The organism is Anabaena sp. CCY 9613 (assembly GCF_963920895.1).
In the GTDB taxonomy this organism is placed as follows: domain Bacteria; phylum Cyanobacteriota; class Cyanobacteriia; order Cyanobacteriales; family Nostocaceae; genus Cyanocohniella.
The window spans coordinates 1-83,228 of record NZ_CAWUDE010000021.1 but is presented as its reverse complement, the minus strand read 5'-3'; the positions used below and the strand labels follow the sequence as shown (position 1 = coordinate 83,228).

The 83,228-nt window shown below is 40.2% G+C and carries 67 protein-coding genes; 38 read left to right on the top strand and 29 right to left on the bottom strand.

Going from position 1 to position 83,228, the window contains the following annotated elements; genetic code table 11:
- The first annotated feature begins 126 nt into the window (after positions 1-126).
- A complete protein-coding gene (gene nadC / locus ACM0OT_RS20755; protein WP_414566292.1) occupies positions 127-990 on the top strand; it encodes a carboxylating nicotinate-nucleotide diphosphorylase in 864 nt (287 codons plus the stop codon).
- A gap of 64 nt (positions 991-1,054) precedes the next feature.
- Here the strand turns inward: nadC and ACM0OT_RS20750 are convergent, their stop codons facing one another.
- Both ACM0OT_RS20750 and ACM0OT_RS20745 read right to left on the bottom strand, forming a co-directional pair.
- Positions 1,055-1,894 (bottom strand): alpha/beta fold hydrolase, encoded by an 840-nt coding sequence (locus tag ACM0OT_RS20750; RefSeq protein ID WP_414566291.1) that lies wholly within the window; start codon positions 1,892-1,894, stop codon positions 1,055-1,057.
- 27 nt (positions 1,895-1,921) lie between these two features.
- A complete protein-coding gene (locus ACM0OT_RS20745; RefSeq protein ID WP_414566290.1) occupies positions 1,922-2,554 on the bottom strand; it encodes a CAP domain-containing protein in 633 nt (210 codons plus the stop codon).
- A 308-nt stretch (positions 2,555-2,862) separates the two neighbouring features.
- On the opposite strand from ACM0OT_RS20745, the gene ACM0OT_RS20740 reads away from it, so the two are divergent.
- A complete protein-coding gene (locus ACM0OT_RS20740; RefSeq protein WP_414566289.1) occupies positions 2,863-3,393 on the top strand; it encodes a DUF192 domain-containing protein in 531 nt (176 codons plus the stop codon).
- A gap of 518 nt (positions 3,394-3,911) precedes the next feature.
- On the top strand, positions 3,912-4,103 hold the full coding sequence (locus ACM0OT_RS20735; RefSeq protein WP_414544760.1) for a DUF2949 domain-containing protein: 192 nt from the start codon (positions 3,912-3,914) through the stop codon (positions 4,101-4,103).
- A gap of 336 nt (positions 4,104-4,439) precedes the next feature.
- On the opposite strand, the gene ACM0OT_RS20730 is transcribed toward ACM0OT_RS20735, so the two are convergent.
- From ACM0OT_RS20730 to ACM0OT_RS20695, 8 genes are all read right to left on the bottom strand, one after another.
- Positions 4,440-5,594, bottom strand: coding sequence for a pyridoxal-phosphate-dependent aminotransferase family protein (locus ACM0OT_RS20730; protein WP_414566288.1), 1,155 nt, complete (start codon positions 5,592-5,594; stop codon positions 4,440-4,442).
- 473 nt (positions 5,595-6,067) lie between these two features.
- Positions 6,068-6,316 carry a DUF5340 domain-containing protein gene (locus ACM0OT_RS20725; protein ID WP_414566287.1) on the bottom strand — a complete coding sequence of 83 codons (249 nt, stop codon included), beginning with the start codon at positions 6,314-6,316 and terminating at the stop codon, positions 6,068-6,070.
- Positions 6,317-6,405: 89 nt separating this feature from the next.
- A complete protein-coding gene (trpC, locus tag ACM0OT_RS20720; RefSeq protein WP_414566286.1) occupies positions 6,406-7,317 on the bottom strand; it encodes an indole-3-glycerol phosphate synthase TrpC in 912 nt (303 codons plus the stop codon).
- Between the two features lie 83 nt (positions 7,318-7,400).
- On the bottom strand, positions 7,401-8,828 hold the full coding sequence (lpdA, locus tag ACM0OT_RS20715; protein ID WP_414566285.1) for a dihydrolipoyl dehydrogenase: 1,428 nt from the start codon (positions 8,826-8,828) through the stop codon (positions 7,401-7,403).
- A 267-nt stretch (positions 8,829-9,095) separates the two neighbouring features.
- Positions 9,096-10,010, bottom strand: coding sequence for a DUF1338 domain-containing protein (locus ACM0OT_RS20710; protein ID WP_414566284.1), 915 nt, complete (start codon positions 10,008-10,010; stop codon positions 9,096-9,098).
- A 166-nt stretch (positions 10,011-10,176) separates the two neighbouring features.
- The gene (gene hemH / locus ACM0OT_RS20705; RefSeq protein ID WP_414566283.1) at positions 10,177-11,343 is read right to left on the bottom strand and encodes a ferrochelatase; all 1,167 of its coding nucleotides are present in this window, start codon (positions 11,341-11,343) and stop codon (positions 10,177-10,179) included.
- 599 nt (positions 11,344-11,942) lie between these two features.
- Positions 11,943-13,277, bottom strand: a complete 1,335-nt coding sequence (argJ, locus tag ACM0OT_RS20700; RefSeq protein WP_414566282.1) for a bifunctional ornithine acetyltransferase/N-acetylglutamate synthase — start codon at positions 13,275-13,277, stop codon at positions 11,943-11,945.
- A gap of 512 nt (positions 13,278-13,789) precedes the next feature.
- A complete protein-coding gene (locus tag ACM0OT_RS20695) occupies positions 13,790-14,029 on the bottom strand; it encodes a response regulator (RefSeq protein ID WP_414566281.1) in 240 nt (79 codons plus the stop codon).
- Positions 14,030-14,306: 277 nt separating this feature from the next.
- Between ACM0OT_RS20695 and ACM0OT_RS20690 the strand changes: the two genes are divergently transcribed.
- Complete coding sequence (locus ACM0OT_RS20690) at positions 14,307-15,323, top strand: CHAD domain-containing protein (RefSeq protein ID WP_414566280.1); 1,017 nt, start codon at positions 14,307-14,309, stop codon at positions 15,321-15,323.
- A 175-nt stretch (positions 15,324-15,498) separates the two neighbouring features.
- Here ACM0OT_RS20690 and ACM0OT_RS20685 read toward each other — a convergent pair whose 3' ends face one another.
- A complete protein-coding gene (locus ACM0OT_RS20685; protein ID WP_414566279.1) occupies positions 15,499-16,440 on the bottom strand; it encodes an N-acetylmuramoyl-L-alanine amidase in 942 nt (313 codons plus the stop codon).
- Between the two features lie 923 nt (positions 16,441-17,363).
- Between ACM0OT_RS20685 and ACM0OT_RS20680 the strand changes: the two genes are divergently transcribed.
- Positions 17,364-17,657, top strand: a complete 294-nt coding sequence (locus ACM0OT_RS20680; protein WP_414566278.1) for a hypothetical protein — start codon at positions 17,364-17,366, stop codon at positions 17,655-17,657.
- Between the two features lies 1 nt (position 17,658).
- Here the strand turns inward: ACM0OT_RS20680 and ACM0OT_RS20675 are convergent, their stop codons facing one another.
- Positions 17,659-17,850 carry a hypothetical protein gene (locus ACM0OT_RS20675; protein WP_414566277.1) on the bottom strand — a complete coding sequence of 64 codons (192 nt, stop codon included), beginning with the start codon at positions 17,848-17,850 and terminating at the stop codon, positions 17,659-17,661.
- 312 nt (positions 17,851-18,162) lie between these two features.
- Between ACM0OT_RS20675 and ACM0OT_RS20670 the strand changes: the two genes are divergently transcribed.
- Positions 18,163-18,984: an SDR family oxidoreductase gene (locus ACM0OT_RS20670; protein ID WP_414566276.1), complete on the top strand. Its 822-nt coding sequence runs from the start codon at positions 18,163-18,165 to the stop codon at positions 18,982-18,984.
- Between the two features lie 213 nt (positions 18,985-19,197).
- Entirely contained in the window at positions 19,198-19,953 is a 756-nt protein-coding gene (psb32, locus tag ACM0OT_RS20665; RefSeq protein WP_414566275.1) for a photosystem II repair protein Psb32, read from the top strand.
- A gap of 2 nt (positions 19,954-19,955) precedes the next feature.
- Here psb32 and ACM0OT_RS20660 read toward each other — a convergent pair whose 3' ends face one another.
- The 3 genes from ACM0OT_RS20660 to ACM0OT_RS20650 form a co-directional block, all read right to left on the bottom strand.
- Positions 19,956-20,339 carry a DUF4346 domain-containing protein gene (locus ACM0OT_RS20660; RefSeq protein WP_414566274.1) on the bottom strand — a complete coding sequence of 128 codons (384 nt, stop codon included), beginning with the start codon at positions 20,337-20,339 and terminating at the stop codon, positions 19,956-19,958.
- Positions 20,340-20,420: 81 nt separating this feature from the next.
- The gene (locus ACM0OT_RS20655) at positions 20,421-21,116 is read right to left on the bottom strand and encodes a potassium channel family protein (protein WP_414566273.1); all 696 of its coding nucleotides are present in this window, start codon (positions 21,114-21,116) and stop codon (positions 20,421-20,423) included.
- A 144-nt stretch (positions 21,117-21,260) separates the two neighbouring features.
- Positions 21,261-22,595 (bottom strand): TrkH family potassium uptake protein, encoded by a 1,335-nt coding sequence (locus tag ACM0OT_RS20650; RefSeq protein ID WP_414566272.1) that lies wholly within the window; start codon positions 22,593-22,595, stop codon positions 21,261-21,263.
- 148 nt (positions 22,596-22,743) lie between these two features.
- Between ACM0OT_RS20650 and ACM0OT_RS20645 the strand changes: the two genes are divergently transcribed.
- The 7 genes from ACM0OT_RS20645 to ACM0OT_RS20615 all read left to right on the top strand — a co-directional run bounded on the left by ACM0OT_RS20645 (position 22,744) and on the right by ACM0OT_RS20615 (position 29,489).
- Positions 22,744-23,586 carry a methyltransferase domain-containing protein gene (locus ACM0OT_RS20645; RefSeq protein WP_414566271.1) on the top strand — a complete coding sequence of 281 codons (843 nt, stop codon included), beginning with the start codon at positions 22,744-22,746 and terminating at the stop codon, positions 23,584-23,586.
- Between the two features lie 83 nt (positions 23,587-23,669).
- Entirely contained in the window at positions 23,670-24,611 is a 942-nt protein-coding gene (locus tag ACM0OT_RS20640; protein WP_414566270.1) for a homogentisate phytyltransferase, read from the top strand.
- A gap of 4 nt (positions 24,612-24,615) precedes the next feature.
- A complete protein-coding gene (locus tag ACM0OT_RS20635) occupies positions 24,616-25,083 on the top strand; it encodes a tetratricopeptide repeat protein (RefSeq protein ID WP_414566269.1) in 468 nt (155 codons plus the stop codon).
- A 36-nt stretch (positions 25,084-25,119) separates the two neighbouring features.
- A complete protein-coding gene (gene cobA / locus ACM0OT_RS20630) occupies positions 25,120-26,670 on the top strand; it encodes a uroporphyrinogen-III C-methyltransferase (protein WP_414566268.1) in 1,551 nt (516 codons plus the stop codon).
- Positions 26,671-26,731: 61 nt separating this feature from the next.
- A complete protein-coding gene (gene coaE, locus ACM0OT_RS20625) occupies positions 26,732-27,328 on the top strand; it encodes a dephospho-CoA kinase (RefSeq protein ID WP_414566267.1) in 597 nt (198 codons plus the stop codon).
- 648 nt (positions 27,329-27,976) lie between these two features.
- Positions 27,977-28,309, top strand: coding sequence for a hypothetical protein (locus ACM0OT_RS20620; protein ID WP_414566266.1), 333 nt, complete (start codon positions 27,977-27,979; stop codon positions 28,307-28,309).
- Positions 28,310-28,586: 277 nt separating this feature from the next.
- On the top strand, positions 28,587-29,489 hold the full coding sequence (locus ACM0OT_RS20615) for a c-type heme family protein (RefSeq protein WP_414566265.1): 903 nt from the start codon (positions 28,587-28,589) through the stop codon (positions 29,487-29,489).
- Positions 29,490-29,497: 8 nt separating this feature from the next.
- Here ACM0OT_RS20615 and ACM0OT_RS20610 read toward each other — a convergent pair whose 3' ends face one another.
- On the bottom strand, positions 29,498-30,862 hold the full coding sequence (locus ACM0OT_RS20610) for a protein kinase domain-containing protein (RefSeq protein WP_414566264.1): 1,365 nt from the start codon (positions 30,860-30,862) through the stop codon (positions 29,498-29,500).
- A gap of 304 nt (positions 30,863-31,166) precedes the next feature.
- On the opposite strand from ACM0OT_RS20610, the gene ACM0OT_RS20605 reads away from it, so the two are divergent.
- Entirely contained in the window at positions 31,167-31,421 is a 255-nt protein-coding gene (locus tag ACM0OT_RS20605; RefSeq protein WP_414566263.1) for a hypothetical protein, read from the top strand.
- A 3-nt stretch (positions 31,422-31,424) separates the two neighbouring features.
- Positions 31,425-32,684 carry a murein transglycosylase A gene (locus ACM0OT_RS20600; protein WP_414566295.1) on the top strand — a complete coding sequence of 420 codons (1,260 nt, stop codon included), beginning with the start codon at positions 31,425-31,427 and terminating at the stop codon, positions 32,682-32,684.
- Between the two features lie 71 nt (positions 32,685-32,755).
- On the opposite strand, the gene ACM0OT_RS20595 is transcribed toward ACM0OT_RS20600, so the two are convergent.
- On the bottom strand, positions 32,756-33,619 hold the full coding sequence (locus ACM0OT_RS20595; RefSeq protein WP_414566262.1) for a DUF5895 domain-containing protein: 864 nt from the start codon (positions 33,617-33,619) through the stop codon (positions 32,756-32,758).
- A gap of 395 nt (positions 33,620-34,014) precedes the next feature.
- Positions 34,015-34,701, bottom strand: coding sequence for a PHP domain-containing protein (locus ACM0OT_RS20590; protein WP_414566261.1), 687 nt, complete (start codon positions 34,699-34,701; stop codon positions 34,015-34,017).
- Positions 34,702-35,646: 945 nt separating this feature from the next.
- On the opposite strand from ACM0OT_RS20590, the gene ACM0OT_RS20585 reads away from it, so the two are divergent.
- The 5 genes from ACM0OT_RS20585 to ACM0OT_RS20565 all read left to right on the top strand — a co-directional run bounded on the left by ACM0OT_RS20585 (position 35,647) and on the right by ACM0OT_RS20565 (position 45,563).
- Entirely contained in the window at positions 35,647-37,278 is a 1,632-nt protein-coding gene (locus tag ACM0OT_RS20585; protein ID WP_414566294.1) for a DUF1565 domain-containing protein, read from the top strand.
- Between the two features lie 699 nt (positions 37,279-37,977).
- The gene (locus tag ACM0OT_RS20580) at positions 37,978-39,351 is read left to right on the top strand and encodes an AAA-like domain-containing protein (protein WP_414566260.1); all 1,374 of its coding nucleotides are present in this window, start codon (positions 37,978-37,980) and stop codon (positions 39,349-39,351) included.
- Positions 39,352-39,906: 555 nt separating this feature from the next.
- Positions 39,907-43,458 carry an AAA-like domain-containing protein gene (locus tag ACM0OT_RS20575; protein ID WP_414566259.1) on the top strand — a complete coding sequence of 1,184 codons (3,552 nt, stop codon included), beginning with the start codon at positions 39,907-39,909 and terminating at the stop codon, positions 43,456-43,458.
- Positions 43,459-43,507: 49 nt separating this feature from the next.
- The gene (locus tag ACM0OT_RS20570) at positions 43,508-44,155 is read left to right on the top strand and encodes an acetoacetate decarboxylase family protein (RefSeq protein WP_414566258.1); all 648 of its coding nucleotides are present in this window, start codon (positions 43,508-43,510) and stop codon (positions 44,153-44,155) included.
- A 493-nt stretch (positions 44,156-44,648) separates the two neighbouring features.
- Positions 44,649-45,563, top strand: a complete 915-nt coding sequence (locus tag ACM0OT_RS20565) for a hypothetical protein (protein WP_414566257.1) — start codon at positions 44,649-44,651, stop codon at positions 45,561-45,563.
- Between the two features lie 41 nt (positions 45,564-45,604).
- Here ACM0OT_RS20565 and ACM0OT_RS20560 read toward each other — a convergent pair whose 3' ends face one another.
- Positions 45,605-47,215 (bottom strand): helix-turn-helix domain-containing protein, encoded by a 1,611-nt coding sequence (locus tag ACM0OT_RS20560; RefSeq protein WP_414566256.1) that lies wholly within the window; start codon positions 47,213-47,215, stop codon positions 45,605-45,607.
- A gap of 956 nt (positions 47,216-48,171) precedes the next feature.
- On the opposite strand from ACM0OT_RS20560, the gene fdxB reads away from it, so the two are divergent.
- The 8 genes from fdxB (at position 48,172) to ACM0OT_RS20520 (ending at position 54,483) form a co-directional block, all read left to right on the top strand.
- The gene (gene fdxB, locus ACM0OT_RS20555; protein WP_414566255.1) at positions 48,172-48,465 is read left to right on the top strand and encodes a ferredoxin III, nif-specific; all 294 of its coding nucleotides are present in this window, start codon (positions 48,172-48,174) and stop codon (positions 48,463-48,465) included.
- 534 nt (positions 48,466-48,999) lie between these two features.
- Positions 49,000-49,962: a cytochrome c oxidase subunit II gene (locus tag ACM0OT_RS20550; RefSeq protein WP_414543721.1), complete on the top strand. Its 963-nt coding sequence runs from the start codon at positions 49,000-49,002 to the stop codon at positions 49,960-49,962.
- A gap of 131 nt (positions 49,963-50,093) precedes the next feature.
- On the top strand, positions 50,094-51,764 hold the full coding sequence (ctaD, locus tag ACM0OT_RS20545) for a cytochrome c oxidase subunit I (RefSeq protein ID WP_414566254.1): 1,671 nt from the start codon (positions 50,094-50,096) through the stop codon (positions 51,762-51,764).
- A 223-nt stretch (positions 51,765-51,987) separates the two neighbouring features.
- The gene (locus tag ACM0OT_RS20540; RefSeq protein ID WP_414566253.1) at positions 51,988-52,575 is read left to right on the top strand and encodes a cytochrome c oxidase subunit 3; all 588 of its coding nucleotides are present in this window, start codon (positions 51,988-51,990) and stop codon (positions 52,573-52,575) included.
- 90 nt (positions 52,576-52,665) lie between these two features.
- On the top strand, positions 52,666-53,151 hold the full coding sequence (locus tag ACM0OT_RS20535; RefSeq protein WP_414566252.1) for a hypothetical protein: 486 nt from the start codon (positions 52,666-52,668) through the stop codon (positions 53,149-53,151).
- Between the two features lie 27 nt (positions 53,152-53,178).
- Positions 53,179-53,346 carry a hypothetical protein gene (locus ACM0OT_RS20530; RefSeq protein WP_414566251.1) on the top strand — a complete coding sequence of 56 codons (168 nt, stop codon included), beginning with the start codon at positions 53,179-53,181 and terminating at the stop codon, positions 53,344-53,346.
- Positions 53,347-53,348: 2 nt separating this feature from the next.
- Positions 53,349-53,963 (top strand): cupin, encoded by a 615-nt coding sequence (locus ACM0OT_RS20525; RefSeq protein ID WP_414566250.1) that lies wholly within the window; start codon positions 53,349-53,351, stop codon positions 53,961-53,963.
- A 67-nt stretch (positions 53,964-54,030) separates the two neighbouring features.
- The gene (locus ACM0OT_RS20520) at positions 54,031-54,483 is read left to right on the top strand and encodes an ArsC/Spx/MgsR family protein (RefSeq protein ID WP_414566249.1); all 453 of its coding nucleotides are present in this window, start codon (positions 54,031-54,033) and stop codon (positions 54,481-54,483) included.
- Between the two features lie 328 nt (positions 54,484-54,811).
- Here the strand turns inward: ACM0OT_RS20520 and ACM0OT_RS20515 are convergent, their stop codons facing one another.
- The 5 genes from ACM0OT_RS20515 to ACM0OT_RS20495 all read right to left on the bottom strand — a co-directional run bounded on the left by ACM0OT_RS20515 (position 54,812) and on the right by ACM0OT_RS20495 (position 64,043).
- Positions 54,812-57,253 carry an SUMF1/EgtB/PvdO family nonheme iron enzyme gene (locus tag ACM0OT_RS20515; protein ID WP_414566248.1) on the bottom strand — a complete coding sequence of 814 codons (2,442 nt, stop codon included), beginning with the start codon at positions 57,251-57,253 and terminating at the stop codon, positions 54,812-54,814.
- Positions 57,254-57,266: 13 nt separating this feature from the next.
- A complete protein-coding gene (locus ACM0OT_RS20510) occupies positions 57,267-57,698 on the bottom strand; it encodes a hypothetical protein (RefSeq protein ID WP_414543712.1) in 432 nt (143 codons plus the stop codon).
- A gap of 723 nt (positions 57,699-58,421) precedes the next feature.
- A complete protein-coding gene (locus ACM0OT_RS20505; RefSeq protein ID WP_414566247.1) occupies positions 58,422-61,175 on the bottom strand; it encodes a DUF3131 domain-containing protein in 2,754 nt (917 codons plus the stop codon).
- Between the two features lie 121 nt (positions 61,176-61,296).
- Complete coding sequence (locus ACM0OT_RS20500) at positions 61,297-62,751, bottom strand: DUF3131 domain-containing protein (RefSeq protein WP_414566246.1); 1,455 nt, start codon at positions 62,749-62,751, stop codon at positions 61,297-61,299.
- 137 nt (positions 62,752-62,888) lie between these two features.
- Positions 62,889-64,043: a hypothetical protein gene (locus ACM0OT_RS20495; protein ID WP_414566245.1), complete on the bottom strand. Its 1,155-nt coding sequence runs from the start codon at positions 64,041-64,043 to the stop codon at positions 62,889-62,891.
- Between the two features lie 506 nt (positions 64,044-64,549).
- On the opposite strand from ACM0OT_RS20495, the gene ACM0OT_RS20490 reads away from it, so the two are divergent.
- Together ACM0OT_RS20490 and ACM0OT_RS20485 are read left to right on the top strand one after the other, a co-directional pair.
- Entirely contained in the window at positions 64,550-66,532 is a 1,983-nt protein-coding gene (locus ACM0OT_RS20490; protein ID WP_414566244.1) for a glycosyltransferase, read from the top strand.
- A gap of 112 nt (positions 66,533-66,644) precedes the next feature.
- On the top strand, positions 66,645-66,971 hold the full coding sequence (locus ACM0OT_RS20485) for an STAS domain-containing protein (protein ID WP_414566243.1): 327 nt from the start codon (positions 66,645-66,647) through the stop codon (positions 66,969-66,971).
- A gap of 110 nt (positions 66,972-67,081) precedes the next feature.
- On the opposite strand, the gene ACM0OT_RS20480 is transcribed toward ACM0OT_RS20485, so the two are convergent.
- Positions 67,082-68,242, bottom strand: coding sequence for a PP2C family protein-serine/threonine phosphatase (locus tag ACM0OT_RS20480; protein WP_414566242.1), 1,161 nt, complete (start codon positions 68,240-68,242; stop codon positions 67,082-67,084).
- 105 nt (positions 68,243-68,347) lie between these two features.
- Here ACM0OT_RS20480 and ACM0OT_RS20475 point away from each other — a divergent pair, with 105 nt between their 5' ends.
- A complete protein-coding gene (locus ACM0OT_RS20475; protein WP_414566241.1) occupies positions 68,348-68,764 on the top strand; it encodes an ATP-binding protein in 417 nt (138 codons plus the stop codon).
- Here the strand turns inward: ACM0OT_RS20475 and ACM0OT_RS20470 are convergent.
- Positions 68,761-72,771, bottom strand: coding sequence for a response regulator (locus tag ACM0OT_RS20470; RefSeq protein ID WP_414566240.1), 4,011 nt, complete (start codon positions 72,769-72,771; stop codon positions 68,761-68,763). The two genes, ACM0OT_RS20475 and ACM0OT_RS20470, sit on opposite strands and share 4 nt — an antisense overlap.
- A 777-nt stretch (positions 72,772-73,548) precedes the next feature.
- Here ACM0OT_RS20470 and ACM0OT_RS20465 point away from each other — a divergent pair.
- A complete protein-coding gene (locus ACM0OT_RS20465; protein ID WP_414566239.1) occupies positions 73,549-74,124 on the top strand; it encodes a DUF3611 family protein in 576 nt (191 codons plus the stop codon).
- Between the two features lie 43 nt (positions 74,125-74,167).
- On the opposite strand, the gene ACM0OT_RS20460 is transcribed toward ACM0OT_RS20465, so the two are convergent.
- The gene (locus tag ACM0OT_RS20460) at positions 74,168-74,446 is read right to left on the bottom strand and encodes a LapA family protein (RefSeq protein WP_414566238.1); all 279 of its coding nucleotides are present in this window, start codon (positions 74,444-74,446) and stop codon (positions 74,168-74,170) included.
- 56 nt (positions 74,447-74,502) lie between these two features.
- A complete protein-coding gene (locus tag ACM0OT_RS20455) occupies positions 74,503-75,942 on the bottom strand; it encodes a phosphoglucomutase/phosphomannomutase family protein (RefSeq protein ID WP_414566293.1) in 1,440 nt (479 codons plus the stop codon).
- 106 nt (positions 75,943-76,048) lie between these two features.
- On the opposite strand from ACM0OT_RS20455, the gene ACM0OT_RS20450 reads away from it, so the two are divergent.
- A complete protein-coding gene (locus tag ACM0OT_RS20450; RefSeq protein WP_414566237.1) occupies positions 76,049-76,930 on the top strand; it encodes a PD-(D/E)XK nuclease family protein in 882 nt (293 codons plus the stop codon).
- A gap of 28 nt (positions 76,931-76,958) precedes the next feature.
- Here ACM0OT_RS20450 and ACM0OT_RS20445 read toward each other — a convergent pair whose 3' ends face one another.
- A complete protein-coding gene (locus ACM0OT_RS20445) occupies positions 76,959-80,525 on the bottom strand; it encodes an eIF2A-related protein (protein WP_414566236.1) in 3,567 nt (1,188 codons plus the stop codon).
- 161 nt (positions 80,526-80,686) lie between these two features.
- Between ACM0OT_RS20445 and psbA the strand changes: the two genes are divergently transcribed.
- The 4 genes from psbA (at position 80,687) to ACM0OT_RS20425 (ending at position 83,168) form a co-directional block, all read left to right on the top strand.
- The gene (gene psbA, locus ACM0OT_RS20440) at positions 80,687-81,784 is read left to right on the top strand and encodes a photosystem II q(b) protein (RefSeq protein ID WP_414566235.1); all 1,098 of its coding nucleotides are present in this window, start codon (positions 80,687-80,689) and stop codon (positions 81,782-81,784) included.
- 141 nt (positions 81,785-81,925) lie between these two features.
- Positions 81,926-82,204, top strand: coding sequence for a ribbon-helix-helix domain-containing protein (locus tag ACM0OT_RS20435; protein ID WP_414566234.1), 279 nt, complete (start codon positions 81,926-81,928; stop codon positions 82,202-82,204).
- Positions 82,201-82,545 (top strand): type II toxin-antitoxin system PemK/MazF family toxin, encoded by a 345-nt coding sequence (locus tag ACM0OT_RS20430; protein WP_414566233.1) that lies wholly within the window; start codon positions 82,201-82,203, stop codon positions 82,543-82,545. Before ACM0OT_RS20435 ends, ACM0OT_RS20430 begins: the two co-directional genes overlap by 4 nt.
- Before the next feature lie 68 nt (positions 82,546-82,613).
- Positions 82,614-83,168, top strand: coding sequence for a Uma2 family endonuclease (locus tag ACM0OT_RS20425; protein WP_414566232.1), 555 nt, complete (start codon positions 82,614-82,616; stop codon positions 83,166-83,168).
- Positions 83,169-83,228: the final 60 nt, after the last annotated feature.

The following is an 83,228-nucleotide window of genomic DNA, read 5'->3' as shown; positions in this document are numbered from 1 at the left end:
CACTTCTTTGTCAACTACTTTTTTCTCAATTTGCCATTTCTTTTTTAAAAGTCCTTGTAAAATCCTTATGGAGTAAGGGTTTTAGGATATAGTATTCTTGTAAATAAACAAGAGACTAATTAAGTTGTGAGCAAGTTTGGTGTTTTGCCACCTTGGCTGGTGCTAGATCCGTTGCTACGGGGCTGGTTATTGGAGGATATTGGTCGTGGCGATCGCACTACAAATAGCCTTTTAATAGAAGATGCAACACCTGGAACAGCTAAATGGGTAGCCAAAGCTAGTGGGGTAGTTGCTGGGATACCAGTCGCAGCTAGGGTATTTCAGCTTTTAAATGAAAAAGTTAGCTTTGTGGCTGTTGCGCCTGAAGGTAGCAAATGTCAGCCAGGACAACTATTAGCGGAAATTCATGGTTCTCTAGATGCGCTGCTCATGGGAGAACGGGTAGCACTTAACTTGGTGATGCGTTTGAGTGGGATTGCTACGCTCACTAATATATATGTAGAGCAAATTGCTGATTTACCTGCTCAGTTGGTTGATACGCGCAAAACTACACCAGGGCTGAGGTTGTTAGAAAAATATGCCACTGCGGTGGGTGGGGCAATTAATCACCGCATGGGATTAGATGATGCAGTAATGATTAAGGATAATCACATTGCCGCGGCTGGGGGTATTGGAGCAGCTATTACCTGTATTCGTGAGCAGATTCCTTATCCCTTGACAATAGAGGTAGAAACGGAAACTTTAAAACAAGTGGAGGAGGCTTTACAGCACAAGGCTGACATTATTATGTTGGATAATATGCCCAGGGAAATGATGCAGGAGGCAGTACTGTTGATTCGCGAGCAGGACAGTGGCATCAAAATTGAGGCTTCAGGAAATGTAACCTTAGAGACTATTCGTGCTGTAGCGGAGACTGGTGTTGACTATATATCTAGTAGTGCGCCGATTACTCAGTCAAAATGGTTAGATGTGAGTATGAAAATTGGTTAATTTTGGATACTTTACCAGCTTTTTTAGGCAGCGATCGCCTAGTTTGATCTTCGTAGATTTAGCATCATCCTATTGCTTGTGGATGCTCATCTAACCAACTATCAATATCGCTCAGTACTTGTTGGGGAATTTCCCACGGAAACAAATGGGCAGTATTGGGGTAACAATGCCACTGGGTATTTTTGAGATGACGTGCCGTTTCTAAACTCGATTCAGCTGTAATGTGACGGTCTTGTTCTCCAGCAAGCACCAAACTAGGGCAGTTAATTTGCGGTAAATCGGCCAGTCGATTGTAACCCGCCCTGAGGGCAGTATCAAGAGCGCGAGTTGCCGCAGGCGAGGTTTGTAAATAAGCCTGTGCTGCTTCTTGAGCTATATAGTTATATGCAGTGGGCGTATGTTGTTGGATCAGATAACGAAAGAGCGATCGCTTGCCAAAAGTATCTATATTCCACTGCCAACTTGGTTGGATATAATTTAAAATTCCGGCAACGCCAGTATAAAGATTATCTTGCCAAGTAACGGCAGGATGATTTCCCCTAGGTCTGGCTGCTGTGGCCACCAAAATCAAACCAGTGACTCGCTGTGGTAGTCGCAATGCCATTTCCATTGCCAAAATACCACCCAGTGACCATCCTAATATGAGACATTTTTCAATTTTAAAGCGGTCTAGTAGTGTTTCTAAATCACTCAAATGGTCAGACATGGCAAAATTGCCATTAAAACGGCTTTTGCCATACCCACGCAAATCAGGAGCAAAAGTTTGGTAGCGTTTTGATAAGTGGTTAGTAAATACTGAAAGATTACGTCCAGAACCAGGATGACCGTGTAAACCCAAAATGGGAAATCCTTGACCTTGAATGTAAACGTTGAGGTTTGCAGGTTTCGTAGAACTCTCAGACATATTTGTGGAGGGAGGGAATAAAAACTGCTAAGTCAATCGACCTTCTATATATTCGCCAGCGTAGGTAATCACGCACATCTGCCTGTACGTTGCATGAATCCCAAAAGCAACACCAGTGACTTTAAAAGCAGAGTTAAATATATTGTGACGATGACCGCGTGATGGTACTCCGTCATCAATAATTAACTGCATAATAATATCTTGGGCTGTGCTAGAACCATAGCTAATGTTCTCGCCTGCGGTAATTTGCCATTTCCCGTAACGATTGAGGCGAGTGAAGGGATCACTGCCATCGCTACCATTATGACCTGTAATGCCCTTTGCACCTTGGTCTTTGACGTGATCTCTAGCACCTAAAGACATACCATGAGATACATTTAATGCTCCCACGTGAGGGACTGACTTGAGAAAGGCGATCGCCTCATCAACTGCTGTCACGCCTTCTTGTGTTTGCAAATAAACATAATCGGATATTCTGACTTGTTGGCCTTGGAATTGCTGTTTCCAATGTTCCAGGATTGGTAGGTATGCCACAGGACTCATTCGTACTATGTTCATTTCCAATATCACTTGTTTTTCCAACGGCGAGAGGATATTCATCTGTGGTAAATTTTCAGTACCCGTTTGAGAAAACGTTGGTAATAATTTCCCAAAATTCATCGATAACCTCACAAGTTGGTAGCAAACAGCCAATATATATAGACTCCACAGGAGGGATAACAGTTTTCAGAAGTATGGTGACTGATGATTGTGTTCTCAAGGTAATCATGGACAATTCAGTGCGATCACTATGAAGTGCGATCGCAATCAGCTACAAACTAAAAAAAATAAAAATATCATATTTGATCCATAACAGTAAAATTACCAACTTTAAATCATTCTCGTGCGAGAAAAAATAAATATCCGTCGTGGGCTTTTTAACTTAAATTCTGTAAAATCGAAGTCTAAATTACAAAATCCAAAATTGTGTGATGCATTGGCTCAAATTACTCCCGATATTGCTAAGTTTTGCCCTCATCAGCTGCTCTATGCAGACAACAGCTAAATCTCTCACCAACAATCCCAACTCCCAAGCTCAAACGCCAGCAAATGCTGGTCAAATATTACCTATTTCTGCGGTAGCAACTGTGACTAATGGGACAAAAATTCAACTAGAAGTGGCACGTACACCAGAAGAGCAGGCAAAAGGCTTGATGTATCGACCAGCGTTACCTGATAATCGCGGGATGCTATTTAAGTTTCCGACTGCACAACCAGTGAGCTTTTGGATGAAAAATGTCCCGGTGTCTTTGGATATGGTTTTTTTGCAAAACGGGGTTGTCAAGTACATTCAGGCTGTTGCGCCTCCTTGTAAAAGTGAACCTTGCCCCACTTATGGGCCGAATGTACCCATTGACATGGTGATGGAATTGCGTTCTGGACGAGCTGCCGAATTAAATTTACAAGATGGGGATCGTGTCAAAATTGAATTTTTAAACGCGGGAAATATACGTAAATAAATAAGCGTTACCTTTTTTTTGTGAGCTTCGGCAAATCCTGAATTAATGAGGTTTTTGTAAAAAAACTATCAAGTATGTATAAAAAAGGAAATTGTGCAGCTACTATTTATGATGATGCCAAGCATAGTAAAATCTGCTGTTTCAAGGTACAATCACATCTCGGCACATTAGTTCTCAAAAATATTCCTTTTGGCGTAAGTGTAAACGGACGCTCATAGGGGACTATTAGCTATGGCATCTTTGTTACCAAATGTGTAATTAAATAAAAACCATAGTCAAGAACATGAAACAAATTTGCCCTGAGTAGTTTGTATCTGAAGATGGGAGCAAACCTGGAGTGTTTCCAAGTTAAAATTTCTCAGCTTTATCGATGAAAACGGTCTGTTTGAGAAATTTTCGCCAAATTTGTGAGCGTGTTTATCCGGTAATTACCAGTTACCCATGAAATATTAGCTGCGGACTACTGAAAAATGCTAAACCATACGACAATACATTTATTGCCAGGAGGTGAGTTACAAATGTCACCAACAACTTATTCTCGATTGATTCATTTTTTACAGGAAGATTTGTCAATTTCTTCGGCTTCACTTGCTGTGGCCCTACGGCATCGAGAGCAAGATCCAGGGCCATTACCAATGATTCTTTGGCAATATGGCTTAATTACTTTAGAACAATTGGAAAAAATTTATGATTGGCTGGAAACGGCATAAATATTTTTGGACATACAGCCTTTAGTACGCTATGGCTAAAGACAAATACTTTGATTACAGGACACAAGAAAAAGTTACTAGATCAGCTTTTGAACAGTCCAGTTGTGATAGTTGTTCCCATTTGTAGAAGTAATAAGTACTCGTGCAGGAGACTTGAGATATGTCACGTCCACTCTGCCTTGCATTAAGGCTGGTAAATCAGAGAATTGACTGTTCTGTTTCTACTCATTTAAAGACAAATCAAGAGAGCGAGTTAATTATGTAACTCGCTCTTTTAATTTAGATAGCCATTGCTTGGCAGATTCGGTTAGCTGAACTAATCCTTTTTATAAGTACTCATGACTGATTAAAAACTTTAGCTGCTGCTGCTACACCAGCACCTGGAGCAAAGTTGTCATGACCAAGTTCGCCCAGAATAACTTCTAAGGATGCTATACAGCTTAGAATATCGCGATCGCTCACAAAGCCCAAGTGACCAATGCGGAAAATTTTGTTTTTCAAATGGTCTTGTCCACCTGCTAAGGCAATATCAAAACGCTTGTTCATCAACGAGCGAATTTTATCGGCTTCAATACCTTGGGGAGCTACAGCCGTAATTGCTGGACTGGCATAATCATCTGAGCCAAATAGTGGTAAATTCAAACCTTTAATAGCGGCGCGGGTAGCATTTTTGTGTCGTTGGTGTCTGGAAAATATCGACTCTAAGCCTTCATTTTTCATCATCCGGAGTGTGGTGTGTAAAGACACAATCAAGTTCACGGGTGGAGTAAACGGAGTAGTGTTTTTGGCTGTAGATTTGCGATATTTACCTAAATCTAGATAATATTTGGGTAATTTAGCAGTTTTGTAAGCTTCCCAAGCTTTGGGGCTGACACAGACAAATCCTAGTCCGGGGGGAATCATGTAGCCTTTTTGGGAACCAGAGGCGACTACATCTAAACCCCAATCATCTATGGGCAAATTAAATGCACCCAAACTCGTCACTGCATCCACAATAATCAACGCTTGGCCATGTTCTTTCACAAGGCGGTTGATGGTTTCTAGATCGTTTAACACCCCAGTTGATGTTTCGCTATGGGTAATGATGACGGCTTTGATTTGCTTTTGGGTATCCGCTTGCAGTTTTTCGGCAAATAGTGCTGTATCTAAAGGTTTACCCCATTCAGCAGTAATGGTTTCGACACTCAAACCGTATGCTTGACCAATTTCTACCCAGCGTTCACCGAACTTACCATTAGAACCAACTAAAATGCGATCGCCTGGAGACAGAAAATTAATCATGCCGGCTTCTACTGCACCTGTACCGCTGACATTGAGCATCAGTACATCATTTTGAGTTTGATGCAACCATTTGAGGTTTTCTGTCACCTCCGCCATGATGTTGCTAAACTCACTGGTGCGGTGTCCAATGGGGTGCTTGGCTAATGCCAGTAAAGCGGCTTCTGGCACTGGTGTAGGGCCAGGAATCATGAGCATCAGCTTATCGTCCATGTGTGTGTCCTAAAATTCAATAAAAGTTAAAAGTTCTAGGGGATAGTTAAATTCTGATGGCAAATTTTAGATATTTACCTGCATATACATCCAAGGTAGTGGCGTATTCTCCAAATTCTTAGTAGAAGTACCATTAAAATGCTGGTCAGCTTGACCTTTACAACTTGTAGATACTGCGACTAATCTGAAACTTTGGTTTTAGCAGACGCTTGACACCTAAAGGATGTCTGATTGTAGAGTAGCGACTTTTGTAAGCTAATGGGAACGGGACATTAAGTTTTTCACCCAGTTTGTCTAAGTTCTTTAGTGGAGCTTATTTAGAATCTCACAAATTGGGGTACAGGTACAATGAGTTATAAAATTTTCTCCCGTCCAAGTTATCAGGACGGGGATAGGGGCGAGTTGGGTATAGAGAAATAGGACACCCTGTAATGCTAATAGATGAAGCTGATAGGATTGTTTAGCTGTCTGTGTCAATCGGAGGCACCGACTTGACCTACATGATGATTAATCGACCAACGGTGATCTATTCCTACAGAAGAACACTGGCAATTCTCTTCTAGTTGTTTTTGTTGGACTGCTGCTTTACGTAGAGTAATAATTAGCTGATTTACCTGATGCCGCAAATCAGGATTTTGACTGACGGCTGACATAGTTTGTCTTTCTAAGAGTTGAAGTAAAAGTTCGTAATGGATCGGCGAAGGTAAAGGAATTTGCTCCATGTAGTTAATACAAGATTTCAAATTGGGATGTTGTACGAATCAGAATTTAGTCTCTTGCCAAAATTGTTACACAATAAGTCAGTGTTTGGTTAGAGCTTTGGTGTACCGGGAGATGAAGATTCAGAGAAGAGATTAGCGATCGCCTGTTGGGGATCTGGTTGTTTCACTAAAGATTCTCCGATCAGTACAGCACTGACTCCTGCTTGTTTTACTAAGTGCAAATCATCTGGAGTATGTAATCCTGATTCACTCACCACTAAAATATTGCGTTCCTGTAATTGACTACCTCGCGCTGCTAGTAAATCACAGGTGGTTTGGAGATCAACCGAGAAGTCTTCTAAATTACGATTATTTATTCCTACCAAAAATTCACCCTCTAAAGTTAGTACACGGTCAAGTTCTGCCAAACTATGGACTTCAATTAAAGCTGTCATTTTCAGGGCATTCACAATTTTGAGGAAATATTGTAAATCTTGATTACTCAGAATTGCTGCAATTAACAAAATGGCATCTGCACCCTGAATCCGAGCTAAGTACATTTGGTAAGGGTAGATAATAAAATCCTTACACAGTAAAGGTAAATTTACGGCAGTACGAACCTTAGCTAAGTTATCAAAACCACCTTGAAAAAACTTGACATCTGTCAAAACAGAAAGGCAACTAGCACCACCTTGTTGATAAGATAAAGCGATCGCTACTGGGTCAAAATCTTCTCGTAACACTCCCTTACTAGGGGAAGCTTTTTTGACTTCAGCAATCAATGCTGGATTAGTCTTACCTTGCCTTAAGGCTGCAATAAAATCACGAGTAGGCGGTGCTGTCATTGCCTGTTTTTGCAATTCCCTCAAAGGCCGCCTTTCCCGCATTTGCTCAACTTCTATTTCCTTATGCCAAACGATTTCTTCCAAGATGTTATTGGGTTCTGAATCTGGCAAAGCAGATTGGTAGCGTAAGAAGGAGACATTAATAGTTGTGGTTGTGGAACGGCGGCGGATTTGCATGGTGGAGGCTAAAGGTTAGAGGCTAGGGGTTAGGGGCTAGAGGCTAAGAAGTTTTTCACCCTTGCACCTCTACTCCCTACGCTTTAAACAACAGCTCGTTTATAAGCTTCATCCAGCACTTCGGAAAGTGTCGGATGGGCGTGTACTAAATGAGCGAGGTTTTGTACAGTTTGACGGTTGGCGATGGCAGCTGATGCTTCATGAATTAAGTCTGCGGCGTGCATTCCGAAGATATGGACACCCAAGACTTCACCAGTATCTTGGCGATAAATTACTTTTGCTATGCCGTCGGCTTCGTTTTCCGCTAGGGCTTTGGAATTACCTTTGAAGTAACTGCGGCTGGTGGCTATTGCAAATCCTTCTGTTTGTCCCAATTCTTTGGCAGCTGTTTCTGTTAAACCTACATAGCTGACTTCTGGGTGGGTAAATGCGGCTGCGGGGATACTGCGATAGTCAACAACGCGCGTTCGCCCGACGATATTTTCTACGGCGATAATACCTTGAGCAGAAGCGGCGTGTGCCAGCATCATTTTGCCGTTGGCATCACCAATTGCCCACACATGAGGTACTGGTTCTCCGGCTGAAAGTACTGCCATGCCATCGTCCACTGGAATAAAGTTCCGTCGGTCTAGTTCTACACCTATAGATTCTAAACCTAGGTTTTTTGTGGCTGGGATGCGTCCTGTGGCAACTAAACAAGCATCCACTTCAATGACATCTAGATCTTCTTTGGTTTTGAAATCTGCTAATTCAATTACCACTGGTGAACCAGGAATAACTTTTTTAGCGTATATGCCTACTTTAGTTTCGATGTCGCGGGGTGTAATTAGTACTCTTTCTGCTAATTTAGCGATATCGCGGTCAAATCCTGGCATTAATTGGTCTAGGGCTTCAATCATAGTGATTTCACAGCCCAAAGCCGAGTAAACATCGGAAAATTCTAAGCCGATGTAACCACTGCCAATAATTGCTACCCATTCTGGCAGAGATTCTAATTTCACTCCTTGGTCGCTGGTAAAGACGGTTTTGCCGTCTACTTCAATGCCTGGAGGGATAAAGGGTACTGAACCTGGGGAAAGGATAATGTCTTTGGCTGTGATGGTTTTTTCACCGCCATCACCTGTGACAGTAATTTTCTGCGTTCCTGCAATTTTGCCCCAACCCCTGATAATATCGACTCCCAAACGTTTGAGGCTATTGGTTAAGTCGCCTTGAATTTTCGAGACTAGATTACCGGCGTGATCGGCGATCGCTTGCCGATCAAACTCCACATTACCGACTTGAATTCCCAAGGACTTGAGGTGGTGGGCATTACGTAACTCCCGCACACGTCCTGATGCTGCTAGCAGCGCTTTAGATGGAATGCAGCCCCGATTAACACAGGTTCCCCCCATATCGGCTGCTTCGATAATCGCTGTTTTTAGACCGCAGCTGACGGCGTGTAGGGCTGCTCCATGTCCGCCTACTCCCGCGCCTATAATGACTAAATCGTAATCAAATCCATGACTCACGTTAGTTTCCCCGTGTGCTTCGCCTATTTATTCTCAACTTGACAGACAATCTAGGCAACCCCTTGATAGTGCGGGTATTGCTAGACCAAAATTAAATATTATGCTTTACGCTCGCAGGCGAAGTTGTTTATTTTTTACTATTCTAATAAAAAATATGTACCAAATTTTATCTTATACCTAAATTTTGTCAATTACTCTTGAATGCATCAAGGGTATTTTCATAACAATTTGTCAATGGTTATATTCTTAATGTGGAATGTAAAGTTTTCACCTTGATCGTCGAGTCATTTCAAATAATTGTTGAGCATTTTGACCTAAAAAAGCATCAAAAAGTGCTGGTTTTCCTAGTTCAGTTTCTACTATATAGCGCTGGGCAATTTCATAATAGGCATAAGTCCAAGGAATTTGGATTTCTTTACCATTGCTATCATCGAGGACAGTTACCATTTCTGTGACTGCTTGAGTAGCTGTTTGACGCAATCCACAGGTAATATCTCCTTCTATTTCTGCTTTCATGGGTACGCCCAAATTAGCTAAACCACGGGCAGTAGTATCTATATCTGGGTATGTTGGTGTGTTTTGACGATTCACATAGCCTGTAAAGTGGTTAACAGCATAACCATGTAACAGCACCCAAGCACCATACTGACTCACCTGATTCACCGCTTCCACAACTAAACGTCGGGGAGGTTGCCAAGGGCGGGTAAAGATTTGTTCGAGTTGTGGAGCCAGACTTGGATCGTTTTTTTCACATTGTTTAATTAGTGTGAGGGGAGAAGTGAGTTCATGGGGAATAGAAGTAACTGTTTGATAAATTAGTTGGGCAATATTACCAGGCAACTCATCTACAATTAATTCACTAATAAAAAGTTTAGGCAAGTCCAATTCTGCTTGCTGATGTCGATAATAACGCGCATAAAGATGAGTAGCCGCGAAAGTATATTCTCCAGCTACCACGTAACCCAATGCTTCAGCTATTTGTCCTAAGTATTCAATACCTAAATTAATGTGTCCCTGTGGACTATCGACTAATAAACGCAAAGAGCGAAAGGCAATATGGTCGTTAGCGACAGTTCCCCCCGCATTCGTAATCATTTGTTCATAGGTGCGAGCATAGTTGACTCTGGCACTGTATTCTTGCCAAAGTAATGAGTAGAGATGAATAGCAATTTCGGTATTCATAATGAGTAGGGATTAATATAGTTTCAAATATTAAGTTTTTGTTTTCCCTATTTTGATAACATTTTCAAAAAGCTATTGCAAATAATACTTTGCCCTACATCTCTACTAGCAAAAGATAGGGTTTAAGTTTTTTTTACTTAGATCAACCAAAGATTAAAGGCAGGATTTAATGTAATAACCCAATCATGTGCAGCAACCCTTGACCGGTAACTAATTCGATGATTAAAGCAATAAAGCCTAACATAGCAATCCGACCGTTCCAAACTTCAGCACTAGTCGTCATACCCCATTCCCAGTTTTCTTGGGGGTACATCTTGACCATTTTTTTGATTTGGGCAGCTTGGGAAAGCTGGAAATTGGGTTTTTTCAGCGCATCCAGCACCAAATTTGCTAATGCTTGAATAAATATCGGATGGGTGTTGGGAGCAGATGCGCGACGAAAGTTATGAATTCCGGATTCTTCTGCTATTTCCCGATATTCTATATCGATTTCTTGTAGTGTCTCAATATGTTCTGAAACAAAACTGATAGGTACAACTACTAAATCTTTTACACCTTTTGCACCTAGTTCTTTGAGTGCATCTTCAGTGTACGGTTGGAGCCATTCTACAGGGCCCACACGACTTTGGTAAGCCAAAGTATGCTCATTGGGTCGATTGAGGGTCTGCATAATTAAAGCAGTACATTCTTCAATTTCCTGCTGATAAGGGTCGCCTGCTTCTTCGACATAGCTTTTGGGAACACCATGAGCGCTGAAGAAAATGTGCGCCTCATTGGGATTGGGACATTGATCGAGTTCTTGAGCGATTAGTTCTGCCATTGCCTGGAGATAACCTGGTTCTTTGTACCAAGATGGAATGACAGTATAATCAATGGGCTGAAGTTCAGGATTTTCTTGCCAAAGTTTTTCTAACAGTCGAAAGCTAGAACCACTAGTACTAATGGAAAATTGGGGGTACAGTGGCAGAATTACTAGGTGTTCGATATTATCTTGAGTAATTTGAGCGATCGCTTCTTCTGTATAGGGATGCCAATAACGCATTCCCACATAGATATTAGCTTCTTGTCCTAAATTACTTAATTGTTCTTTGAGGGCTTCTCCTTGAGCTTCTGTGATTCGCCGTAGTGGCGAACCGCCACCGATTTGCTTATAGTTTTTTTGAGAGGTTTTAACTCTCCGTGAGGCAATAAACCAGGCTAAGGGTTTTTGCAACCAGCGAAATGGTAGGCGAATAATTTCCGGATCGGAAAATAGGTTATACAAAAACGGCCCGACATCGTCTAGCTTATCGGGTCCACCGAGATTGAGTAATAAGACGCCTACACGACTCATAGCAGTTACTTTCCCCCAATCTTTTCAGGTTTTTTACTAATGTTAACAATATATCTTTATTAAATATAAAGCTTATATAGTCAGGAAAGATGAAATGGCAACAATTTTCAGGACTTAAAGTTACCGATATCAGTCCCTGGATCATGCGATCGCGCAATTAACAGCCTTAACTGTAAATTGTGAAGTCCATTTACGACCTCTAACTTTACAAAACTTAATCATTAATTCTCAGGATCAGGTCTAAGACTTATTTTGGATGCCAAATCGATCACCATTTTTGTGCAGATGCAGGCGATCTTAAATGCACAATTTCTATATTAGGTATATTTAGTTTCTGAAAATAACAAAGGATAAATAGCGAGACATTGATAAATTTGCCTCGCCAACGTTGTTTTACTAGCACCACTTGCTCCTACTACACATATTCGCCGCATTGATTTCCTCTCTGCACTCTCCGTATTTCTGTGGTATGCGGATATCCTGAGGGGCTTCTAACTAAAAAAATATCCCATAGGTGGGGTAGGCAGGGGATCAAGGAGCAGGGGGAAGACAACAAATATTATTTGCGTAACGCCTATAATCTATTCTTTGGAAGTCCCTCAAGTAGTGTATTCGGCGTTAATCTTCACATAGTCATAACTCAAGTCACAACCCCAGGCTTTACCAAAACCATGACCATTGCCAACATTAACGGCAATAATCACTGGATTATCAATTCGTTGAGCCTGAATAATACTTCTATCAACAGACAAATCATTACTATGATTAGTGGCCACAAAATCTTGAGGTAAAGAAGATTCAGCCGCAATTTTTTTCAAATATGCACTCGCCGCTGCCCGATCAAAGGGTAAAGGTTGACCATTCTCTAACAGTAAAAAATCTCCTAACTTAATTTGCAGGTTATCTTGCTCAAAAAGTACACCTGCGCGTCCAGCAGCTGCCGCAATTCTTCCCCAGTTAGGGTCACGTCCAAAAATTGCAGACTTCACTAAAGATGAACCTGCAATGGTTTTAGCGATTTGACGAGCGGAAACTTCATCCTGAGTTCCAGTTACTTGCACTTCAATTAAGCAGGTTGCACCTTCGCCATCACGAGCGATCGCCTTGGCTAAATGCTGACACACTGCTGTTAACATGGCTTCTAATTTCTCGGCTTCTGCCCCCATTTCCGTAATTGCCGGGGTGCGAGATTGACCATTAGCCAGGGCGATTAAACTATCATTGGTGCTGGTATCACCATCAACGGTAATGGAATTGAAACTTTTATCAGCGGCTCTACTTAACATCTGTTGCCACAGGTGAGATGAAACTGCGGCATCACAAGTCACAAATGCCAGCATAGTCGCCATGTTGGGATGAATCATCCCTGAACCTTTGGCAATACCACCAATGCGGACTGGGCGTTGGCGCAGCCCGCCGGAGGCATCGCCTATGGTTGTCTCTAAAGCAATAGATTTTGTCACCAAGTCTGTGGTGATAATTGCCCCAGCCGCCGCATCTGAACCTGTTTCCGAAAGGGCTGCTACTAGTTTGGGAATGCCACTACGTAAAGCATCCATTTTGATCCGTTGACCAATCACGCCCGTAGACGCTAACAAAATAGATTCAGGGGAAATACTCAACTCCTGCGCTAATAATTCGGCACTTTCTTGAGCATCACGAACACCTTGAATACCTGTGGAGGCGTTGGCTTGTCCGGCATTACAGAGAATCGCACGAGCGCTATGTTTAGCTTGCAAGCGTTGACGACAATAATCTACACAGGCGGCTTTAACTTGGCTAGTGGTAAATACACCAGCTGCGATGGCCTCTGCTTCTGACCAAATTAATGCTAAATCGGGTAATCCTGAAGGTTTGAGTCCTGCTGTAATTCCCGCTGCCCGATATCCTCTAGGAGCTGTCACTCCACCTGTGATTTCTTGCCAGTCTGCCATTTTTATTTTCCCCACAACTTTGAGCTGCTTGACTGGCGATTATACCAAGTCTTTACTCATTAATTAGTGGTTAGTTTTTAGTTATTCATAACTACTGACTGGACAGTAAAAATACTGTGCATGAAATAAGGAGAGCCACATGGGCAGCTCTCCAGATCATCAGGGTGCATCTACTTAGCACAGTATAGCATTTTTGCCATGAGGAGTAATACCCATTATTTATTTTTTTGTATAAATATTGTTAAGAAATTTCCCGGTCATTACTTAAGTGAAAATTCTTAGATGCGGCTTGGTAGAAAGATTGTATGGTTAGCCCATGACTGGGATACTCAACCACAGCTAACTTACATCCTACCCAGAAGCGATCGCCATCGGGAGTGGTGAAGATTTGCTGACGGAGGGTAGTTAAAATATTACTCAGGCGATTGATCGTTCACTTCCACTTTTGTCAACCCAGATATACCCACTACAAATTCCCCACGACCCCAGGCTCTGAGCATCTTTCGCTGTCATCAGTAACATAGGAGTGGTACAGCCGCTAGAACGCAATCGCTCACAAAAGGTAAAAGGTAATCCCATCTATGTTTTGGCAGTCCCACATCTGTGATCATCAAGCCGTATTCTGTAGCTTGAGTATACTCCCAACCCATTTGTCCATCTTGAACCATATCAACAACATAATGTTGCTTGGTAAGAGACTTTAACAATACACTCGCTAAAACTTCTTCATCCTCAACTAGCAAAATTTTCATTCGACCTATCCAACTACAAACTGCAATATAAAATCCGACTAAATTTTTGCAGTAAATCTTTACTATTCACAAAACATCTGCTGAAATAAATTTCACACTACACCATATCAATTGTTCACACATTCTTTAACAAGTCCTACAAGTAAGATTCATTTGTATTCATAAAAGATTATATTAAAACCCAAGTTTACAGTAAAAATAAGTACATAGAGATATAGATAGCATTTTAACTAATGCTATCATAATAGTCTATCAATTAAGTACTGGATTTTTAAGTATGACTTTAGTTATAGAATCTACTCTAAAACCCTTAAAAGACTACGCTTATGAGGGGATTGAAAAACATCTACATAAAACTTTAAAATGGGAGAAACCAGTCAAGAAAGATGAAGATACGGAAGCGTTACACCAAATGCGAGTCGGGATGCGACGCTTACGTACAGCAATTAGCAGGTTCGATATTGCACTAAATTTGCCGAAGCCAGCTAGCGATCAAAAAATTGGTAAAATTGCTCGTTGTCTTGGTAAACTAAGAGACTTAGATGTCCTAAAAGAAACGCTAGAAACTAATTATCAGCCACATTTACCGCCCAAAGAACAGGAAGCCTTAAAAACAGCTTTCGATGCTTTAGCGAAACAGCGAAAAGTTGCCTTTTCTAAAGTGCAGACAGTATTAAAAGATGAAGATTATAAATCTCTTAAAGATGCGTTGTCAGCATGGCTAGAAGAACCTAATTACCGACCATTAGCATCTCTACCTATTCAACAAGTTCTCCCAGATTTACTATTACCTGAAGTGAGTAAATTTTTACTCCATCCAGGCTGGTTAGTGGGAACAAAAGTAGGAGATGCAGAAGTAAAAATTTGTACAACTTGGCAAAAAAAACGCATAGAAAAAGAGTTGATCAATAAAGGCGAAAGTCTGCATGATTTGCGTAAACAAGCCAAACGTGTACGCTACCAAATGGAGTTATTTACTGAATTATATGGCGAATCTTATAAAGCCTATATTGAAGAGGTAAAAAGTATCCAAGAAATATTGGGAAATATGCAAGATAGTGTGGTTATGGATGAGTGGCTGATGGATGTATTTAAGTCAGATTTCCACACAGATTTGCCGACCTTAACTAATTTGTTAAAAGAAAATCGTTACGAATATTGGAAGCAGTGGCAACCTTTGCAAGAGCGATATTTAAAATCGGAAAACAGGCATAATTTTCATTTAACAATACTGCATCCTATGCAAGAAAGCTCTTTATCAAGCGATGAGCCTAACGATGAACAGAAAAACTAAAAGACCCTTCAAGCACGAGGCATGAGGGGACTGGGTTCTAGTCTGTATCTATCTGTCTAGAAAAGTTTCTATGGCGGAAAACCCGCCTACAGAAATTTTCGCTGCCAGTGCAGTCTTGAAATTTTACTCAATGAGCAACTGGCGTGCAATTTTTAAATAAAGTTGACTAGTAAAACTAGCCAATTAATCTTTGCCAACTCGCTGGGCCGACAATTCCATCAGCAAGTAAACCATTTTGCCTTTGATATGCTCTAATAGCTGCTTCTGTCATAGGCCCGTATACACCATCAACAGTAGCACCTACACGGTATTGTATGTATCTCACAACTGGGCCTCCAGCATGGTTGGGTCTAACTATGCGTTTAGCTAAAATTAGATTAATGGCATTCCATGTGTTTGTATCTGCAACCCCAGTGGGTGAAATCCCGGCAATATTTTGAAAATTGACAATTGCAGAGTTAGTTGCTGGCCCCATAATGTTATCTGCGACTAAAGCCCTACCATTTCTATCAGTTATTTTTAATTGGGTTAAGACTTTTTGTAGTCTGAGGACTGAGGTGTCTGTATTCATCTCTTCATCAGGCACTGCATTCACAGGAGTGCTAGGCACTTGACCCGTTAAACCCCTGACAATGGCATTAGCGGTTGCCTCTGGTTCAAAAATATTCATATCTCTTGGTGAATCGAGGAAGCAGCATTCCACAAGAATTGCAGGCATATTAGTATTTCTGAGGACGTATAAGTGGGAACCACTCTTAACCCCACGATTAAAAAATCCCAATCTGACAATTTCATTTAAAACGGGTTGAGCAATTCTTCTGCCATTATCACTAGCGGAAAATACTTCCGTACCATTAGCTTGTCCATTAAAAGCATTAAAGTGTATTGAAACAAAAACCTCTACTCTGTTGGTGTTTGCCGTATTCACTCTTTGCAACAGTGAATTTGTTACAGAAGTAGATCTTGCGGGTTGGCAAGGGATGACTTCATGTCCTAAAGCTCTGAGCTTAGAGATAACCCTATTGCCGACGTCTAAAGTTAAACGATCTTCAATTTTTATCCCTACAGCGCCAGTGTCTGGGGGAGAATTATGTCCAATATCAATTCCATATTTCATCTGCTGATCCTCTACTTATTTTTTTCCAACCCTTTACTGTTATTCAGGTTATATATAGTAAATTTAGTTTCTTACTGTTAACGCAACCTGATAAACATATTGTCTGTGATAAAATATAATCTATAGAATTGATTTTGTACCAAAAAACTTAATTTACATATATTTTTTAATATTACTATAGCACTTTCAAAAAGCTCTATTTTAGAGATATATCACCTCTAATCCTTTAGGATAACTGATATTTGTCTAAAGTAAATAGATATTCCATATTTTCTGAATATCGGGAAAAGAGTTTTTCTAACATCATTTAAATAATAACGCCTCATGAAAGCAGATAACAATAATAAATTTACCTAATTCTAGACCCATAATAAATTTGCATGACCCAGAAGTATTCAATAATTGCCAATCGAAAATCCCAAATGGTATGACTTTGTACCTTTAAAAGAATAAACTTAAAACCTAAATTTGAGGATTAAGACGTCATATATATAGTAGTCAGCTTTGATTTTTGATAGCTTGCTTGGGGTAAGCAGGCCATAAGCAAGGCTATTGGAGTTGTACTGAGTTTGTAAGCACATGGCGCAGGCTATGCCAACAACAATCAAATGGGATTCTTATATGTGCATTACATCTTAACTGTTGGGATAGTCCAATCCATGCTTTGTTTCCCTATCCAAAGCATCAAGCATTCTCTCTCGCCAACAATTGGGGCTAAAGCGCCACTTTTGCTCATATCCCACTAAATTGTACAGTCTCATTTGTGTCACTTTCATGACTGATTTCCTTTTGAGGTCAACATTGAAGGTTTCAGCTACCGCAGCTGATGCGAAACAACTGCGGAATACGACGTTATCTATGTTAATCGATTACATAATGTATACTGGTTGCCATCAAGCATTGATGTTTGAAATCTCACTCAAATGAAATATATAGCTTTGGCATTGCTCTGGATGCTCTCTAACGCAGTAGCACTACCAGCAACTGCATCTGTGTGCCGTAATTATCATGGTCAACAGATTTGTATTCTCAGTATCAATCGCAGTGCTAAAAATTATTGGGAATACAAGGCAGTGGTCAGTGTAAATAAAGTAAAAATACCGATGGCAGTTTACAACTGTCGTGAGCAGGTGAGGATTCAACAAGACGGCAATATTGTAGAATTTGCCCAAAATGGCCCTGGGAAGCTGATATGCAGTTTTTTCCAGAAGTTGTAAGTTAATCTAGAGCATCAAGAATTTTATTGAAACTATAAACAGAATTGTCTGGAACTGATGGAAATAGTTGTGGCATCGGTTCTAGACAGGCACTAATGTTCTGCTTAATTTCCCACTCATTGGCGGTTATGTGTAAGTCAAAATCCAGCCGCTGTAATGCTTGTGATTGCGCCTCAAAACTACTGTTTGCCATTGACGTGCCCTTGCCAATAGTGTTTCATGAATTATTGTCTCCTCTAAATCCCCGGCCGACTGGGAAAAGATAACTAGCTTGAAAAATTTTTTCTAGTTTTCCGGAATGGACTTAACTCAGGTGGTATTACTTAACAGTACAGCGCTTTATACAGAACTTCTATAACTACACTTTCGGGGAATATATCCCCACTGCATTTATCAAAAGCCCGGCCATAACGGTCGGGCTTTTGACTGCCATAGCTTTCTTTGGGGGGAAACACTATACCCCTAGTTTTCAGTAAATTAGCAATAAACTATCTAAGAGGCAGTTATGACTTCTGTGAGACCGTCAGTTGAAGATTTAGTGCTAGTTACTGGTGCTACTGGTGGCGTGGGACAACTTGTGGTGGGAAAGTTACTGGAAAAAAACTTGCCCGTTCGGGTGCTGACACGCAATGCGGTAAAAGCGCAAAAGATGTTTAATCACAAAGTGGAAATTGCTGTTGGTGATATCCGCGATGCCAATACACTGTCCGCAGCTATGCAAGATATTACGTACATCATTTGTTGTACTGGAACTACTGCCTTTCCTTCTGCGAGATGGGAGTTTGACCCAGAACCTAACTTGATGGAATGGGGAAAAATTTTTTTAGACTCTGAGTATAGAAATGCCAAAGCCAAGAATAGCCCAGCAAAAGTAGATGCTGAAGGTGTCAGTAACTTAGTAGCCGCGGCACCTCCCCATGTGAAGCGGTTTGTTTTTGTGTCTTCCTGTGGAGTTCTCCGCAAAAATCAGCTGCCTTTTAGTGTTCTTAATGGTTTCGGTGTGCTTGATGCCAAACAGAAGGGAGAGGAAACCATCATTGATGCGGGATTGCCCTATACAATTATTCGTCCGGGACGTTTAATTGATGGCCCCTATACTTCTTACGATCTCAATACCTTACTACAGGCAACCAGCAGAGGTAAGCAGGGTGTAGTCGTGGGTACAGGTGACACGCTATTTAGTGACGCCAGCCGAATTGATGTGGCGGCGGCTTGTGTGGAATCTCTTTTCTACCCATCGACGGTAGGGCAAACTTTTGAGTTGGTCAACAAAGGAGTCAGACCACCTGTGATTGACTGGGAGAAACTTTTCTCTCAACTTGATTAAGCAAGCGATCGCTATTTTAAAAATGCATAATTTAATTTTTATGCTACAATCCTCGGATGGTTTGCAAAGTCCGCCCCAAGTTTTTGGGTTTATTCCCAAATGGGGCGGTGTTTCTTGTTTTCAGCAAATTAGATATTGAAATCCGTAAATAAGGTGATTTTGTTATTGGTTGTATAGTATTTTTGGTGCAAGTTCGTCTAAAAATATCAACCAATGAAACAGATCTTCAATCAAATATTTAGTATAAAGAAATACCTGATTAGCCTAGCTTTACCATTGCTGATGGTAATTCTGGGTTTTTGTGTATTGTCTGCACCTGCGTTAGCTACGGGTGTGTATCAAATACCAGATTTGACAACAAAAGACCCCCAATGGGTTATCGACCAAGGTGAAGTTATCAGCCGCATCAATGAAGGTAAAATTGGTAGCACCTTTGAGGATTTGGCCAAGCAAACAGGTAACGAAGTAAGATTTGTAACTATTCGCCGTCTGGACTATGGAGAAACACCAGAAAGTTTTTCACAAGCACTATTTGAAAAGTGGTTTGCTACATCAGAAGCTCAGTCTCATCAGACTTTGTTAGTACTGGATACAGTGACCAATGGTATTGCTATTGTCGCTGGGGATGAGTCCAAGTCTTTGCTGACTGACTCAATTGCCCAAAGCGTGGCTGATGAAACTATCGGTGTGCCGTTACGGGATGGTAATAAATATAATCAGGCATTTTTAGACGCAAGCGATCGCCTAGCCGCAGTTCTAGCTGGCGAAGCAGATCCAGGCCCACCGGAAGTGGTGGAAACTGTCCAGGTAGAAGGCACATTTACCAAAGCAGAAGAAACTGACCAAGGTAATGCTACTGCTTGGGTGGTAGGACTGTTAATTGCCGCCACCGTTATCCCGATGGCGACCTACTATATTTACCAGATAAATCAACCATCACCTGATGAGCAACAGGAAAAGTCTTCCTGAGGTTAATCTTGGACATACTCAAGCCCTGTTACCAAAGCCACCTCAGCACGCACAAATTCTCGGCCTAAATAGGACGCATGGTCTAACTGGGTGACTGGACAGGGCTGAGTTTCTTCAAAAATCTTGACGCACAGTTCCTTCGCCGTCCTACCGCTAAACACTATTGTGTGAGTGCGTTCAACTTTCCCCTTGGCTGGAATTACTTTCCCGGTTTCCGGATCGACGGCTAAACCTTGATCATCAATGACATTGGTGAAATGCTTGGCATAAATTAAACTAGCACCTCGATCCAAATAGATAATGAAATATCCACCGGGGTCAAGGTCAATATGACGCTGAGAAAGTTTATTATCAATTGCTGCCAAATCTTCAAGTATTAAATCCATAAACCTGTTAAAAATCAAAATTCTCTCTCCAGGGTTTTTACACCCATATCAAGTGTAATTCCTATCTTCCATTTATCGGATTTAAATTGGCAAGCGATTAATATCTTTGTTGCGACCAATAACAACCATTGCCGAACCACGTTCTAGACGCTTGGTAGGGTCAGGATTAATTTGGAATTTACCATCTTGACTGACAGCTAGTAAATTCAAGCCAAAGCGGTTACGAAGTTGCAGTTCCGAGACAGTTCTGCCATGAAATTCATCAGGTACAATCATCTCGACAATACTATTTTCTGGATCGAGGTCAAAACGATCTAAGATAGATGGCTTAGTGAGTGAACGCGCTAAAGCACAGCCCGCTTCATATTCAGGAAAAACAACATGATCTGCCCCTACTCGTTTCAATAGCTTTCTGTGAACTTCACTAGAAGCTTTAGCCACTACATGGGGGACACCGCCTTCTTTGACATTCAAAGTAGTAATGATACTTTCTTGAATGTAGTTACCAATTCCTATAATTACTGTATCAAATTCAAACATTCCCGCTTCTTTAAGAGCCGCTGGTTCAGTTGAATCTAGTTGTAAAGCGTGACCAACTATCTCATCATGTAGTGCTTCTGATACTCGCTTTTCGTCAACATCTGTTGCCAAGACCTGGTAACCTAATTGATGTAGTGTTGAACAAACAGATCTACCAAAGCGACCCAAGCCAATCACCGCAAATTGGTGGTTATCTCTACGCAAACTGCGAAAAAAGCCTATTGATGACAGATTCACATTTGTATTCCTTATTTTGACTCCCTGTATCTAGGGCAAAAAAACGGTAAAACCGAAATTATTAAAGATTTTATTTTTGCCTTCTCATTGATATTTTATCAGTTAGTCATGAGTCGTTAGTTATTAATTTTTCATCCCTTTGATCTATCCCACAAGTAAATTTTCTTCAGGATAATGAACTCTAGTCGGGCGTGGGTCTCCTAGTACAGCAGCCATCAGCAACAAAACACCTACACGTCCTACATACATTGTGACAATTAAGACTAACTTTGCTGGGATGGAAACACTGCTAGTAATACCTGTAGAAAGACCTACAGTAGCAAAGGCTGATACAACTTCAAACAAAATTTGAATAAAATCCAATGCTGGTTCTGTAAGTGCAATTAAAATTGTAGAAAAAAGCACCATAGCTACGGAGCCTACTAGAACACCTACAGCTTTTAAAATTAACGAAATTGCTACTTTGCGCTCGTATAATAAAACTTCTTCTTTTCCTTGAAGTATTGATTTGGTACAACTGGTTAGAACTCTGAGTGTTGTAGTTTTTATACCACCTCCTGTTCCTCCGGGACTGGCACCAATAAACATAAATGCAATTGTAATAAATAAACCAGCTGTAGTCATTTGTCCAATATCAATGGTATTAAAGCCAGCAGTTCTGGTGGTAACTGATTGAAACCAAGCTGCCAGAAATTGGTGATAAAAATTCTGTGTTCCTAAAGTATCAAAATTTTTTGTCTCAATAGCAAAAAAAGCAATTGTGCCCAGAAAAAGAAGTATTAAGGTCGTACTAGATGCTACCTTAAAATCTAAAGAGAACACTAGATTTGTGGTTTTTTGCAGCAGGCGATCGCGCACCCAAAGATAAGTCTCTAAAATTACCTGATAACCAATGCCACCAAAGATTATCAACATGCTAATAGTGAATACAACTAGTAACGATGACTGATATCCAATTAAGCTATCGGGAAACAAACCAAAACCTGCATTATTCCAAGCAGAAATACTATGAAAAATAGCTAACCAAAGACCTCGACTCCATCCATAATCAGGCACAAATACAGGCAAAAGCAAGAAAATACCTGTAATTTCAAAAATCATAGTTGTGGCAATAATTGAACGAATTACTTGAGTACTGCCTTGCATACCAGGTCTGTCTAAAGTTTGTTGAATCGCTACTTTTTGCCGTAGATTAAACTTACGCCCGACTAAGGTAATCAGAAAAGTGGTGGTTGTCATGTAGCCCAAGCCGCCAATTTGGAACAACATGAGAATAAATAATTGACCCCAAAAAGAAAAATCCGTACCAGTATCAACTACAGCTAACCCAGTCACGCAAACTGCGGAGGTAGCCGTGAACAGCGCCACAATCGGATCATTCCAAGTACCGCTACTAGTCGAGAAAGGCATCATCAGTAGGATAGTTCCTACGGTGATGACAGTTAAAAATCCTAAGCAAACTGTGCGAGAAACAGTCATATCAAGTTAAAACGCATATATTCTGCCAGAGATGATCAATGAGTTGACCCACCTGAAACTCAAAACACTCTTATTCAATTAAAAACACACATGGTAGCCTACCAGTAGGTTTATTTAAATTCGGCGTTGTTTTAACACTGCTTTCTTCATGAGTGCAACACTTTACCAGCAAATACAGCAATTTTACGATGCTTCCTCCGGGCTGTGGGAACAAATTTGGGGAGAACACATGCACCACGGTTACTACGGTGCAGATGGTAGCCAAAAAAAAGACCGCCGACAGGCTCAAATTGACTTAATCGAAGAACTGCTCAAATGGGCAGATGTACAAACAGCAGCAAATATACTCGATGTAGGTTGTGGCATTGGTGGTAGTTCTCTTTACTTAGCCAATAAGTTTAATGCTAAAGCAACGGGTATCACTTTGAGTCCAGTACAAGCCACTAGAGCCAAAGAACGCGCCCGGGACATTGGTTTAAGTGGTAGAAGTGATTTTCAAGTAGCAGACGCCCAAGCAATGCCCTTTGCTGACGATTCCTTTGACTTGGTGTGGTCGTTAGAAAGTGGTGAACACATGCCAGACAAAACTAAGTTTCTCCAAGAGTGCTACCGAGTATTGAAACCAGGCGGCACATTAATTATGGTTACTTGGTGTCATCGCCCGACAAATAACGCACCTTTGACAGCAGATGAACAAAAACACTTAGAAGATATTTACCGAGTGTATTGTTTACCATACGTGATTTCGTTACCAGAATATGAAGCGATCGCCCGTCAACTTTCATTAAACAATCTCCGCACAGCCGATTGGTCAACAGCCGTCGCCCCATTTTGGAATATAGTCATTGATTCAGCATTCACCCCCCAAGCCATCTTCGGGTTACTCACCTCCGGTTGGCAAACCATCCAAGGCGCTTTATCTCTCGGATTAATGAGTCGAGGTTACGAGCGGGGGTTAATTCGCTTTGGCTTATTGCGCGGTACTAAATAAAAGAGGTGGGGAGATGGGGGAAATATTTTTGTTCTTGTCCCCTTGTCCCCTTCCTTGTCCTCAATCCCTCATCAAAAATCACTATGAGTCAAATTTCTGAACAAAAATCTCCTAAATTACAGGGCAATTGGCTTTATGCATTTTGGAAGTTTTCCCGCCCTCACACAATTATTGGCACCAGTTTGAGTGTACTGGGTTTGTATTTGATTGCCCTTGCTATTAGTTCCACTAGTTTTGCTATTGAGCAATTACTTTCCGTCTTCGGTGCGTGGATTGCTTGTTTATGTGGCAATGTTTATATTGTGGGGTTAAATCAACTAGAAGACGTTGAAATTGACAAAATTAATAAGCCTCACCTACCTCTAGCATCTGGTGAATTTACCAGGGCTGAAGGGCAATTAATTGTCATGTTTACTGGCATTTCGGCGCTGGTTATAGCGTGGTTCACAGGGCCTTTTATATTGGGAATGGTGGCTTTGAGTTTAGCCATTGGTACAGCTTATTCTTTACCGCCAATTCGCTTAAAACAATTTCCCTTTTGGGCAGCATTATGTATATTTTCAGTGCGGGGAACAATTGTCAACTTAGGGCTATTTTTGCACTTTAATTGGGCATTAGAACAAACCCCATCAATTCCGCCTGCGGTGTGGGTGCTGACAGTATTTATTTTGGTATTTACCTTTGCCATCGCCATCTTTAAAGACATCCCCGATATGGAAGGCGATCGCCTCTACAATATCAGTACTTTCACCATCAAACTCGGCCCGCAAGCTGTATTCAATTTAGCACTTTGGGTATTAACTGTTTGCTACTTAGGAATGGCCATAGTTGGTACACTACGTTTTGCAGAGGTTAACTCAGTATTTTTGGTCATTGCTCATCTAGTAGTGCTGGCTGGGATGTGGATGCGGAGTTTATCAGTAGACTTGCAAGATAAAAGTGCGATCGCTCAGTTTTACCAATTCATTTGGAAACTGTTTTATCTCGAATACATCATGTTCCCCATTGCCTGTTTGTTAGCTTAAAATTATGTTAGAAAATTTGCAAATAGCTGATATTTTTGCCATTGTCGCTGTTATTTTCAGCATCGCCATACTCGGTTATTTTGGTGTAAAAACCTTAATTACATCTAACCGATTTCAAAAAGGGGTAAATCTTTATCAACAAAAAGATTATCAAGGTGCAGAAGCAGCTTTTCGTCAGGTAATTAATATCAATTCAACTAATGATGTAGTGCGCTTATTGCTAGGAGATGTTTTAAAAGAACAAGGCAAAGTAGAAGCAGCCACAGCATTGTTTCAAGAAGTAATTCAACGCAGCCCCAAAAATCCTGATGCTTATTTGCGTTTAGCCAATATTCTCATGCAACAAAATCAGCCAGAAGAGGCAAAAGCCAATTTACAACAAGCCAAAAACTTATTACAAAAACAGCGCCAACCAGAAAGAGCCGCAAAAATCACTCAACTCTTAGAAAAAATCAGCGCTAAATCCAGTTAATATTCGCGCCTTTGCGCCTTTGCGCGAAATAAAAAAATGACCAAACAACAAAGCAAAGTCTACCTAGTAGGCGCTGGGCCTGGAGATGTCACCTACCTCACAATAAAAGCCTACAACCTCCTAGCACAAGCTCAGGTATTAATTTACGATGCTTTAGTAGACGACCAATTATTAAAATGCGTACCACCTAATTGCTTAAAGCTAGATGTCGGTAAACGCGGTGGTAAACCCAGTACACCCCAAACTGAAATTAACAAATTACTAGTAAAGCACAGCCAACAAGGAAAACAAGTCATCCGACTCAAATCAGGCGATCCCTTTATTTTTGGGCGTTGTACTGCCGAAATTGAAGCGTTAAAAGCCGCTAATTGTGAATTTGAAGTAATACCAGGAATTTCCTCAGCCTTGGCTGCACCATTACTAGCAGGAATCCCCCTCACAGATACAGTACTGAGTCGATGTTTCGCAGTGTTAACAGCCCATGAACCAGAGGTGTTAGACTGGGAAGCATTAGCGCGATTAGAGACATTAGTCGTATTGATGGGTGGCAAAAACCTAGCGGAAATTGTACACCAACTACTACGACACGGGCGATCGCGTCTCACACCCATTGCTATTATCCGTTGGGCAGGTACACCACAGCAAGAAATTTGGACAGCCCAACTAGAAAATATTCTCCAACACACAGCTGACTTATCTCTTTCGCCAGCAGTCATCGTCATTGGCGAAGTTGTGGGGCTACGTCATTACTTACAAGCTGAGAAAATATCTTCAGAGGACAAAAATTTTAAACCCCAACTCATGTCTACTAATCACCTTCCCCTCACAGGTAAAACCATTCTCGTCACCCGTGCATCTGGACAATCGAGTGAATTTAGCGATCGCCTCACCGCCTCAGGTGCTACTGTAATTGAAATGCCAACGTTAGAAATTGCCCCGCCTTCCAGTTGGGAAGCATTAGATCAAGCGATCGCCAATCTAGCAGATTTTCACTGGTTAATTCTCACTTCTACTAATGGTGTAGAGTACTTTTTTGAGAGATTAATCACTCAAGGTAAAGATATTCGGGCCTTAGCTCAGGTCAAAATTGCCGTTGTTGGTGAAAAAACAGCCCAAAGTCTGCAAAAACACGCCCTTAAACCTGATTTTATTCCCCCCAACTTTGTTGCTGACTCTTTAGTTACCAACTTCCCCGAATCACTCCAGGGTAAAAAAGTTTTATTTCCCAGAGTAGAAACTGGTGGACGAGAAATTTTAGTCAAAGAATTAACCGCCCAGGGTGCAAATATCATCGAAGTGGCCGCATATCAATCTTGCTGTCCTAGTAGTATTCCAGAGTCAGCAAAACTAGCTCTCCAAAATCGCACTATAGATATCATTACCTTTGCCAGTTCTAAAACCGTACAATTTTTCTCACAACTCACAACAGACATATTTACCAACCCTTCCCAAGTGTGTATTGCGTCTATCGGCCCGCAAACCTCAAAAACCTGCCAAACCGTCTTCGGACGTGTAGACGTAGAAGCCGAAGAATACACTTTAGATGGCTTAACCCAAGCCCTGATAAAATGGGCAAAAAATTCTTAACTCACTTTGTACCTTTGCGCCTTTGCGTCTTTGCGTGAGAAAAAAATCTCCTTCTTAATTCATGACTAAACGCATCATCGGCTTAACCGGAGGTATTGCTACAGGTAAAACCACCGTCGCCAATTACATAGCCAGCACTTACAACATCCCAATTTTAGATGCAGACATTTATGCTAGAGATGCCGTAGCTGTAGGTTCTCCCATTTTAAGTGCGATCGCCCAACGTTATGGTCAAAAAATTTTATCACCAGATGGCAGCCTCAACCGTCAACAACTGGGTGAAATTATCTTTGACAATCAACATGAACGCAGTTGGCTAGAGAATTTAATTCATCCTTACGTAAGCGATCGCTTGATCAACGCAATTGCTGAATCACCCTCTCCCATACTAGTGTTAGTTATCCCTCTACTATTTGAAGCTCAGATGACTCATCTAGTAACAGAAATCTGGGTTGTATATTGTTCTGATTCACAACAACTGCAAAGATTGATACAACGAAATCATCTAAGTGAAAAACAAGCTCAAACTCGCATCAATAGCCAATTATCTCTTGCAGAGAAGGTAGCTAAGGCTGATGTCGTTTTAGATAACTCCTCCACCCCAGAAGCACTACTACAGCAGGTAGATCTAGCCTTCACAAGCAAAATTAGTAGTTAGGATGGGATTTGTCTGGCAAGATAGACAATTGTGATATATTAGACACATAATTTATTTAGAACTTAATTAATATTCCCAAGGGTTATTTCATCCAACTTTTACCCGCAAAGCCTAATAAAGTTCGCTACTTCTCAAAATAGCAATACCTTGAAATATCAGTAACATCATATCTGCTGTATCTAAATCAGACTTTTAGTAATTACACTGTGGGCTTGGCGTTTAATACTACTGTAGATTGTCTGATTAGTCTTCATGAATTTAGTACAACATCTTTGTCTAAATGCAGAATGTCGCATGACCGGAGGTAGTTAATCAGAATATCAAGACCTAACAAGGATCAGGCAAGGTTAGTATCATCGGTAACACAGACCAAATCTGGTAATTCATAAAATCAAAGATTCTGAGTAAAATCTTCAAGAAAATTCATCACGAATTTTGAATTTGCTTTTAAAATTACTGTTAAGTATGTTGAAACATACATTTTAAACATTTATATATTCCCACTTTGATAGTTACAGGGGTATCTAGTATTTCAGACAACTTAGAGAAAGATAAATATACTCAAAACTTTGGAAATTTGTTATTGCCCAAAATCATAATTTACTGAGAAAGTATTATTTTTGTAGACATAAGATGGAAAAATAACCTATGTTTTTTGCCAAAAGAAATTTTAAATTGAATTTTCTTTCTTTGAGTGGGCTATCTTTAGCTAATTTTACGGGATATCTATCTCAAAAGCAGCAAATAACGCACGATTACAGTCAATTAGTTCCAGGAAGAGACTATGTATTTGAATTAATCAATGAAGGAACTGAAGGACAAATGACCGGGGTAGGTAAAGGAATTAAACCCTTGGATTATATTATTTTGCAACACGGATCTGAATCTTACCGATATCAAGTTGAAGCAATTGATTACTACTTAGATCCGCCAGATATGTGGATGGCTTTACTAAAACCCTTACTAAGTAAATCAATTTAATTAAATATATAGTATTGGAGGATGCCACTAAATTTTTGGCTTAAAAATTTACTCACTCTTGAGCTTTTGTAGGTATTGAGAGTTATCAAAATAGCGCTTTCTAAACTAGAGTGCAATACGCTACCAACGTTTACTACGTAGTACATTAGAGACAGCTTCCCTTGGGTATCCCTAATGTGCAGAAAAAAGTAATATTTATTTAATATTAGATAGTTATTAATTCAATACAGATAGTATAAGATACTAAACTAATTTGTCAGCTATTTTACCAATAATTATGTTAAAAAACTTAAAAATAGGGGCTAAATTTAACTTACTTTTGCTATTGGTTTTCATTGTCAGTGTTTTAGTTAGTGGTGCTGCTCTCTCAAATGTACTTCAGCAAAAGGCACAAAATGAAGTAACTTCTCAAGGTTTCATTTTAATGCAAACCATGAATGCAGTCAGAAGTTATACACAAAAACAGGTAAATCCCCTCTTAGCAGCTAGGTTAGAAACTGAAACAACATTTATCTCAGAAACAGTACCAGCTTACTCTGCTTCACAAGTATTTACTAATTTCCGGGCAAACCCAGAGTATCAAAATTTTCTTTACAAAGAAGCAACTCTTAATCCTACTAATCTCCGGGATAAAGCAGATATTTTTGAAACTCAACTTGTAGAGCAATTTCGTAAAGATTCTAACAAAAAACAACTTGTAGGATTTCGCACATTACCTGAAGGACAAGTATTTTACGTTGCCCGTCCACTAAAAGTTCAAGAACAAAGTTGTTTGCGATGCCATTCTACACCAGAACAGGCTCCGAAAAGTCAGTTGATAACTTATGGTTCAACAAATGGTTTTGGTTGGCAACTCAATGAAATTGTGGCTGCACAAATTATTTCTGTTCCTTCTACAGAAATATTTAATAATGCTCACCGGAGTTGGTTGCTAATTATGGGGATTTTAGTTACCATCTTTGCTATCTTAGGTCTATTAATTAATTTTTTAATTAAGAAAACTGTAATTCAACGGATTAAAAGAATAGAAAAAACAGCTCAAAAAGTTAGCACTGGTGATATGAGTGTTGATTTTACTGAAACATCTTCTGATGAAATTGGTGGATTAGCAGCAGCTTTTAATCGGATGAAATTTAGTTTGAAAATAGCTATGGATATGATTAATGAACAAGGAGAATAGTATTTAATTTAAGTCAAACGCTGCTGAAACTGTGATGCTTCTTGAGGGTCACTAATGTGCCTTGCTAACTTTTCTACAAGTTCAGATCGAGATATCTGTGGTGAAGACTTTACAGCTTTTTGCACTAGGACAATAGCTATAGGGCCAATTAAATTAGTCAGTTCTTGTTCGCATTGATGTAAAAAACTATCATTGATGGTTTGCTGGGGAGTGCTTGATACAGAATTTAATGTTAGTTTTTGAGTGCCCGTAGTTTCATTAAGTAATAGTAAGGTTTTTTGCTGAAATTCACTTTGTTGATCTACTGGTACATGACTTTGCAAACTATCTATTAATTCTTCGTAACTAGAAGCTGATGCTGTAGCTTTTCGTAATAAAGTTGTTGCTACTGGCCCAACCAATTTTAACAAGAGGCTTTCTAGGCGGTTATATTGTTCGGTAGTAATCAGAGAGCCGGCTTGATGTTCAATAGCCTGCTGGGGTAATTGTGCAACTTGAGGTAATGGTGGTGTAAAAGTTGATGATATTTGAGTTGACTGATATTGAACCCCTCCCAGTAATTCCTGAAGTGCCTGCATAACATCCGTTGCCGTTTGGTAACGTTCTCTTAAATGGTGCTGTACCATCTTAGATACAATGGATGCGAGTTGATGATTCACATTAGCTTGATGCTGCCAAACAATTTCTCCTGTATGAGGATCTTCTTCTAGTTCTCTAGGAGACAACCCCGTCAGGGCTTGGATACAAATAATACCCAAAGAATAAATATCGCTACAGGGACGGGGTTTACCTCGCCCTTGTTCTATAGACATATATCCTGGTGTACCAATAGCAACAGTATTCTCTGGGTAACCTAAAGTTGTTAGCAGTTGAGTTTGGAATTGCTTGACTGCACCAAAATCAATCAGTACTACTTTGCCATCTTCTTGACGTCTAATAATATTTTCTGGTTTGATATCTCGATGGATAACTTGATAACTGTGAATAAATGCCAGGATACTCAAAACCTGCTGCATCAGTGAAATTACTTGCTCTTCAGTCCAGCGTTGACCAGATAAAAGTTCTGCTTTGAGAGAATGCCCTTGAATCAACTCTTGTACTAAAAAGAACTCTTCATTGTCTTCAAAGTAAGCTAAAAGTCGAGGAATCTGGTCATGGTGTCCCAGTTGTTCTAGGATGGTGGCTTCATTAGCGAATAGCCGTCTGGCAGTTTCGAGAAATTCAGGGTTATGGGTGCCAGTTTTAAGATGTTTGACAACACACTTAGGGCAACCAGGTCGGTGGGTATCATTGGCGATGTAAGTTTGACCAAATCCTCCTCCACCTAAAACCTGAAGGACTTGATAACGCCCATCTAATAATTTTCCTAACATTGTGTATTTTGTTTCCGTCCTTACATTCATCTTGGCACAAGCAGCAGTGTTATTGGCAAAACCAAAATGAGACAGAAAATCGGCTTTTCATAAATTATAGTTGCTCAATATTGCTGGGAACTGGTGAAAACATTGGCCGTCTAGAGTCAAAGTAAAACTCAAGAGTTAGGAGCGATAAATTATGAGTTCTTAATTCAAAATTCTATCAATAATCTGATCTTGCTCCCGTATGCTTACCCTTTTCATTCTGGGGTTACGTGGTTAACAATGGGTTGGATGTGTTGCAAATGATTCATTCAATTTTATGCCTAGAACTCCAAATGAATACGCTGTATACCTTTTACTGGAAAGCGGTCACCGTGAAGAAATACGTTTTCCGACAATTCAAGAATTTCAAAAATGGTATAGTGGCGAACTTGTACCCAAGTCTGCTTCTCATGACTTTATTAGCGTACCGATCAAGAATATTCAAGGGGAGTATATGGTTGTACGCCCCTCTCGGATTGTGGCAATTCGAGTAGAACCACTCTTTAGCTCTAGTGTTGAAAGATTCAACTAAATGATGAGAAAAACCTTTGCTTTGGTTTCCCTGAGTTTGGGAATTGGACTTGTAAACACAATTTGGACGGCTGTGGCTCAGGTTCCTGTACCGTTACCAGTACCGACCAATCCTCAACCCCAGCAGCCAGTCAAACCAAGCACTCCTCCCATACAAGCGTCACCCCCACTCAAACTTTTCCCTCTAGGCACGAATTGTACTCCTGTACACGGTTGCTTGGGTTGGGATGAGCAACTGTGGGGTCGATTAGGTCAACCTGGCGATCGCCAGGCTTTGTTGGCAGCAATTGACAATAGTTTAAGTTACCTGCAAAGAAATAGTGCGATCGCTGCTTATCAAAACTACCCAGTTCCAGGAATTACCCACGATCGCGTGCGGCGGAGTTTAATCCGTTTCCGTCAATTAGTGGTCAACTCTAAATCTCCCGCAGAATTACAATCTGCTGTGCGTCGAGAGTTTGATTTCTATCGGTCTGTTGGTAACGATGGCAAGGGTACTGTTAAGTTTACTGCCTATTACGAACCTATATATAATGCTAGTCGGGTCAGGACTTCTGAATATCGGTATCCTCTTTATCGACTACCAACAGATTTCGATCAATGGGCACAACCCCACCCCAAACGGGTTGATTTGGAAGGGGAAGATGGTTTACTTGGAGATAGAAGCCAGTTGCGCGGTTTAGAGATGCTATGGTTCCGCGATCGCTTCGATGCATATATGGTACATATCCAAGGTTCTGCCCAAATTCAGCTAACAAATGGCACTAGAACCTCTATTGGTTTTGCCGGTGGTACAAATTATCCCTGGACTAGTATTGGGGGACAACTATCCAAAGATGGTAAGTTAGCTGCAAATCAATTAAATATGCCGGGTATAATTAACTTTTTCCAGCGTTACCCACAGGAAATGAGTAATTATCTACCTCGCTGGGAAAGATTTGTCTTCTTCCAAGAAACCGCCGGTAGACCAGCTACTGGGAGTATTAATGTCCCAGTCACCGCAGAACGTTCCATTGCTACAGATAAATCTCTCATGCCGCCTGGCGCACTCGCACTGGTGCATACGTCCTTTCCTTATGCCACCAGCAATGGACAGATGCAGTCTCGTACCGTGAGCCGCTTTGTACTCGATCAGGATACAGGTAGCGCCATCAAAGGCCCAGGAAGAGTTGATTACTTCATGGGATCTGGAAAAGTCGCAGGCGATCGCGCTGGCGTCACAGGTGGTAACGGATCACTATATTATTTACTGCTTAAAAAATAGAGGCTAGGGGAAAGAGGCAGGGTGCAGGGGGGAAATTTCTTCGTTACTCCCCACTCCCTACTCCCTACTCCCTAATAAGGCGGATAATCATCTTCATCAGCATAGATATAAGAACTAGAAACGCCAGCCATTGCTATTTTAGGTGTTTCTACTTTGATAGCTTCTTTGCCAAATTCTTTGTGTTCTTCAAAAGTCTTACAGATCATTGCAGATTCCACAGAATCAGAGGCAATCAGGTACTGTGTTAAAGTCCCCACAGTAGGCTGTTGGTAGTCCACCGTTGAAGCTACCATTACCGTATTAGGTTCAATACCTCGTTCTTCACACTCAATTATGGGGCAGAAAATTCCGTGAGCATGGAATAATGGGCCTTTTGGTGTCACAGGTTGCTTGCGATAGACGGCATAAGCTCTTTCTAATTCCGCCACAAACCCGCTGACAACTCTTCCTTGTTGAAAGTCACAGTAAGTTTTACTAAAACTTGCTCCGGCTGCACCGTTAAGAGTTAATTGTAATGGTGTTTCATGTAAAAACTTTTTATTTTCTCCTACTAAATAAATTAGATAGCGAGTAAAGGTTTTAAATTTAAGTTTGTCTGCTAAAAAAGCATCATAATTTTCTTTAAGAGTACCCAGTTTATTCCCAGTTTCCCGGTCTTTGACAGACAAAGGCCCACGGCGGACTATAACTAACTTGGGAGTATTGGTAATAAAAACGGTTTCCACTCCAGAGCTAAATTCATGCTCTACCTGCTGCCAATTTTCATCCGGCTGAAAACCCACAGCATTAGCATTATCCAGCTTAATCGCCAAACCGTGGGGCTGGATGCCATCTGTACCATACCGGGGATTAATCATCTGACACCAGGGGATGACTTGAGAAGGGGGGGCATTAAATTTCTCGTCCTCAAAGTCGAAATTAGCAGATGCTTTCATCTTTTTAGGCTATCAAAAGTATTTTGCTAAATAAGTTTATCAGGATGGGGAATGAGTAGGTGTTGCTGTTGGAGAGTGATTTTTTAGACTAGATATTATTTTAATCCCTCGTAGCTATTTAAACCAATACTCCATTTTCACAGTCAGTTAACCATAATTAATTTTTTGCAGAGATGCCAACGCTCTTTAGAGATAATACTCTTGTATCATTTAACGGAGTAATGTCAGAGTAATAGCCAGCAAATAGCTGCTTAATTAATATTTATACTTTTTGATATGAATTTAGTCGTTTGTATAACCAAACTAAGCTGAGTACAACCCTAAAAAAATAAAGTCCACAATGATAATAAACCCCCTGGCCGCTGAAACCAGGAGTATTATTAAGAGACTCATTTTTACAAACGTTGGAGCAGGCTTAACCCATGAGTATCAGTACCACATGTATTAAAAAGATTATGTTCACTAGCTAATTGTTGTACTTGTTCTGACTCCAAAGAACTTGGTCTCCAGGGTTTAGGATTGTTGTAAGCATAGAAAGCTTCAACACCATCGATCCCCCGTTCCGCGGCTGCGGGAATTAAGTCGAAATGCGATCGCTTGTAACGCACTGGATGAGCCAAAACAGCTAATCCTCCGGCGTCATGAATAGCAGAAATCACGTTTTTTGCTTGATATGCTGTGCCTATAGTGGCTTTTCTTTGCAAATAAGGTTTGATAATAGAACTTTCTGGCTCAAAAGCATAAGCCAAAATGTGAACTTCTACATCTAATAAGTTGGCATTAATTTCTACACCACTCCACAAGTGAGGAGTATTTTCACCAGGATTTTGCCACTGCCAGTCTTCTAACCAAGTTTGTGCTGCTTCATACCCACCAATATTATGATGGTCTGTAATAGCCAATCCTTGTAACCCGATGGCGATCGCCTGCTCCATTAATGCACTTGGTTGCAACTTTCCATCGGAATGGACTGTATGCATATGAAAATTGAATAACTTAGGACAGCTTTGGGCATCAACCTTGTGGAATATTTGCCTTAAAAGTTCTGCGGAAGTAGAAGTCCGAGAAAAATTTACAACCATAGCCCCCTCTGAACGAAAATATGTGATTCCCCATACACACCAACACGCAACACTTAATATGTGAGAAGATGCCAGTACTTAGAAAGTATTTGTAGCTATTTTCTCAATTTTAATTAGCCAAATTTTTCAATATGTTAAGACTACCTTAGCAAATCTCAATGCTTGTGGCGATCAGTATTTTTGATTGCTGACATAAAGTTTAGTGAAAATTTGTCCTAAGGAATGTGGATTTAATAAAATACAGAACCTCACCCCCAACCCCCTTGGTAAGGAGAGGAGAGACTTTGACGTAAGTCAAAGGCGGGGTGAGGTGAAAAAATAGACTTGCATGTTATTTAATTCATATTCCTAATTAATCAATGCATCTGGAATTGGGGACTTCCGACTAAAAAAATAATCACTCGCTGTGTTAGGTAGGGGAGCAGGGGGAAAAGAAAAATATCATCTGAATAAATTGGGGAATTTATTCTCTGGAAGTCCCTTATTACAGCAAGGAGAACGCTTTTATGCACTCAAGTCTGAACAATGGGGCGAGTGAAGATGATTGCGGCGTTATATATAGAACTTACGCCTAACTTTGCCACATGACGTGAAAAGTCAGGAACTTACGCAATCAAAATTTGTCATTGCAACCGTAGGAAAGCAACCCCAGTGTTTTAGCTGATTACGTCGCTATCGCAGGTAATGACACAATTACGTAAATTTTAAGTAAGTCCTAATATCTCACCAGTTTATGGTTCTGTTCACGGTTGAAGAGTCATGCAAGCTAAAATTTCCCTAAGTTACTTTATAGGTAACCGACTAAATCCATCAATATGCGGATAAGATTATCGACATACTCTGGTCTTAGAGTATAAAACTTTATTGTTACTTCTCAGGAGTGGTGTAAAGTTGAGTTCCCCTATTTTGTCTACCAAATATCTTCAAGCAGATATCCTGCAATCAATGCTAACTAACCAGGTTAACAAATCAAACCCCGCCCTGGAATTGGCAAGACCTGCTATTTCAAGAATATTATCTTTCACACTTGGTATAGGAATAGCAAGCACAGCGTTACTCAGTATAAACCTCAGTAGTGCCGTTGCTCAGTTGCCATCTCTACCACAACAAATACTGCTGAGTGAAACAACGTCTCAGGTTAACATGTTGTTTGTGAACCCAGATATGGGTGACGATGCTGTAAATAATGGTAGTGAAAGCGCTCCCGTCAAGACGATTACCCAAGCATTGAAACTAGCTACTGCCAATACAGTAATTGTACTGTCCCCAGGCACTTACAGCGCTGATACTGGAGAGTCTTTTCCTCTGCTGCTCAAAACGGGTGTTTCCATTCAAGGCGATGCTGGTACCAAAGGACAGGGCATAACCATTCAAGGCGGAGGTGGATTTCTCAGCCGCAGCTTTGGCGGTCAAAATGTTACCCTGATTGGGGCTAACCAAGCGAAGTTAACTGGAGTAACAGTCACAAACCCAAATCCCCGTGGTTATGGTTTATGGATTGAATCGAGCAATCCGCTAATCACGGACAATACATTTACTGGCAATACCCAGGATGGGATTTCTATTACTGGCAACAGTACCCCAACTATTAACAAGAATTACTTTCATCGCAATGGTGCCAATGGCATCACAATTGGTGGTAGTTCTCAGCCCCAAGTGCGGGAAAATCTCTTTGAACAAACGGGTTTTGGGATTAATATTACCCAAAATGCTGCACCTATGGTAGTCAGTAATCAAATTCAAAATAATCGCTCTGGAATTATAGTACAAGCTAATGCTCGTCCAATTTTACGCAATAATTTAATTCAAGGTAGTCAAGAAGATGGTTTAGTAGCGATCGCTCAAGCAATCCCAAATTTGGGTACTGTTGCTGAACCAGGTGGTAATGAATTTCGTAATAATACTCGCCATGATATTAATGCTAGTGCCGCGAAAGAAGTGATTCCTGCTGCTGGCAATACGCTGGCTCAAAATCGCGTTGCTGGTCAGGTAGATTTCAACGCACAAATAGCACCCATCGCGGAAAATTCTCCCCCCGCTACTGTCGCCAATCGTATTATAAAAGACATCCCAGCCAATGGAGAAATTACTTTTGCTGCTCCTAGTCAGCCCATTCAGCCTGTGCAACCACAGATGAATTACGTCAAGATTGATCCCAATACGGTTGAATTTACTGCTCCTGTATCACCGCGTGTAAACATCAGTCCTATCCAACCATTGCCTACATCAGGGGAACCTCCCTTTGGTGAATCAGTTCTCCAAGCAAACCCCAATGGTAATCTTCCCATTGGCGCTTCTGGGAATCTGCAACCGACACCAGCAACCCCAACTCGTACAACTGCCTTGCCTCCTGCTAACGTTGAACAGAGGGGTGTCCGTTACCGCGTAGTAGTCAATGTTACCACCGACCGAGAAAGAGACATGGTGCGAAATTTGGCACCTGGCGCATTTCCTACTATTCGTCAGGGTCGTAGAGTCATGCAAGCGGGAGTTTTTAGTAATCGTCAGAATGCTGATGAAATAGTAAGCATACTGAATAGTAATGGTTTAAAAACTATTATTGAGCCGTTGAATTAATACAGACAAGTTTGGCTTATCTTTGGAAAATACTTACGGAGATAAGCCGATTTTTTATACTTAATTATTAAGTGAATATTGCTACATTTTTGCTTAAATTTGGGAATTATTCGACCGAACTTACTGATATTGAGTTATTTTTATGACAATTTTTACAAGTATACTCGACAAAATTTTTGGCGTATTTAAGGTAAATTAGAACACTAAATGCACCTTAATCAGTTTACTATGATGTTAATATACTGTAAGTTCTTCATAGAGGAACTCTATAGGTCGCATAAATTAAGTTCATGAAAAATTTAAAATCTTACTTAAAGAACTGAAGTAAATTAAAATAGCAGTAAATCAATGTAAAACCACGAATTTGTGGCTTAATGAAGCCTAAAGAGTCTCAAATATCAGTAATTGCTAGATTTTAGTCATTTATGGCATTAAATTAGCTGCATCTGTATTTAGGCTCTTTAGCTTGTTTTGCAACAAATTCCATTTATAACTCTAAGTGGCTTGAGTAAAATCTAGTCGATTTTAGTGCAGCATTTTTGTTGCTGATTTTGGCTGCTTTTTAAATGAGAAATTTTAAATTTTCGACGCTAACCATCGAATTGAAAACACTGTGTTGTTTAAATTCTCTTAGCAATTGGATCATCAGACTCCAGCAAGTAGATTTTGTGTCCGCAAAAAATAGTTGGTACACAGTTTATGGAACTTAAACAAACTAAGATAAAGAGAAGACGAGGAGTTGTTTTAACTTCTCAGGGACTACAGCGGTTACAAGAAGCGATTTTATCTTGGGAAATAGCAGAAAACAAAGGCGATCGCTTAAGTTTAGATGACCTGAGTAATCTAGCTAATGTTTCTACTAAAACTCTGAGTCGATTGTGGTCTTTGAGTCAAGGTGTAGATCAAAAAACTCTCCAATTGTGCTTTAGTGCCTTTAATCTAAAATTAGATCGAGAAGATTACAAAGTGCTGAGTGAAGATCACGAAACCGAAATATCCAGTTTTTCTTCAGAAAATCAGTCTCAACTCTCTAGTGATCAATTAAAAAGTTGTTTCTCATATCCATATGGGCCAGTAGCGTTAGATTCCCCCTTATATGTTGAGCGTCCGCCCATAGAAGAATTAGTTTATCGAGAAATTACGCAACCAGGATCTGTAATTAGAATTTTGTCTCCTAGACAAATGGGTAAAACTTCTTTGGTACTGCGTCTTTTAGACTTTGCACAGACACAAGGATATCAGACTGTTAATCTCAATTGCTCCCAAATTGATGACCACTGTTTAACTAACTTAAGTAAACTTTTGCGTTGTATTTGTTGGCAAATCTCCCAACAATTGGGGATTGAACCCAACCTTGATGATGATTGGGATGAGGAACTTGGACATAAGTTAATCTGTAGTTTTTACTTGCACAATCATATTCTCAAGCAGAGTAACAATCCCGTAGTTCTAGTATTGAATGAAGTTGATCACTTTTTTGAATATCCTCACATTGCTCAAGAATTTTTTGCTTTGTTGCGTTCTTGGTGCGAGGAAGCACGACAAAATTACCATTGGCAGAAGCTGAGATTAGTAGTGGTTTACTCTACAGAACAATATATTTCCTTAAATATTAACCGCTCACCATTTAATATTGGATTACCTATTCGCCTGGGCGAATTTACTCAGCAACAAGTAAAAGATTTAGCTAAAAGATACGGTCTAGATTGGAGTTCTGGTCAAGAAATTGCTCAATTGATGTCTCTGGTGGGAGGTCATCCAGCGCTGATTCAAATAGCTTTGTTTTATCTTGTCTCTCAAAATATGACTTTACAAGATTTAATACAAGAGGCGATGACTAATGGTGGCATTTATCGTCATCACTTATGGCGACACTGGGTAAAACTGCAAGCTAATCCTAAATTGTTAGAAATATATACTGAACTTGTAACAGAACAAGGTGTGATTCTTGATCCTGTGGATGCTTATAAACTCGAAAGTTTAGGATTGATTTGCTTTAAAGGTGATCGCATCTTACCCCGTTGTGAACTCTATCGGTCTTATTTCAGAAAACAACTGTCTGTTTTGACTTAAATAAATTCTACAATCAAGTGTATTTTAAACTTTGAAGCTCCTTGATTGTGGAATGATCATAATCTATAGTCTAACGCAAATAAGAGAATTTACCAAAATAAAGGATTCAGTATTTAGCGATTTCCTTCTCAATGCCAAGAGCTTATAACTCGGCTAGAGAATGCATTTTGGGGGCTGCATAGCATATGTTAATTGCAACTGATATCTTGCACCATTTTTAATAGAGGACTAAAGTCCTGACTACAAACATTTAATTATTTATGCTGTTTTACTTAAGCAAAGTTGTAGATTTACACTAGGGCTGTTAAGAATGTTATTACTTCTATTAACAAAATGCAAGGACAATTAAGACATTTAAGTAGACAGTTAAACATTTCCAAGACAGTTAAGCAATTTATCAAAAAATTATAAATTACATCAGATTTTTTGGCTATTTTACTTGATAATGGTTAAGCTATGTCTTACTTATCAAGAGTGACCATATATAATGGCAACAAAATTTCTATAAATTGCCAATTATTGTGTTAATCTCTTTATTTGGTATCAAAAGATGATATGAAATACCAAGTTGGTGGCAGTCTTCCTAGTGATGATCCTAGCTACGTTATTCGTCAGGCAGATGAACAACTTTATGCCAGTCTCACATCTGGCGATTTTTGTTATGTCTTCAATGCTCGGCAAATGGGTAAATCATCGCTCCTACATCGCACAAGTAATCATCTAAAAAAAGAAGGTCATAGCTGTGTTTATCTAGATGTGACCCGCTTGGGTAGTGAAGATACAACAAGTGAACAATGGTACAAAGGGGTTGTTATTAGTCTTTTTTACGACTTAAATTTGGCTGAAAAAGTTAATTTTAAATGTTGGTGGGAGATGCAAGCGGATCTTTCTCCGGTGCAAAAGCTAAATCAATTTGTAGAAGAGATTTTACTGTCTCCAGCACAAAATCAGCGTGTTTTTATATTTATAGATGAGATTGATAGTTTATTAAGTTTGAGTTTTGCAGTCAGCGACTTTTTTGCCTGGATTCGTCATTGCTATAATCAGCGATCGCACGACCCAAAATTTCAACGTTTAGGATTTGCACTGTTTGGGGTAGCTAGTCCATCTGACCTGATTACCGATAAGCGGCGCACACCTTTTAACATTGGTACAGCAGTCGAGTTGTCTGGTTTTCAACTACAAGAAGCAACACCATTACTCAAAGGATTAGAAAAAGTAGTTAGTCAACCACAAGTAGTATTACAGAAGATTCTTGACTGGACAGGTGGACAACCTTTTTTGACGCAAAAACTGTGTCAGTTAGTTGTCCAAATTGCCTGGGAAACACCAAACAAAAAAATTGATTTACCTCCAGCTACTGAAGGGTACTGGATAGAACAACTGGTCAAAAAGCAGATTATTCAGCATTGGCAATCTCAAGACGAACCAGAACATTTACGCACAATCCGCGATCGCCTGCTTTATGATGAACAACGAGCAGGGCGGTTGCTAGGTCTTTATCAGCAGGTGTTAGACGCTGAAACAGCAGGAACCCAAGGACAAGCTAACCCTCCTTTAGCCATCGATGATAGTCGAGAACAGACAGAGTTATTATTATCTGGTTTAGTCGAGAAACACAAGAGCTACCTCAAAATTAAAAATCCGATTTATCGGCATGTGTTCAACGAGCAATGGGTAATCAGGCAATTAGACAATCTCCGTCCTTACTCACAAATATTTAATGCTTGGGTAGCATCAGGTTATAAAGATAAGTCACGTTTATTGCGAGGAGAGGCTTTAAAAGATGCTCAAAATTGGGCGTTGGGCAAAAGTTTAAGCGATTTAGATTATAAGTTTTTTGCTGCTAGTCAAGAATACGAACAGATAGAAGTGCAAACAACATTGGAAGCAGCACGGCTTCAAGAAGTAGAAGCAAGACTAGCGCAAGAGAGAAAAACAGCTAAATTACAAAGATTTCTGCTAATTGGCATGTGTATTAAGTTCCTTGTCTCCACTAGTTTGGCCATAGGAATTTACATTTTGTACCACCAAGCCAAAATCAGCGCGACTCAAGCGAAAAACAGTGAACTTGGAGCGCTGATATCTTCGTCTGAGGGGATGTTTGCCTCAAATCGCAGGTTAGATGCGCTAGTAGAAGCCATTAAAGCCACAGATAGACTGCAAACACTAGCAAAATCAAATCCAAAACTGGAGAAGCAGGCAAAAAATGTATTACAGCAAGCAGCTCATAACACAGATGAGTACAATCGTTTTGCCGGACATACAGCAGCTGTGATGGCAGTAGATGTCAGTCCTGATAGTTCTCTGATTGCTTCAGCAAGTATGGATAAAACAATCAAGATTTGGCGCAGTGATGGTACAAAAATTGCAACTCTCAAAGATCATCAGGGAGCAGTCAGGATAGTCAAATTTAGTCCTGACGGTCAGCTAATCGCCTCAGCGAGTGAAGATGGTAGCATTAAACTCTGGAAAAGAGAGGAAACAGACGCATCATGGAGCGTTTCGGCAACATTTACAGGTCACACTGCTTCCGTTTGGGGAGTCGCCTTTAGTCCTGATGGTAAGTTTCTCGTCTCTGCTGGTTGGGACACAACTATGAGATTCTGGCAGCTAGATGGTACTTTGCTGAAAACATTTTCAGGTTACAACAAGGGATTTTGGGGAGTTGACTTTAGTCCTGATGGTCAAACCGTGGCTGCGGCAAGTCTAGATGGCACAGTAAAACTCTGGCAAAGAGACAGTGCCGGCTGGCAGAACCCCAAGCCTCTAGAACCTCTCCAAAGCCACAGTGCTTGGGTTGTGGGAGTAGCTTTCAGTCCTGATGGCCAAACCATTGCTTCAGCGAGTGAAGACAAAACTGTCAAACTTTGGCGACGAGACAGTAAAGATGGCATTTATCGACTTGATAAAACTTTCCAAGGTAACAGTGCGGGGGTTACAGGAGTAGCATTTAGTCCTGATGGTCAGACTGTGGCCTCTGCCAGTCTCGATAAAACAATTAAACTTTGGAACATTGACGGTACAGAACTGAGGACACTCAGAGGACATAGTGCCTCTATTTGGGGGGTAACATTCAGTCCTGACGGCAGCTTTATTGTTTCGGCGGGTGCAGAAAACCTTGTCAGACTTTGGCAGAGTGAGAATCCATTCCAGAAAAGTATGATTGCTCATAGTGCAGGTATTTGGTCAATAGCGATCGCCTCCGATAGTTCCACCATTGCCACAGCCAGCCACGAAAACACCGCTAAATTTTGGAGTCGCCAAGGTAAGTTGCTCCAAAGTTTAACTGAAGAAAGTGTGATCTTCGAGGTTTCATTTAGTAGAGATGGCCAGTTAGTTGCTTTTGCAGCCGACGATGATACAGTAAAACTCAAACAACGAGACGGTACTTTAGTTGCTAGTTACAAACATTCTGATGGTAAAAGTACAGGATTAGTATTGAGTCCTGATGGTCAGGCGATCGCCATCGCAAATGTTAATAAAATTGCTCAAATATGGAAACTCAATCAGCCTGCACCGCAGATTCTTAAAGGACATCAAGCGGAAGTGTGGCAAGTTGCATTTAGTCCTGACGGTCAGCTAGTAGCTTCAGCCAGTGGTGATGGTACCGTTAAGCTGTGGACGCTAGATGGCAAGTTGCTGAAAACCCTTGTCGGACATACTGCGGCAGTGTGGAGAGTGGCATTTAGTCCTGATGGTAAAATGGTAGCCTCTGGAAGTGGTGATGGTACAGTTAAGTTGTGGACGCTAGATGGCAAGTTGCTGAACACATTCAAAGGTCACACAGCTGCGATTTGGGGAGTTGCGTTTAGTGCCGACGGAAAAATATTGGTTTCTGGTAGTGTGGATGCTACTATCAAACTTTGGAAAATGGACGGTACAGAACTAACGACCCTCAGAGGACATACCGCAGCCATTAGGAAAATTGCCATCAGCCGGGATGGGACAATGCTGGCTTCAGGTGGTGATGATAACACACTGATTTTGTGGAATTTACCGCGAATTATCGAGCTAGATGCACTAGCTTATGGTTGCAAGTTGGTACGGAATTATTTGCAAAATAACATAGCAGTGGAAGAGAGCGATCGCTCTTTGTGCCATTAATCTGGTACCGCTACCTTGGAAGTCAAAAGTCAAATGTTCAGGAAATGATATGTCTTATCCTTCCGCACCTTGGACACTTGTAGGCGATGCTATTCAAACTCTGCATTTGGTCAATATTGAACAAGTGCGTTCACTTGTGCCGACAGAGTTAAATATTATTTCTATATGGCCTGGTAAAACCCTCGGTGGTATCTATTTATCTCGGTATGAATCAGGCTCAGTGCTGCAATACAGTGAGTTAATTGTTGTCCCGGCTGTGGTGTTTTATCAAGGTAAAATAGGCCCTTGGATTTCTCATATATATGTAGATAATGCTGATTCTGTAGCTGGTGGACGGGAAATTTGGGGATTACCCAAAGAACTGGCCGATTTTACCTGGGAAGAAAAAAATGTAACTGTGCGTCAAGGCGATCGCCTGCTGTGTCATCTCAATTACAATCAGCAAAGTCTAGCATGGCGACAAAAGTTAAGCGCTTCTGCTTTCAGCGTCATGAATCATAATTTATTGACATTTCGGGCTGAAGTAGATGCTCGTTTGGGTTGGGTGGGTTGCAACGTAGAAGTCCCGGCTATAAGTCCTTTTACGGGTATCAATTTCAGTCAGCCTTTTGCTACTGTTTGTTGTGAGCAAATGAGGTTATGGGTTGATGCGCCACAAGTTGTGGTACAGAGAACAGGTGACATAATTTCTAGGTAAAAATAGTGAGCCTAGCTTACTGTAGGTATCGTCTGAATATCAAGATCATTTTTACCCAGTAAATAATCAGTAATTGTTGATGTATTAATTAATATTACAAAATCATGATTTGGTAAATTTCGTGATAATTTTACACTTAATATTATGGGTGTATTAAAGTTCAACTAAAAGCTAGATACTGTTAGTTAGAGTTTATCTTTGCAACTTGTTTAGAGCTATTCCATATATTCAAAATAAAGAGACTTTTCAGTATATGGGCCTATGAAAAATTTTATTTAAATATATGACCTGGGAAATTGGGGCAGGAAAAAATATTCAAAATATCTGCATTTTTTACTGCTATGTAATTACTCAATAAGATTGATGCCAAATATCAAGATGTTTAGTTATGGAGATCATAGGTTCATAACTTAAGTTTATAAGGATATAGAATTGATTTTTGATTTACTTAACAATTTTTTGCACTTTAAACCCAATACAATAGTTAAGAAAAATGAAAAATTTAGTAAGTGATATCCTGAATGAGAATACTAAATCGCTGATAAAATCATCTCCAATATACCAAATTTTAGATAACAAATTTCATGCAAATAAGCTAGCTGTTGCCGGAAAAAGACTTGATATTTGTGCCAATGAACTAGCTATTTATTTGCTTCATGCTGGTAGCAAAAAGTATGTATTGCGCGATAAAGTCTGCCTAGAAATTGGTAGTGGATGGTTACTAACTCACTCATTGCTTTTTTACCTTCTGGGAGCTAAAAAGATTTATGCAACGGATATAGAACCTTTATTACAGAGCGAATATATTTCAAAAGCTGTATCTAAGTCGGTAAATTGGAGTATATTAGACAGTTTATCGACATTTGAAGATCGTGAACTAATAAAATATCGTCTCGAAAAATTGCTGTCAGTCAAAAATTTTACTGTAGAAAAATTACAAGAATTTGGTATAAAATACATTGCTCCCATCGATTTATCTCAACGAATGCCTAGTGAAGAGAAAATAGATTTTATATTTTCTAAATCGGTGTTAGAACATGTACCAGTTGATGATGTAGTACCACTGTGCGAAAACCTGATCAGTGGACTTTCTAGAAATGGTTTTATGTTTCATCTTATTCATTTGTCTGATCACAGGGATTTATTTAATAAACCATTTGATTTTTTAATTTATCCACAAGCGGAATATTCGAGATACTTACAAACAAGGTGGGGAAATCGCATTCGCCGTAGCCAATGGCAACAAATATTTTCTAACTTCAAAGACTTAAACTTTAAATTTCTATTTGAGTGGTCATGCAAGGATAAATCATTACCAGACCAAATAGACTCTTGTATTCAATATACAGATGAAGAAGACTTGAGAATTTCTCACATCGGTGTTTATATGACCCGCAAAGATGTATAAAAATTACGGGCGCGATCGCACCCGTGTCTGAGTCTCATAAATTAAGTAATATTTAGCACTTTCCTTAATATTGCTTGGTCTTCTACCTTAGCTTTCAAGCGCCCATTTTCTACATCACGAATCCAACTTTGGCTTTTACCTGTTAACTTGGCTAATTCCCTCTGGGAAAGTTTTAAGTTTTTTCGCGCTTGCAAAATTTCTTCGCCAGGTAATTCGCTTGTAGTTACGGCCTTTCTTCGGCTTTTGACAGTTCGCCTTTGCTTTTTTTGGGAGTCTGAGATTTGCTGTTCCCACTCCGCCGGTAATTCAAAAGACAAAATCCGCGCATTCATCAACAGATTCCATTTACCACGGGGGCCAGAATCCGTGAGGCGGGTATTACCACCACCGTCATTAATCCAAAATTCTAATGCTTCATCTGGATCTTCGGGAATACCCATTAACTTGGCCCACAAAGGTTGAATTTCCAAAGGGTAAGTTACTGGGTCAAACATCGGTTTGATGCCATGATGATTGAGAATTTCTAGGTCACTTTCAAAAGTTCGCAGCAAGCGTTTACGTTCTTCGCGTTGTCTAGATGCAACAGCAACTTTTTCTTCCCCATAAGCGATGCGGAGCAAAGTAGGAATGGTGATGCGTTGTTCTTTGCCCATTTTGGTTTTAAACAGTAACCATAGCATCATGCGGACTGCGCCTTCATGCTGCTGCCAAATACTCATAACTGTAGTTAACAGCGTTTTAGGTAGACTGCCATATTGATAGAATGCGGTTCGTTCTCTACATGCTTGTTTATTTAAGAAATACTGTGCCCAGATGCCGGCTTTGACTTTAAAAGTTAGTCCAATCAAATATTTGCATCCTAAATCGTCCTCTTGGAAGTGATGCTGAATATTGACTAAGTGCCATAGGCGGCTTTTTGTCACCGAAAATCCTGGGACTCGTCCCTGTTGGGGCCAGTCAATGGAAATGACCAATGAACAAGCCTGCTGGACGATGTTTTTCATTAAAGCCAACTTGGCATTTTTACTGAGATCTTTTCGTTTTTCTAAGCCTAAATATTTCTCAATTTGGCGTTCGTCAATGGTAAATTCTTCCTCCCAAGGTTGATCTAAAGATGTAGCGTAGGCAGCAAACATCAAATGAATACAAGTAGCGCGAATATCAAGGGACTCTATAGCAGCTAACTCGGTGACGCGATTTTGAGTTGGTACATCGCCATTGTTAACCGGGAATGGATCTTGGATGTGAAAGGCGATCGCACCTCTTCCTTGTTTGAGTTTACGGCCATAACACAAGTCACCTTCAGCATCAATTTCCCAATTGAGAGATGTCCTTTGCGCCAAGACATTGCAAGCTTCCCAGATGGCGATCGCTGAAGCAAACGGAGTATTTTTACCGTTGGCGAATAAATCGTGACTGGGAGCATCTCTCGGCTCAACTTTACATCTACCTTTTTTAGCTTGCCAAGGTATGGGCGAATTAGTGGGACAAGCCATTACACATTGCGGTTCGGGATAATAGCCTTCACAGTTATTACAAAGAGCAGGATCTATCCAGTATTCATCGTTTTCGATTTTGATTGCACCCGTCGGACATTGGGGGCGGCAGTTGTCACATCCAACGCAACTGTTGTTAGGAATTGTATAAGGCATACGGCTATCGGGCTTCTTCCCACTCTAATCGTTGAGATGTTTGGTTTAAGTCTCCCCTGGATGTTTTTTTATTTATCACTTGCCACCAAATTATCTTTCCAGCAAGAAAAATTTCTTCCTGCTGTCATAATTCCCCACATCCGTATTTAAAATACACATCCAATTGGAAGCTTGTTTAAGCTTTTGAGGCTGCTGTGGATTACTTCTTTATTAACTATACATTTCATAAATACGGGCATAAATTTGTTCATAATGAGCCTAGGTGGCTTTCTTAATACTTTAATCAAAAGTTAGCCGATAAACTGTTTTTTTTGACCAGAAAGACATACCCAAAGTGTTTTCAAAGAACATATATGTAAATTATTACTAGGATTCATTCTGTTTATTAATAATTTTAATATTTAACGCAGATTAATTTTCTGTTATTAAATATACAATTCGCTTTATCCATAAATCAATATTTAATCTAGGTTTTTGATTTAGAAAATATAAAAGAAATTGAATTACAAAAAAGTTCAATTTTATTATTTTATAAATAACAAAATTGTTATTGTTGAATGTAACAAATAAACATATAAAATGTATATATTGCTACAGTTTTTGACATATTTTAATTTGTACCAGCAGTCAAAATGAAAATTAATTTCATTGAACACAACAACAAAGTGTACTATTTAACTTTTTCCTGAATGATGTGACAAACATGCAGTTCTATAAAACCCAGTTTTTATTTGGGTTCTCAATTATCTATAAATTGCCAACTGTTGGTTTGTTAATAGCAAAAACTTTCATTTAAGAAATAAAAGTAGTAAAAATACGTCCAAAATATCGGAAAGTCATGAAATTTTAATCAACAAAAAATAATTGATTAATAGTTAAAAAAGACAATCATCTTGAGTTAGGATAATGATTAAAGTACAAACAATTTTGTAGGCGGAATTGCCGAGGGTTTATTCATGACACAACTAACAGGATTGACATTTGGAGGTAATACCTGGACACCTAAATTTGCCCAGGAAATTGACTTAGAAAAATGTATCGGCTGCGGCAGATGCTTTAAAATCTGTGGTCACAATGTATTGAGTTTGAAAGCACTCAACGAAGATGGAGAATTTGTAGAGGATGAAGATGATGATGAAATTGAACGTAAGGTGATGGTTATTGCCAACCCAGAAAACTGTATTGGTTGTGAAGCTTGTGCCCGGATTTGTTCCAAAAATTGCTACACCCATGCTGCATTAACTAATTAATGCATGGGTGAATTGCTTACAGCCTTGGTTGTTAAAAGGGGCACTATCAGCATAAAGCATGAATCTCTAAGCAAGGTATCTAGAGGGGAATATTAAATATTTACTGTAACTAGCAAAGAGTTCACAGTAAGCAGATTTGTAAATCATAAATTGTTAGTTATTGACAAATTTATACTTGCTGATAATCGAGCATGATCAATACTAAGTCTGATGGTGTCATCTGAGAACAACTAAATTTTTTGTAAGCACAAGGTTCTTCCGTCGTAGGAATTAAATATAGCGTGAAATTTTGGGGGGGAAAGATGTGAAATGATCTGGAAAATTCCCCCAATTTCTGTAAGTGTGAGATAGAACGTTAATAAGTGAAAAGAAAAAACGCTGCCCTGTGAATGTGTAAAAGCAAAAGTAGGGAGTGGTGAGTGGGGAGTAGGAAATAGGGAAATAGTTATCACATGAATCACTAATACCCAATACCTATTTTCCAATTCCAGAAAATCACACCTTTAATGATGGCTTATAGAGCAGGTAGCACCTATGCAAAAAGTTCCTGTTTCACTATGGACTCTGGTTGCTGGTATAGTAGTCACAGTAATCAGTATTTGGATCGGTCAAAATAATACTCTACTGCCAGAACAAGCATCGCAACAAGCACCCTTGGTAGACGCATTTTTCAATGTCATGTTTACCATTGCGATCGCACTATTTCTGATTGTCGAAGGAACGATTCTCATTTTTCTAGTTAAGTACCGTCGTCGTGCAGGTGATGACACCGATGGTACACCAGTAGAAGGCAATCTTCCCTTAGAAATTTTTTGGACAGCAATCCCCGCCGTTATTGTCGTTGGTTTGGGCATTTACAGTGTAGATGTGTACAACCAAATGGGCGGATTTGAGCCGGGAAGTCATCCTCATGCTATGGCCCATGTCAGTGGTAGTGCGATCGCTGCTACTCTCGATGACACCTCAACGTCTGCAACTACCGCCAACATTGGTATTGGTGCATCTCCCAAATCACAAGGTAAACAAGCAGACTTGATTGTTGATGTCCAAGGGATGCAGTACGCCTGGATATTTAACTATCCCCATAGTGGCATTACCACTGGAGAATTACACGTTCCCATTGGTGCTGATGTGCAACTGAATCTTTCAGCACAAGATGTCATTCACTCATTTTGGGTACCACAGTTCCGGTTGAAGCAAGATGCACTTCCCGGTATCGCTACCCAATTACGATTTGTCGCCACAAAAGTAGGTACATATCCTGTAGTTTGTGCAGAACTGTGTGGTGGTTATCACGGCTCTATGCGGACACAAGTCATAGTCCACACCCCAGAAGAATTTGATAACTGGCTAGCACAAAGCCAAATCGCTCAAGCGCAAGACCTCAATCAAGCCGTAGCAGTAAATCCGGCGGAACTATCAACATCAGAGTTTCTTGCACCCCACATTCATGACTTGGGTGTCAACACAACCACCCTCGCCCAGATTCAAAAGTAATCGTTAGTCATTGCTTGAGGACTCTCCAAACCTATTTCCTTAGTGTACTTTGCGTCCTTTGCGGTTAGTTATTCCCTTAATTAATGATGACAACTGACTAAGGACAAAAATAAATTGTCGCAAAATAGCTTATGACACAGGTAGAATTTCCCCGGAACACGCCACCCGAAGGAAATCCAGAAACAACAGTGGAAAACCATCCCCAGGCGTGGAAATGGACTGACTATTTCACATTTAATGTGGATCACAAGGTAATTGGGATTCAATACCTAGTGACAGCATTTGCGTTTTATCTCATCGGTGGACTGATGGCGGTGGCTATCCGCGCCGAACTAGCAACACCAGAGTCAGATTTACTCGACCCCAACTTGTATAACGCCTTCATGACCAATCACGGGACGATCATGATCTTCCTGTGGATTGTTCCCAGCGCCATTGGGGGCTTTGGTAACTATCTCATCCCCTTGATGGTTGGGGCCAGGGATATGGCCTTTCCCAAGCTGAATGCGATCGCCTTTTGGTTAAACCCCCCAGCCGGACTACTAATTTTAGCTAGTTTTATCTTTGGTGGTTCCCAATCTGGTTGGACAGCGTACCCACCATTAAGCTTGGTGACAGCACCCATCGCCCAGACACTCTGGATTCTGGCCATTGTTTTGGTAGGAACTTCCTCCATTTTGGGTTCGGTGAACTTTGTGATCACCATCCTGATGATGAAGGTTCCCAGCATGAAATGGGATCAACTACCCTTATTTTGCTGGGCAATATTAGCCACTTCAGTCCTCGCACTACTTTCTACACCCGTATTAGCTGCGGGTTTAGTGCTGTTGTTGTTTGACCTCAACTTTGGTACATCCTTCTTCAAACCAGATGCCGGCGGTAACGTTGTCATTTACCAACATCTATTCTGGTTTTATTCCCACCCGGCAGTATATCTAATGATTCTGCCCATCTTCGGCATCATGTCCGAAGTTGTCCCAGTTCATGCCCGTAAACCGATTTTTGGCTATAAAGCGATCGCCTATTCTAGCGTCGCTATTTGCGTAGTCGGTTTATTCGTTTGGGTTCACCACATGTTCACTAGTGGTACACCCGGTTGGATGCGGATATTCTTCACAATTTCCACCCTCATCGTCGCTGTACCCACTGGCGTGAAAATATTTGCCTGGGTTGCTACCCTCTGGGGTGGTAAGATTCGCTTCACCAGTGCCATGCTTTTCGCCATTGGCTTACTTTCCATGTTCGTTATGGGCGGCTTAAGCGGCGTGACAATGGGAACAGCCCCCTTTGATGTTCACGTCCACGACACATATTATGTAGTGGGACACTTCCACTACGTCCTCTTTGGTGGTTCCGTGTTTGGCATTTATGCCGGTATTTATCACTGGTTCCCCAAAATGACCGGACGTAAGTTGAATGAAACCTGGGGACGCATTCACTTTGCCCTCACCTTCGTCGGCACTAACTTAACCTTCCTACCCATGCACGAATTGGGTTTACAAGGAATGCCCCGCCGGGTTGCCATGTATGACCCCCAATTTGTTGACCTCAATCAACTTTGTACCATTGGTGCATTTGTCTTAGCCATATCAGTCATTCCTTTTACTCTCAACATTGTGCAGAGTTGGCGCAAAGGAGAATTGGCGGGTGATAATCCTTGGCAAGCCTTGAGCTTAGAATGGACAACTAGTTCACCACCCCTAATTGAAAACTGGGAAGAATTACCTGTTGTTACTCATGGTCCTTACGACTACGGCCATGTTGAAGTACAACCCGTTGGCACACCAGAAATTAGCGCCTAAGAATTAGTCGTAATTGCAAAAACCCTTTTTAATCCTCTTACCTTTGTGTACTTCGCGTCTTTGCGGTTTGTTTCTTTTGCCTTACTCAACAACAGGCGTTGCTGATTGAGAAAATGATTTGTTTCACGCAAAGGCGCAAAGGCGCAAAGGTGCAAAGCAAGGGGAGGTGATTTTGGCATTACACAGTACCTCATTCTGGTTGGACATTTAAAGGGTAAACAATATGACCGTAGCAACGACAAGTGAACATCACCAAGAACATCATCCAGATTTACGAATTTGGGGATTGTTGACTTTCCTCTGTTCTGAATCATTGATGTTTGGGGGCTTTTTTGCTACTTATTTGTTCTTTAGAGGCATTACAGAAGTTTGGCCACCAGAAGGAACAGAAGTAGAATTATTTTTGCCCGCGATTAACACCATTATTCTGGTATCTAGTAGCTTCGTCATTCATTTAGGTGATGTGGCGATTAAAAAGAATAATGTCATAGGAATGCGGTTTTGGTATCTTGTGACCGCACTTATGGGGGCGATTTTCTTAGTTGGTCAGGTTTATGAATACATGAATCTAGGCTATGGACTGACTACTAATGTTTTCTCCAACTGCTTTTATATCATGACAGCATTCCACGGTTTGCACGTATTTGTGGGACTGTTATTGATATTGGGTGTAGTGTGGCGATCGCGTCGTCCCGGACATTATTCTGCTACCAAACATACTGGCATCGAAATGGCAGAAATGTATTGGCACTTTGTGGACATTATTTGGATTGTTTTGTTCACTTTAGTGTACATTTTGACGTTGTTTTAGAGACTAGGAGCTAGGGGCTAGGGGCTAGGTAAAAATTTTCCCCATCCCTAATCTCTGGTTCCAAATCCTCAATTCCCAAAGGAGATGACTATGCAACTTGACGCGAATAAATTCTCATGGTTTCAAGTTCCAGAAGATGTCAAAAAGTTATTGATACTGGCAGCACAAAACTGGGAAAATACTACGGAATCTGAAAAATACATTCATCAAGCTTTAGCTAAGACTGGGGATAATACAGAGGTATTGGTATCAGCATATAGATTTTTTTATTATAAAAATAATTATTCACTAGCGCTACAAACAGCAACCAAAGTTTTAGATAAAATTAAAGAAGCAGAAAAATTCCCAAATAATTGGGAAGAACTTCAGCCCATATTAGTGAAACGCCAAGAGGAACCACAAATCAGATTGTATTTGAACGCTTATGCGGCTTCTGGTTTGGTATTAGCAAAATTAGGGGAAATTGAGCAGGCAAAGGAAATCAGTAATAGAGTCAAGCAAATTGACGAAAAAAATGATTTTGGAGCCGGAATCCTACTAGACATTTTGACCCGTCCCGCAGAAGAAGACGATTAATTACTCAACCATCAACCATCAACTGCCATGAATAATTTTTTCATCTATCAACCTGTATCTTTATCTGACAATCCCAATCCCAACCCGCTTCCTTCTACTATTTCCATACCAGTTTTTCCCAGTCTTCCCGATAGTCCCAACAACTATCCACCTCCTTTAATAGTCTTGCCTCAATCTTCCCAATTGACATTTTAATCATGTTCCAAGGTAAGGATTGGCTAGTAACTGGAGATGGTCAGTATCAAGTTTGTAAATCTGTACGAGCCTGGGATTTATTGAGGGAAAATTACCGTCTCTATCGGTTTTTAGCGGAGCTAGAAGATGTTCTCAATCAAGTGGATGATGAATCTAGTCGTCTGCCAGAAATCCGAATGCTGGTCAGACGTTTGATTGTCAATTCTTATTGGGTACAAAGTCAACATTTAGAGCCTGATACCAAAACGGGAAACTCTGTTTTACTCCTATACGATGAATTGGGTTTTCCCTTGACAGTGCAAACGGTAACATTTGCACCGGGAACACGTTCAAACATTCATAATCATGGAACCTGGGGAGTAGTTGCTGTATTAAAAGGTCAAGAAAAAAATACCTTTTGGCGGCGTACCCCCAGTCCAGATTTTGCCGACAAAATTGAACCAACGGGAGAAATAACTTTATCTCCTGGAGATATTGTCAGCTTCACACCCGATGCCATTCACAGTGTGCAAGCAGTGAGTGAGGAACCTACTGTAACTTTTAATCTTTACGGGGAAACTGATCCAAAAGAGAGATTTGAGTTCAATTTAGTGACTCATCAAGCAAAGAATTTTTGATGAGGGGGTGACTAACTAACTTCTAGTCCCTTTCCCATCCGTTATTTATTTACATCGGGAGCATACAATGGCTAGAGTGATTTTCTACAGCAAACCAGGTTGTAAGGGTGGTATCAAGCAAAAAGTCTTGCTAACCGCTGCTGGTCATGAAGTGGTGGCATATGACATTCTCTCGGAACCTTGGACAGTTGAGCGCTTGCGATCTTTTTTTGGCGATCGCCCGGTAAGCGAATGGTTTAATCCTTCTGCTCCCAAGGTAAAATCTGGTGAGGTAGTCCCGGAAAAATTAGACGCACAAACAGCATTAGGGTTGATGTTGCAAGACCCTCTGTTAATTCGTCGTCCTTTGCTAGAAGTAGACAATCGCCGTGAAGTAGGTTTTGATGTCGAAAAACTTGATGCTTGGATTGGCTTAAAACCCGTGGATGAGTCTTTAAAACAAGTGAGCGAAAGCCTCATGAGCCAGAATTTACAAGGCTGCTCTCATGGTCATGGTCACGGTCATGAGCATCACCATTAATACAGCACTTTGCAAGTAAATGAAGTACACACATTAATGTTATAAATCTTGTGGGGTGGGCATCCTGCCCGCCCTTGTGTACCTCACGAAGAAAGAGGAGAACAGTTTTTTGCACACTCCACAGTAGAGCATTTACAACAAATTATACTGACTGGACAAGAGCCAGATTACTTCACTGAATTTCCTGTGTATAACTATGGAGCATGAAATGTGGGCGAAGGTTATTTATACTCTGTTTTTTTAAAAAAAATTAGATCGTTCCGCTCCGCTACACTCTAAAAGTAAAAAAGAACAAGCGTAGAGGGAAAAAGGACTAAAGCATAAAGTGCTACCGAAGAATCCTCCCGGCGGCACACACAACACGAAAACCAATAAATTCGTGGAAGGTGGCGCGCCCCGCCCCATTGAACCTGAAGCGGGACGCGGAACGGCAGCCTTCAGTAAAGTCGAGCCAGGAACCGCCCCGCACAACGGCAGTCCCCTGTTTTTGATAAAGGTTATCATTATTATCAAACCCCGCGCTACCATCTGTTGGCGCTCCTTCATAGCTGCCATGCCAATCATCAAGACACCATTCCCAAACGTTCCCGTGCATATCGTATAAGCCAAAGCCATTGGGTGGAAAACTGCCTACTTCTGTTGTTTTTTGACGATATTCGCCCTTTGGTTCAGAAGCGTAAGTGTAACTGCCATTGTAATGGGCTAACTCAGTTGTGATCGTCTCGCCAAAATGAAACGGTGTCGTTGTACCAGCACGACAGGCATATTCCCACTCTGCTTCACTAGCTAGGCGATATTCCTTATTTGTATGTTTTGAAAGGCGGGAGCAAAACTCCACGGCATCATGCCAAGACACTTGGTCTACTGGTAGTCCATCTCCTTTAAACCTAGATGGATCTACTTCTAGATCACGGTTAACTTTGGGTAGTGCTGCTACTCTTCTCCATTGTGCTTGGGTGACTGGATATTTACCCATGAAAAAAGCTGGTACATTTACATCGTGCTGCGGACTTTCACTTGAACTTCGACCTTTTTCCCCTGGTGGTGAACCCATCTGAAAAGAACCACCAGGAATAGAAACCATTTCTAGAGTTATATCATTACCTAAGTCCTCTTTAAAGAACTTAGCTTGCTTGTTAGAATCTCGTTGAGTTACCTGTCCCTTATCATCTACTGTTACCGTTTCAAACTCAACAGTCCACAGGGGTAATTCCAATACTTTAGACGCGCCTTCAATCGGGGGAATATATTTAGGTTCAGCTACAGAGATAGGTGTTGGTGATTTCAAAATTTCACGACCTACTACTGCTATCGCCAAACTTCCACTTCCCCAGCCAACCCACTGCAAAAACCGTCTGCGGTTGATTGGGGTTGGTGTGGTAATAGTTGTAAATAGTTGTCGCCATTTTTCTAATTGCTGTTGTTGTTTCTGTCTCTGTGCTTCTCTTTTTCGGCACTTTTCGGCTTCCTGCTGCTGGCGTAATCTCTCTTTTTCCCGTTGCTGCCTAATTCTCTCTTGTTCTTGCTGTTGACGGTATTCTGCTTCCTTCGGGGCAATAATTAGCTGTTCAAGCGATACTTCTTTATCAGTCAGCTGTAAAGATTTTTGTAAATTTCTTAACTGCCTACAACTAGCTTTACTTAGAGGAAATTCTTGCTCGACTGCTTGAGAGAAAGCTTGCTGATAACGAGATAAATTCTGCCGATGTTCTTCTTGCTGTTGCTGTCTGCGATTCTCTGCATCTTGTTGCTGTTTGATTCTCTCTTCTTCTTGCCTTTGAGCCGACATTTCAGCACTTACCGATCTACCTCCGCTTGATAAAGTTACAGATTCAACAGTTTTGATTGACGGTTCAAAATTCCCTCGCTTACGGGCAATCCTTTCAATCGCATCAATTGCGTCATCATCACTACGAGATACAGCTAAAACTCTCACCCATAATTGTTTTGCTAATAATAAATCACCTCTATTTTCAGCTTGAGAGGCTTGATATTTTAATGGCTCTACATCTCTAAGTGTGGCAGTTTGCTCTAATAAAATAAAATACATTTTATAAGGCGGATCTGCTTGCCAGTAAGGATTTTGTGTTTTCTTTCCATAGCGAGTATTCAGACGAGGAACTTGATAACTTAAATTTTGTGCTAAACGCTCGACTGTAGCACAATTAGCCTCGCCCTGTAGTTGCAATGCTGCTAATAGCGAATGGCTAAATGAGCCGTGTTGTAATTCATCAATTTCCCAAGATTTTTGGTTAGCTATACAAGAATAAAAAGTGATGACTCCCTGATGTCTTTGCTCACCAAATCCTAATCCAGAACGACTACTTTCATCACGGCAAGCATCTAAAAACAATACTACATTACCAGCACCACTACGCTGCAATCTTTGAGTTACATCATCAACAGAAATAGCAGTACGTTCTATATCTCCTGGGTCGCTATCCGAGAACATTAAATAATCTTTATCTTTATATCGATTGCCATGTCCTGCAAAGAAAAACCATAAATTATCTTCTGGCTTTAATAAAGCATTCTTAACCTCAAACTGTGCGCGTAAAAATCGCCACACATGACCAAAAGTAGGTTGAGTTAGTATTGGTGGATTAGTAGGAATTGGGGGAGAATCATCAGTAAATAGGAAAACCTGATCAAACCGTGCTTCCTGGGTAAACCAATCGCCCATAGCTTCGGCATCTAGTTTGGCATACTTGAGATGCTGAAGATTATTGTACTGATTAATGCCGATAGCGATCGCCCAATTCTTACCCATATTCAAGTACCGATTATTTCCGCTTGAATTTAAAAGTCATCGCTCCTTTTCCGCCGGCTTTACCACCACCAATCCCAAACAGACTAATTTGTCCTTCGCCATTAATTTCTACTGAAAGCTCAACCTCATCCAACTGCATTTTTGAATTAGGTTCTTCCGCTTCATCAAGCATTTCTCGCATTGCTTGCAGAAATCCCTTCATTTCTTGCTTGATTTTACTTACCTCTACTTTGCGTTTAGTAATGACTAGTTCGCCTTTTTTTTGGCTGAAAATAATTTCTTCTTTGGTTTCAAATCCGCCGAGTAGTCCCCCTGTATCACGGCTGCTTCTGGCTCCACTACTTCTGGTTACACTATCTGTGACTGTTTCAGTAGTTGTACTTGAGCTTTCAGCCACTTCTTCGGTAATAATCCAGATGGCATTTGGGGTAGAATCTGCTGACATAAATTTAATTATTTAAATTGTTCTTGATTTAACTAGCTTTTACTAAAGCTGTGGGCGAATCAAATTCACTGCTACACAGACTAAGTACCCGTCCACAGACTAACCAAAAATTAAAGTTTTTTAACCCACAGAGGTGGACTTCCCGGAGGGAAGACGCTGTGCGTCATGCTTGTATAGCCGCGATTTTTAATCGCTAGGGCTGATTTTTTGGGTAAATTCTAACCACAATACTATTATTCAGTATTAACACGTAAACTGGCAATAAGCAGAGCAAATTAGTCAATACCAAAGCAGCAAAATCTTCCACACCTAAACTTTTATTTAATTCCAGACGCAGAACACCTAGGACAAAACACGTCCCCATTGGCCATGTCATGAAAAACTTTGCAAAAGTACCCAGATAGTCCCTGCTGCTATTAACGGCACACTCAGGTTATCAGTACCGTAAGTGAGACATCCCCCTGTTTAAGGCTACGGTGTACACACAAGTCTTATCAAGTAGTTGCCTAACAGCGTTTCGATCCCCCCTAACCCCCCTAAAAAAAAGGGGGGAAAATAATCAAAGTCCCCCTTTTTCTACGCCGAAGGCTCATCCCCGAAGGGGTTTAGGGGGATTTAGGGGGATCAACCCCAATTTTGCACCCAGCACAGAGATGTGTGTACACCGTATCCTTGCAGCGGAGAGGAATGGAAGCGGGTTTTTAAAATCCGTCGAACTCACGTTTATTTGGTAGTCCCAGAAACCCAGTAGTTTTGAGATTTATCAGAAATAAACCGTGATTTTTGGTTGGTAGTGCTGGGTAAACCACGACCAGAATCGCCAGCATTGACAGCTTGCCACCAAGGAGATTTCATATTACTTGTGGGACGGATTAAAGGCTGTTGCTTGGTTGCCATATATAGCAGGGATTCTAAAACCATACTATTGGTGCTACTACTAAAACCAAGGGCAGTTTTACCAGTTTTTTCATAAAAGCCCTCGTAAAAACCCAGTAGAGGACGATATAAGTCTGTTGTGGCTTTGAATAATTCTTGGGCGTAATTATCGCCGGGAAGCATGGCATGATAGGCAAATGCTACTGCCGTACTGACTAATCGCCCTTCTGCAAAAGGTTTACTGTCGTCACCTAACGCTAACCAAGGTTGATTTTGACTAGTAATTGTACTGTGGACGGTGTATGGTTGCTGTTCGATTAAAGTTGTCCCCGCAGCCGTGAGAGTTTTGGTGTGACGATAACGTTCAGCTTGCGCTTGAAAGATGTTGGTAAATAGCGATCGCATCTGCGGATCAAGACCAAATTCTAAGCCATACAACAAGAAGGGATTGCTGACTGTATATTGACTCGTCTGGGAATTGCTATCTGTTCTCACACGTTGAATTGGTACTGCTACCCCTTCGACTTTGGCGGTTTGATATTCGCCACCTACAGCAGAACGATTGGCATCAAACCCCCATAACTGAAAAGCGCGTGAAGCGTATTCTTCATAGCCTAAGCGGGTTTCAGGCTTTACGCGGGGAAGCGATCGCCCGTGTTTATCTTTGACTATAGTTGCACTGGCAAGAGTACCATGATTCACCACCCGCAAATATGACCAATCCAGGACAATTTGATCAACAGCTGTGGTGTACTCTGGGTGACAGGTTTTTAAGTTATGCAGTGTAGCTAAGATTCTGCCTACATCCAAAGCCGACCAGCCAGTACCTTCCGATGTGGGATTACCACCATAATCGATAGCTTGTAGGGTGCGTGTATCGTAACCCCGATGCGGTAATTCTCCCATAAATAAAGGCATCTGGGTTAAAGCCCCCAAAAGTTGCCGGGTGCGCTGGTCAAATTCCTTCGCAGAAATGACATCAAGTGTGCGTGCTGCGTGTAAAGCTGCAAGATAATTACCTAATCCCCAGACAGTTGCACCTTTAACATCCTTGCGATCGCTTACCAATCCAGTTGTCGATTGATAATTGGCAATAAAATATGCCCAAGCTGCTTCAGCATAACGCCGTTGCACACCTGTTAGGGGTTGAGTGAGTGCGGGACAAGATGACGGTTGGGGATTACCTACAGGGGGGATGGGTGCAACGGTTACTACTACAGGACTTGCAGGTGGTGTAACTGGGGTGGTTGTCGGAGGAGTCGCTGGAGTCGCAACCGATGGAGATGAATTAAAGTTAGCAAAAGAGACATTATTTCCCCCAATTAAAGGGCGATTTCCTCTAGCTTTATAGTACAAAATCTCCATAATTAGCCCATTGGTGTTACCTGTGAGGGCTTTATTTGGTTGTTGATTTTCCTCATAGATTCCCGCATAAAAACCACCGCCATCAGGACTACGTAAATCCTTGGCTGCATCAAATAGTTTTTGGGCATAAGCATTATTAGGAAAAAGATAACGCCAGCCAAATGCTGCTTTAGAGCTAAAAGTTCTAAACTGTGGATAAAGCTTATTTTCTTCGGTAATGGTTGCCCAAGGGACACCGTTAGAATAAACAGTATTGTAGAGAAAATAAGGGGCTTGATCGATGTTGTCTTCAGAAACAGCAGTTAATTGTCCAGTGGCTTCAAAACGGCGTTTTTGGACTTCTAAAACTCTGGTAGCAAAATCTTGTAAATATCCTACTAAACCAAATTCAATACCATCTAAAATATAAGATTCACTAACTACATAATTGTTAGCATTGGTACTTTGAAAATCACGAGTATCAACGGGAATTTGGACACCGTTAATATCAACAAATTTAAATGGTTCTAAAGCTACTGCTTTTGGTGCTTTAAATCCCCAAAGTTCATATCCCCTGACAGCGTATTCTTCATAACCTAGTCGTCCTTCTTGGACTAAGAGGGTATTTTTATCGGGGAGAACCATAGCACCAAAAATTTGATTATCTTTAAGCGATCGCCCGACTTGCCATTTAGTGACAATACCCTGAAGCCACTCATTATATTGTGGGTGACAGGTACGAATGACGTGAAATGCGGCTAGTATGCGTCCAATATCTAGCGCCGACCAGCCGATGCCTTTTTCTACTAGGTTATTGCCATAATCAACCATTTCACCTGTGGCGGTGTTGTAAACTTTATTGGGTAAGGCGTCCTCAAATAGTTTGAGGTTGTTGAGGCTGGTGAGAAATTTATTTAGGCGGGAGTCGAAGTCTGGTTGGTCAATTAAATTTAACCAGCGTGCGGCGTTTAAGGCCATGAGATAATTGCCCATGTCCCAAAGTGTACCTGAGGGATAGCCGCCTGTGGAATTGGTAAATCCGGTGGTGGGTTGGTAGTTGTTGACAAAATATTGCCAGGCGGCGCGGGCGTAGGTTTGTTCGTCTGGGGTAAGAGGGTCGGTGATGTTGCTACAAGTGTTGGTGTTGGGGGTTTGGGCTAGGGTTGTTGGGGGGATGTAAAGTAGGAGTTGGAGGAATGTTCCGCAGAGGAATAAGGCGGTGAGTTGGAAGAGTTTTTTGGGAATGTTTTTTTGCATGGTTTGAGGGTTGAGGATTTTTTTCGCGCAAAGGCGCAAAGGCGCAGAGAGTATGAGAGGATCTCTGGTAAGCCTCTATGCTTGGCGTTCTTTGCGTCTTGGCGGTTCGTTAAAAGAAAATTTATAAGCCTGCCCAAACTGTGAGGGGTTTTCCTACTTGTTTGTAGAGTAGGCTGGTGAGAATGACGCCGTTGTTGTTGGCGGTGAGGCTTTTGTTGGGTTGGCGGAGAGATTCGTAGTATCCGTTGTACCAACCGTGATCGGATTGCAGATTTGTTTGGACGAAGTTGGATAGTTTACGGGTGTAGTCGGTGTTATAAAGTACGTGCCAGCCGATGGCTGCTTTGGTACTGACAAATCGTAAATTTTGATGTTGTTCGCGGGTATCTGTGATGGCTACCCAAGGTTCGCCGTTGACAAATAAGCTGTTGTAAACGAAGTAGGGCGCACGGTCTAGGTTGTCTTCGGTGACGGCTGTTAATTGTTTGGTGGCACGATAACGGGCTTCTTGGGCGGCTAATATGCGATCTGCGAAGACTTTTGGTAAGGATTGAAATCCGGTTTCGATGCCATCTAATATGAAGGGTTCGCTGAGGACGTAGTTGTTTGCGCCTGATGTTTTATGGTCGCGTTTATCGTAGGGTATGCCTTGGCCGTAAAGATTAGCATAGGCGGTGTTGGTTTGATATTCTAAGGCTTCATTCACATTTAAGCCCCAGAGTTTAAGACCGTAGGCGGCATAGTTTCCATAACCTAAGCGTCCTTCTTGGTTATATTGTTCTCTGCCTTTGACGACGCTGGTACCATACATTTCACCTCTTCTAGTCAGGCGTTTGACTTGCCAATGTTGCCAAACTGCTTCGGTCTGCGATCGCAAGTTAGGATATTTTGTACCAACAATTTTTAGCCACAGTGCCATTCTCCCTAAATCGATGGCTGACCAACCAATTTCTTCGCGTTTCTCTAGTTCACCATAGTTGACGGGGACGAGGGTTTTGGCGTTATAGACTTTGTTGGGAAGTTCTTTTTTGTATAAAGGCATAGTTGCTAAGGTCTGCAACATTGTCGCCATTTTTTCGTTAAATTCTGACTCAGATACAATATTCAGTTCCTTGGCGCTGACTAAAGCCGCGATCGCAGCTGCTTGATCCCACATGGTGACGGAGGTAAAGCCATCAACTGAGTTCACCAAACCTGTTTCATCGTTCCAGTTACGTTGAAAATATGCCCAAGCTTGACGGGCGATCGCTATTTCGCCTGGGGTTAATTCTCCGACGTTGGGCGCGACATAGGGGATGAAGGAGACTGTCACTTGGTTGGGACTAATGGGGTCGCCTGGTAAAACTAAAGATTCTGCATCTAGTCTGGCCACTTCTTCTGGGTCAGCTTCTGGTTCTTTCACCGGGGAAGGTTGAGTGATAGATATGTCTGGTGTCTCTACAGAAGAAGTTTGAGTGCGATTTAGATATGTAGACCAGAAGTTGAGTCCAGCAATGGCGATGGCCGCTGTAACTACTCCGCCTACTGAAGCTAGGATTGATAGGTTTTTTGGTGGTGGTTCAAAGTCAGATGTCATTTTTGTTTAAGTCCTTGCTGTGTTAGTTAATATACGGTTTCACAGATAATAACAATTTCATTCTGGGGTGCTGGCAAATATAAAGTTATACAAACTCTGTGAGGAGTTTTTTCACACAAAAGTACGTAGAAAGTTGCTCAAAACTTCAGTCTTAATTGTCCTGTGAGGGCGTTATTACTGTAAGCGTTTTCACTTATATCTCGATTGCGAACGTTACTAAATGTATAGCCCAGGTCTGCTTCAATGTTCGGTGTAAGTTTAGCTGTACAAAGAGTTTGGTAACTATTGGCGTTATCAAATTTGCCGTTTAGTCGCTGTTGTCCAACAGTGATAGCAAAGCGACAGCGCAAAGCATCAAATAAATCTCCTTCCCAACCCAACTCGGCATTATAAACCAGAAAATCTGGCGGGGAAAAATAGCCACTCTGGCGTTCTACCTCGCGTACGTAATTCCACGTGAACAAATTAGCGGAGACGGAAAATTGCCCTAATTTGCGTTCTAATCTGCTAAAAGACTGTCGTTCAGAATTACCATCGTTATAACTGCCCCATCGATATAAGGCAAACAAACTAGTGTTGCGGTCAATTTGCCAGAATAAACTTGGCCCAAATCGCCAAGCTGTAATTTGATTGTCTAAGGTTTGAGCGTTGAATTTGTAGGGGCCTTGTTCTATATTTCCTGATATAGCTAAAAGTGATGTTAATTGACCATCTGGTGCAACTTTGGCGAGGGAAATAGGCGCTTCGAATTTGGCATTGAAATTAATCCCTGTGGGTAGACGATTGAAAGTATCTATTCCTGTTGCTGTTTGTAGTGTTACATCTCCAATTTTGCCTTCCCAGCCTACTTGTAAGGGAATGTTTATAATTGATTCAATGCCCGATTGTCTAAAAGTATTAAAACCTGTTTTTAAGCGAATTATATTACCATTTTGGAGTTTAAACTGAGCAGTTGGTTCAATGATTTGATTAGTTTGCCCAAAATTATCACTATTATTACGAAAATCTGTTTGGATATTTTCTAAATCAGCAAAGGGCGTTACAGGTTCAGTGGATGTTGGTGTAGGTTCTACTTTTGGTGGGGGTAGTTTGAGACTAGGATTAAAGTTTTCTGGCGCCGCAAGCAAAAAAGGGAGTGGGGAAGGAATGAGATGATCTTCTTCTAGTTCAGTTACTAAAGTAAGTTGTTGATTTAATTCAAAAGATTCCTTGACAGGATAATCATGATTATTTAATTGAGGTCTTTCTAGACTAATAACTGAAATAACTGGTTCTGCTTTTGCGGGATTCATCGATAAAATCCCCAAACCAAAGCTATACATGATTATCCCTAAATGTCGTAAGTATTTGCAACTAAATTGGACAGATAGTTTATACAACATTAATTAATAAGCCCTTAAATTTAGATACTTGTATAAATAGATAAAAAATTTATAACAAGAGATGGCAAATTTTGAGTAGTGAACTATACTTAGCAACGGGTAATATCTTCATTGCCTAAGTCACGGTGCAATGGGTGGATTTTAGGTGATTATAGAATCTGGATTGTATTTTCAGAACCAAATAACATATCTAAATCTACTACACCCATAGAGAAAATACTGAAATCTTCTATTTTTAGAAATACTCTTAATAAACCTGGCACACTTACAAGTACCTCAGCAATATTAACTAAATAAGCTGATCAAATTGCTTCCCAAAGTGCAATGTAAATACAAATGCTGTTATTTTAGAAAGTTTGATATACCACATAAACAACTAAAAACCATTAATTTTTTAATTTTATTTCAGGTGCAATATGGCTTCAATTTCAATTGTCAATGATGCAACAAATTTTTCCGGAAATAGTCGTTCTAGCCTTAAAAAAAGAACTTTACTATTTCGCTATCTAGCAGAAATAAATTTAATTTTTGGCGCTTGGTATTTGCATTGGCGGATTACTAATTCCATCAACTTTGATGCGCTGTGGCTGTCAATTCCCCTATTACTGGCGGAAATTTACAGCTACTTCGGCGGGGTCATGTTTGTCATTGGATTGTGGCGACCTTTAGTTAGACAAATTAAATCCCTCGACAGGCTCACACCACCCATACCAACCTCTGATTGGCCGACTGTAGATGTGTTTGTTACCTGCTATAACGAACCGCCAGAAATTGTGGAAGCAACTGCTAAAGCCGCTTTAGCTATGGATTACCCCACAATTAAACTACGCGTTTATATATTGGATGATGGTAATTCTCAGCAGATGCGAACAATGTCAGAAAGATTATGTATTGAAGATTTACAATCACCATTATTACAACAAGAAGCTAATCGAATTGATGCTGAACGTTCGGCTTTGGTAGAACGTCTTGAGGAATTAAATAATTTACAACCAGATTTAGTAGATGCGGAAGAATGGTTAAAAAACTGTGAATCAGAAGCCGATAATTATCTTAAATTTTTAAATAGTCTGCGGCAATTTATCTTATGGCTAAATCTAGAATTACCTACAAATACTATCCAAGAACGTCTAACTAAAGAAAAACAATTATTAGAATCAGCTATTTATGAAAAAGAATTAGAATTAGTTGAACTCACTCGTTTACGGTATATTGCTCGACCCAAACAACCAGGAGTACCCCATCACGCCAAAGCTGGTAATCTCAACTACGCCATTTTTTCTGGCGAAACCATAGGAGATTTTATTTTAACTTTAGATGCAGACCATATCCCCAAACCTCAATTTATCAAACGAGTTTTATCATATTTCTATACTTACAATTTATTTACCGGAAAATACGAACAAAATCAAATTGCCTTTGTACAAACACCCCAAGATTTTTATAATATTCCCCCTGGTGATCCTTTTGGACATCGCGCCAATTTGTTTTATGGGCCACTACAACAAGGTAAAGATGGGATGAATGCAGCCTTCTACACAGGAACAAATGCGGTCTTGAGAAGAGAAGCATTAATTAGTGTAGGACTGCAATATTTTGCTGATGAATATGCCAAAAATGAAAAACGGTTAGACGAATTTGAATTAATTGGCGGTGTATCTAGCAATAGTATTACCGAAGATATGAACACAGCGATGCGCTTACATGGTGCTGGGTGGAAATCTGTTTATCACAACGAATTATTAGCGGAAGGATTAGCACCTGATGATTTAAGTTCTACATTAAAACAGAGATTACGTTGGGCCCAAGGAACTATACAAGTATTGGTAAGAGAAAATCCATTGACAAAAGCCGGACTAAGTTTTTGGCAAAGGTTACAATATTTCAAAACCATGTATAGTTATTTTTCTGGTTTTGCCACATTGGTATTTATTTTGTGTCCAATTATCTATTTTTTCACAGGAACTATCCCAGTGAAAACCTTCGGACCTGATTTTGCCTTACACTTTTTCCCAGCTTTTATGATTAATCGGCTTACCTTTTTAGCAGCGACTTGGGGTATTCCCGCTAGAGAAATATGGCGCTCAGAACAATATGCGATCGCTTTATTTCCTTTATTAATCCAAGCTGTGTGGAGTGTGTTTACTGGACAACCAATTAAATTTCAAGTTACACCTAAACAACGTCAATCAGGAATTTATATGCGGTTGATTTGGCCCCAGTTAGTTGTCTTTATCCTCACAATTTTAGGAATGTTATGGAGTCTTGTCCGCTTTGGTATGGGAACTTTAAATACCCCAGGGGTATATCTGTTAAATGGTGCTTGGGCTATTTATAATTTGTCTTTAATTTGGGCAATTATTAATGCTTCTGTTTGGCAGCCTGATTCTAATTCCTAATTAAGCAAAAGCATGATTTTAAAGGTATTAATATAGCTTTACAAACCTTGCTGTTTTTTTAGATGCAATGTAAAAATTGCTTTATCAGTAACTTAATTTACCAGGAAACTCTATGAATCCTACAGTTAGTGTAATTGAACCTTCAGGAATTTTAAATGCCGTCAAGGGTAATGAATTACGTCGTGAAATTACTAATCTTATCTCTACAGGTATAGAGATTGTCTTAATTGATTTGCAGGAGGTGAATTTTATTGATAGTTCTGGTTTAGGTGCTTTGGTTGCGGCAATGCAATCTGTAAAACAAGCTAATGGTAAGCTATTTATCTGCTCTGTGAATGATCAGGTGAGGATGGTATTTGAATTGACTAAAATGGATAGGATATTACAAATTTTTCCCACTAGAGATGAGTTTAATAGTCAGGTGTTGGCTATACAATAAATTTTTTATTTCACGCGGAGGCGCAGAATCGCAGAGAGAAAAAATGCAAAAGCGCCTGGAGATTTCTCCCTCATGTACTGGCTTGTTTTTGCGGTTGGTTTTTAATTCTCTTAATTAAAAGTAACTTTGAGTAGAGATAAATCATCATCAAAAGTAGTAGTGGTACTGAGATTTTTAATCTGGGCTAATATTTGTTGAAGACTACAGATATTTACTTGAGTACAGTGGATTAACAAATCAAAGAAAGCATTAAAACCCCACAATCTACCATCAGCTTGTAAAACTTCATAAGCGCCATCACTAAAGAGGTATAAAGTGCTATTATCGGCGATTTCTAAAATATCCACTGTAAAATCAATATCAGGCACAAACCCAATGGGTAAATCTAAAGAACTTAATTGGTTGATATTTTTGGCATCTTGATCAATTAATACAGCTGGCGGATGTCCAGCATTCGCATAAATTAATTGATGTGTCAACTGATTGTAAACTCCATACCAAATTGTAAAATACTTATTACCATGACTACTCATTTGAAAACTATGATTAAGAGCTTTTAAAACTTCACCTGGATGACAAAAATTCGTATTGGGGAGCGACTGCGATCGCAACACATTTAAAACAGACATGGACAGTAGTGCTGAACCAACTCCATGTCCAGAAACATCTAAGAGATAAATAGCCAAATTATCATCATCAATCCAGTAATAATCAAAGCAATCTCCCCCCAGCTGCGCCGAAGGAACAAACAAAGCCTCTGTAGTTACAGTACCTACCAGCGGTGATGGTAAGAGTGATCGCACATAATCAGCGGCTTCCGCCAACTCAGCTTCTAAGTTTTGGTTTAACTTTTCTAAAGCTATTTGTTTATTTTTTAAATCCTGATTAAGCTGATATAATCTTAAGCCTGCTCTTACCCGCGCCTTCAACTCATTCATTTCAATCGGCTTAGAAACAAACTCATCTGCACCAGCATCTAATCCTCGAACTCTATCCCCCTCCTCCCCTGGTGCTGCACCCTTTGCAGTCAACAAAATAAAAAACGTAGTCGCTAAATTAGAATCTTCCTTAACTTGACGACACACCTCCAAGCCATCCATTTCTGACATTACCCAGTCACAAATAATCAAAGCCGGACGTAATATTTTCGCTTGTGTAATTCCTGCTTGCCCATTGCTGGCTACAGTAGTATCATAACCCTGATTTTGCAGCGTTCTTTTCAGCGCTACCCGCACTATAGGATCATCATCAATAATCAATATCTTAAACATAAATTTCAATTACATAATATTCCGTTATTTCTTCTTGTGCTTTGCATCCTTTGCGGTTAGTTTATTGTATTCACCACCAAAATTCAAACATTATTAAGGCTAAGAGTGAATAAAAAAATTCATTTAAAAGTTAACACAGACCTCAACGCCACAAGCGAAGTTTTATCCTGGTTTGAGCAAATAAATCAACCCCCCTTATCTAATAAAAAAATTTGGTGGCAATGTCAAACTTTACTCATTGAAGGCTTTGCCAATATTGTAGAACACGCACATAAAAACTTACCCCTAGAAACTCCCATTGAATTAGAAGCCTTGCGATTAAATGAATATATAGAAATTCGCATCTGGTCTTTTGGTCAAGCATTTGATTTACAACAACAATTACAGATAAAACCTGAACTTACAGATAACTTTCAAGAAAGGGGTCGCGGTTTAAAAATTATGGACTCCATAGCAGAAGAATTAAATTATCTGCAAATAGATGATCATCGTCATTGTTTATTTTTGAAAATTAAATATTAACAACTTAAAAAAGCTTGAATTTCTTTAACAAAACTTTCCAACTCCGCCACCAATTCAGTTGTACCAGCACACTGCTGTTGATGACTTAGTTGCTCCAGTTTTTCTGCGACTTGCTGCATAGATATAGCTCCTATATTGGCACTAGCACCCTTGAGATGATGAGCTTCTCGCGCCAATTGCTGAAAATCAAGTGAGGCGATCGCCGCTTTGGTTGCTGCTAAATGTAACTGACTATCTTCAACGAATATTTGTAATAATTCTAGTTCAAATTCGGTATTGTTTTCAGAGAGTTGATGTAAATGTTCCCAATCAATAGCTATATCTTTATGTAATATTAATTGGCTCCAATGTTCTAGTACACTTGCTAATTTATCTTTATTTACTGGTTTACTTAAATAATCATTCATCCCAGCATCTAAACAACTTTGTTGGTCTTCTTTCATGGCATTAGCTGTCATGGCAATTATTACAGGTTGCCGATGACTACAACGCCGAATTTCTTTGGTAGTTTCTAAACCATCTAAAATTGGCATTTGGCAATCCATGAAAATCAAATCATAGGGAATTTCTGCTAATAACTGTAAAACTTCTTGCCCGTTAGCAGCAATATCAGCTTTATAACCTAAGTTTTGTAGTTGCTTTAGGGCAACTTTTTGATTCACTAAGTTATCTTCTGCTATCAAAATTTTTAAATTACATTTAGTCACTTGAGATTGATTAACAATGGGTTGCTCAATTTTTAGAGAATTTTGTCGGACACCTAAGATATTCATGATTGTATCGAGTAGCCGAGATGGTTTAACAGGCTTAACTAAATAGCTAGCAAATCCTATATTTAGTGCTTTTTGAACTTCATTTTTTTGATTAGTAGAAGTCAACATAATTAAAGGAATATCAGCAATCACAGTATTACTTTTAATTTGTATTCCCAAAGTTAAACCATCTACCTCTGGCATTTGCATATCAATTAAAGCCACATCATAAGGTATGCCTTGTGTAGCAGCAATTTGTAAAATCTTTATAGCTTCAGCCGCACTAGCAGCTTCATCTACTTGCATTCCCCAACGGGTGGCTTGATGGTAGATAATTTTGCGGTTAGTAGCATTATCATCCACTACTAACAAGCGGCGATGGGTGAGAATTTCCCCTTCATGTACAGGGGAAACAGACTGAGACTGTTTAGTAAAAGTTAACTCAAACCAAAATTGAGATCCTTTTCCTAACTGACTATTCACACCAATTTTTCCTGCCATCAAACTTACCAATTGCTGACAAATAGTTAATCCCAAACCTGTACCACCATACTTGCGAGTAATGGAAGCATCTACTTGGGTGAAAGGCTGAAAAAGTTTGCTTTGGTCTTCAGCAGAAATACCAATACCTGTATCTGTAACAGAAAAATTGATAGTGGCTGTGTGGAGAGTTTGTGATAGCAATTCCGCTCTAATTATAATCTCACCACTACTGGTAAACTTGATAGCATTACCAATCAAATTCATTAAAATTTGTCGTAACCGACTAGCATCACCTTGTAAATTAATCGGCACATTACGATGAATCAATCCGGCTATTTCTAATCCTTGTTTATGGGCTTGGGGTGCTAATAATTCCAATACTTCTTCTACACAAGTAGACAAGTCAAAATCTAAAGTTTCTAGAATCATTTCTCCAGCTTCTAGTTTTGACAAATCCAAAATTTCATTAATTAAACATAAAAGGGCATCACCACTAATACGAACTGTCTCAACAAAATCACGCTGTTCTGCATTCAAATCAGTTTCTAATAATAAACCAGTCATCCCTAAAACAGCATTCATGGGTGTACGAATTTCATGACTCATATTCGCTAAAAATGCACTTTTTGCTTGAGAAGCCAACTCGGCTTGATGACGGGCAATTTCTAATTCTTGGCGTTGGAGAGTTTCTACTTCTAATAATTGAGCTTGGGCTAAAGCAATACCTACTTGATCAGCAAGCGATCGCAAAAGTTCAATTTCCCAATTATTCCACTCACGAGAATGATCATATTGATGAGTTATGAGTAATCCCCACAATTTATTTTGCAGAAAAATAGGGATAACAAGATTAGCTTTAATTTGATATTTTTTCAGTAATTCCTCATAGCAAGGCTGGATATTAGCTTGCTCAATATCATGAATAATGCCTATTTCTCCCTGATGATATTTCTGAATATAAATATCTGTAAAACAAGGGTCAATCAGATTTTGCTCCATAACTACAGGTAATCCAGGAATTAATGCTTCTTTGAGAACTGTTAAGGAACCATCGGATTGTAATTGCGAAATCACTACACGATCTGCTTGTAGTAGTTCCTGTACTTCTGTGACGCTAGTTTGCAGAATTTCATCGATTTGCAAAGACTCACGAATTTTAAGAGTGATATCGGCTAATAATTGCGATCGCAAGTTTTGTCGTTGTAATTCTTCTTCGGCTTGCTTGCGTTCGGTAATATCAATCCCAGTAGCAATAATATATTCAACTTTCCCCTGTTCATCATTGAGATTAGCATTACTCCAAGCAATTAACCGCCGATTACCATCTTTCGTTAACCAGTAATTTTCATAGTCTTTAACTTTGCGACCAAAAGCAGCTTGTTGTAAAACAGCTTTCACTGCTTCCATCTCTTCTGGAACTAAAAATAAATTCCCAATATATCTATTTCTCACCTCATTAAATGAATAACCAGTAATTTGCTCACAGGCTTGATTAAAACGCACGATTCGCCCCTGTAAATCCAGCACTACTACTAAAACACTGGCTGTATTGAGGATGGCAAAAATAAAATTACGCTCTTGTTTTAATGCTTCCTCTGTGCGTATGCGTTCAGTAACTTCTCGATAAATTAAGTAGTAAACAAAAGCCAAAATCAGAAAACATAGACAAATAGCGATCGCCACAGTCAAAATACTATTACGTCTGCTAATTGTTGCGGCTAAAGACTGTTGTTGTAGTCGTTGATTTTCTTCATTCTCTATTTCACTGATTATCTTACGGATATCATTCATGAGATTTTTACCCTGATTAGTTTTGATTACCTGTAAGCTGGCATCAAATCCATTATTTTGCCGCAAATTTATGGTCTGTTTGATTCCCGCCAATCTCTTGGCTATCAAACTTTTTAGGGTGATAATATGATTTTGTGGATGTAATTTATTTTCTGTTAATATTGTTAATTTTTCAATTTTTTGATCAATCTTATTAACTGCCAAGTTATAAGGCTCTAAATAAGATGCATCACCCGTAAGAATATAACCACGTTGTCCAGTTTCCGCATCCGTGATCAGAGCAATTAATTTTTCTAGAATATTAATTCTTTCTAAAGTTGTTTTTTGTTGGTTATTAATTTCTAGATAAGTTTTTGTATTCTGATATGAAACCATCCCAATTAAAATGAGAATTGCTGATGCTAACCCAAACCCTCCAGCAATTTTTTTAAAAAATTGTAAGCGTACCTTCTTAGATTGTTGACGTTCTTGATTTACCAATACTAAACTATCTAAATTGCGTCGCAGTTCTAGTTGCTTAATAACTTGATTACCTAAAATACGTAAAGCATCTACTTGTTCCGTCGTCAGATTTCGCGGTATTTGGTCAATTACACAAAGCGTCCCCAAACTGTGTCCTTCGGCATTAGTCAGCGGTACACCTGCATAAAAACGGACATTGGGGTCTGATGTCACTAATGGGTTACTAGCAAACCGTTCATCAGTTGTGGCGTCAGGAACAATAAAAACATCACTTTGCAAAATAGCATGGGCGCAAAACGCCACATCACGGGGGGTTTCTAGCGCCTCTAAACCAACTTGAGATTTAAACCATTGACGATTGGTATCAACTAAACTAACCAAGGCAATGGGAGTACCGCAAATATACGAAGCTAAACGAGTTAGTTCATCAAAAGACTCTTCTGCGGGAGTATCCAGAATTTTGTATTGTAAAAGCGCCTCAATTCTTGCTGCTTCGTCATCAGGTAATGATGCTTTCATTGGTGCTAATCCATGCCTATCGTCATTATTCGTGGTTGGTCAGATGATTGTTAGTGTTATTAATAATGACACAGGTAATTCAGTATGTCAGAAAAGTAAATTAATATGAATCCATCAGACATATAATTAGCTTGATCTGTAAGGGTTCACATCTACAAAAAAATCTAGATTATTAAATTTATGTATTTTTTATGGTCTTTATGTTAATTAGCTAACTATTCAGGGAATCATATCTATATAGCTTGATGACTTCTTCCATAACAGCCTGCCATCAAAACCTTGTCTACTTTGAAAACTGTAGTTTGTAATCAAGATTATGAGATTGCTTCCTGGCGTCGTAATGACAAAAACTCCACTTTTCATGATGGACAAGCGCCTACAACTCACTGATGCAGAATTTCAGGAATTTATTAATTACCTAAAGCTTCAAGTAACCACAGAGTAAGTATTCTAATTCTCAGAAAGCATGAGAATAAACCGGGGTTGTGGCCGCTTGCCTGCATACATAGACAGAAATTTTCTAGATAATATCTATATTTAGGTATATACGAAATCTTTCCATATATTTACCGTCTTTTGGGTAGATATCCCAAAAAATTCTGAATAACATCGTATTAAGACATATTAGACGTAAATTTTAAGTTCTAACCTTTGAGTTATGAATTTCTGATAGAGAGTGCTTACTGTTAAGTGTGCTTATAAATTATGTTGAAGCATCGCAAGTATTATTAACGCACCTGCTATTGTTCAGAGCAAAGATTTAGAGAGCAATGCATTATGTCTACCCACCTAGAATCAAAATCTTATCCTTCAGAGAGGCAGCAAGCTGCTAGTTTACTAAGATCATTGGGGTGGAGTGGGTTTTGGATACAATTGGTTTTAACCATCGTTTCTGGACTCATTTTAGGGTTCGCGATTCTTGATCCGAATCTCAATCTCAATCTCAAGTCAGGGATCGGGTTGCTGTCAGTGATTGGGGGAATTGCGGCTTTAAGCTTAAGCATTTACTGGTTTTTTCGCTACGTTCATCTTGGGCAGCAATTGTCAGCCCCAGAACCAGCTTTACATCCTAGCCGCAAGGAAATAATTCAACTTTTGCAACTAGGAGTTTCAGTCAACTTGGCAGCAATGTTATTGACGTTAGTCGGTATCGAAACAATTATTGGAGCATTGCTTCTCAAAACATTATCAGTTCCACAAGGTGCTGCTGTCTATCGCACAGGGCAACTGATTGAGCCTATTGATATTTTTGTTGTCCAAGCAAATATCAGCATGATTGTGGCTCAATTTGTGGGAATTGGCATTCCATTTTGGCTTGCAAGTCGTGTCAAGGCAAATGCATCTAAAGATTGACGAGTCTAGATAAAATCGGAATGCACCAGATTATAAACTTCACCTAAAAATCTTCATCATCAACGAAAAACTCAGCATCGTCATCTAACCTAGATTGACCTTGCCAAGAACCCGCCAGACCCCACAGAGGTTGCAGTAATGCCATACCAATTAAACCAATACCGGCACTGAAGGCCAACACCAAACCAACAGGTATTTGAATTGATTGAAATGTTAAGAATTTTAAAGATACCAGTGTGGCGTTTTGGACGGAAATAATTGCGATCGCCACTACCCAAATAGCCGCTACTAGAGATATTAAAATAGGAGTCAAAGTTTTCATAATAATTTACTTCCCCTCTCCTCTTGGGAAGGAGAGAGGTTAGAGGTGAGGTTTTACTAAACTACTACTGTTTCTAGTTTAGCGATGGCATTTTCCATTTCTTGAGCGATTTTGCTCAGTTTCTCTGGAGAGTTAGTTTCCATGTAAACGCGTACCAGGGGTTCTGTGCCGGAAGGACGCAGTAAAATCCAGCTACCTTCTTCTAAATACAATTTAATACCGTCTTTGCGTCCGACTTCTTTGACTTTAATCCCGGCTACCTCAGTAGGGGGATTTTTCGTAAAGGAGTCGATGACAGCGGTTTTGTGTGCTTCTGTCAGATGCAAGTCCAGACGGTTATTGTAAAGTGGGCCATCAGCTTCGGCGATCGCTTCTTTCACAAGTTGACTCAAGGGTTTACCTTCATAGGCGATGGCTTCGGCCACCAACATATCAGCTAAAATGCCGTCTTTTTCGGGAATATGCCCAATTACACTTAAACCGCCTGATTCTTCACCGCCAATCAGTACGGTAGTTTCCCGCATTTTTTCACCGATGTATTTAAAACCAACGGCTGTTTCATAAATTGGCAACCCATGTTTAGCGGCAAAATTATCCAGCAGGTGAGTTGTAGCTACAGTACGGACTATAGCGCCGCTTTTACCTCTATTTTTAATTAAATGACGTGCTAACAACAGCAACACGGTATTAGGAGTCAGGAAATTACCTAATTCATCCACAATACCAAAGCGATCAGCATCACCATCTGTAGCCAAGCCTAAATCAGCTTTATCGGCACGTACTGCTTCCACTAACCCAACCAATTGTTCGCCTTTAGGTTCGGGCATTCCGCCGCCAAATAACACATCCCGTTTGATGTTGAAGCTTTCTAATTGACAACCGCAGTATTGTAAAACTTCATCCAAGTAGCCGCGAGAGGTAGAATAAAGGGCATCGTACTTTACCTTTAAATTCGCACTTCTGATCCGTTCTACATCGAGTAAGGTGTAGATAAATTTTAGGTAATCTGGTTTGGGATCAAAAATGGAAATTTTACCAATAGGAATACTATCGGGTAGTGCATCCGATGCACTTTCAATATTTGCCACAATAGTATCAGTAATCTCTGGAGTGGCAGGCCCAGCATAATCAGGGATATATTTAATCCCACAGTAAGGTGCTGGATTATGGCTGGCGGTAAACATTAACGCCCCAGCGGAATTTAAGAGACGGGCGTTGTAGGCAATTACTGGTGTAGGGCAATCCCGATCAGTAATTTTCACAGTCCAACCCAAGTCTGCTAGGACTTCAGCCGCTGTTTGGGCAAACTGGTCAGCTAAAAACCGAGTATCGTAGGCAATAAGAACTGGTCTATCTTTTGAATAGGCTGTTTCGAGGTAACTTGCGATCGCTCTTGTTACTTTCCGCACATTGGGAAAAGTAAAATCATCGGCAATAATCCCTCTCCAACCGTCAGTACCAAACTTTATCTTGCTGGAATTACTACTAGCGCTCATAGATGCCACTGTCTCCCGTCCATCTTCAATACTATAGGAAGCTTCCCGCAAAGCGTGCGTAGCCGCAAGTCTCCCCGAACGTATTTTTTCTCACTGCTATTGAGCAATGTCAACTCCTGATCGACCTTTTGCCAGTTATCACCTTTGGTCTCTAGTTGCCCCAGCTACAGGGCAAGAACGTTGGCATTGCCAGATGAGACGGGGATTTATCAAAGCACGTCAACATGAGCCACAAGTTAAAGCACTATTAGGTAAAGCTACTGCACCCCAGCGGATTGGCATCCTCGCCCAAAAAGGCGTTTATGAATTCCATCATAATAGACATTTGTTACAGCAATCAGACGGTGTAGAACAAGTTGCACAAATTCTCAAATTAAATAACTCAACTTATCAAGTACAACAGCGCGTGTTGCAAATTTTACAAAAATATTATGATGAACCATTATTAATCAACAAACAAATTATCCAATTAACTCCGGGGGATGAGGGATTTCCCAAACCTATTTTTATTGATCAAGAAGCTTACCGCTTCCGTTTATATGCGGCCATGGACTGCGTTTTTATTGAATCCGATCGCACCTTACATATTTTAGATTTCAAAACGGGTAAATCTGCTTTTGACCACAGACAAGCATTAGTTTATTTACTAGCTGCTCGTTATCTTTATCCTGGATTACCGGCGGTAGCATCGTTTTATAACTTAGAACTAGCTAAAAAATCTGATTTAATTAGCATCAATAATAGCGAATTAGAATCATTAAAGCTTGATTTAGCAAACATTGCCCACAAGCATCAATACGACTTGCAAAAATATCACGAAAAAACTACCAATTTCAGCAAAATTTTTCCTCCTAATCCAGGTTACCACTGCCGATTTTGCCCATTTCACCCTATATGTGAATTTTCCGAGCCAGGCTCTCAAGTTCATTCCATGCCTACCTTGAAAAATCATGAATCGCAGAAAAAGGGACTAGAGACTAGGGACTAGAGAAATGACCAAAAAATGACAACAAAATTCAAATTATATTAGCTTCATATTCTGTAATTGCTCCCAATGCTACAAGTGTTTGTTGCTGAGACTGCGTTAAACCAAAAGCACCTGTAATATTCATTTGTTCGTAAGGTCTGGGAGTGCGAAGCACTTTAACACATTCACCAGTGTCAACATCCCATAGTTGGATAGTTTGGTCTTCGCTACTACTGGCTAAGAGAGGTTTTTTATCTGAGTGAAGATAGATAAAAACAACTGCATAAATCCATCGTGTATGACCCTGTAGCATTTTTAAACATTCCCCAGTTTCAAGATCCCAAATTCTCACAGTTCCATCAGCACCACCACTAGCTAATAGACGACCATCTGGGCTATAAGCTACTGTAATTATTGGTTCAGTATGTCCTTTTAGGGTTTTTATGCATTCGCAGGATTCAACATCCCAAATTTTGATTGTTTTATCTTCGCTACCACTGGCTAAGGTTTTACCATCAGGGCTGAACTTAGTTAGCCAAACTGCATTACTATGTCCTGTAAAAATTTTGCAACATTCTTTTGTCGCTACATCCCAACCTCTAATTACTTCTTCTGCACCAGAACTAACCAAAAGCTTACCATCAGGACTGTAAGTGACAAAGGCGATCGCATGATTATGATGAAATAAATAAATACATTCCCCTGTATTCACATCCCACAGCCTCATCTGACGGTCAGTAGCACCAGTAGCTAAAGTTGTACCATCAGGACTGTAAGCTAGAGAAATTAACCACTCTGTATGACCACGACAAATATGTAAGCATTTTCCTGTTTGTGCGTCCCAAATTCTCACAGTTCCATCAGCACCACCACTAGCCAAAGTCTTACCGTCAGGACTATAAGCTACTGTTCGCACCCAATGGGTATGACCTTGCAAAGTCTTCAAACATTTTCCCGTTTGAATATCCCACAGTTTCACTGTCTGGTCTTCATGACCACTGGCTAAAATTTGCGGCGGAGAATTATTCATCAATGGAGAAACAGCCAGCGCCCACACACCGCTACTGTACCCTGGGAAGGTTCTTGTACAACGTCCTGTGCGAATATCCCAAAACTTGATGGTTTGGTCTTCATCACTAGCAATGAGAGTTTGACCGTCGGGACTAAAAACCAGGGAACGAATACCATTGGTATGTCCTTGTAAAGTTTGGCGACATTCTCCTGTGTGCATATCCCAAAGAAGAATTATGGTATCAGCACCGCCACTGGCTAAAATTTTGCCATCCTGACTACAAGCTAAACACCAAACAGCGCCTATATGACCATTAAGTGTGGCTAAAGAATTTCCTGTATCTACACACCAAAACTTGATAGTACAATCAGCACTACCACTGGCTAAGGTTTTACCATCTGTACTAAATACTACAGCCCAAATTACATCTGTGTGTTCTTGCAGGGTTTTCAAGCATTCCCCTGTGGTTACATCCCAGAGTTTAATTGTATGTTCAGCACTACCACTAGCTAAAATTTGAGCATTTGGAGTCAAAGCAATAGACCAAATCCAATTTGTATGTCCTAGCAGAGTTTTTAAACATTCCCCTGTTTCGATATCCCAAAAGCGAATTGTGAGATCAGCGCCGCTACTTGCTAGTACTGAATGATTGTGACTTTCAACCAAATATATACACCAAATAAAACCAGTATGACCTGTGTAAGTTTGCAGACATTGACCTGTTTGACAATTCCATTTTTTGATAATTCGTTCATCACTACCACTAAATAAAGTTTGACCATCAGCGCTAAAAACCAGAGAACGCGCCCAACCTCCATGTGCTTCCCAACTTAAGCGTTGCTGTCCGTCTGAGATTTGCCAAAGAGAAATTTTCCCATGACTATCGCCTGTTGCTAACAAAGTACCATCAGGACTAATTGCTACTGTAAAGGTGTAACTAAGATTGGCTGTAAAGGTAGATTTTGTTAAATCTGAGTGAGCAAAGTTAGTATTGTGTAAGTTAATACCTTTTAAATCAGCTTGCCAAATTGTTAAATAAGAAAAATCATAATTACTTAAATCAACTTGCATTTGTCGGAGTAAATTAATTGTGTTGCCGCCCGTATATCCGGTATCAATCGGTTTTTGTTTCCGTAAAGATGCCAGAATTATGATTAGGTGTGCAGCAATGCGTTGAGTATCACCAAAAGTAGCAAGTAATTGTTTAATTATAGGGTTGAGAATGAGGTAAATTTGAATTTCTTGAATATAATCTTTAGTAGTCGCTTTAATTAGCGCATGGGTTTTGAATAAGGCAACATTTTGAGTATTAATTTCATCACAGACTTGTTGAATTAAACAACTGGTCATATATTCCATTAACACAGGCTGTAATGTAAACAAGCCACTGCCTTTTTCAATTAGACTACGCCTTTCTAAACTTGCTAGTGCTTCTAGAAGTTGCACCGAAGAAATTGGAGAAAGTAAATCAGAGTGAATTTCTTTAAAATTTACAGGTTCGCGGTTGATGGCTAACCAGTACATCACTTGTTTTTCTAAATCTGATAATCGTTGAAATTGTTGTTCGATTAAATCTTGAATATCACCGAAAACTACAGTTCCTTCAGCCAGGAAATTGCCGATTTGACTATCAAATAAATCACGAATGGTAGTAGCGACAATCTTCAATGCCAATGGATTACCTGCGTAAGACTGAATTAAACTTTGCCATTCATGTTTTGCAGCAGTAAAACTTCCTTTACAATTAAAAATTGCTTGTCCATCAGTAATTGATAACCCTGATAATGACAAAGACTTGACTGGTAACATTTCACCTTCTAATATTGCCACTTCTCTAGGTTTTTCTCGACTGGTTAGCAGTAAACAACTTTGATGACGAGATTCACCAATTCTTTTAAACAATTCTCCGTAAACTTCATAACCGGGACGATATTGACCTGTGCGACCTTCACAACCATTCAAAATAATCTCTGCATTATCGAGAATTATTAGACAGCGATGTTTTTGCAGATAGGTAAGTAATAAAGAAATATGCTCAAAGATAGATGCAGATACATGACTTTCCTGATGATGAGAAAGAACTTGAATCAGATTAGTTAACAGTGATGTAATTGTAGGGGAATTTTGGAGCGATCGCCAAATCACATACTCAAACTTGTTCTGAAGTCTTTCACCCAATTTCACAGATAAAGAAGTTTTGCCAATTCCCCCGATTCCTAATAGCGCCACTAGCCGACAACGGTCTTGAATAATCCATTTTTCTAAAGTTGTTAGTTCTTGTGAACGACCATAAAAAATAGATACATCAGGCGCTTCACCCCAGTCATAATGGGGAGTGGTAGTAATGAGTTGTTGGGAGTACCATCTTCTGAGGGAGGCGCGGAGGTTATCTTTAGTTACTTTTTCCCCCATCGCTTGAGAAAGACTTTTCCACAGTCGAAAGCCCACAATTTTGATGTAGTCAGCATCATAACCAAATTCTTCGGCAATTTCTGGATAGGTTTTTTGTTCCCAAGACTGTCGCAAGATGATTTCTTGTAAATCATTTAAAGATGCGGTTCCCAAAATGCTTTCTACAATTACTAAGGCTTCTTCGACAGTCATTTGTCTAATATTGCTTACTAAAGATAACTATGATTGATAACTTTAAATAACTTTTAATTACTGCAAATAATTAGCAGCTTTTCTATGATGCTATCAGTTGTTGATTCCCAAGAAACAGCAACTTTAAATCATTCACAAAATCATTGGAATTATTTTAATCTATGACTACCACCTTACAAAGACGCTCTAGCGTTAATGTCTGGGAACGTTTCTGTGAGTGGATTACTAGCACTGATAACCGTCTTTACATCGGTTGGTTTGGTGTTTTGATGATTCCCACTCTTTTAACTGCCACCACTTGCTTTATCATCGCCTTTATTGCTGCACCCCCTGTGGATATCGATGGTATCCGCGAACCTGTTGCCGGTTCTTTAATTTATGGCAATAACATTATTTCTGGTGCAGTTGTGCCTTCTTCTAACGCCATTGGCTTACACTTCTACCCCATCTGGGAAGCGGCTTCTTTAGATGAGTGGTTGTACAACGGTGGCCCTTACCAGCTAATTATTTTTCACTTCTTGATTGGTTGCGCCTGTTATTTGGGTCGTCAGTGGGAGTTATCTTACCGCTTAGGGATGCGTCCTTGGATTTGCGTAGCTTACAGCGCACCTTTAGCTAGTGCTACCGCAGTCTTTTTGATTTACCCCATCGGTCAAGGTTCTTTTTCTGATGGTATGCCTTTGGGTATCTCTGGAACATTTAATTTTATGTTGGTGTTCCAAGCAGAACACAATATTTTGATGCATCCATTTCACATGTTGGGTGTAGCAGGAGTTTTCGGTGGTGCATTATTTAGTGCTATGCACGGTTCACTTGTGACATCTTCCTTAGTACGTGAGACAACTGAAACTGAGTCTCAAAACTATGGTTATAAATTTGGTCAAGAACAAGAAACCTACAATATTATAGCTGCCCACGGTTACTTTGGTCGTTTAGTGGGAAGGCTGAATGAGGCAGTATTGGGGACTGCGGCTAATAGTCGTACTCTTCACTTCTTGTTGGCAGCTTGGCCTGTTGTTGGTATCTGGTTCACTGCTTTGGGTATCAGCACAATGGCGTTTAATTTGAACGGGTTTAACTTCAATCAATCCGTACTTGATGCCCAAGGGCGGGTAATTAGCACCTGGGCTGATGTGATTAACCGGGCAAATTTAGGGATGGAAGTGATGCATGAACGTAACGCGCACAACTTCCCTCTAGACTTGGCAACAAATGAAGCCGCACCTGTAGCTTTAACCGCTCCAGCTATTAACAGCTAAGGGCGTTGTTCAAGGTTGAATAGTCGTTTTCTATGATTGCTTAATTGTGGGGATGGTGTACTCCATCCTCATTTTTTAATGAGAATTTTCAGCTATGCTTAAATTGATGCTATTTTTGTCATCTATTTAAACATCACATCTATGTCTCAAAACCAAACAGTCCGTACAACCATCACTTTACCTCTAGAAGTGTTAGCTGCTACTGACGAAGTAGTTAGTCAAGGAAAAGCCAAGAGTCGCAATGAATTTGTTGCTCAAGCAATTTTACATGAGTTGGAAGCATTAAAACGGGCAGAAATTGATGCTGCACTAGTGGAAATGACTCAAGATCAAGAGTATCAAGCCGAAGTACTCAAGATGGATGCGGAGTTTGCTGTAGCAAGTTGGGAAGCCTTGGAATTAGGAGAATCCCCAGCATGAGGAGGGGAGAAGTTTATGATGCTCGACTTGAACCGATAGAGGGATCTGAACAAGGTGGAACACGTCCTGTAATTATTGTTAGCCGAGATGTAATCGCTGCTAATAGTCCTGTAGTGTTAGCTGTTCCCTGTACTACTTACAAAGCTGGTAAAAAAGTTTATCCTACTCAAGTATTAATCAAAGCCCCAGAGGGAGGATTAACCAATAATTCTATTGCTATGACAGATCAGGTGCGAGTATTATCTAAAACTCGCTTTTTGAGTTTACGAGGAATACTTAGTGATGAAACAATGACTTTGCTAAATCAGGCTTTGTTAATTGCTTTAGATTTACCAGGGTAAGTCGCCTCGTGGGAAATTTAGCGCCGATATATAGTATATGAAAGAGTCATTGGGAGGCAGCGATCGCCATGAGCGTGATTGTGGCTAAATGGACGATTGACGATTATCATCGCATGATTGAGGCTGGCATTTTATGCGATCGCCAAGTGGAATTACTGGAAGGAGAAATCGTTGAAATGTCGCCAGAAGGAGAACCCCACGCATATTGTAGTGATGAAGCGGGTGAATATCTAGCAAAATTATTAGGCGATCGCGCCAAAGTTCGTCAAGCTAAACCTATCACCCTACCCAACGACTCAGAACCCGAACCGGATATTGCCATTGTCCAACGTTTAGGAAGGGAATATCGAGAGCATCATCCTTATCCAGAGAATATTTACTGGTTGATTGAGTATGCAAATTCTAGTTTAGAGAAAGATTTAGAGCTAAAAAGCAAAATCTACGCCGCAGCCGGGATTTTAGAATATTGGGTTGTAAATCTCAAAAAGTCACATCTAGTGGTGTTTCGAGACATCTTAGATGGTGAATACGCTACAAAACAGACATTGACTACAGGAACTATTCAACCATTGGCATTTCCAGATATATCTGTTTCGGTAGAAGATATATGCGATCGCTCTTAGATTTAATTGACATCCTCTCCCGCTAAATACAAGATTGTAGCGGGAGATTCCAACATCACT

Coding starts and splice junctions, on each gene's coding strand:
- ACM0OT_RS20450 (WP_414566237.1), top strand. CDS start 76,049: ATGTCAACTCCTGATCGACCTTTTGCCAGTTATCACCTTTGGTCTCTA.
- ACM0OT_RS20590 (WP_414566261.1), bottom strand. CDS start 34,701: ATGGTTGTAAATTTTTCTCGGACTTCTACTTCCGCAGAACTTTTAAGG.
- ACM0OT_RS20470 (WP_414566240.1), bottom strand. CDS start 72,771: ATGAAAGCATCATTACCTGATGACGAAGCAGCAAGAATTGAGGCGCTT.
- ACM0OT_RS20510 (WP_414543712.1), bottom strand. CDS start 57,698: ATGTCAGCAGATTCTACCCCAAATGCCATCTGGATTATTACCGAAGAA.
- ACM0OT_RS20570 (WP_414566258.1), top strand. CDS start 43,508: ATGTCTTATCCTTCCGCACCTTGGACACTTGTAGGCGATGCTATTCAA.
- ACM0OT_RS20460 (WP_414566238.1), bottom strand. CDS start 74,446: ATGAAAACTTTGACTCCTATTTTAATATCTCTAGTAGCGGCTATTTGG.
- ACM0OT_RS20575 (WP_414566259.1), top strand. CDS start 39,907: ATGAAATACCAAGTTGGTGGCAGTCTTCCTAGTGATGATCCTAGCTAC.
- ACM0OT_RS20560 (WP_414566256.1), bottom strand. CDS start 47,215: ATGCCTTATACAATTCCTAACAACAGTTGCGTTGGATGTGACAACTGC.
- ACM0OT_RS20485 (WP_414566243.1), top strand. CDS start 66,645: ATGAATCCTACAGTTAGTGTAATTGAACCTTCAGGAATTTTAAATGCC.
- ACM0OT_RS20585 (WP_414566294.1), top strand. CDS start 35,647: ATGCTAACTAACCAGGTTAACAAATCAAACCCCGCCCTGGAATTGGCA.
- ACM0OT_RS20580 (WP_414566260.1), top strand. CDS start 37,978: ATGGAACTTAAACAAACTAAGATAAAGAGAAGACGAGGAGTTGTTTTA.
- ACM0OT_RS20725 (WP_414566287.1), bottom strand. CDS start 6,316: ATGGAGCAAATTCCTTTACCTTCGCCGATCCATTACGAACTTTTACTT.
- ACM0OT_RS20480 (WP_414566242.1), bottom strand. CDS start 68,242: ATGTTTAAGATATTGATTATTGATGATGATCCTATAGTGCGGGTAGCG.
- ACM0OT_RS20515 (WP_414566248.1), bottom strand. CDS start 57,253: ATGGGTAAGAATTGGGCGATCGCTATCGGCATTAATCAGTACAATAAT.
- trpC (WP_414566286.1), bottom strand. CDS start 7,317: ATGCAAATCCGCCGCCGTTCCACAACCACAACTATTAATGTCTCCTTC.
- ACM0OT_RS20455 (WP_414566293.1), bottom strand. CDS start 75,942: ATGAGCGCTAGTAGTAATTCCAGCAAGATAAAGTTTGGTACTGACGGT.
- ACM0OT_RS20675 (WP_414566277.1), bottom strand. CDS start 17,850: ATGGCAAACAGTAGTTTTGAGGCGCAATCACAAGCATTACAGCGGCTG.
- ACM0OT_RS20685 (WP_414566279.1), bottom strand. CDS start 16,440: ATGAAATATGGAATTGATATTGGACATAATTCTCCCCCAGACACTGGC.
- ACM0OT_RS20535 (WP_414566252.1), top strand. CDS start 52,666: ATGCAACTTGACGCGAATAAATTCTCATGGTTTCAAGTTCCAGAAGAT.
- ACM0OT_RS20750 (WP_414566291.1), bottom strand. CDS start 1,894: ATGTCTGAGAGTTCTACGAAACCTGCAAACCTCAACGTTTACATTCAA.
- ACM0OT_RS20680 (WP_414566278.1), top strand. CDS start 17,364: ATGAAATATATAGCTTTGGCATTGCTCTGGATGCTCTCTAACGCAGTA.
- ACM0OT_RS20670 (WP_414566276.1), top strand. CDS start 18,163: ATGACTTCTGTGAGACCGTCAGTTGAAGATTTAGTGCTAGTTACTGGT.
- hemH (WP_414566283.1), bottom strand. CDS start 11,343: ATGAGTCGTGTAGGCGTCTTATTACTCAATCTCGGTGGACCCGATAAG.
- ACM0OT_RS20735 (WP_414544760.1), top strand. CDS start 3,912: ATGTCACCAACAACTTATTCTCGATTGATTCATTTTTTACAGGAAGAT.
- ACM0OT_RS20620 (WP_414566266.1), top strand. CDS start 27,977: ATGTTTTTTGCCAAAAGAAATTTTAAATTGAATTTTCTTTCTTTGAGT.
- ACM0OT_RS20430 (WP_414566233.1), top strand. CDS start 82,201: ATGAGGAGGGGAGAAGTTTATGATGCTCGACTTGAACCGATAGAGGGA.
- ACM0OT_RS20525 (WP_414566250.1), top strand. CDS start 53,349: ATGTTCCAAGGTAAGGATTGGCTAGTAACTGGAGATGGTCAGTATCAA.
- ACM0OT_RS20425 (WP_414566232.1), top strand. CDS start 82,614: ATGAGCGTGATTGTGGCTAAATGGACGATTGACGATTATCATCGCATG.
- ACM0OT_RS20660 (WP_414566274.1), bottom strand. CDS start 20,339: ATGGATTTAATACTTGAAGATTTGGCAGCAATTGATAATAAACTTTCT.
- ACM0OT_RS20710 (WP_414566284.1), bottom strand. CDS start 10,010: ATGAATACCGAAATTGCTATTCATCTCTACTCATTACTTTGGCAAGAA.
- ACM0OT_RS20465 (WP_414566239.1), top strand. CDS start 73,549: ATGTCTACCCACCTAGAATCAAAATCTTATCCTTCAGAGAGGCAGCAA.
- coaE (WP_414566267.1), top strand. CDS start 26,732: ATGACTAAACGCATCATCGGCTTAACCGGAGGTATTGCTACAGGTAAA.
- psb32 (WP_414566275.1), top strand. CDS start 19,198: ATGAAACAGATCTTCAATCAAATATTTAGTATAAAGAAATACCTGATT.
- ctaD (WP_414566254.1), top strand. CDS start 50,094: ATGACACAGGTAGAATTTCCCCGGAACACGCCACCCGAAGGAAATCCA.
- ACM0OT_RS20505 (WP_414566247.1), bottom strand. CDS start 61,175: ATGCAAAAAAACATTCCCAAAAAACTCTTCCAACTCACCGCCTTATTC.
- ACM0OT_RS20635 (WP_414566269.1), top strand. CDS start 24,616: ATGTTAGAAAATTTGCAAATAGCTGATATTTTTGCCATTGTCGCTGTT.
- argJ (WP_414566282.1), bottom strand. CDS start 13,277: ATGGCAGACTGGCAAGAAATCACAGGTGGAGTGACAGCTCCTAGAGGA.
- ACM0OT_RS20640 (WP_414566270.1), top strand. CDS start 23,670: ATGAGTCAAATTTCTGAACAAAAATCTCCTAAATTACAGGGCAATTGG.
- ACM0OT_RS20745 (WP_414566290.1), bottom strand. CDS start 2,554: ATGAATTTTGGGAAATTATTACCAACGTTTTCTCAAACGGGTACTGAA.
- ACM0OT_RS20500 (WP_414566246.1), bottom strand. CDS start 62,751: ATGACATCTGACTTTGAACCACCACCAAAAAACCTATCAATCCTAGCT.
- fdxB (WP_414566255.1), top strand. CDS start 48,172: ATGACACAACTAACAGGATTGACATTTGGAGGTAATACCTGGACACCT.
- ACM0OT_RS20565 (WP_414566257.1), top strand. CDS start 44,649: ATGAAAAATTTAGTAAGTGATATCCTGAATGAGAATACTAAATCGCTG.
- ACM0OT_RS20615 (WP_414566265.1), top strand. CDS start 28,587: ATGTTAAAAAACTTAAAAATAGGGGCTAAATTTAACTTACTTTTGCTA.
- ACM0OT_RS20540 (WP_414566253.1), top strand. CDS start 51,988: ATGACCGTAGCAACGACAAGTGAACATCACCAAGAACATCATCCAGAT.
- ACM0OT_RS20495 (WP_414566245.1), bottom strand. CDS start 64,043: ATGAATCCCGCAAAAGCAGAACCAGTTATTTCAGTTATTAGTCTAGAA.
- psbA (WP_414566235.1), top strand. CDS start 80,687: ATGACTACCACCTTACAAAGACGCTCTAGCGTTAATGTCTGGGAACGT.
- ACM0OT_RS20550 (WP_414543721.1), top strand. CDS start 49,000: ATGCAAAAAGTTCCTGTTTCACTATGGACTCTGGTTGCTGGTATAGTA.
- ACM0OT_RS20605 (WP_414566263.1), top strand. CDS start 31,167: ATGCCTAGAACTCCAAATGAATACGCTGTATACCTTTTACTGGAAAGC.
- ACM0OT_RS20445 (WP_414566236.1), bottom strand. CDS start 80,525: ATGACTGTCGAAGAAGCCTTAGTAATTGTAGAAAGCATTTTGGGAACC.
- ACM0OT_RS20600 (WP_414566295.1), top strand. CDS start 31,425: ATGAGAAAAACCTTTGCTTTGGTTTCCCTGAGTTTGGGAATTGGACTT.
- ACM0OT_RS20695 (WP_414566281.1), bottom strand. CDS start 14,029: ATGAAAATTTTGCTAGTTGAGGATGAAGAAGTTTTAGCGAGTGTATTG.
- ACM0OT_RS20490 (WP_414566244.1), top strand. CDS start 64,550: ATGGCTTCAATTTCAATTGTCAATGATGCAACAAATTTTTCCGGAAAT.
- ACM0OT_RS20595 (WP_414566262.1), bottom strand. CDS start 33,619: ATGAAAGCATCTGCTAATTTCGACTTTGAGGACGAGAAATTTAATGCC.
- ACM0OT_RS20610 (WP_414566264.1), bottom strand. CDS start 30,862: ATGTTAGGAAAATTATTAGATGGGCGTTATCAAGTCCTTCAGGTTTTA.
- ACM0OT_RS20520 (WP_414566249.1), top strand. CDS start 54,031: ATGGCTAGAGTGATTTTCTACAGCAAACCAGGTTGTAAGGGTGGTATC.
- cobA (WP_414566268.1), top strand. CDS start 25,120: ATGACCAAACAACAAAGCAAAGTCTACCTAGTAGGCGCTGGGCCTGGA.
- ACM0OT_RS20650 (WP_414566272.1), bottom strand. CDS start 22,595: ATGACTGTTTCTCGCACAGTTTGCTTAGGATTTTTAACTGTCATCACC.
- ACM0OT_RS20690 (WP_414566280.1), top strand. CDS start 14,307: ATGACTTTAGTTATAGAATCTACTCTAAAACCCTTAAAAGACTACGCT.
- ACM0OT_RS20645 (WP_414566271.1), top strand. CDS start 22,744: ATGAGTGCAACACTTTACCAGCAAATACAGCAATTTTACGATGCTTCC.
- ACM0OT_RS20530 (WP_414566251.1), top strand. CDS start 53,179: ATGAATAATTTTTTCATCTATCAACCTGTATCTTTATCTGACAATCCC.
- ACM0OT_RS20730 (WP_414566288.1), bottom strand. CDS start 5,594: ATGGACGATAAGCTGATGCTCATGATTCCTGGCCCTACACCAGTGCCA.
- ACM0OT_RS20435 (WP_414566234.1), top strand. CDS start 81,926: ATGTCTCAAAACCAAACAGTCCGTACAACCATCACTTTACCTCTAGAA.